Annotated in this window: 93 protein-coding genes and 4 pseudogenes (1 of these 97 running past the window's edge); 34 read left to right on the plus strand and 63 right to left on the minus strand. The window is 62.2% G+C overall.

Going from position 1 to position 115,343, the window contains the following annotated elements; genetic code table 11:
• Window positions 1-2,869, minus strand: partial view of a response regulator gene (locus tag KW062_RS17860; protein ID WP_027616302.1) — the 5' portion only. The gene continues 611 nt to the left of window position 1, outside the view; 2,869 of the gene's 3,480 nt are visible here — the first part of the coding sequence; it begins with the start codon at window positions 2,867-2,869; its stop codon lies off the left edge, out of view.
• 292 nt (window positions 2,870-3,161) lie between these two features.
• Here KW062_RS17860 and KW062_RS17865 point away from each other — a divergent pair, with 292 nt between their 5' ends.
• Window positions 3,162-3,527 (plus strand): response regulator, encoded by a 366-nt coding sequence (locus KW062_RS17865; protein ID WP_105754618.1) that lies wholly within the window; start codon window positions 3,162-3,164, stop codon window positions 3,525-3,527.
• Window positions 3,528-3,601: 74 nt separating this feature from the next.
• On the plus strand, window positions 3,602-4,897 hold the full coding sequence (locus tag KW062_RS17870) for a glycosyltransferase (protein ID WP_105754619.1): 1,296 nt from the start codon (window positions 3,602-3,604) through the stop codon (window positions 4,895-4,897).
• A gap of 8 nt (window positions 4,898-4,905) precedes the next feature.
• On the opposite strand, the gene KW062_RS17875 is transcribed toward KW062_RS17870, so the two are convergent.
• Together KW062_RS17875 and KW062_RS17880 are read right to left on the minus strand one after the other, a co-directional pair.
• A complete protein-coding gene (locus tag KW062_RS17875; RefSeq protein WP_105754620.1) occupies window positions 4,906-5,814 on the minus strand; it encodes a phospholipase in 909 nt (302 codons plus the stop codon).
• A gap of 87 nt (window positions 5,815-5,901) precedes the next feature.
• Entirely contained in the window at window positions 5,902-6,813 is a 912-nt protein-coding gene (locus KW062_RS17880) for a phospholipase (protein ID WP_105754621.1), read from the minus strand.
• A 228-nt stretch (window positions 6,814-7,041) separates the two neighbouring features.
• Between KW062_RS17880 and KW062_RS17885 the strand changes: the two genes are divergently transcribed.
• Window positions 7,042-7,908: a phospholipase gene (locus KW062_RS17885; RefSeq protein ID WP_105754622.1), complete on the plus strand. Its 867-nt coding sequence runs from the start codon at window positions 7,042-7,044 to the stop codon at window positions 7,906-7,908.
• Between the two features lie 115 nt (window positions 7,909-8,023).
• Here the strand turns inward: KW062_RS17885 and KW062_RS17890 are convergent, their stop codons facing one another.
• The 9 genes from KW062_RS17890 to KW062_RS17930 form a co-directional block, all read right to left on the minus strand.
• Complete coding sequence (locus KW062_RS17890; protein WP_256351135.1) at window positions 8,024-9,250, minus strand: OprD family porin; 1,227 nt, start codon at window positions 9,248-9,250, stop codon at window positions 8,024-8,026.
• 119 nt (window positions 9,251-9,369) lie between these two features.
• Window positions 9,370-10,374 (minus strand): branched-chain amino acid ABC transporter permease, encoded by a 1,005-nt coding sequence (locus KW062_RS17895; RefSeq protein WP_105754623.1) that lies wholly within the window; start codon window positions 10,372-10,374, stop codon window positions 9,370-9,372.
• Between the two features lies 1 nt (window position 10,375).
• Window positions 10,376-11,263, minus strand: coding sequence for a branched-chain amino acid ABC transporter permease (locus tag KW062_RS17900; RefSeq protein WP_027616296.1), 888 nt, complete (start codon window positions 11,261-11,263; stop codon window positions 10,376-10,378).
• A 74-nt stretch (window positions 11,264-11,337) separates the two neighbouring features.
• Window positions 11,338-12,552 carry an ABC transporter substrate-binding protein gene (locus tag KW062_RS17905; protein ID WP_027616295.1) on the minus strand — a complete coding sequence of 405 codons (1,215 nt, stop codon included), beginning with the start codon at window positions 12,550-12,552 and terminating at the stop codon, window positions 11,338-11,340.
• Between the two features lie 110 nt (window positions 12,553-12,662).
• Entirely contained in the window at window positions 12,663-13,385 is a 723-nt protein-coding gene (locus KW062_RS17910) for an ABC transporter ATP-binding protein (protein WP_105754624.1), read from the minus strand.
• The gene (locus KW062_RS17915) at window positions 13,382-14,155 is read right to left on the minus strand and encodes an ABC transporter ATP-binding protein (protein WP_027616293.1); all 774 of its coding nucleotides are present in this window, start codon (window positions 14,153-14,155) and stop codon (window positions 13,382-13,384) included. Before KW062_RS17915 ends, KW062_RS17910 begins: the two co-directional genes overlap by 4 nt.
• A 349-nt stretch (window positions 14,156-14,504) precedes the next feature.
• On the minus strand, window positions 14,505-15,875 hold the full coding sequence (locus tag KW062_RS17920) for a DUF1552 domain-containing protein (protein ID WP_105754625.1): 1,371 nt from the start codon (window positions 15,873-15,875) through the stop codon (window positions 14,505-14,507).
• Between the two features lie 2 nt (window positions 15,876-15,877).
• Window positions 15,878-20,044: a DUF1592 domain-containing protein gene (locus KW062_RS17925; protein WP_105754626.1), complete on the minus strand. Its 4,167-nt coding sequence runs from the start codon at window positions 20,042-20,044 to the stop codon at window positions 15,878-15,880.
• 335 nt (window positions 20,045-20,379) lie between these two features.
• Window positions 20,380-21,453 carry a sigma-54 interaction domain-containing protein gene (locus KW062_RS17930; RefSeq protein WP_027616290.1) on the minus strand — a complete coding sequence of 358 codons (1,074 nt, stop codon included), beginning with the start codon at window positions 21,451-21,453 and terminating at the stop codon, window positions 20,380-20,382.
• Window positions 21,454-21,756: 303 nt separating this feature from the next.
• On the opposite strand from KW062_RS17930, the gene KW062_RS17935 reads away from it, so the two are divergent.
• From KW062_RS17935 to KW062_RS17960, 6 genes are all read left to right on the plus strand, one after another.
• A complete protein-coding gene (locus KW062_RS17935; RefSeq protein ID WP_027616289.1) occupies window positions 21,757-22,830 on the plus strand; it encodes an ABC transporter substrate-binding protein in 1,074 nt (357 codons plus the stop codon).
• Window positions 22,831-22,851: 21 nt separating this feature from the next.
• On the plus strand, window positions 22,852-24,075 hold the full coding sequence (locus tag KW062_RS17940) for a lipase family protein (RefSeq protein ID WP_027616288.1): 1,224 nt from the start codon (window positions 22,852-22,854) through the stop codon (window positions 24,073-24,075).
• 16 nt (window positions 24,076-24,091) lie between these two features.
• On the plus strand, window positions 24,092-25,291 hold the full coding sequence (locus KW062_RS17945; RefSeq protein ID WP_105754627.1) for an LLM class flavin-dependent oxidoreductase: 1,200 nt from the start codon (window positions 24,092-24,094) through the stop codon (window positions 25,289-25,291).
• Window positions 25,292-25,295: 4 nt separating this feature from the next.
• A complete protein-coding gene (locus KW062_RS17950; protein WP_105754628.1) occupies window positions 25,296-26,879 on the plus strand; it encodes an ABC transporter substrate-binding protein in 1,584 nt (527 codons plus the stop codon).
• A gap of 152 nt (window positions 26,880-27,031) precedes the next feature.
• Window positions 27,032-29,614, plus strand: coding sequence for a TonB-dependent receptor (locus KW062_RS17955; RefSeq protein ID WP_105754629.1), 2,583 nt, complete (start codon window positions 27,032-27,034; stop codon window positions 29,612-29,614).
• A 20-nt stretch (window positions 29,615-29,634) separates the two neighbouring features.
• A complete protein-coding gene (locus KW062_RS17960; RefSeq protein WP_027616284.1) occupies window positions 29,635-30,732 on the plus strand; it encodes an LLM class flavin-dependent oxidoreductase in 1,098 nt (365 codons plus the stop codon).
• 221 nt (window positions 30,733-30,953) lie between these two features.
• Here KW062_RS17960 and KW062_RS17965 read toward each other — a convergent pair whose 3' ends face one another.
• The 7 genes from KW062_RS17965 to KW062_RS17995 form a co-directional block, all read right to left on the minus strand.
• Window positions 30,954-32,750 carry a dipeptide ABC transporter ATP-binding protein gene (locus KW062_RS17965; protein WP_105754630.1) on the minus strand — a complete coding sequence of 599 codons (1,797 nt, stop codon included), beginning with the start codon at window positions 32,748-32,750 and terminating at the stop codon, window positions 30,954-30,956.
• A complete protein-coding gene (locus tag KW062_RS17970; RefSeq protein ID WP_027616282.1) occupies window positions 32,747-33,589 on the minus strand; it encodes an ABC transporter permease in 843 nt (280 codons plus the stop codon). Before KW062_RS17970 ends, KW062_RS17965 begins: the two co-directional genes overlap by 4 nt.
• Window positions 33,590-33,599: 10 nt before the next feature.
• Window positions 33,600-34,658, minus strand: a complete 1,059-nt coding sequence (locus tag KW062_RS17975) for an ABC transporter permease (RefSeq protein ID WP_105754631.1) — start codon at window positions 34,656-34,658, stop codon at window positions 33,600-33,602.
• A complete protein-coding gene (locus KW062_RS17980) occupies window positions 34,651-36,216 on the minus strand; it encodes an ABC transporter substrate-binding protein (RefSeq protein ID WP_105754632.1) in 1,566 nt (521 codons plus the stop codon). Before KW062_RS17980 ends, KW062_RS17975 begins: the two co-directional genes overlap by 8 nt.
• A gap of 11 nt (window positions 36,217-36,227) precedes the next feature.
• Window positions 36,228-37,421 (minus strand): LLM class flavin-dependent oxidoreductase, encoded by a 1,194-nt coding sequence (locus tag KW062_RS17985; protein ID WP_105754633.1) that lies wholly within the window; start codon window positions 37,419-37,421, stop codon window positions 36,228-36,230.
• Between the two features lie 294 nt (window positions 37,422-37,715).
• On the minus strand, window positions 37,716-38,447 hold the full coding sequence (locus KW062_RS17990; protein WP_105754634.1) for a class II aldolase/adducin family protein: 732 nt from the start codon (window positions 38,445-38,447) through the stop codon (window positions 37,716-37,718).
• Window positions 38,448-38,462: 15 nt separating this feature from the next.
• A complete protein-coding gene (locus KW062_RS17995) occupies window positions 38,463-39,518 on the minus strand; it encodes an ABC transporter substrate-binding protein (RefSeq protein ID WP_027616277.1) in 1,056 nt (351 codons plus the stop codon).
• A gap of 340 nt (window positions 39,519-39,858) precedes the next feature.
• Here KW062_RS17995 and KW062_RS18000 point away from each other — a divergent pair, with 340 nt between their 5' ends.
• The 6 genes from KW062_RS18000 to KW062_RS18025 all read left to right on the plus strand — a co-directional run bounded on the left by KW062_RS18000 (window position 39,859) and on the right by KW062_RS18025 (window position 48,467).
• A complete protein-coding gene (locus KW062_RS18000) occupies window positions 39,859-41,100 on the plus strand; it encodes an acyl-CoA dehydrogenase family protein (protein WP_105754635.1) in 1,242 nt (413 codons plus the stop codon).
• A 206-nt stretch (window positions 41,101-41,306) separates the two neighbouring features.
• Window positions 41,307-43,088 (plus strand): ABC transporter ATP-binding protein, encoded by a 1,782-nt coding sequence (locus tag KW062_RS18005; RefSeq protein ID WP_105754636.1) that lies wholly within the window; start codon window positions 41,307-41,309, stop codon window positions 43,086-43,088.
• Window positions 43,081-44,934 carry an ABC transporter ATP-binding protein gene (locus KW062_RS18010; RefSeq protein ID WP_105754637.1) on the plus strand — a complete coding sequence of 618 codons (1,854 nt, stop codon included), beginning with the start codon at window positions 43,081-43,083 and terminating at the stop codon, window positions 44,932-44,934. The genes KW062_RS18005 and KW062_RS18010 overlap by 8 nt, the downstream gene beginning before the upstream one ends.
• Before the next feature lie 182 nt (window positions 44,935-45,116).
• Window positions 45,117-46,280 (plus strand): LLM class flavin-dependent oxidoreductase, encoded by a 1,164-nt coding sequence (locus KW062_RS18015; protein WP_027616273.1) that lies wholly within the window; start codon window positions 45,117-45,119, stop codon window positions 46,278-46,280.
• A complete protein-coding gene (locus KW062_RS18020; protein ID WP_105754638.1) occupies window positions 46,277-47,320 on the plus strand; it encodes an ABC transporter substrate-binding protein in 1,044 nt (347 codons plus the stop codon). The genes KW062_RS18015 and KW062_RS18020 overlap by 4 nt, the downstream gene beginning before the upstream one ends.
• An 88-nt stretch (window positions 47,321-47,408) precedes the next feature.
• Window positions 47,409-48,467 (plus strand): ABC transporter substrate-binding protein, encoded by a 1,059-nt coding sequence (locus KW062_RS18025; protein WP_105754639.1) that lies wholly within the window; start codon window positions 47,409-47,411, stop codon window positions 48,465-48,467.
• Between the two features lie 566 nt (window positions 48,468-49,033).
• Here KW062_RS18025 and KW062_RS18030 read toward each other — a convergent pair.
• A complete protein-coding gene (locus tag KW062_RS18030) occupies window positions 49,034-49,216 on the minus strand; it encodes a hypothetical protein (protein WP_146118216.1) in 183 nt (60 codons plus the stop codon).
• 88 nt (window positions 49,217-49,304) lie between these two features.
• Here KW062_RS18030 and KW062_RS18035 point away from each other — a divergent pair, with 88 nt between their 5' ends.
• The 5 genes from KW062_RS18035 to KW062_RS18055 all read left to right on the plus strand — a co-directional run bounded on the left by KW062_RS18035 (window position 49,305) and on the right by KW062_RS18055 (window position 56,702).
• A complete protein-coding gene (locus tag KW062_RS18035; RefSeq protein ID WP_027616269.1) occupies window positions 49,305-51,578 on the plus strand; it encodes a TonB-dependent receptor in 2,274 nt (757 codons plus the stop codon).
• Between the two features lie 49 nt (window positions 51,579-51,627).
• Window positions 51,628-54,099, plus strand: a complete 2,472-nt coding sequence (locus KW062_RS18040) for a TonB-dependent receptor plug domain-containing protein (RefSeq protein WP_027616268.1) — start codon at window positions 51,628-51,630, stop codon at window positions 54,097-54,099.
• A 264-nt stretch (window positions 54,100-54,363) separates the two neighbouring features.
• Complete coding sequence (locus KW062_RS18045; protein WP_105754640.1) at window positions 54,364-55,125, plus strand: ABC transporter permease; 762 nt, start codon at window positions 54,364-54,366, stop codon at window positions 55,123-55,125.
• Between the two features lie 9 nt (window positions 55,126-55,134).
• Window positions 55,135-55,896, plus strand: a complete 762-nt coding sequence (locus KW062_RS18050) for an ABC transporter permease (protein ID WP_027616266.1) — start codon at window positions 55,135-55,137, stop codon at window positions 55,894-55,896.
• An 11-nt stretch (window positions 55,897-55,907) separates the two neighbouring features.
• A complete protein-coding gene (locus KW062_RS18055; protein ID WP_027616566.1) occupies window positions 55,908-56,702 on the plus strand; it encodes an ABC transporter ATP-binding protein in 795 nt (264 codons plus the stop codon).
• 5 nt (window positions 56,703-56,707) lie between these two features.
• On the opposite strand, the gene KW062_RS18060 is transcribed toward KW062_RS18055, so the two are convergent.
• The 3 genes and pseudogenes from KW062_RS18060 to KW062_RS18070 all read right to left on the minus strand — a co-directional run.
• Complete coding sequence (locus KW062_RS18060; RefSeq protein WP_218424800.1) at window positions 56,708-60,064, minus strand: ImcF-related family protein; 3,357 nt, start codon at window positions 60,062-60,064, stop codon at window positions 56,708-56,710.
• Complete coding sequence (locus KW062_RS18065; protein WP_105756136.1) at window positions 60,048-61,181, minus strand: hypothetical protein; 1,134 nt, start codon at window positions 61,179-61,181, stop codon at window positions 60,048-60,050. The genes KW062_RS18060 and KW062_RS18065 overlap by 17 nt, the downstream gene beginning before the upstream one ends.
• Before the next feature lie 136 nt (window positions 61,182-61,317).
• Window positions 61,318-61,497, minus strand: a pseudogene (locus KW062_RS18070) (DUF3304 domain-containing protein); the annotation flags it as partial.
• A gap of 67 nt (window positions 61,498-61,564) precedes the next feature.
• On the opposite strand from KW062_RS18070, the gene KW062_RS18075 reads away from it, so the two are divergent.
• The gene (locus KW062_RS18075; protein WP_105756142.1) at window positions 61,565-62,824 is read left to right on the plus strand and encodes an IS256 family transposase; all 1,260 of its coding nucleotides are present in this window, start codon (window positions 61,565-61,567) and stop codon (window positions 62,822-62,824) included.
• A gap of 61 nt (window positions 62,825-62,885) precedes the next feature.
• Here KW062_RS18075 and KW062_RS28990 read toward each other — a convergent pair.
• From KW062_RS28990 to KW062_RS29310, 5 genes and pseudogenes are all read right to left on the minus strand, one after another.
• Window positions 62,886-63,221: pseudogene (locus KW062_RS28990) on the minus strand (DUF3304 domain-containing protein); the annotation flags it as partial.
• A 52-nt stretch (window positions 63,222-63,273) separates the two neighbouring features.
• Window positions 63,274-65,589 carry a T6SS phospholipase effector Tle1-like catalytic domain-containing protein gene (locus tag KW062_RS18085; RefSeq protein ID WP_105756134.1) on the minus strand — a complete coding sequence of 772 codons (2,316 nt, stop codon included), beginning with the start codon at window positions 65,587-65,589 and terminating at the stop codon, window positions 63,274-63,276.
• Window positions 65,577-66,098: a DUF3304 domain-containing protein gene (locus tag KW062_RS18090; protein ID WP_218424802.1), complete on the minus strand. Its 522-nt coding sequence runs from the start codon at window positions 66,096-66,098 to the stop codon at window positions 65,577-65,579. The genes KW062_RS18085 and KW062_RS18090 overlap by 13 nt, the downstream gene beginning before the upstream one ends.
• Before the next feature lie 5 nt (window positions 66,099-66,103).
• Window positions 66,104-66,757, minus strand: coding sequence for a DUF4123 domain-containing protein (locus KW062_RS18095; protein ID WP_218424804.1), 654 nt, complete (start codon window positions 66,755-66,757; stop codon window positions 66,104-66,106).
• A 139-nt stretch (window positions 66,758-66,896) separates the two neighbouring features.
• Window positions 66,897-69,299, minus strand: a pseudogene (locus tag KW062_RS29310) (type VI secretion system Vgr family protein).
• Between the two features lie 137 nt (window positions 69,300-69,436).
• Here KW062_RS29310 and KW062_RS18105 point away from each other — a divergent pair.
• Window positions 69,437-69,613: a hypothetical protein gene (locus KW062_RS18105; RefSeq protein WP_218424806.1), complete on the plus strand. Its 177-nt coding sequence runs from the start codon at window positions 69,437-69,439 to the stop codon at window positions 69,611-69,613.
• A 331-nt stretch (window positions 69,614-69,944) separates the two neighbouring features.
• On the opposite strand, the pseudogene KW062_RS18110 reads toward KW062_RS18105, so the two are convergent.
• Window positions 69,945-71,203: pseudogene (locus KW062_RS18110) on the minus strand (IS256 family transposase).
• A 140-nt stretch (window positions 71,204-71,343) separates the two neighbouring features.
• Window positions 71,344-72,507, minus strand: coding sequence for a DUF1624 domain-containing protein (locus tag KW062_RS18115; RefSeq protein ID WP_218424808.1), 1,164 nt, complete (start codon window positions 72,505-72,507; stop codon window positions 71,344-71,346).
• Window positions 72,508-72,696: 189 nt separating this feature from the next.
• Here KW062_RS18115 and KW062_RS18120 point away from each other — a divergent pair, with 189 nt between their 5' ends.
• Entirely contained in the window at window positions 72,697-74,034 is a 1,338-nt protein-coding gene (locus KW062_RS18120; protein ID WP_371321456.1) for an OprD family porin, read from the plus strand.
• 12 nt (window positions 74,035-74,046) lie between these two features.
• Here the strand turns inward: KW062_RS18120 and KW062_RS18125 are convergent, their stop codons facing one another.
• The 6 genes from KW062_RS18125 to KW062_RS18150 all read right to left on the minus strand — a co-directional run bounded on the left by KW062_RS18125 (window position 74,047) and on the right by KW062_RS18150 (window position 82,180).
• A complete protein-coding gene (locus KW062_RS18125; protein WP_105755947.1) occupies window positions 74,047-74,487 on the minus strand; it encodes a CBS domain-containing protein in 441 nt (146 codons plus the stop codon).
• A gap of 190 nt (window positions 74,488-74,677) precedes the next feature.
• Window positions 74,678-75,070: a nitrite reductase small subunit NirD gene (nirD, locus tag KW062_RS18130; protein WP_105755946.1), complete on the minus strand. Its 393-nt coding sequence runs from the start codon at window positions 75,068-75,070 to the stop codon at window positions 74,678-74,680.
• A complete protein-coding gene (nirB, locus tag KW062_RS18135) occupies window positions 75,070-77,631 on the minus strand; it encodes a nitrite reductase large subunit NirB (protein ID WP_027616255.1) in 2,562 nt (853 codons plus the stop codon). Before nirB ends, nirD begins: the two co-directional genes overlap by 1 nt.
• Window positions 77,632-78,144: 513 nt before the next feature.
• Complete coding sequence (locus tag KW062_RS18140; RefSeq protein WP_105755945.1) at window positions 78,145-79,068, minus strand: homocysteine S-methyltransferase family protein; 924 nt, start codon at window positions 79,066-79,068, stop codon at window positions 78,145-78,147.
• On the minus strand, window positions 79,065-80,114 hold the full coding sequence (locus KW062_RS18145) for an ABC transporter substrate-binding protein (RefSeq protein WP_371321420.1): 1,050 nt from the start codon (window positions 80,112-80,114) through the stop codon (window positions 79,065-79,067). The genes KW062_RS18140 and KW062_RS18145 overlap by 4 nt, the downstream gene beginning before the upstream one ends.
• Before the next feature lie 14 nt (window positions 80,115-80,128).
• On the minus strand, window positions 80,129-82,180 hold the full coding sequence (locus KW062_RS18150; RefSeq protein ID WP_256351139.1) for an ATP-binding cassette domain-containing protein: 2,052 nt from the start codon (window positions 82,178-82,180) through the stop codon (window positions 80,129-80,131).
• A 448-nt stretch (window positions 82,181-82,628) separates the two neighbouring features.
• Here KW062_RS18150 and KW062_RS18155 point away from each other — a divergent pair, with 448 nt between their 5' ends.
• The gene (locus tag KW062_RS18155; protein WP_027616251.1) at window positions 82,629-83,276 is read left to right on the plus strand and encodes a helix-turn-helix domain-containing protein; all 648 of its coding nucleotides are present in this window, start codon (window positions 82,629-82,631) and stop codon (window positions 83,274-83,276) included.
• Window positions 83,277-83,302: 26 nt separating this feature from the next.
• Here KW062_RS18155 and KW062_RS18160 read toward each other — a convergent pair whose 3' ends face one another.
• Entirely contained in the window at window positions 83,303-83,803 is a 501-nt protein-coding gene (locus KW062_RS18160) for a hypothetical protein (protein ID WP_081786271.1), read from the minus strand.
• Window positions 83,804-84,260: 457 nt separating this feature from the next.
• Here KW062_RS18160 and KW062_RS18165 point away from each other — a divergent pair, with 457 nt between their 5' ends.
• Complete coding sequence (locus tag KW062_RS18165; RefSeq protein ID WP_105755944.1) at window positions 84,261-86,411, plus strand: TonB-dependent siderophore receptor; 2,151 nt, start codon at window positions 84,261-84,263, stop codon at window positions 86,409-86,411.
• Window position 86,412: 1 nt separating this feature from the next.
• Here KW062_RS18165 and KW062_RS18170 read toward each other — a convergent pair whose 3' ends face one another.
• From KW062_RS18170 to KW062_RS18220, 11 genes are all read right to left on the minus strand, one after another.
• Window positions 86,413-87,822 carry a purine-cytosine permease family protein gene (locus tag KW062_RS18170; RefSeq protein WP_027616249.1) on the minus strand — a complete coding sequence of 470 codons (1,410 nt, stop codon included), beginning with the start codon at window positions 87,820-87,822 and terminating at the stop codon, window positions 86,413-86,415.
• A 46-nt stretch (window positions 87,823-87,868) separates the two neighbouring features.
• A complete protein-coding gene (locus KW062_RS18175) occupies window positions 87,869-88,609 on the minus strand; it encodes a TorF family putative porin (RefSeq protein WP_027616248.1) in 741 nt (246 codons plus the stop codon).
• 101 nt (window positions 88,610-88,710) lie between these two features.
• The gene (locus tag KW062_RS18180; RefSeq protein WP_105755943.1) at window positions 88,711-90,453 is read right to left on the minus strand and encodes an amidohydrolase; all 1,743 of its coding nucleotides are present in this window, start codon (window positions 90,451-90,453) and stop codon (window positions 88,711-88,713) included.
• A gap of 184 nt (window positions 90,454-90,637) precedes the next feature.
• Complete coding sequence (locus KW062_RS18185; protein WP_027616246.1) at window positions 90,638-91,633, minus strand: helix-turn-helix transcriptional regulator; 996 nt, start codon at window positions 91,631-91,633, stop codon at window positions 90,638-90,640.
• A gap of 217 nt (window positions 91,634-91,850) precedes the next feature.
• A complete protein-coding gene (locus tag KW062_RS18190; protein WP_105755942.1) occupies window positions 91,851-92,756 on the minus strand; it encodes a SphA family protein in 906 nt (301 codons plus the stop codon).
• 39 nt (window positions 92,757-92,795) lie between these two features.
• Entirely contained in the window at window positions 92,796-93,857 is a 1,062-nt protein-coding gene (locus tag KW062_RS18195) for an NADH:ubiquinone reductase (Na(+)-transporting) subunit F (RefSeq protein WP_105755941.1), read from the minus strand.
• 10 nt (window positions 93,858-93,867) lie between these two features.
• Window positions 93,868-94,227, minus strand: coding sequence for a phenol hydroxylase subunit P4 (locus tag KW062_RS18200; RefSeq protein WP_105755940.1), 360 nt, complete (start codon window positions 94,225-94,227; stop codon window positions 93,868-93,870).
• A 58-nt stretch (window positions 94,228-94,285) separates the two neighbouring features.
• Window positions 94,286-95,800, minus strand: coding sequence for an aromatic/alkene/methane monooxygenase hydroxylase/oxygenase subunit alpha (locus tag KW062_RS18205; RefSeq protein WP_027616242.1), 1,515 nt, complete (start codon window positions 95,798-95,800; stop codon window positions 94,286-94,288).
• 33 nt (window positions 95,801-95,833) lie between these two features.
• Window positions 95,834-96,103 carry an MmoB/DmpM family protein gene (locus tag KW062_RS18210; protein WP_027616241.1) on the minus strand — a complete coding sequence of 90 codons (270 nt, stop codon included), beginning with the start codon at window positions 96,101-96,103 and terminating at the stop codon, window positions 95,834-95,836.
• The gene (locus KW062_RS18215) at window positions 96,100-97,095 is read right to left on the minus strand and encodes an aromatic/alkene monooxygenase hydroxylase subunit beta (RefSeq protein ID WP_105755939.1); all 996 of its coding nucleotides are present in this window, start codon (window positions 97,093-97,095) and stop codon (window positions 96,100-96,102) included. Before KW062_RS18215 ends, KW062_RS18210 begins: the two co-directional genes overlap by 4 nt.
• A gap of 19 nt (window positions 97,096-97,114) precedes the next feature.
• The gene (locus KW062_RS18220) at window positions 97,115-97,360 is read right to left on the minus strand and encodes a phenol hydroxylase subunit (RefSeq protein WP_027616239.1); all 246 of its coding nucleotides are present in this window, start codon (window positions 97,358-97,360) and stop codon (window positions 97,115-97,117) included.
• Between the two features lie 361 nt (window positions 97,361-97,721).
• Here KW062_RS18220 and KW062_RS18225 point away from each other — a divergent pair, with 361 nt between their 5' ends.
• On the plus strand, window positions 97,722-99,407 hold the full coding sequence (locus KW062_RS18225; RefSeq protein WP_027616237.1) for a sigma-54-dependent Fis family transcriptional regulator: 1,686 nt from the start codon (window positions 97,722-97,724) through the stop codon (window positions 99,405-99,407).
• A gap of 42 nt (window positions 99,408-99,449) precedes the next feature.
• Here KW062_RS18225 and KW062_RS18230 read toward each other — a convergent pair whose 3' ends face one another.
• The 3 genes from KW062_RS18230 to KW062_RS18240 all read right to left on the minus strand — a co-directional run bounded on the left by KW062_RS18230 (window position 99,450) and on the right by KW062_RS18240 (window position 100,847).
• A complete protein-coding gene (locus KW062_RS18230) occupies window positions 99,450-99,800 on the minus strand; it encodes a BON domain-containing protein (protein WP_027616236.1) in 351 nt (116 codons plus the stop codon).
• A gap of 81 nt (window positions 99,801-99,881) precedes the next feature.
• On the minus strand, window positions 99,882-100,385 hold the full coding sequence (locus tag KW062_RS18235; protein WP_027616235.1) for a VOC family protein: 504 nt from the start codon (window positions 100,383-100,385) through the stop codon (window positions 99,882-99,884).
• Between the two features lie 57 nt (window positions 100,386-100,442).
• Entirely contained in the window at window positions 100,443-100,847 is a 405-nt protein-coding gene (locus tag KW062_RS18240; RefSeq protein ID WP_027616234.1) for a hypothetical protein, read from the minus strand.
• Between the two features lie 179 nt (window positions 100,848-101,026).
• On the opposite strand from KW062_RS18240, the gene KW062_RS18245 reads away from it, so the two are divergent.
• The 4 genes from KW062_RS18245 (at window position 101,027) to KW062_RS18260 (ending at window position 103,126) form a co-directional block, all read left to right on the plus strand.
• On the plus strand, window positions 101,027-101,560 hold the full coding sequence (locus KW062_RS18245; RefSeq protein WP_027616233.1) for an AAA family ATPase: 534 nt from the start codon (window positions 101,027-101,029) through the stop codon (window positions 101,558-101,560).
• Window positions 101,557-102,069: a GNAT family N-acetyltransferase gene (locus KW062_RS18250; protein WP_105755937.1), complete on the plus strand. Its 513-nt coding sequence runs from the start codon at window positions 101,557-101,559 to the stop codon at window positions 102,067-102,069. Before KW062_RS18245 ends, KW062_RS18250 begins: the two co-directional genes overlap by 4 nt.
• Complete coding sequence (locus tag KW062_RS18255; RefSeq protein ID WP_105755936.1) at window positions 102,070-102,594, plus strand: HIT family protein; 525 nt, start codon at window positions 102,070-102,072, stop codon at window positions 102,592-102,594.
• A gap of 85 nt (window positions 102,595-102,679) precedes the next feature.
• Window positions 102,680-103,126, plus strand: a complete 447-nt coding sequence (locus tag KW062_RS18260) for a c-type cytochrome (protein ID WP_081786270.1) — start codon at window positions 102,680-102,682, stop codon at window positions 103,124-103,126.
• A 186-nt stretch (window positions 103,127-103,312) separates the two neighbouring features.
• On the opposite strand, the gene metC is transcribed toward KW062_RS18260, so the two are convergent.
• Entirely contained in the window at window positions 103,313-104,488 is a 1,176-nt protein-coding gene (gene metC, locus KW062_RS18265) for a cystathionine beta-lyase (RefSeq protein ID WP_256350811.1), read from the minus strand.
• 133 nt (window positions 104,489-104,621) lie between these two features.
• Between metC and KW062_RS18270 the strand changes: the two genes are divergently transcribed.
• Both KW062_RS18270 and KW062_RS18275 read left to right on the plus strand, forming a co-directional pair.
• On the plus strand, window positions 104,622-105,506 hold the full coding sequence (locus tag KW062_RS18270; RefSeq protein WP_105755934.1) for a LysR substrate-binding domain-containing protein: 885 nt from the start codon (window positions 104,622-104,624) through the stop codon (window positions 105,504-105,506).
• 143 nt (window positions 105,507-105,649) lie between these two features.
• Window positions 105,650-106,576: an AEC family transporter gene (locus KW062_RS18275; RefSeq protein WP_105755933.1), complete on the plus strand. Its 927-nt coding sequence runs from the start codon at window positions 105,650-105,652 to the stop codon at window positions 106,574-106,576.
• Here the strand turns inward: KW062_RS18275 and KW062_RS18280 are convergent.
• The 5 genes from KW062_RS18280 to KW062_RS18300 are packed head-to-tail and all read right to left on the minus strand — an operon-like array spanning window position 106,573 to window position 109,050.
• Window positions 106,573-107,133: a nucleotidyltransferase family protein gene (locus KW062_RS18280; RefSeq protein ID WP_105755932.1), complete on the minus strand. Its 561-nt coding sequence runs from the start codon at window positions 107,131-107,133 to the stop codon at window positions 106,573-106,575. The genes KW062_RS18275 and KW062_RS18280 overlap by 4 nt on opposite strands.
• A 2-nt stretch (window positions 107,134-107,135) precedes the next feature.
• Window positions 107,136-107,843: an RES family NAD+ phosphorylase gene (locus tag KW062_RS18285; RefSeq protein ID WP_105755931.1), complete on the minus strand. Its 708-nt coding sequence runs from the start codon at window positions 107,841-107,843 to the stop codon at window positions 107,136-107,138.
• Window positions 107,837-108,241: an antitoxin Xre-like helix-turn-helix domain-containing protein gene (locus KW062_RS18290; protein ID WP_027616226.1), complete on the minus strand. Its 405-nt coding sequence runs from the start codon at window positions 108,239-108,241 to the stop codon at window positions 107,837-107,839. Before KW062_RS18290 ends, KW062_RS18285 begins: the two co-directional genes overlap by 7 nt.
• Before the next feature lie 57 nt (window positions 108,242-108,298).
• On the minus strand, window positions 108,299-108,733 hold the full coding sequence (locus KW062_RS18295; protein WP_027616225.1) for an MAPEG family protein: 435 nt from the start codon (window positions 108,731-108,733) through the stop codon (window positions 108,299-108,301).
• Window positions 108,730-109,050 (minus strand): hypothetical protein, encoded by a 321-nt coding sequence (locus KW062_RS18300; protein ID WP_027616224.1) that lies wholly within the window; start codon window positions 109,048-109,050, stop codon window positions 108,730-108,732. Before KW062_RS18300 ends, KW062_RS18295 begins: the two co-directional genes overlap by 4 nt.
• Before the next feature lie 121 nt (window positions 109,051-109,171).
• Here KW062_RS18300 and KW062_RS18305 point away from each other — a divergent pair, with 121 nt between their 5' ends.
• Window positions 109,172-109,981, plus strand: coding sequence for an MmyB family transcriptional regulator (locus tag KW062_RS18305; RefSeq protein WP_105755930.1), 810 nt, complete (start codon window positions 109,172-109,174; stop codon window positions 109,979-109,981).
• Window positions 109,982-110,123: 142 nt separating this feature from the next.
• On the opposite strand, the gene KW062_RS18310 is transcribed toward KW062_RS18305, so the two are convergent.
• The 3 genes from KW062_RS18310 to KW062_RS18320 all read right to left on the minus strand — a co-directional run bounded on the left by KW062_RS18310 (window position 110,124) and on the right by KW062_RS18320 (window position 111,867).
• Window positions 110,124-110,390 carry a pentapeptide MXKDX repeat protein gene (locus KW062_RS18310; RefSeq protein WP_027616222.1) on the minus strand — a complete coding sequence of 89 codons (267 nt, stop codon included), beginning with the start codon at window positions 110,388-110,390 and terminating at the stop codon, window positions 110,124-110,126.
• Between the two features lie 62 nt (window positions 110,391-110,452).
• On the minus strand, window positions 110,453-111,166 hold the full coding sequence (locus KW062_RS18315; RefSeq protein ID WP_256351140.1) for a molybdopterin-dependent oxidoreductase: 714 nt from the start codon (window positions 111,164-111,166) through the stop codon (window positions 110,453-110,455).
• A 74-nt stretch (window positions 111,167-111,240) separates the two neighbouring features.
• A complete protein-coding gene (locus KW062_RS18320) occupies window positions 111,241-111,867 on the minus strand; it encodes a cytochrome b/b6 domain-containing protein (RefSeq protein WP_105754897.1) in 627 nt (208 codons plus the stop codon).
• A 202-nt stretch (window positions 111,868-112,069) separates the two neighbouring features.
• Between KW062_RS18320 and KW062_RS18325 the strand changes: the two genes are divergently transcribed.
• Window positions 112,070-112,465: a PaaI family thioesterase gene (locus KW062_RS18325; RefSeq protein WP_027616219.1), complete on the plus strand. Its 396-nt coding sequence runs from the start codon at window positions 112,070-112,072 to the stop codon at window positions 112,463-112,465.
• Window positions 112,466-112,544: 79 nt separating this feature from the next.
• Here the strand turns inward: KW062_RS18325 and KW062_RS18330 are convergent, their stop codons facing one another.
• From KW062_RS18330 to KW062_RS18340, 3 genes are all read right to left on the minus strand, one after another.
• Window positions 112,545-113,831: an ATP-binding protein gene (locus KW062_RS18330; RefSeq protein WP_027616218.1), complete on the minus strand. Its 1,287-nt coding sequence runs from the start codon at window positions 113,829-113,831 to the stop codon at window positions 112,545-112,547.
• The gene (locus tag KW062_RS18335; RefSeq protein ID WP_105754898.1) at window positions 113,832-114,539 is read right to left on the minus strand and encodes a response regulator; all 708 of its coding nucleotides are present in this window, start codon (window positions 114,537-114,539) and stop codon (window positions 113,832-113,834) included.
• A gap of 155 nt (window positions 114,540-114,694) precedes the next feature.
• Window positions 114,695-115,303: a tRNA-(ms[2]io[6]A)-hydroxylase gene (locus KW062_RS18340; protein ID WP_027616216.1), complete on the minus strand. Its 609-nt coding sequence runs from the start codon at window positions 115,301-115,303 to the stop codon at window positions 114,695-114,697.
• Window positions 115,304-115,343: the final 40 nt, after the last annotated feature.

A 115,343-nucleotide genomic window follows, 5' to 3' on the forward strand; every position in this document is an offset into this window, starting at 1 on the left:
CGCAGGACATGCGCTTGAGCAGGTCGTTGCCGAGCATGTCCGGCAGCTTGAGGTCGATAATCATGCAGTCGTAAATGTTCTCGCGCAGCAGCTCCAGGGCCTCCTGGGCCAGGCCGACGGCAGTGATTTCGATGTCATCGTCGCCAATCAGCCGGGCAATGCTGTCGCGTTGCAGGTCATCATCCTCGACCAGCAACACACGCTTGACCTTCTGCGTCAGCTTGGCTTCCAGGCGCGCAAACACATCCTTGAGTTCCTCGCGGGTGGTCGGCTTCACGGCATAGCCGATGGCGCCCATGTGCATGGCCGCTTCGACACGGTCCTCGACCGAGATTACATGCACCGGGATATGCCGGGTCTCGGGATGTTCCTTGAGGCGCTGCAGCACGGTCAGTCCGGAGTGGTCCGGCAGGCGCATGTCCAGCAGAATGGCGTCGGGTAGGAACTGGCTGGCCAGGTCGTAACCTTCGTCGGCGCCATGGGCCACCAGGCATTGGTAGCCCAGTTCATGGGCCAGGTCGTAGAGGATGTGCGCGAAATTGGCTTCGTCCTCCACCACCAGGATGCAGCGGCTGTTGAACGGCGCCAGGTCACGGTCATCGGCAAAACGCGCAATCTTCACTTCAGCCGGCGCGGGCGGTCGTGCCACGGGTAGCAGAGGCAGTGGCTCGTTGATCAACGGCGCCACCGGCGCCTCGGCGTTTTCAGCGAACTCTTCAGGCAGCACCAGGGTAAACAGACTGCCCTGCCCCGGCTCGCTGCTGACCGTAATGGTGCCCCCGAGCAAGGTCGCCAGGTCACGGGAAATCGACAGCCCCAGGCCGGTGCCGCCGAAGCGACGGTTGGTGGTGCCATCGGCCTGGCGGAAGGCTTCGAAAATACTTTCGTGCTGATCGCGGGCAATGCCAATTCCCGAATCTCGTACGGCGAAAGCAATGCCGCCGCCACGCTGGGCGCTGACCACCAGGCTGACGGTGCCCTGGTCGGTGAATTTGATGGCGTTGGACAGCAGGTTTTTCAGGACCTGCTCCAGGCGTTGGCGATCAGTGAACAGGAAGGACGGTGCGTCCGCCTGCACCTGCACGGTGAACGCCAGGTGCTTGTCGGCAGCCAGGGGTTCGAACATCCCGCGCAAACCATCTACAAGGCGCGCGACGCTGGTGTTTTCCGGGCGTACCTCCAACTTGCCGGCTTCGACCTTGGAAATGTCGAGAATGTCGTTGATCAGGTTGAGCAAGTCGTTGCCGGCCGAGTAGATCGACTCGGCGAACTTCACTTGTTCGGCGCTGAGGTTTTCCTGGGGGTTCTCGGCCAGCAACTTGGCCAGGATCAGCGAACTGTTGAGCGGCGTGCGCAGTTCGTGGGACATGTTGGCGAGGAATTCGGATTTGTACTTGCTGGAGCGCTGCAGCTCCTGCGCACGCTCTTCAAGCTGAATCTGCGCCTGGTTGAGCTCGGTATTTTTCAGGTCCATGGCGTCGCGCTGCTCGGCCAGGGTTTCGGCCTGCTCGGCGAGTTGTTCGTTGGTCTGCTCCAACTCCACCTGCTGGGTTTCCAGATGGGCCTGGGACTCCTTGAGAATCCGCGATTGCTCTTCCAGCTCTTCGTTGGCGGTCTTGAGTTCTTCCTGTTGCACCTGCAACTCTTCGTTGAGCTGCTGGGTCTCGGCCAGCACTTCCTGCAGGCGCTGGCGGTAGCGCGCGGCCTCGATCGAGGTGCCGATGTTGCCGGCAATCAACTCCACCAACTCGATGTCGCGCTCTTCCAGGGGACGCAGGAACCCCAGTTCGATCACCCCGTTGACTCGCCCGTCATCGCGGGTGGGCACCACCAGCACACTGCGCGGCAGGCCGTCTCCGAGCCCGGAACTGACTTTGAAGTAGTCCTGCGGCAGCTCGTCCAGACGAATGATTCGTCCCTGTTGGACCGCTTGCCCGGCAATGCCTTCGCCGTTGTAGAGCGCCTGCTCATGCGTTTCCTGTTCGTGCGACAAGCCATAGGTCGCCACTCGACTGAGGCCGCCGTGGTCTTCGCGCACGTAGACCGCGGCGACCGCAGTGCCCATGTATTGCCCGCAGAACTGCAGGATATTGCGCCCCAGCAGATTCAGCGACAGCTGGCCGAGCACCTGCTCCGCCAGTTGGGTCTGGCCGCTGCGCAACCAGGCTTGCTGCTCCAGGCGTCGCGCGCTCTTTTGCTGGGCCGCCAGGTTGGCAGCGTAACTGGCGGACAGGCTGAGCAAGTCGCGACGACCGATGTAGGCCAGCAAACCACTGATCGCGATGATGAACAGCACGTACAGGGAAATGCTCCAGAGCGTGGTGCGTCGCACCTCTTCATTGCGCGCGGTGCGTAACTGCTGCTCCATGTCGATGACATCTTCGTACTGCTTGCGGATTTCATCGGTCAGGCGCTTGCCTCGGCCGTTGCGCACCTCGGAGCGGTAATCGCCGCTGCTGCGCTGCAACTCGATCATTTCCTGGGCGTAGCTGTTCCATTGCTCCTGCATGGCTTCGAGCCGGCGCAGGCGGTCGACCTGCACCGGGTTGTCGGCAGTCAGCTCCTGCAGGGTCTTGAGCGAGACGATGATGCGCGGGCGGGCAATTTCGTAGGGGTCGAGAAAATGCTCGTCGCCGGTCAGCAGATAGCCGCGCATGCCGGTTTCCAGGTCCACGGTCAGTTTCACCGCTTCATTAGCATTATTGATCACCCGGTCGGTGTGCTCGACCCATTGGATGGTCGACATCAAATAGGTGATCAGCGCCACGAAAAACACCACGCTGAGCGCGCCCACCGCCAAGGGTAAGCCAATGTTGCGACTCAGGAGTTTGCGGAAGCTTTGCTCATCGACGGATGCTGAAGGGTTCATTTGCAGACCTTGGTGAACGGGCATAAATGAAGGAGTCTGCCGCAAAATTGCGCTCGACATGCAATTTTCTGACAGCTTAGCCAGCATTTTCCTACATTACCCTCCATTCCTGCAGCGCTACGGGTATCCTGTTGGGAACTGCATCAAAGGTCTTTTTTTACCGCCTGGGGAACTTGTCGGGACCTGCAACTTACTGATGAAAAGGACTGTGTTTTTAATGCTGCTCCTACAGGGGCGGCATTACGGTCATTTTTTTGCCCGCCTGCGCTCACCCATGTCGAGATCTCACATTATGTCTAACGCCAATCCCACTCTCCTTGTAGTCGAAGACGATGACATCGTGCGCATGCTGATCGTCGATGTGCTGGAAGAACTTGAATTCCAGGCACTGGAAGCCGACGACGGTGAAGCGGCATTGGCGATACTGCGCGACCCCGACAAAACGATCGACTTGATGATGACCGATGTCGGCCTGCCGGACATCGATGGCAAAGAGCTCGCCAAGCAGGCCCGCGCACTGCGCCCGGCCCTGCCAATCCTGTTCGCCAGCGGTTATGCCGAGACCATCGATGTACCTGACGGAATGCACGTGATTGGCAAGCCGTTCTCCATCGATCAATTGCGCGACAAGGTCAGGAGCATCCTGGCAACGCCTTGATCGAGCGGCCGCGGCCTGTGGTTTAATAGCGCGCTTCGCCCGCCGCCCCCCGTCGTTTCAAGGAAATACCGCTCATGAGTCAGTCTCGCGCAACCAGGGTCCTGGTCATTGGTTACGTCTGGCCCGAGCCGCGCTCGTCCGCCGCCAGCGGGCATGTCATGCAGATACTCGAGACGTTCCTCAAGGCCGGCTGGGACATCACCTTCAGCAGCCCCGCCGGACCCGGCGAGCACAAGGCCGACCTGCAGGCGATGGGCATTCGCGAATGCGCCATCGAGCTCAACAACAGCAGTTTCGACCGCTTCGTCAGCGAACTGGCGCCGGACATCGTGCTGTTCGACCAGTTCATGATGGAGGAGCAGTTCGGCTGGCGCGTGGAGAAACATTGCCCGGACGCCGTGCGCGTGCTGGAAACCTCGGACCTGCAAAGCCTGCGGCATGCCCGCCATCAGCGCTTGAAAGACCGACTCAAGGCCAGCGATGACCAGGACGACTTCAGTTCACTGTTCGCCCCGGCCCTGGCGCAAGAGTTCGCACTGATGGCGGACACCGACCTGGCCCGCCGGGAAATCGCCGCGCTGTTTCGCTGCGACCTCAACCTGATGATCTCGGAAGTCGAGATTCAGTTGCTGCTGGAACACTTCAGCCTGCCGGCCAGCGCCCTGCACTGGTGCCCGTTGATGCTCGATCCGCCGAGCGCAGACTTCGTACCTTTTGAGGATCGCGCGCACTTCCTGAGCATCGGTAATTTCCGCCACGCGCCGAACTGGGATGCGGTGCTATGGATGAAGAACGCCGTGTGGCCGCTGATCCGTCAGCAATTGCCCGGCGCCCAGTTGCATATCTATGGCGCCTACACCCCGCCCAAGGCCACGGCCCTGCACAATGCTGCCCAGGGTTTTCACATCATGAACTGGGCCGAGGACGCCTTGCAGGTGATGTCGGCAGCGCGCATCTGCCTGGCGCCGCTGCGCTTCGGGGCCGGGATCAAGGGCAAGATTGTCGACGCCATGCTGTGTGGCACACCGAATGTCACCACCCCGGTCGGTGCCGAAGCCATGGCTGGCGACATGCCCTGGCCGGGCGCGATCGCCGAAAGCGCGCAAGGCCTGGCCGACGCCGCGGTGCGCCTGTACCAGGACCAAAGCCTGTGGCAGCAGGCGCAGAGCGCGGGCGTCGAAGTGTTGAACGGGCGTTATCGTCAGGACGTGCATGGGCCGGCGCTGATCAACCGCTTGCAGCACTGCCGCGAGCACCTGACTGAACAGCGCCAAGCGAACTTTATGGGTGGCATGCTGCGCCATCATCAGCACAAGAGCACCCAGTACATGTCCCAGTGGATCGAAGAGAAGAACCGCAATAACGCCTGAGGCACGGGTTAATTTGAGTGGTCGTATTGAGTGGTTGTGTTGACCTTGCTCCAGGCCTTGACCACGTTGGCCGTCCGGCAGTACTGCACCAGTTTGGACTCTTCGAAAAAGTCGGCATTGATGATGCTGCACTTCGATGCCCAATCCGTTCGAGCAGGATCGAACCACTCGTTCAACTTTTCCTGAATGTCGACGGGACCTCCAAGTACGGCGTAGCAGGTGGCGGATAGCGACCAGGGCAAACGCTTTCTGGGTGGCGACAGCATCACCCCGGAAATGAAACGGTGTAATTCGTCGGGAGTCGTCACCGCGATTCCCGACCATTCATGCTGGACTTTGGGATTGAAACCTTCGCCATCAATATCCACTTCAGTCGACACCATCAACCGTTGCACAGCGCTGGCTTTTTTCAGTTGGCCCAATGTCAGGTGATTGTTGCGGGCGGGAATCATACGTTCCCCCAGTCCTGCGCTCATGACCCTCGAAAACTCAGCGGCATCGAAGTCTGAAACAGACGCGCGCATTTCGTGAAAATCCAGAACAATGAACTCGTCCGGATTGGCACTCAAGAATTCATTCACCGCCTCGATCAATGAACTCAGGGCCCGAGAGGAAAAGATCGAATTGTGCTGAAACAAACAATTATCACCCGGCAATTGCACGATTCTTAGATCAAGCGCACGGGCACCATTATTCAATTGATCAAGAAACGAATTATTCTGACAAGCCACCCAATTCGAAACCAACCCTGGAAGGTACCAGGCGTCTAAGTCCATCCCCGCATTATGCGCGCCGGGAAGCACTAATTCGCCCAAGGTCAATGCATCAATGATGGGAACATTGCCCATCCAGTTACGGTGCGTAAATTGATCGCTGGAAGCATAGGCAAAGTCTGCAGGCCGTTGTGCATCACTCATTATCAAATCCTTTTTTATATATGAACCGCCGAACTCATTCCGGCGGCATGTTTCATTAGACTGATTCCTGCCTTGCCAACACAGGCACTACTTCGGAACACCGTCCGCAGGCGAAAAATCAGCACGTTTGGCGTTGGCCTTGGCAATACTCGCCGAGCGGCAAAACATCACCAGATCCGACTCCTCGAAAAAGTCGACGTTGATAATGCTGCATTTGGAAGCCCAGTCAGAACGTGCGGGGTCGAACCATTCATTCAGGGTTCTCGTTATATCTCTGGGACCTTCAGCAAGGGAGTAACTCGTGGCTGACAGCGACCAGGGCAAGTACTCCCTGGGGGGACTTTGCATCACCTGACTGATGAAACGCTGAAGATCATCGGTACTGGCACTGCCGATGCCCGACCATTGGTGGCTGATTTTGTAATTGAAATACTCTCGGTCAAGGCCATCCGGGGTCGCCACCATCACCCTCTGCAGCCCGCTGATTTCTTTTAACTGGCCCAATGTCAAATAACTGTTGCGGGTGGGAATCATGCGCGTCCCCAAGTGCGTCAACATCAATCGGCTAAATTCGGCGAGTTCGAAACGTCGGCTGCGGGTACTCATTTCATGGAAGTCGAGGACGATAAATTCATCCGGATTGTTCGTCAGGAAGCGATCCACAGCCATGATCAAGTCTTCCAGGGCCCGCGATGAACGCCAGCCATTGTGCTGACACCAGAAGTTGCCCTTTTCGTCCTGTTCCAACCTGAGATCAAGGGCCCGCGCACCATTATTCAACTGGGTGAGAAAGGCGTTGTTTTGGCACGCAGCCCAGTGGACGACGCCGGGGCCCACGTAGTCGGCTTTTTTGTCGACGCCGGCGTTGTGCGCACCCGGCAAGACCAATTCGCCGAGTGTCAGACTATCGATGGCATTTACATTGCTCATCCAGTCATGGGTCGTATGTTTGTAATGCGACTCATACGAAAAATCTGGTAACTCGTTATGTTCACTCATGGATTATTCCTTTAATTCATTGAGGTGCATCCGCCAGTCAGCTGGCGGAACGAGGGCAAGACTAACCCCAACCCGCACAACTTCCAAGATCGAAACAGCACTACTATCAATGCACTACGAAAAGAAGTGACTCTTCCCACCGTCCAATGAGCACGGCATGAACGGCCAACACCCAAGCATTGAATTAACATCCAGCGCTCTAACCAATTGCAAAACCAAGGACATTCAATGGCACAGCCAACCGCTGCTTACATCAACAAGTCTTCCTGGATGAGTGAAGTGATCGGCATTGAAAAGCTCAAGCTCACGGACATAATATGGCCTGGCGCGCATAACTGCGGAATGGACAAAAAAGCACGTTACTTCGGCCCGATTGTCGGCAACTGGACAACCTGTCAGAACGATTCATTTGCGTTCCAGTTGGCGCAGGGGGTTCGGGCCTTTGATATTCGGATTGGCTACGAGTTGCGAGCGGAGGGCGAGCGCTTTTACTTTCATCACAACGGCGGCCGCTCCGGACGACTCCTCGATGAATTGCTGGAGGCCGTACTGGCGTTTATCACGGAAAATCCCGGGGAGTTCCTGATGCTCGACTTTCACCAGTTGGGCGATGGTAAACACCCCTTCCCCTACCAGACGTTCAGCGACCTGATGGCCGATCGTCTGGGGCCTCACGCCATTGCCCACTCCCTCGCCGACCTGTCGGTCGGCGAACTCAAGCGCACCCGCACACGCAGCCGGGTGATGCTCGCCGCCAGCGGCTCGCTGGACCTGGACCGCACACTGTTCTGGCCGAGAATCAGCCACAAATGGAAGGACAGCACCTTCACCAGCCCCCAGGACCTGTACCTGCATATTGCCCGCACCCTGGACAAGGAGCCGGTCTCCAGCACTTTTCCCTGGTCGCTGTCGGCAACCTGCTATTCCCTGCTTGGCCCCGCCGACATCAAGCACTACCTGGACATCTGGTTTCACCCCAGCGTGCCCTGGATCAGTCGGTGTTCCATCATCAATAGCGACTTCGTCGATGAGTCAACGATTGTCGAGCATTGTGCGATGGCCAATGCCATCAAAGCTGCCGCAATCACGCCTTGACCGACCCAGATCATGCATCCACTACAAATCTCCTGCAGGACCAGCCCGGGCGGCGTCCCGCTGCTCGGGATGGGGCCGGCGCATTCAACACATTCGCCGGCCAAACCCTACCCTGTCACCACAGCGGCAAGCTGTAGCTGACAATCAAACGGTTCTCGTCGATGTCGCTGGCGAAGCTGCTGCGATAGCTGGCATTGCGCCATTTGATCCCGACGTTTTTCAGCGCACCGCTCTGGATCACGTAACCGATGTCGGTGTTGCGTTCCCACTCTTTGCCGTCCCCCGGTGCGGCGCCGAGGTTGACCTGGTCGCCCTTGACGTAACGGGTCATGAAGGTCAGGCCCGGGATGCCGACGCCGGCGAAGTTGAAGTCGTAGCGGGCCTGGAAGGAGCGTTCGTCCTGGTTGGCGAAGTCGTTGATCTGCACCAGGTTGACCAGGTACGGGTCGGCGCCATTGACGTTGGCGAAGCCGGTGTCACCGCTCATTTTCTGGTAGGTCAGGCCAAACGCATGAGCACCCAGGGCGTAGGTGAACATCGCACCGAGCATGCGGTTGTCAACGTTGCTATTGCCGTCATCGGTGGCACTCGACCAGCGCAGGTCGGACTTCAGCGACTGGCCCTCGGTCACTGCCAAGGTGTGGCTCAGGGTCAAGAAGTGCTGCTTGTACAGATCCTCCAGGTGGGCGTAGTGATAACCGGTGGTCAGGCCGTTGCTCCACTTGTAGTCACCGCCGATGAAATCGAACTGGTCGGTGGTCGCATTGGCGCCGGTGACGATGTTGCGGCGCGGCCCTTTCATCACCGTCATGTCTTCGCGGTTACTGGAGTTACGCTGGCTGACCTGGGTCAGGCGCCCGCCGTTGAAGGTCAGGTTGTCCAGGTCCATGGAGGTCAACTGGCCGCCCTCGAAGGTCTGCGGCAACAGGCGCGTATCGTTGGGCACCAGCACCGGCAGCTTGGGCATCAGCGTACCAACCTTGAGGGTAGTCTTGGACACCCGCACCTTGCCGGTCACACCCAGTTCGCTGTAGTTGTCCGGGGCGCGCCTGGACGTCGGTCCCTGGGGCAGCAAGCCGGTAACGCCGGCGCGATCCGGGCTTGAATCGAGCTTGATCCCGAGCAGGCCCTGGGCATCGACACCAAAACCCACCGTGCCCTCGGTGAAACCCGACTCCATCTTCAGGATGAAACCCTGGGCCCACTCCTCGCCCTTGTTTTGCGGCGCGTTGGCCTGGCGGAAGTCGCGGTTCATGTAGAAGTTACGCATCTCCACACTGGCCTTGCTGTCGTTGATGAAGTCGGCGGACGCTGGGGCGCAGACACCGATGACCCCGGCCATACCGGACAACTGGGCAATGCGGACAGATCGTTTGACGTACATAAGGCTCTCTTTTTTATTGTTGTGGTGCAGCACACCCACGCACCCTGCGTGGGCTCCCTACAGCGGCAAATCAGGTTCTAGAAATTGCGCCGGTTGAGCTTGAGCACCCAGCCGACAATGCCGACCCGGAACAGCAACACGCAGAGGACGAAAATCATCCCCAGGATCACGTGCACCCATTCCCCCAGCGGGCCGTTGGACAGGTAGCTCTGCAAGGTCACCACCACAGTGGCGCCCACCAGTGGACCGAGGATGGTGCCGACACCGCCGAGCAGGGTCATCAGGATCACCTCGCCGGACATGTGCCAGTGCGCGTCGGTGAGCGACGCCAGCTGGAACACCACAGTCTTGGTCGAACCGGCGAGGCCGGTCAGCGCCGCCGAGATGACGAACGCCAGCAGCTTGTGCGCGTCGACGTTGTAGCCGAGGGAAATCGCCCGTGGCTCGTTCTCGCGAATCGCCTTGAGCACTTGGCCGTAAGGCGAGTGGATGGTGCGCTGGATGACCGCGAAGCCGAACACGAACACCGCCAGCACGAAGTAGTACATGGTCAGGTTGTTGCTCAGCTCCAGCAGCCCGAACAACTCACCACGCGGCACCCCGTGCAGGCCGTTTTCGCCGCCGGTGAACGGCGCCTGGACGTAGAGAAAGAACACCAGCTGCGCCAATGCCAGGGTGATCATCGCGAAGTAGATGCCCTGGCGCCGGATCGCCAGCAAGCCAAACACCAACCCCATCAGCGCAGAGCTCAAGGTGCCAAGGATGATCCCCAGGCCGGTGTCGAGACCGCTGTACTGGGTCAGCAGGAATCCGGTGACGTAGCCACCGGTGGCGAGGAACGCCGCGTGCCCGAAGGACAACAAGCCGGCGTAACCCAGCAGCAGGTTAAAGGCACAGGCGAACAGCGCGAAACACAGCAACTTCATCAGGAACACCGGGTAGATCGCCGCCGGCGCCACCAGCGCCACGGCGAACAGTGCCAGGTAGAAGCCACGCTTGCGCCGGGTTGCCGCCTTTTGCCGTTCCAGCACCACTTGCGGTGGCTGGCGTACGGCCTCTGGTTTGATCTGCAGACTTGTCATGTTATGCCTCCTTTCCGAACAGGCCTGCCGGACGCAGCAGCAGCACCAGGACCATCACCAGGAACACCACGGTGTTGGCCGCTTCTGGATAAAACACCTTGGTCAGCCCTTCGATCAGGCCCATGGCCAGGCCGGTGACGATGGCGCCCATGATCGAGCCCATGCCGCCGATCACCACCACCGCAAACACCACGATCAGCAGGTTGGCGCCCATGGTCGGGGTCACCGAATAGATCGGTGCCGCCAGCACGCCGGCAAAGGCCGCAAGGGCTGCGCCGTAGCCATAGGTCAGGGTGATCAGCAGCGGCACGTTGATGCCGAAGGCCTGCATCAGCTTCGGGTTCTCGGTGCCGGCGCGCAGGTAGGAGCCAAGCCGGGTGCGTTCGATCATGTACCAGGTGACCAGGCACACCGCCAACGCGGCAACGATCACCCAGGCGCGATAGGTCGGCAGGAACATGAAGCCGAGGTTGTAGCCGCCCTTCAGTTGCTCAGGCATCGGGTAGGCCGAGCCGGACACGCCGAACAGCTTGACGAACGAGCCTTCAAGGATCAGCGCCAGGCCGAAGGTCAGCAGCAGGCCGTAGAGGTGATCCTCACCGGCGATACGCCGCAGCAGGTAACGCTCGATCAGCACGCCGACCGCCCCCACCAGCAGCGGCGCCAGCACCAGCGCCATCCAGTAGTTGACGCCCAGCCAGTTCAGCGCCATCACCGCGGTGAACGCGCCGAGCATGTACTGCGCGCCGTGGGCAAAGTTGATGATGCGCAACAGCCCGAAAATGATCGCCAGGCCGAGGCTGAGCAAGGCATAGAATGCGCCGTTGATCAGGCCCAGGAGCAACTGCCCGGACATCACCGCCAGGGGAATACCGAATATCAAAGTCATGATTCATCACCCACAGAAAGACCCTGATGCCCGGCAACCCAGCCGCCGGGCACGCGCTATCAGTCATGCATCGGTCAGTTTTGGCTGAGCAACTTGCACTTGCTCTCGGCCACCGGGCGGTAGGCCTCGTCGCCGGGGATGGTGCGCACGATCTTGTACAGGTCCCACTCGCCCTTGGACTCGGCCGGGGTCTTGACCTGCACCAGGTACATGTCGTGGACCATGCGTCCGTCGGCGCGGATCTTGCCGTTCTTGGCGAACATGTCGTTGACCGGCGTCGCCATCATCTGCGTGCGCACGGTTTGTGCTTCATCACTGCCGGTGGCCTTGATCGCGTTGAGGTAGTTCATGGTCGCCGAGTAGATCCCCGCCGGCACCATGCCCGGCATCTTGCCGGTGCGTTTGTGGTAACGCTCGGCCCAGGCGCGGCTCTCGTCGTTCATGTCCCAGTACCAGCCGGTGGTCAGCATCAGGCCCTGGGTCACGTCCAGGCCCATGGCGTGGATGTCGTTGAGAAACACCACCATGCCCGCCTGCTTCTGCCCGGATTGGGCGACGCCAAACTGGTTGGCGGTCTTCAGCGAATTGACGGTGTCGGCACCGGCGTTGGCGAAGGCGATCACCTCGGCACCGGAGCCCTGTGCCTGGAGGATGTAGGAGGAAAAGTCGTTGGTGGGAAACGGGTGACGAACCTTGCCCACGACTTTGCCGCCATCGGCTTCGACGACTTTAGTGATGTCCGCTTCCATCGCATGGCCGAAGGCATAGTCGGCGGTGATGATGAACCAGCTCTTGCCGCCGTCGGCCAGCACCGACTTGGCCGTACCGTTGGCCAGGGCGTAGGAGTCGTAGGTCCAGTGAATATGGTTGGGCGAGCAGAATTCGTTGGTCAGGCTCGACGCCGCCGCACCGGAAATCAGCGCCAGTTTGCCGGACTGCTCGACCACCTTGCTGGCGGCCAGCACCACCGAGGAGGCGACCATGCCGGTGACCATGTCGACGTTACGCTCATCGACCCACTGGCGCACGGTGTTGGCGCCGACGTCCGGTTTGTTCAGGTCGTCGGCGCTGAACACCACAATTTTCTTGCCGTTGACCTGGCCGCCGAAATCCTCGATGGCCATGTTCAACGCGTCCAGGCCACCGGGGCCGGACAGGTCGCGGTAAGTGCCCGACATGTCCGCCAGGTAACCGATGCGAATTTCATCGTCGCTGATCTGCGCCTGGGCCGCGCCGGCGATCAGGCTGGAAGCCAGGATGGCGCTTGCTGTTTGCTGAAAAACCTTCATGTAGATCACCCCACTGTCCGACGTTATTTTTATTGTTCCAGGCAAAGCGGCCCCGTGCCGTCGAGGTGAAAGCCTCGGCGACCTGCATGATGCTCGGGGTAAAACGGGTGTCAGACGCCCAGGCAGCTGTGCAGCAGCTCCTGCTTGGCGTCCAGTTCAGCAGCGCTGATCTGTTCCACGATCTGGCCGTGATCCATCAGGTAATGACGGTCGGCCAGGGGCGCGGCAAAACGGAAATTCTGTTCCACCAGGACGATGGTCAGGCCCTTGTTTTTCAGCTTGATCAGCACCTGACCAAGCTTTTGCACGATCACCGGGGCCAGGCCTTCGGTGATCTCGTCGAGCAGCAGCAGGTTGGCCCCGGTCCGCAGGATTCGCGCCATCGCCAGCATTTGCTGTTCACCGCCGGACAGTCGCGTGCCCTGGCTGAAGCGGCGTTCGTAGAGGTTGGGGAACATCTCGTAGATTTCGTCCAGGCTCATGCCATCGCTGCGCACATTGGGCGGCAGCAGCAGGTTTTCCTCGACGTTCAAGCTGGCGAAAATGCCCCGCTCCTCCGGGCAGAAACCCACGCCCAGACGCGGGATCAGGTGCGCCGACAGGCCGATGGTTTCGGTGCCGTTGACCATGATCGAGCCGGTGCGCCGACCGACCATGTTCATGATCGCCCGCAGCGTAGTCGAGCGACCGGAGCCATTGCGCCCCAGCAGGGTCACCAGTTCGCCACGGCGGACCTGCATGTCGATGCCGTGAAGGATGTGCGACTCGCCATAGAAGGCGTGCAGGTCGGCGATGCGCAGTTGTTCGAATTCAGGGGTGTGCAGACTGCTCATGCGTGGGCCCCTTGCACTGCCGCCTCACTGCCCAGGTATGCCTCGCGCACCTGCGGATGGGCCGACACGCTGGCGTAGTCGCCCTCGGCCAGAATCGCCCCGCGCGCCAGCACGGTGATGCGGTCGGACAGCTCGCTGACCACGCTCAAGTTGTGCTCCACCATCAACACCGTGCGCCCCACCGCCGCACGTCGTACCAATTCGATGACCATGTTCACATCCTCGTGCCCCATTCCCTGGGTCGGTTCGTCGAGCAGCAGCACGCTGGGGTCCAGCGCCAGGGTGGTGGCCAGTTCCAGCGCACGTTTGCGGCCGTACGGCAATTCGATGGTCTGGGTGTGGGCGTAGTCGGCCAGGCCCACCTCTTCGAGCATCTGCATGGCGCGTTCGTTGAGCGAATCGAGGCTGCTCTCGGGCTTCCAGAAATGGTAGGAATCACCGCGCTTGCGCTGCAGCGCCACCCGCACGTTTTCCACCACGCTCATGTGGCCGAACACCGCCGAGATCTGGAACGAGCGCACCAGGCCCAGGCGCGCAATCTCGTTGGGCTTGAGACGGGTGATGGTTTTGCCCTGGTAGAGGATTTCGCCACGGGTGGGCGGGAGGAACTTGGTAAGCAGGTTGAAAACCGTGGTCTTACCGGCCCCATTGGGACCGATCAGGGCATGGATATGGCCCTTCTGAACACGCAGATCGACCGAGTCGACGGCGGTGAAACCGCGAAACTCCTTGGTCAGGCCGCGGGTTTCCAAGACAAACTCTGGTGACATGTGGAGCCCTCTAACCTTGTTTGTTTTTATTGGTTATGGCGCTGCGGACACACTTGCACTGACGTTTACGCTTACGTAAACGTGACCGAATATACAAAAGTCAGAATCGTCCTACAAGATATAAACGGATAACTTACGACTAAAGTATTTCAGGGCTGAAACATGTGTTGGCGCGAGGCTCTAGACCGGGCATCCACATGACTTTCATGGACACAGAGTCCCCTGATGGAGCGAGCCTGCTCGCGAAGAGGCCGACACATGCACCCTCGGCAGCGCCTGACACTGCGCATCGCTGGCCAGCTCCTACAGGGATCCGCGGCCGCTCACAAGATCCGCGAAAAACGCAGCCTCAGACATTGGTAAAAATCCCCGTCACCGGCTCGATGTTCCCCTCATAGGGCACCGTAGTACCCGCTGCCTTGGCCACGGTCGCCCAGATCCGCTGCATGTCGACGAAACGCTTGCCGATTACCGGATTGCCCGAGTGATGATCCCGATCGGCCTGGCCGGTGATGTTGAAGTAGCGTCCATCGCCATCGCCGCTCTTGAGCAAGCCACTCGCACCGCCCATCAGCACCATCGGCATGTCGATCATATGCTCCGGCGCACCGTCGGCCATCTCGCTGGTCAGCACCACCAGGGTATGGTCGAGCAGGCTGTCTTCGGGGGCATGCGGGTCCTGATAACGGGCCAGCTCATCCATGAACCGTTTGACCTGGCGCACGTACCATTGCCGCGTACCCTTCCAGAACGGTTCCCCGGAATAGCGGTGCGCACAATCATGGGGATTACTGGTGGTGCTGACGTCGACGATGTTCAGTGATTCCGCCGAGCGCCCGATTTGTATCGTTGCGACCCGGGTAATCCCGCACCCCAGGGCGGTGGCCACCACCTGATGATGGTTGGCCTGAACCTGAGTACGATCGCGAGCCGAGCGAAAATCCAGGGGCTCCAGGGTCACGGGCTTGCACTCGCCGATGGGCGGCTGATCCATCTCGAGGTCCTTGATCACCTGCTCCACCGAGTCCAGATGGGTGACCAGCTTCTGGTGCTCGGCACCGGACAGCTTGCTGAGGATTTCGCGGGTATCGAGCAATGCCATGTCCAGGAATGACCGGTTGCGCAGCGGTCGGCCATCGGGATTGCGTTTGCGCACCGGCGCCTTGAACAAGGCCTCGGCCATTAACACCGGATCGCGATACGGGGTGCGAATCGCCTTGTCCTGGAAGGAGACGAACCAGGGCGTGCCGTCGACGCCGGCATGGGGCCCGGCAAACAGACTTCGGTGAGAAGCCTCGGTGCCCGGCAAGTGATTGCCCAACAGGATATCGATCGACGACTGACTGGACTTGGTGTCGCGCAATACCCAGTTCCAGCCGCTGTGTCCGACGTTACCCGGGCCCAGCATAATCCCGCGCAGGTACAACGACTGATCGCGGTAGGCGGCCAGCTCGGCGCTGATCTCATTCAGGGTGAACGCGCTGGTGTCCACGTCCTGGGCCGTAGGGTGCCAGAGCCCGCGCCCATCACCAAAACCGCCGCCGGTGTAGGAATCCACCGCCAGACCGTCAGGCACCACCACAAATACCACCTTGAGCTTCGCCTGCTCCGTCTGCCCGGCCAGCGCCATGCGCGACAGACCGAAAGGGCTCAACGAACCATAGACACTCACAGCAGCCAGGCCCTGCAAAAAACGCCGACGACTTTTAAGAAGATCCATGATCAATTCCTCTCGGTCTTGTAAATGAACGCCTTGGACGTACCCAATGCCTTGAGCATCTCGGCCAGCGAGCCTGAGGTTTTCAGGCCGTCGGCGACCGCCTTGACGGTGCCCGACGTCGAGACATCGGATTTACTGCCAAAGACAAACCGGAAATAACTGTCCGCCATGCAGAACTGCGAGGTTGGGCTGCGCGAAACAATGTTGGCGATATCGCGCACATCATTGATCGGCTCAGTACCAGTTGCCGTGAGGAAGGGACCGGATGCCTTGATCGGCAACATCTGCGGATACTGGTTGTAGTTATGGGCTCGCTCCTCAAGGCGATAGCGCCCGGCCGCGTCGTAATGCTCCATCGAGGAACCGGTGTCGTTCATGTATTGGTGGCACTGCCAGCAACGTCCACCGGATGCCTGCTCACCGTTGACCGAGTCCCAATACTCGCGGGTAGTGATGGCCCGTGGCGGCTGGGTCGGATCGGTCGGGTCAGGTTCCACCGGCGCGCCGAACTCATGACAGAACATCTGTTCACGAATCATGATGCCGCGCTTGACCAGCGAGGTGGCCTGGTAGTCGGACGTTGCCGCCTGTGTCAGGCCCAGGTGCAGCAGGCCGCCACGCTTGTCATCGACCGTCACCTTGCGCATGTCATTGCCCGTCACGCCAGCGATCCCGTAATGCGCGGCCAGGGCCTGATTGAGGAAGGTGTAGTGCGGCGTGAACAGTTCCGTGAAGGTGCCGTTGTTGAGCATCAGGTTGCGACTCAGCAGGTACTGCTCCTGCGCCATGAGCTGAATCATCTGCGCGCTCAACCCGGGTTTTTCCTGCACGCCACGTTCAGTCTTGACGTAGTAACTGACAAACCGGTTGAACTGGGCGATGCCGCGCTCCGTACGCATCATGCGCTCGATCTCGGCGCCGATCTGTAGCTCGGTCTGCAGTTCGTTGCGCTGCGCCTTGGCCAGCAACGCCTCGTCCGGAGTGGTGCCGAGGAACCCGTAAGACAGCGCGGTGGCCACCTCGTACGGTGTCAATTGATAGACCGTGCCGTCACGCGTGGTGCTCACGCCCAGTTCAGAGCGATAGAGGAAGTTAGGCGACAGCAACAGCGCGGCAATCAGCCCCGGCGCCTCCTGCTCCTCGTAAAGCGTCTGATAGCGCTCGCGCTCGGCGTCGCTGAGCGGACGCCGGAACAACTGCAAGCCCAGCGACGTGACCAGATCCGCCCCCATCTTCGACGGTGCCAGGACGCGCAGGCGCGCCGGCGTCACCTCGTTGGCCACCGACAGGGCCATGTCGTAGAACTGCTTGACGTCTTCGGCCTGGAGAATCCCCTTGCTGGCCTCGCCGGGGTACTTGAAGTCGGTTTCCGACTTGTCGGCCGGCAACTTCTCGGGGTTGATCTCTACCCCCAATACATCCATGACAGTGGCGGCATACTCATCCGCGGTCAGCAGACGCAACTGCCGCACCCCTTGCGACTCACCCGGCTTCAGAAAGGGTGCCCAGACCACGTCGAACAGGTGCGTGCTGACTTCCGTGGCGCAAGTCGTATCGCAATGCCCGGCCACCGGCATGCTCTTGATCTGCCGGACCAGCGCATCCAGCCCCGCGGCGCTCCAGGTTGTGGCCATGCGCTGGGTGGCGAAAGACTCCATCGAGTGACATTTGGTACAGGCCTGGGCCAGCACCGTCTCGCCCAGGTTGTCCAGCACCCGGTAAGCCATCGGCGTTAGCTGGTGGTGTTCGCTGGACTCGTCAATGTCCACCTTTTCCAGTTCCGGCTCAGGTTTGGCCTTGGCGTAGAACGGGTAAATCACCTGGTACTTGCCGTAACTGAGGATCTGCGTGGTGCTCTCCCCCCAGGGTACCTGGATCACCTTGGGCTCCTCTGTCGGCTTGGCAGTGTTGACCAGGCTCAGGTGCCATTGCGCGTCGCTGACCGACGCCGGCTTGGCCGGGGCTTTGATCGTCACCTCGACTTCGAGCTTGTCCGGGCGCTCGCGGTAACTCAGGTCGATGACATGGGTCTTATGTGTCGCCGACAACGTGAAGACGGAATTGCGCACCTGCGGAATCCAGTCCCTCACATCATTGAGCCGCAGTTGGTATTCGCCATAGGGCAAACCTTCGAGAAAGATACTGGCTTCGCTGTCCGCCGGGTTCCAGGAGACTTGCACCAGGCGACGATTGCCATCGGGGCCGGTCAGGTAACCACTGATCATCTCCTTCTCGTAGCCTGGCGGCGGTAAGGAGGGGCGCAACGTCAATTGGGTCGGCGGCAAGCCGCTGGGGTCGTAGCGCATGCGATAAATCACCCCGGCAACGTCATCGCTGATCAGGATGCTGCCATCGCCCAATGCCAGAAATTCGGTGGGCCGACCCACGCAGGAGTTGTCCAGGCAGTACACATCGAATTTATCCGGATCCTGGACGAAACCGTTGATCAGCGGGATCTGATTAACCACTCGATCGCCGCCCTGAATCGTCAGCATCTGCACGTTCATGCCGGGGACTGCGCTAGAACCGGTGCCGTGCAGGGCCACCAGCAGGCGCGGGGTTTCGCGGCCATCGGGCCCGGGATAGCCGTACCAGAACATCACCCCCAGTGGCGCGGTGTTGGTCCCCTGTTCGAAGGCTGGGGCCACGTATTGATCAGGGTTGATATCGTCCAACGGCTTGTCCGAGACGATCGCGCCCGGCACCAGCGGAGGCTGGATCACTCCTGGGTTCTGGTACTCCTCCTGGGTGAACCCGGGGGTGTTTTTGCCGAACAGATAGGGCACGCCAAAATGCTGGCCGTCAGCGCTGATCCTGTTGACTTCATCAGGGTTGGCGAAACCCTGGCGATTGTTGTCGCTGAACCATATTTTGCCGGTGTTGGGGTTGAAGTCGAAGCCCACTGAATTGCGTACACCCGAGGCGAGGATCTCCCACTTTTTATCCTTATCCTCGTCACTCTCGTCCTCATCCACGGTGTCCAGCGGGTACCGCAACAAGGTGCCATAACGCGGGTCTTTGTCTTTGGGGATCATGCACAGGTTGCAGGGGATGCCGACAGCGGTGTAGAGCCATTTATCACTGGCCACCGGGCTGAAGCGCAACGGATGTTTCATGTGCCAGATACGGGTGTTGGAACCGCTGGACAGCGGCGGCAGGGGAAACCCCTTGGCATCCGGGGGAAATTTGACCACCAACTGAGGCTTGGGGTCCTTGTAGTTGTTATCGGCATCGCGCAGGCGATAAAGCCCGCCAGTGGTCGAGTAGTACAGGTCACCGTCGCGCCAGGCCACGCCATGGGGCTCTTCCTGGCCGCTGGCGATCACGTGGATGGCGGTCGGCTTGCCGGCTGCATCCAGGGGCAAGGCGTAAATCATGTCGGCGATCTTGCCGTCATACACATAGGAAGGAATCGCGCTGGATCCGACATACAGCACGTTTTTGCCCATGGCCATTTGCCGAGGCTGAATCAGCCCCTGGGCAAACAATTCGATCTTGATCCCGGGCAGACCATGGAGTTTATCAACCTCCACCGGTGGCCGGTATTTGACCTCGACAGTCTGCTCTTCGCCCGCGTCCTGCTTGAAGGAAACGATGTGCGGTGTGTTCAGCGGAACGAAGCCGTCGGCGACATTCATCACCAGTTGATAATCGCAGGCCTTGAGTTGATCCAGATGCAGGGTTTCATTGGCCTTGATGCTGATCGGGATCTCTTCGGCCTTGCAGCGCAGTACCCCGGTCAACACCTGATCGGCTCGCGACACGCCGGGCACCGCCGGTTTCAGGGGGGCCTTGCCGCTCAGGGTGGCGAAACTCAAGGTCAGTCGATTACCTTCAGGACCACCGCACTCGCCCAGGTCTTTCCAGGCGTCGGGCCAGTGACCTTGTGGTTTGCCCGGTTCATAGGCGACCTGGCGACACCAGGCCGAACTGCCAGGGCCCAGGGGCGCCTCATCATCTTTCCAGCATTCGTACCCATGGCCCCGATGAGTGACTTGCTCGCCTGGCCCATACACCTTGTCGACGACATAGGGATCCGGCGGACAGGACTGGCGGCCAGCGGGCGCGGAATGGGCCGTACCCGGAAAAAAAACCACGCCTATGATTACGCCCAGCGCGACCAGGCCCAACATGGCCAACACGCGACACACACCGACAGACTTCTCCATGATTCAGGCCTCATGCATCGGCCAGGTACCGGGTTGCCGCCTTGCAACGACCGATCAGCCGCTGCGCAGTGAACCCTCTGACCCCGGGTGGCAGGTCGCCGTAGGCGAGTCTGGCCCGATAAGGTAATTGGAATGTCTTCCAATGCGGTTCCACTGCATGACCACGACATGGCTGGACAGCCATAGAGACAGGAACTGACAGACATTCATCCGTGCATCGCCAGCCCTCGGATCCAGATGACGATCAACCGAGCAGGCGTTTTTATCAAAACGCCAATCGATCACCTGCGTCTACTGTCAAAGTTGACAGGTAGCCATCCTTCACCCGCACTCAATCACTCCTGCACAGCCAGCGGCTTGCTCAATTCGCCAATCTTCTCCAGCCGCGCCCGCACGATGTTGCGGCTGATATTGAGCAGGCGTCCGGTCTGCAACTGATTGCCATGGCAGTAGCGGTAGGCAGCGCGAAAGATCGTCTCTTCGATGTGTTCGTAGAGGTCGGGAATATTCTGTTCGAACAGCGCATTCAGTGCCGTTTCCAGGTCCACCGGGCCACTGACTGCATGGCTGAGCGGATTGGCCTGCTCCTGGCGAATACCCGAAGAGCGCATGTCCACCAGGTGCAAATCGGCCGGCGCCACCCGCTGGTTACGGCACACCAGCAAGGCATGGTGAATGGAGTTTTCCAGCTCGCGGATGTTGCCCGGCCAATTGTGCTCGAGCAGTTTGCGCTCGGTCTCGATGCTCAGGGTCGCGCGGTTGTAGCCCAGGCGCTGGCAGTATTCCTCGAGGAAAAACTCGGCCAGCGGCAGGATGTCCCCTGGGCGCTCGCGCAGCGGCGGCAGGCGAATGGTCGCCACGTGCAAACGGTAAAACAGGTCCTCGCGAAAATGCCCGGCCACCACCGCATCCGCCAGATTGACGTTGGTCGCGGCCACCAACCGCACATTGATCGGGATCGGCGTGCGTGAGCCCAGGCGCACCACTTCGCGCTCCTGCAACACCCGTAGCAACTTGACCTGCATGTTCAACGGCAGATCACCGATCTCATCGAGGAACAGCGTGCCGCCATTGGCCGCCTCGAACCAGCCGGCCTTGTTGCTGGTAGCGCCGGTAAACGCGCCCTTCTCGTGGCCAAACAGTTCGCTTTCCACCAGGGTTTCGGCGAACGCCCCGCAGTTCACCGCGACAAACGGCTCGCGACCACGGCGGCTGAGGTTATGGATGTGCCGCGCCACCAGCTCCTTGCCGGTGCCGGTCTCGCCGATGATCAGCGTATTGGCTTCACTCGGCGCCAGGCGCTCGATGCGGCTGAGCAACTCCTGGGAGCGCGGGTCCTTGAAGACCAGGACGGTAGCGCGCACCGACTTGGTCAGTTCGCGTGCGTGGGGATGAGTGATCAGCGACATGGTGCATTCCTGGCAGTAAAAGCGCGGGCTCAATCATGCATCAGGATCTATAGATTAAATAATTATTAATTAATCTTTATATATTCCATAAATACATATGAAGAAACATTGCTTCTGCCCTGCTTCTGGAGCAGCACTCAACCTGCATGGACCTGCTGATCCACCAGCACCCAGTCGCCTCCCTCCCTCCCTCAATAAGCGCGCAAAGCCCCGAAACGCGTGGCCTGCAGCGATTTCACAAAACGCTGGCATGCAATCTGCTCTAGCCCTGGCATAGCGCAGCCACTTATCGAGGAAGCACCCATGAAACGTCTCTGGCGCACCAGCCTTATTGCCCTCACCGGCCTGTTACTCAGCGCCACGGCCCTGGCCGAACAAGCGCCGTCCTCCGTCAAGATCGCCATCGTCGCCTTCACCCAGGGCGGCAAACCGGTGTTCGGCGGCATCGCCGGACGAGTGATCGAGGAAGGCTGGCTCGAACAGCAACTCAGCCAGCGCGGGGTCAAGCTGGAGTGGATCGCCCTGCCCCACGCCGGCGCCGGCCCACAGATCAACGAAGGCTTCAGCAACAACAGCATCGACTTTGCCGTGCGCGGCGACCTGCCGTCGGTAATCGCTGGCGCCGGCGGCGTGCCCGGCAAGCTGATCGTCCCCGGTGGCAGCGGCAACAACATCTATCTGGTGGTGCCGAGCAATTCCTCGGCCAAGAGCATCGACGACCTCAAGGGCAAGCGCCTGGCCTTGCACCGTGGCCGTCCTTGGGAGTTCGCCTTCAGTAACTACCTGGGCAGCCAGGGCCTGAAGCTCGACGACTTCAAGATCGCCAACCTCAACCCGCAAGTCGGCGCGGCAGCAGTGTCAGCCGGCAAGGTCGATGCGGCGGTGCTGCTCAGCGAGGCTTATGCCCTGGAAGACAAGGGCGTGGGGCGGATTCTCTGGTCGAGCAAACAGGGCCAGAATGACTGGCGCCTGATCTCCGACCTCTGGGGCACCGATCTATTTGTCCAGCAACACCCGGACCTCACCCAACTGCTCGCCACCGCCTGGGTCAAGGCCGCCTGGTGGATCTCCCAAGAACAAAACCAGGACGCCTATTACCAACTGTCCTCGCGCGCCGGCACCGCCGAAAGCGTGTTGCGCCGCGACGACCAGAACGACCCGGTGGCCTGGAAAGAGCGCTGGGCGCCGAAAACCGATGCGCAGCTCAAGGCCCATTACCAGGCGCTCACCGCCTACGCCCTGGCCAACCAGTTGATTCGCGACCCCTACGACATCAGCACCTCGCTGGCCACCGGCTTCACCCGGCAAGCGCTGATCGACCTGCAACTCACCGACTACTGGCCCGCCCTGCGTGGCCAGGTCAGCAGCCATCCCTGAACCTTTGATAAGGACATCCCGATGAACCTCAGCAAGCGCTTCACCTTCGGCCTCAGCCTCCTCGCCCTGTCCATGAGCGCCCTGGCCGCCGACGTGCACGTACCCAAGCCCGACCCGTTGCAAGGCGACGGCCGCGTCTCGGCGTTCTACACCTGGCAACACGTGATTCCGGCCACTGCGGGCAAACTGCTGCGCAGTGAACCGCTGGAGAAAACCCTGAGCCTGCCGAATGCCGCCAGCGCCCAGCGGATCCTCTACAGCTCCACCGACGGCATCGACAACAAAACCCCGATCGTGGTCTCAGGCACCCTGTTCCTGCCCAAGGGCAAGGCGCCCGCCGGCGGTTGGCCGGTGGCCAGTTGGGGCCACGGTACCGTGGGCATCGCCGATGTCTGCGCACCGTCCTGGCAAGGCCGTTCCTACCGCGACGTGCAGTACCTGAGCCGCTGGCTCGACGAAGGCTACGCAATTGTCGCCACCGACTATCAAGGCCTCGGCGTGCCCGGCGGTCACCCGCTGCTGAACAACCGCATGGCCGCCTACGGCATTCTCGACGCCGCCAAAGCCGTGGTCGCCGGGGTCCCCGGGCTGGCCAACAAGGTGCTGATCATCGGCCAGTCCCAGGGCGGTGCCGGGGCCTTCGCGTCGGCCGCGTACGCACCCACCTACGCGCCGGATCTCGGGGTCAAGGGCAGCATCGGCACCGGGGTGATCTACACCGTCGGCGCGAAAAACGTCGGTGAGCAGGACCCGAACAAGGTCGACGCCTCCCTCGCCTACGGCTTCTACACCCTGCTCGCGGCGCAGCAATACGACCCGAGCATCAACCCGAAAGACTTCTACACCGAGAAGGCTCTGCCGCTGTTTGAACAGGCGCGCACCAGTTGCCTGGCATCGCTGGTCAGTGACGTGGTCGGCGTCGGCCTGACCCCGGCCAATGCGAAAAAGGACTACCAGGGCGACCAGCTCGCGGCGTGGCAGAAGCAGGTGTCCTACCCGACCCTGAAACTGACGCAACCGATCTTCATTGGCACCGGTGCTGAAGACAAAACCCCCGCCGCTTCAACCCAGGTGGCCCTGATGCAGGACGCCTGCAAAACCGGCTCGGTGGTCGAGGGTCACCTGTACAAGGGCCTGGGCCACAGCGAGACGGTCAACGCGTCGCTCAAGGACTCGGTGCCCTTCGCCCGCAAAGTCATTAACGACCAGCCTGTCACCCCTATCTGCAATCCCAGCGTGCAGTAAGCCGGAGCCGCCCCCCATGAGCATCGAATTCTTCACCCGCCTGCCGCTGCACGGCGAAACCCAGTTCCTCCCCGGCGACCCACGCAACCGTGGCGACTGGCACCGAGGCGGCCCGAGCACCGGCGCCGTGTCCGGGTTCAGCGTCGGCGATCATTTCAGTTACATCGACTACCTTGGACAGATCGCCCGGGCCGCCGAAATCAACGGCTTTGGCGGCGCGCTGATGGTCAACGCGCCGACCGGCGAAGAGCCGTGGACGGTCTGCTCGCTGCTGGCCCGCGAGACTCGCACGCTACAGTTCGTCACCGCCTTCCAGCCCTATCACTACACGCCCTGGGTCGCCGTGCAGCAGGCTGCGACCTACCAGCGCGCCACCGGCAATCGCCTGGTGTGGAACATCATCAATGGCGGCTCGGACGTGATCCAGCGTCAGGTCGGCGACTTCAGCGATCACGATGAGCGCTATGCGCGCGCCACCGAGTTCATGGACGTGGTCAGGGGTTATTGGCACAACGAAAACTTCCACTACGACGGGCGTTTCTACAAGGCCGAAGGCGGTGGTCTGCGCGGGCCGCTGAAGAAGGCGCAACTGCCGTTGATCTGCACCGCCGGCTCGTCGATCGCCGCCCGCGAATTCGCCGCCAAACACGCCGATTTTTACCTGATGCGCGCCGAGCACCCGGATGAAATCGCCGCGCTGATCGCCGACATTCGCCAGCGTGCGCTCAAGCACGGGCGCACGAATATCCGCTTCGGCCTGTCGATCGATGTGATCACCCGCGAGACCGAGGAACTGGCGCGCACCGAGGCCAAGCGTTTCTTCGACGAGGGCATCGCCAAGGGCGCGGTCAAGGCCGTGGCTGCCCATGCCGGGCTGCGCACCGCGCGCAAGCTGAGCTACGAGACCGGGTTCGCCGAGAAAACCGAGACCCAGTCGTTCGAGGATTTTTTCATCCACCCCAACGTCTGGACCGGCTTCGGCTACATCGGCATTCCGCCGGGCTGCGCGCTGGTGGGCAGCTACGAAAACGTGGTGGCGCGGATTCGCGAGTACAACGCGCTGGGCATCGACCTGTTCTTCCTCGCCGGCTACCCGCACCTGGAAGAAGCCTATCGCCTCGGCGAGCACATCCTGCCGCACTTTCGCGGCGAGCGCGTGGCCCTGGAGCGTACCGCCGAGCCGCTCGCCGCGCTGCATTCGGCCAATGGAGCCTGAGCCCATGAGCGACCATCACTCCCTGCTGAGCCGCCGGGATTTCCTCGGCCACAGCGCCCTGCTCGGTGGCGGCCTGCTGCTGGGCGGCGGGCTGCTGGCCGGTTGCGGCCCGGCCAGCGAGACCCCGGCGGCGTCCGGCGCCAGCAACCAGCCGCGCTACGGCGGCCGCCTGCGCCTGGGCATTCTCGACGGTAACCAGAGCGGCAACCTCGACGCCCATAAGCCCATTGGCAGCGGCATCGTCCGTGGCTTCGCCCTGTACAGCAAACTGTGGGAGTGGGACGAGCAGATGCAACCGCGCCTGGCCCTCGCCGAGTTCGCCGAGCCGAATGCCGACGCCAGCAGTTGGACCCTGCGCCTGCGTCCGGATCTGGAATTTCACCACGGCAAGACCATCGATGCCGACGACCTGATTTTCTCGATCCGCCGGCTCACCGATCCGCAACTCGCCTCGCCCTATGCCGCGTTGCTGCACTGGGTCGACCGCGACAATCTGCTCAAGCTCGACAACCGCACCGTGCGCCTGAACTTCCGCGAAGGCCGCAGCTACATGCCGCTGGCGGAAACCTGGGTCAACTTCGGCGGCATTGTGCCGGTGGACTATCATCCGGTATCCAACCCGGTGGGCGCCGGTCCCTACAAGCTGAAGAGCTTCACCCCCGGCCAGCGCTCGCTGTTCACCCGCTTCGAGAATTACTACAAGGACGGCAAACCGTACGCTGACGAGCTGGAAATCATCGACTTCAAGGACCAGGTCTCGCGCCTCGCCGCCCTGCGCGCCGGGCAGATCGACATGGCCAATGTGATGCCCACCGAACAACTGCAAGTGCTGCAAGGCGACCCGCGCCTCAAGGTGCTGAAATCGGTAACCGGCAACTGGCTGTCGTTCGACATGAACCTCGACAAACCGCCGTTCAACGACCCACGGGTGCGCGAGGCGTTTCGCCTGCTGGCCGACCGCGAAGAGCTGGTGCGTCGCGCCCTCAACGGTCAGGGACGAGTGGCCAATGACCTCTACGCGCCGAGCGACCCGACCTTCAACCACAGCCTCGGCCCGCGCCCCCACGATCCGCAGCGCGCCGCGCAACTGCTCAAGGAAGCCGGCCAGGAAAACCTCGAACTGGAACTGGTGACTACCCCCGGGCCGGGGCTGACCTCGGCGCTGGTCCTGGCCGAACAAGCCAAACGCATCGGCGTCACCCTCAAGGTCAAGCAGGTCGACCTCGCGACCTTCCAGGGACCGCTGCGCAACGACTGGACCCTGAGCACCGGCGGCAGCATCGGCGCGCCGTTCCTCGCCAGTGCGATCCACACCGACGCGCCGTTTGCAGTGGCCAACAAGACCCACTTCAACGACCCGCACTTCAGCGAACTGTTCCTGCAAGCCATGGCCCAGCCCGACCTCGGCAAGCGCACGGCGCTGGTGCACCAGGTGCAGCAGATCCAGTACGAGCGCGGCGGCATGTTGATCTGGGGCTATGCCGATTTGCTCGACAGCGTCTCGACCCGGGTCGGCGGTGCGGCGGCGGAAGAGTCGCTGTTCAGCACCTGGCGGTTCGAGCGGTTGTGGTTGAGCGACACGGCCTGAGCCCTCTGTAGGAGCCGGCTTGCCGGCGATGAAGTTGATGCGGTGTGGCTGATGCCCTCATCGCGAGCAGGCTCGCTCCTACAGGCGATGGCGGCAGATCAGTCACCACAGGTTTTTCCCTAATCCCGATTTTCTTTCGAGGCCCATGCCCCATGCCCTCTATCGCCTTTCGTTTGCCCTTGAAACCCTCCGCACTGGCCGTGGCGGTGGTGTCCGCATTGGCCCTGCCAGCGTTCGCCGCCGACACCCAACTGCAAACCGTCACCGTCCAGGCCAGTGCCAGCGACAAAGAAGACGACGCCCTGCCCACCCGGCCGTCGACCTCAGTGTATGGCGGCACTGAAACCACCATCATCGACACCCCGCGCTCGATCAGTCAGATCAACACCGAACAACTGGCCAACGACCCGATCCGCAGCGCCGACGACCTGGTCAAGTACGCCCCCGGCATCACCCGCGGTGGCGGGCAGAACGCCGGGATCGCCCCGCAGTTTCGCGCCCAGGGTTCGGAGGTGTTCCAGGACGGCCAGCGCGCCTATGGCGTGCGCCACCCGGCCAACTTCAACGCCTACGAGGGCGCCGACATCGTCGCCGGGCCGTCCTCGGTGACCTACGGCTCGGTGAGCGGCAGCGGCGGCTACGTCAACTACCTGAGCAAGAAGCCCAATTTCAACGAATTCAAGACCCGCCTCAGCGGTGAACTAGGCAGCTGGATACCGGATGGCGAGTCCCGCGATTCAAGCAAATTCAGCATCGACAACACCGGGCCGATCGCCGACAACCTGGCCTATCGGGTGAGCATCACCAAGCAGCGCCAGGAGGATTTCTACGACAACGTCGACAACAACTTCGACGCCTTCTACGGCGCCCTGGCCTGGCGTAACGACAACGTGCGGGTCGACTGGAACGCCGCCTACGACGACTACTACGACTACAACATCACCCACGGCTGGAACCGCGCCAACCAGGCGCTGGTGGACCACGGCAAGTACTACGCCGGGCGCGCCACGCCGATTATCCAGAACGGCAGCACCCTGTGGTCACCGGTGCTGGCCTCCGGCGCGGCGGATGCTCCGACCCTCGGTTGGGTCAAGCGCCAACGCAATGCTCAGGGCCAATACAGCGCGGTCGACGGCAGCTTCCAGAACGCTTCGCCCAACACCCAGGCCAACCCCGGCAGCCTGCGCGGCTGGGTCTATGACCCGAACCTGGCGGGCAACGGCCTCAAGTCGCTGTCGTCGCAAACCGGCCAGCGTGACGAAGACGAAAGCAGCTCGCGGCGCTTCACCACCCAACTGCATGTCGAGGCCGACCTGACCCCGACCATCACTCTGGCCAATAGCACCTTCTACCAGCGCTCGAGGGACAACACCGATGCGGTCGGTGCGTTCCAGGTGCAGTCCAAGGACAACCTGTTCGACAACCGCTTCGAATTTCGCTCGCGCAATGAAGTCAGCCTCGGCGGCTGGACCCTCAGCGACGAGAGCAACACCGGACTGATTTACCGCCGTGAGTTCAACCAGTCGATTGCCGCGAACAACAGCTTCGGCTCGACCATCAACGCCTACGACCTGACCCAGGATCCGTCGGGAAAAAACCCTGGCGACCTGCTCGGCCTCGACAACCGCAATCCGGCCGGCGGCAATGGCGCGTGGATCGGCCAGCCCGGCGTCCCGCAGTTCTCGAACTTCTACGGCTGGCTCAACCTGCCGCCGATGTACCCGGCCGGGCACGGCCTGTACGCCGAATCGGTGGCGCCCTACACCGCCGAAAGCACCTGGACCACGCAAACCCTGTTCAGTCAGCACAACCTGAAGTTTGGTGATCGAGTCGGCCTGAATATCGGCGCCAGCCGCAGCTGGATCGATGCCGAGATCGAAAATCCGTTCGTCCTCGCCGGCGGCAATCCGCGCAAAGACAGCGACAACTATCGGCTGTTCTCATTCCAGGTCAGCCCCTACGTCAAGCCCACGGAAAACAGCACCCTGTACTACACCTTCGACCGCTCGCTGGCGGTCAACACCGGGTTCTTCTCCAACGGCCTCGGCTGGGGCAGCGGCGCCGGCGCCAACCAGCTCAACCCGCTGGCCTTCGAAAGCCTCAGCGTGCTGCATGAAGTGGGGCTGAAAGTCGAAGCCGTGCCCGATCAGTTGTTCATGACCCTGGCCGCGTTCAAGCAGGAGCGCGATCAGTCACCCGACAGCAATAACAACATCGCACGCCTGGTGATCAAGGGCGTTGAGTCGAGCATTCGCTACCAGCCGGACGACCACCTGCGCAGCGCCCTGAACCTGACCAAGCTCACCGCCTACAACGAGTTCACCAGCCAGAGCGGCTTCGCCTCGGCCGGTTTTATCCCCGACAACGGCACCGTGTTTGGCGACAACAACAGCCTCAATCAGCGCCCGTCCGGACGCTTCGATGCGGTGCAGATTCCCGAATACACGGCCAGCGGCTATGTCGACTACCGCTTTGATTCCGGCTTCGGCGCCGAGCTGTCCGGCTGGTGGACCAGCAGCTGGTACCTGAACCTGAGCAAGACGGTGAAGGTCCCCGACGAATACAACCTCGACCTCGCGGTGTATTACCGCCAGCCGCAATGGAGCACCACCCTGCGGGTGCTCAACCTCACCGACGAACTGAACTTCGTCAGCGGCCTCGCCGGCTCCACCAACACCTTCCTGCAACCCATGCCTGGCCGCACCGTGCTGGCCCAGGTCGATTACCAATTCTGAGTTCACTCTGGAGACTTGCTATGTCCATCGAATTTGTCGGCATGATTTTCCCCCGCCAGTGGTCCGAGACCCGAGGCGTGCGCAGCGCCGATTTTGACCTGCCGTTTATTCGGCATCATGCCCGCGCCCATGAGCAGGCCGGCTTTGACCGGGTACTGATCGCCAGCGGCCCGGGCAGCGCCGACAGCCTGCAGATCGCCGCGTATGCCGCCGCCCACACCGAGCGCCTGGGTTTCATGATCGCCCATCGCCCGGCCCTGACTGCCCCCACCGTCGCGGCGCGGGCCTTTGCCACCCTCGATCACACCACCGGCGGCGGGCGGATCCGTCTGCACGCGATCACCGGGATCACCGCCGAGCCGCAGGAAGGCGACACTCTGCTGGACAAGACCGCGCGCTACCGGCGCACCGATGAGTACCTGGAGATCGTCCGCCGGACCTGGACCGCCGAGGAGCCATTCGACTTCGAGGGTGAGTACTTCAACATCAAGGGCGCGTTCTCGCCCGTCAAACCGCTGCAGCAGCCGCACATCCCGATTTCCTTTGGCGGCTCGTCGGATATCGCCTATCAGATTGCGGTCAAGCATGCGGATTTGTATGCCTTGTGGGGCGAGCCGTTGAGTGGCGTGGCCGAGCAGATCGCCAAGCTCAAAGCCGCCGCCCGCGCTGCCGGGGTGCAGGCGCCGAGGGTGAGTCTGTCGGTGCGTTTGATCCTCGGCGCCACCGAGGAACTGGCGTGGCAGCGGGCCGAGCAGATTCTGCAGCAGATCAAGGCCAACCCGCAGTTCGCCGCCGGCAGCCCTTGGCAAAAACGGCTCAAGGGCACCGGCTCCGAACGCCTGCTGGCCGCAGCCGCCCAGGGCGATCGCCACGACCGCGCCCTGTGGATGCCCACCGCCACCGCCGTCGGCGCCTACGGCGACACCACCGCCCTGGTCGGCACCCCGGAAACCGTGGCCCAGGCCTTGCTCGACTATGTCGACCTGGGCGTTACCACCTTTCTCAATCGTGGGTATGACCCGCTCTATGACACGGTTGACTATGGGCGCTGGATCATTCCGGCGGTGCGGGAAGAGGCGCAGCGGCGCAGTGTTGGTAGAACGGCGGCCAGTTCGTAGCTGTCCCGGATTTACGCGGCGGTCTCAGGTTCTTCGCGAGCAGGCTCGCTCCCACATTTCCGGGCGCATCCGAATCTTGCGGATGCCCGCCTTCCTTGTAGGAGCGAGCCCGCTCGCGATGGTCGTCAACGATGACGAAGCTAGCCTGGATGCGCGCCGCGACCTCTGGTTTTTCGTCGGAACGCCGCCCGGAGTCGGCTCGCTCAGTGGACCAAAAAAAACTAACCCTCCACCAACGTCGGCGAATGCTCGAGCAACGTCCGCGTATACCCGGCCTGCGGTTGATCCAGAACCCCATCCACCGCCCCCTGCTCCACCACTCGCCCCTGCTTGAGCACCAGCACCTGGTCAGCGATGGCGCGGACCACGCCCAGGTCGTGGGTGACGAACAGCAGCGTCAGTCCCTCGTCCTGCAACTGGCGTAGCAAGGCAAGGATCGAGGCCTGGACCGAGACGTCCAGCGCCGAGGTGATTTCGTCGCAGATCAGCAGCCGTGGCTCGCAGATCAGCGCTCGGGCAATCGCCACCCGTTGGCGCTCGCCCCCCGACAGACTATGGGGATACGCATCAGCCACCGAAGCCGGCAGCGACACCCGTTGCAGCACCGCCTCGACCCGCTGCCGCGCCTCGGCGCCCTTGATCCCGAAGAAATGCTCCAAGGGCCCGCTCAAGGTCTGCAACACCGTCTGGCGCGGATTCAAGGCCCGGTAGGGATTCTGGAAAATGTACTGGATCTGATGCCGCAACCCCGCCTCGCGCTGCCGGGCAGCCAGGCTCAACGGCTGCCCGGCATAACGCAATTGCCCCTCGGCGTTCTCCCCCAGCCCCGCCACCGCCCGCGCCAGACTGGTCTTGCCCGAGCCCGACTCGCCGACCAAGGCCAGGCACTGCCCCGGCTCCACCCGCAGCGACACATCGAACAGCACCTGACGATCGTAGGCCACGTTCAGACCGATGACTTCCAGCAAGGCCGGGCGCTCGACCACCTCGTCGACCTGCCGCGATTGCGCCACCGGGATCAACTGCAAAGGCTGGCGATGAGGCTCCAGGCACGCCACCTGCTGCCCTGGAGCCCGTTCGTGCAAGGCCGGTTCCGCCGCTGAACAGTCGAGACGGCGCCGGCTGCAGCGTGGCGCAAAACCACAGCCCTGCGGACGCTGTCCCGGTGCCGGGGCATGGCCGCGAATCGCCTGCAGCTCACGACGTTGCGCCACATCCGGGATCGCCGCCAGCAAGCCCCGGGTATAGGGGTGAGCGGGATGACTGAACAGCGCCTCGCGGGACGCCGATTCGACAATCCGTCCGGCGTACATCACCAGCACCCGGTCTACCAGGTCCTTGATCACCGCCAGGTCATGGGACACATACACCGCCGCCACGCCCTGGCTTTTGCACAGGCGGCGCAGGGTAGCGAGGATGTGCGCTTGAGTGGTGACGTCGAGCGCGGTGGTCGGCTCGTCGAGCACGATCAGCCGTGGCCGCAGGACGAAGGCCAGCGCCAGCATCACCCGCTGCTGCTGGCCGCCGGACAGTTGATGGGGAAAGCGTCGGAGGAATTCGCGGTCGTCGGGTAGGCCGACGTCGCGCAGGGTTTCTTCAATTCGATGGTAGGAGCCACTTCCAACTTGATGAGCCGCCAAGGTCTCGCGCAACAACGCGCCAATCCGCAACGCCGGGTTCAACGCCGTCGCCGGATCCTGCGCCACATAGCCGATCAAACTGCCCCGTGCATGACGCAAGTCCTCGCCCTGCAGTTCCAGCAACGGCTGCCCCGCGACCTCGACCCGCCCCTGGACAATCCGCGCGCCGCTGCGGGCATGGGCCAGCAACGCCGTGGCCAGGGTGGTCTTGCCGGATCCCGACTCGCCCACCAGCCCTAAAATCTCCCCGGCCCCGACACTGAACGACACCCCGGACAGCACATCGACCTGCCCCGGCAACTCGACCCGCAGATCGGTGACCTGCAACACCTGGGTATCGACACGGCTGTGCCCTGGCAAACCTGCGAGCGCATTCATGGCTGCTTCTCTCCAATCCGTGAACTGCTGCGGCCAATGCCTTCAGCAAGAATGTTGGTGCCGTAAGCGAAGATCCCGATCAGCAGCGCCGGCGCCAAAACAGCCCAGGGCTGGACCAGCAGGCCGGCCTGGTTTTCATTGATCATCAGGCCCCAGTCGGCGGTCGGCGGCGCCACGCCGTAGCCGAGGAAACTCAGGCCCGAGAGCATGCCCACTGCCCAGGTCAGCATGTTGCCGAAATGCACCAGCAACGGCGTGAGGATGTTCGGCAGAATCTCGCGAAATAGAATGCGTCGCCGCGAATAGCCCATCATCTGCGCCGCCTCGACAAACTCCTGACCGGCCACCGCCACCGCGCTGCCCCGGGCCAGGCGAATCACTCCCGGCGTAAAGGCGATTGCCACCGTCAATACGATCAGCCATGGCGCGCGGCCGAGCATCGAGACAATCAGCAGCACCAGGATCAGGTCGGGAAACGCCAGCGAGACATCCGCCAGCCAGGTGATCAACTGGTCCAGGCGACGTCGGGAAAAGCCCGCCAGCAACCCCAGGGTGCCGCCCACCAGCAAGGCAATGGCGGCCGCCGCCAGGGACATCCACAACACCGACAGACCGCCGCTGAGCAAGCGCGAGACCACGTCATGGCCGAGGAAGTCGTAGCCCAGCCAGGCTGCACCGCTGGGCGCGCCATAGACCATGCCGAGCATGTCGGTCGGCGCATGGGGCGCCAGCCACGGGCCGAACAGCGCCAGGGCAATCACCAGCGCGGTGATCAGCGCGCCCTTGCGGGTTTGCGCTTGTGCCAGCCAGGGCCAGCGAGTGGCGAATAAATCACGCATGCAGCACCTCTCACGGAGCCTTGGGGGTGGAGCGCCGCCACCAGGGCAGGATGCCCCGGCGGTTGCGCTGGATCATGGTCACGCGCCGCGCAGTGCGAAGTTTTGGCGTGAGCAGCACGGTCAGCAGGTCGGCCAGCAGATTGATCAACACCACACCCAGGGTAATGACCAGCACGATGGCTTGGACCATCGGCAGGTCGCGCATCTGGATCGCCGAATTGAGCGCGGTACCGATCCCCGGATAGCTGAAAATCACCTCCGCCAGCAGCGCCCCGCCGATCATCGTGCGCAGGGTCAGCGCCACGCCCTGGATCGCCGGCACCAGGGCATTGGGCAAGGTATGGCGCCAGACGATGCGCCACTCGGCAATCCCCCGGAGCCGGGCGGCGATCACATAGTCGGATTCCAGCGCCTCGATCATCGCCGCCCGCACCATGCGCGTCAGGTACGGCAGCGCCGACAGACTCAGGGCCAATATCGGCAGCACGAGGAACTGCAACTGGCGCCACAGCGAGGTGTCCGGGTCGATCAGCGAGACTGCCGGCAACACGTCCATGTGCGGCATGGAAAACAGCAGCACCAGGCCGATGGCGAGAAGAAACCCCGGGGTGGCCTTGAGGAAAATCAGCAGCGACAGGCACCAGCGGTCGAGGCGACTGTCGCGGCGCAGGGCCAGGGTCACCCCCAACAGCAACGCTAGCGGAACGACGACGACTATCACTCCCGCCAACAGCGCCAGGGTGTAGCCAAAGCGCCCAAACAACAGGCTGCCGACCGGCGCATTGGAATCCAGCGACACCCCCAGCTCGCCGCTCAATGCCTGGCCGAGCCAGCGCAGGTATTGCTCGAGGATCGGTCGATCCAGCCCCAATTGGCGTTGCAGGGTGAGGATGCTTTCCAGCGGCGCATCCGGGCCGAGGATCACCCGTGCCGGATCGGAAGGCAGCGCCTGGGTGGCGATGAACACCACCAGGCTGATCACCCAGGCGGTCAGCAGGCCGTAGCCGAGGCGACCCATGAACCAGGCCAGCCAGGCCGGGGTACGCGGTGTCTTGCAGGAGTCAGGCATGGTTCAACCACAGCTCGTCGAAGCGCCAGGAGGCGAAGGTGGTTTGCTCGGGGGTCAGGCCGCCGACCCGGGTCGAAGCAGCATCGAGCACGTCGTTGAAGCCCCAGATCAACAGCCCGCCACGCTCGTGCTGGATGCGCTGGGCTTCATGCACCAGCAACTTGCGCTGGGCCAGATCGGGCTGGGCCAGGGCCTGGGTATACAGGGCGCTGAAGCGCTCGTCGTGGAAATTGCTGCGGTTGTAAATCGCCTGTGGTGCGTCGTTGTGCAGGCCCGAAGCGAGGAAACCGCGAGCCGGGGTCGAGCCCGGCGACAGCAGCCAGTTTTCCCGCTGCGGACCGTTGAACACCGAGCCGTCGACCTGGGTCACCTTGATCTCGACCCCGGCTTTCTTCGCCTGCTGGGCGAACACCAGCGCCGCGTTGACACCCGGTCCAGGGGTGGTGGTCAGCTCGACCCGCAGGTCGTCCTGGCCAGCCTGGCGCAACAGCGAGCGCGCCTGCTCCAGGTCGTAGGGACGCTGGGCGATTTCGTGGTTGTAGGTCGGGTCGTGGGGCGAATACAGGTCGTTGGCGACCCGGCCGAAACCATTGAGGCCACGACCCACCAGCTCCTGCCGATCCGCCAGCAGGCGGAAGGCCTGGCGCACCCGCACGTCCTGGAACGGCGCCTTGGCCAGGTTCAGGTTGAAGCCGGTGAAGGAGGTGCTGGGCGACACGTACAGCTTGAGCCGCGCGTCGGCCTTGAGCAGCGCGCTGTGTTCGGCCTGAACTCCGCTGGCAACGTCGATCTGCCCGGCGCGCAAGGCCGCCGAGCGTGAGACCTGATCCTTGAATTCGATGATTTCCAGCTCATCGGCATAGGGCTGGTTGGGCTTGTAGTAGTTCTCGAAACGGCTGTAGAGCGAGCGCTGGCCGGGGATGAAACTCTTGAGCTTGTAGGGCCCGGCGCCTACCGGGTTGGTGATGGGGTCGTAGTCAGTGGGCACGATCCCGCCGAAGCTGATCAGGGTTTCGTCCAGCGGGAAAAAGCTCTGGCCTTCCTTGAAGCGGATCTCGATGGTGCGCGGATCGAGCTTGCGCAGGGCATTGCGGTCGATGGCCCCGACCAGCCCGGCAAAGGGCGACGCCAGTTTCGGATCGGTCAGGCGCAGGATCGAAAACAGCATGTCGTCGGCGCCGATGCTTTTGCCGTGGTGAAACTCCAGGCCTGGTCTGATGCGGATGGTCCAGGCACTGGCGTCGGCATTTGGCTCGGCGAATTCGGCGAGGGCCAGGCGGGTGCTGACGTCGCCGTTCCACTCCCAGAACTTGCTGTACAGCGCCCAGCCACGAATGATCCCGCCGCCCACCGGCTTGTGCGCGTCGAGGTTGCCCGACTGGTCGCCGTCGATAATGCCGACCCGCAAGCGCCCGCCATAGGCCGGCGTGCTCGACGGCACCAGGGCCTCGCTGACGCGCTCATCGCAGCCGCTGAGCAGGCTGGCGCCCAACAGCAGGCCACCGCCGACCGCCAGGCTGTTGCCGAGAAACACCCGGCGGGAAAATTCATCATTCATGGCGTCTGTCCTTATGCCTGTTCGCGGAGGCGCTGGGCCGGCTGCGCGCTGACACCCAGGCGCGGCACGTCGAAGCCGTGGTCGAGGTCGAGCAGCGGAAACAGCAGGTCGGCGACCCGATGCGCTTCGTCGATCAGCGGAAAACCGGAGAGGATGAACGCCGAAGTGCCTTCGGCTTCGTACTCGCGAATGCGCTCGGCGACCTGCTCGGCGCTGCCCACCAGGTAGGTGCCGGCAGCCGGGCCCAGCAGGTTGAAGCCAAACAGGCTCGGGCCGAGCCAGACGTTGGGGTAGATCTCCAGATCACGGGCCTTGGGCAGGCGCCCGGCGCGCACGGTGTCGAGGTTACGCTGGGTTTGCGGGTCGTCGCTTCGATAGCTGTCGAAGGTCTCGCCCGGCGGCAACTGGCGCTCGATGGCGGCGCGCGCGGTGTGCAGCGAGGTGCGCTGGAGGAGTTTTTCGGCGTGGGCCCAGGCTTCTTCTTCGGTCTCGCGGACGATGATCTGCAAGCGGGTGCCGAAGGTCAGCTCACGGCCGATCTTCGCCGCTTCGGCAGCGACCTTGCGGAATTTTTCGCCGAGTTTCGGCGGGGTGTTGGCGAAGCTCAGGTAGACGTCGAGCAATTGCACCGAATGGGCCACGCCGGGGCCGGAGGTGCCGGCGCCCCACAGCGCAATGCCGGGCTTCTGCTTGGGCGGATGCCAGCCACCCAGCGGATGCTGCGCGGCAGCTGGCGAACGGGGTGCGAGCTTGACGTACTGACCGTCGTAGCCAGCGGTTTCGCCGGCGTAGAAACCCTGGAAGGCGCGCCAGTACTCGAGGCTGAAGTCGTAGCGTTCATCGTGGGGATAGTGCACGCCCAAGGTCGCGAGGCCGGCGTCGTTGCCGTTGACCACGTTGAACAGCAGACGGCCATTGGAAAACTGGTCGAAGGTCAGCGCCCACTTGGCCAATACCGCCGGCGACAGCTCACCCGGATGCTGTGCCACCAGGAAGCGCAGGCGCTGGGTGGCATCGATCAACGCGGCAGATACCGCCAGGCTTTCATTGGGGCTGGAGCCCAGCAGCGAACCGTAGTAGCCGAGGCGATCACTGGCCACAGCGAGTTGCTTGAGGTGCTCGAAATCGGTCGTCCAGCGGCCTTCGGGCTCCCACGGATAAGGGCCGTCGGGGGTGGTGAGGTACCAGAGAATCTTTACTGCCATGGGGTGGGTTCCTTGTTCAAAAATTCAAATGCAGTGCATGGCCTGTGGGAGGTGCAATGCAGGACCTGTAGGAGCTAGCCTGCTAGCGATGCGGCCATCAGCAACACCGCATCAACTTCATCGCCAGCAGGCTGGCTCCTACAGGTTTTGCGTCGGTCACAAATGCTGTGAAGCTTGCAAAACTCTGTGGGAGCTGCCCGGGCGGCGCTCCGCTGCTAGCGAAGCAGCCACCGCGGTGTTTCAGGTACACCGCCATCGCGGGCAAGCCCGCTCCCACAGTGGGGATGGGTGAGATCAGTCCCGCCGATCAATCGCCGGCACCAACCCCAACTCCGTGGCCCGCTCAAACAACCCACTCATCTTCCACTGCTGAGTCAACACTCCCGGCCCATAGGCCCGCGATCCACCCAGGGCATCCGCCAGCAATTGCAATTGCGCGCCCTCCTCCAGCAACAGGATGAATTGCGCGGTGGCTCGCAGCCCCTGCTTACCCCATACCGTAGAGCCGCCGTTGGCTTCGAGGATTGCTAGGTTGAACGGGTTCTCGGCGATCTTGTCGAGGATGAAATCGACTTCCGCCTGGCGCCGGTCGATGTACACCGGCAGCTCCCGCGCCAACTGGTAACGCTGCACCGGCACGTAATGGAACGGCAGGGTGCGGTGGGTCTGAGCCCAGGCGCCGAGGTACGGCGAATGCACGTGGGACACGGTGGTGATGTCCGGGTGGGTCTGGAACAGTTTGGTGTAGCGGCCCTGGCCGCCCTTGCCCTTGCCGTAGATCACCTTGCCGGCGAAGTCGGTGACCGTCGCCTGCAGCGGCTTGCGGTAGTTCCACGGGCCGCCGTAGTTGATCGACACCAGCAACTCCTCACCCGGCACTCGCTCGATAAAGCCCACCGTACCGTTGGCGGTGATGGTGTTGGTTTCGCGGAACACCGTGAACGCCTCTTCGGCCTCCAGCAGTACCTGGTCGATGAAGGCCTGCAGTTGTTCGCTGATCAGTTGTTCGTGAATGAGCACGGTCATGGGGGTTCTCCAGGTTCAGGCGCGGCGCTTGGCCAACAGTTCATGGGCGGCTTGCAATGGGCGCGGGTCGACCCAGTCGGCGATGTTGAAATCGCCTTCGAGGAAGCCGTGCAGGTAGAGGAAATCTTTCTGGATGCCGAGAAATTCCAGGCGCTGCGCCGACAGGTCCGGCGCCAGGGTGGTGTGGAAATCGCCGCGATAGGCCTCGGCGACACCAGCGCTGCCGGCGCGGGTTTCTTCTTCAAGGATCTGGTTCAGCGCCTCGCGGTTGTTCGCGGCCCAGTCAGCGGCACCGAGGGTTTGCGCGAGGAAGCGCACCACCAGGTCGAAGTGATTGTCGAGCAGGCTCTGGTGCACGGTGATCGGCCGTGGCGTGCCGTTATTGACCCGATAGCGCGGGTCTTCGATCAGGTCCAGGTCGATGCCCACCACCAGGCCCAGGCGCCGCGCGGCGTCGGCGGCGGAAGCGCCCTTGACGTAGACCGCATCGACTTCGCCGCGCACCAGGTAATCCAGGCCCGACCACAGGCGCTGCAAACCTTCGTTGGGATTATTCGCCGCCTGCTGGTCCTGCAACGCCACTTCCACCAGTTGCACGTCGTCGAACCCCAACCCGGCCAGGCTCAAGGCGCCCTTGTAGCCGTGCAGACTCATGGCTCGGGCGATGCTCCCAGGACGACTGTCGCCCCAGGCCGGCAACGCCAGGCGCTTGCCCTTCAGGTCGGCGGCGCTGCGGATGCCGGAGTCCGGACGCACGAGGATGGTTTGCCACTCCTCGATCCAGGTCAGGCCAATCAAACGGCTCGGCGCACCGGCGGCGCGGGCTGCCAGGGCCGGCACATTTCCGCCCTCGCGAAACAGCCCGGGCAACTGGTGATCGTAATGGTGGTGACCCAATTGCCGGGCCTCCTGCAGGGTCGAGACCGGCAGGCCATCGGCGGCGAATTCGTCCGCCAGCCAGCCGAGTTTGTAGGCGATGCCGGAAGCGGTCGGCACCGGGCAACGGGTGAACCAGATCCGCTCGAGTTCAGCTTCGACAAGCGGTTGGGTGGTTTGGGCAGCAAGCGTCATGGGCAGCTCCAGCGGGTTGGGCAAGACAGTTGCCAAGCCCATTGCAGCGCCCGTGCCAACCGCGCAAAGCCAGGGATTACGGGGCCTGCAGCGGCGCACCCGAAAATCGCCCGCGGACAATTGCTGACCTGCCAGCAGCTTTGCGCAGGCGCTGCTGCTGGCCCAGCAATACAGCACCGCGCATTGCTGCCCCAGCAGCAGCCCGTGCCCCGACACCCCGCCCAACCCCGCGCCCGGCCTGGCCTCGCCGACCTTGGCGCACTCCTTGCTCAAGACCCCTTCACCCCCGGTGCGCCGCAGACCCGCGCCCGGCCCGATTGTCCTTTTCCGAGGTAGCACCATGAGCACCCTTGAACACCTTCCCGCCCATCCCGTCCGTGTGCTGCGCAGCGAGGAGGAAGCCATTGCCGCCGCCCGCGAGATTGCCCTGGAGATCGCCGAGATTGCCGCCGACCCCAGGCACAACCACCAACTGCCTCGGCGTCAGGCGCAGCTGTTGTCGGAGAGCGGCCTGACCGCCATCGGCGTGCCCAAGGCCTTCGGCGGCCTCGGTGCGTCGGTACAGACCATCGTCGAAACCGTGCGCCTGATCTCGGTGGCCGATGGCGGCGTAGGCCAGTTGCTGCAGATCCACAACGTGATGCTGCGGGGAATTTTCAGCGGCTACCCGGACGAGGTGCGTGACCAACTGATCGGCGATGTGCTGGCCGGCAAGCGTTTCGGCAACGCCCTGGCGGAGGTCGGCGGCAAGAATAAGTTCGCCCTGAAGACCCGGGTCGAACGTCGCGCCGACGGCAAGCTGATCCTCAATGGCAGCAAGTTCTACTCCACCGGTTCGTACCTGGCCGAATGGATTTCCCTGACCGCTGCGTCCGATGATGGCGGTGCCGGGGTGCTGCTCAATCGCAACACCCCGGGCCTGACCCTGGTGGACGACTGGGAGGCGTTCGGGCAGAACAACTCGGTCAGCGGCACGGTGATTTTCGACAACATTGAGCTCGACGAGCGTTTCGTCTCCCAGCGTAAAGGACCGATGAAACGCACCGGCCTGACCTTCCCGCAGATTCTCCATGCCGCCATCGACACCGGCATCGCCGCCGGCGCGCTGGGAGCGGCGGTCGACTACCTCAAGCAGCACGCCCGGCCCTGGGTGGAAAGCGGTGTCGAGCGCGCCAATGAGGAACCGCACATCATCAAGCAAATTGGCGAATACGCGGTGGCGCTGCGGGCGGCCGAGTCGCTGTTGCGCGACGCCGCACGGGTGTTTGACCAGCATGAGCTGGACCCGGACAACAAGGCGCTGCAGGACGAATTGATTCTTTCGGTGGCCACTGCCCGAGCCCACTCAGACGGCGCCTCGTTGAAGATCTCCAGCGATATTTTTTCCCTGCTCGGTGCCAGTTCCTCCCTGAGCAAATGGAACCTCGACCGCTTCTGGCGCAACGCCCGGGTGCACACCACCCACGACCCGATCCGCTGGCGCCTGCATCACGTCGGCAACTATTACCTCAATGATGTGGACCCGGGGGAGTACACGGCGATTCTCAATGCCAAGGAAAAACAGGGGGCAACTCGGGGCTGACGGCGTACCAGAACCACCTCGGTGACACCTGACCCTGTAGGAGCCGGCTTGCCGGCGAAGGCGTCCTTGAAAACGCCAGAAGCTTCGCTGCGATGCGGCGTCCCGACAAGCCAGCTCCTACAGAGACCTGGGTCAGCCACAACATTCGGGGCACCCGCAGATTGTCGATGTGAATCGCCTCCCCCATCCCCCAACCGAGTCCTTCAATGATTGAAAAACACCCCCTTCTGCGCTGCCTGGCGATCTACCGGGAGATGCCCTGGCGCTTTGCCCTGGTGGCGGCGCTGTATATAGCGATCAACCTAGGGCTGGTCTGGCAGCAATGGCTGATCGGCCATGCGGTCAACGACGTCAGTGCCGGCCGCGCCGTGGTGCGCCAGGCTGACGGCAGTCTGGATGCCGGCCTCGGCTGGTACTGGCTGTGGCTGATGCTCGCCGTGGCGCTGGGCCGTGGCGTACTGCAATACGCTGCCAGCGTGTTGTCGCTGGTGCTCAGCCAGGAACTGCTGACCCGCCTGCGCGAACGCATCCTGCAGCAGGTGCAGCACCTGCACCTGGGTTATCACTGGCAACACGGCATGGGCGAGATGATCACCCGCACCACCCGCGATGCCGACAAGGTCCGCGACGCGCTGATCAGCTTCTGGCGCCAACTGGTGGAAACCCCGCTGGTGGTGCTCGCCACCGTCGGCCTGCTGGGCTGGTACCACCCGCTACTGGGGCTGGTGCCGTTGCTGCTGACGGTGCTCGGCCTGTGGATTTTCGTGCGCCAGACCGAACGCCTGGTCAGCCTTGATCGGGCCGTCGGCGCCGCCTACGACCGGGTCAACCAGGACCTCAGCGAAGGCATCGGCGGCGTGCGGGTGATCAAGTCATTCAGCCTCGAGCACAGCCGCATTCAGCGCTTTGCCGCGCAGGTGGCGGTGTTCGCCGACCACGCGCGCGCCGCCCTCGCCTACTCCAGTTCACGCATCCCGCTGCCGCAGGCGGTGGTCGCCCTCGGCCATGTGTGGATCCTGATCTACGGCGCCCATCTGGTCGCCAACGGGCAATTGGGCATCGGCGAACTGGTGACCTCGCTGCTCATCGCCACGACCCTGGTGTTTCGCATCGAAGGCATCGGCCGGGTGATGCAGACCTTTGCCGACGCGCGCTCCAGCGCCGAACGCATCTGGCACCTGCTGGATGAGCCGGCGGCCATCCGCAGTGCCCAGGCTCGGCTACCCGACACCCCGCTGGGACTCAAGCTGGAGCAGGTCAGCGTCAGCGCCCCGGGCGGCGGTCGGGCAATTCTCGAAGACTGCTCACTGACCTTGCAACCTGGTGAAATCGTCGCCCTGGTAGGCGCTACCGGCACCGGCAAAAGCCTGCTGGCCAGCCTGCTGCCGCGTCTTACCGAAGTCAGCGGCGGCCGCCTGCTGCTGGGTTCCGACAGCGCCGGCTGGCAGGACATCCGCGACCTCGACCTGGGCCAATTGCGCCGCCGGGTGCACGTGGTGCCCCAGGAGAGTTTCCTGTTCTCCGACACCCTGGCCGCCAACCTGCGCCTCACCGCGCCCGGCGCCAGCGACGAGCAACTGCGCCAGGGCCTGCGCCTGGCCGCTGCCGAAGACGTGCTGGAGCGCCTGCCCCAGGGCCTCGACACGCCGCTGGGTGACCGTGGCGTGACCCTCTCCGGCGGCCAGCGCCAGCGCCTGAGCCTGGCCCGGGCGCTGCTCGGCGAGCCGGACATCCTCTGCCTGGACGACGCCACCAGCGCCCTCGACGCCATCAGCGAGCGCCGGGTGCTGGACAACCTGCGCCAGCTACGCCGCGACCAGGGCCGGGCGACCAGCGTGCTGCTGATCTCCAGCAAACTCTCGACCATCCTCCTCGCCGACCGCGTGCTGCTGCTCAAGGACGGCCGCATCAGCGCCAGCGGTCGCCACGCCGAACTGCTGCGCACCCACCCCGACTACCGCGAACTGCTAGGGATCGACCATGGCTAATCCAATCGCCGGCAAAGCCTTGAGCGATATTGAAATCGAAGAAATGCTCGCGAAAAAAGCCCTCGACCGCAGCATGTTCAAGCGTCTGTTGCCGTTGCTGCGGCCGATTCGCGGGTCGATCGTCGCGGTGATCGGCATCGAGCTGCTGCTGGTGTTCACCGTGTTCCTGCGACCCTGGTTCGTCCGCGAACTGCTCGACCGAGGGCTGGTGGCCGAAGCCGATCACTGGCTGCTCGACGAGCGCCTGGTGCTGTGGCTCGGCCTCGGGCTGGCGGCCAGTTGGCTGGGGCGTTTCCTGCTGGCGGGAGTCTCGCAGTTCATCGCCGGCAGTGCCGCGATCCGCGTGCTCAACGCACTGCGGGTGCGAGTGTTTGCCCACGTGCAAAGCCTGAGCGTCAGCTACTTCGACAAAACCCGCGCAGGACGGATCATTTCCCGTGCCGACCGCGACGTCGACAGCCTCGAACCGCTGCTGATCCAGGGCCCACCGGAACTGCTTGGAGCGCTGCTGCGCTGCGGGCTGGCAGCCGTGATGCTGTGGCGCATCGACCCGCGTTTCTTCCTCAGCCTGGCAGCTACGGTGCCCTTGCTGGCGCTGGCGACCTGGAGTTTCAAGCGAATTTCCCAGCGCAACTGGGCCAAGGTCGCGGAGAACCGCAGCCGTTTCACCGCCCACCTGGTGGAAAGCGTCAGCGGTGCGCGAATGCTCCAGCAATGCGCCCAGGAAGCGCCCAACCTCAAGCGCTACCGCCGACTGCTGGAGGACTTCAACCAGGCGCTGATTCGCGGCAGCCTGCGTTCCAGCTGGTTCGCGCCCTTCACCGCGCTGCTCAGTTCCGCCGGCATGGCGGTGCTGTTGCTGGTCGGTGGCTATGGACTGGCGCAGGCCGACGTCACGGTGGGACAGATCGCCGAAAGCCTGTTCTACGTGTTCCTGTTCCTCGGCCCGCTGCAGGAACTCTCGGACCTGTTCGAACGCTACGCCACCGGCTCGGCCTCGGCGCAGCGGATCTTCCTGCTGCTCGACACCCAGCCGCAAATCAATGACAGCCCCACCCCGCAAGCCCTGGGCCGGGCCCGGGGTGCGGTGAGTTTCGAGCAGGTGCGATTCGCCTATGACCCGCACAGCCCGACGCCGGTGATCGATCACCTGGATCTGCAGATCATTTCCGGCGAAGTGCTGGCGATTGTCGGTCCGTCCGGCCACGGCAAGAGCACCCTGGTGCAGTTGCTCACGCGGTTCTACGAGGCGCAATCCGGGGCGGTGAAGCTCGATGGCATCGACGTGCGCGATCTGAGCCAGCGTGATCTGCGGCGCAATGTCGGCGTGGTGCTGCAGGACAACGTGCTGTTCAGCGGCTCGATCCTCGACAACCTGCGCCTCGCCGCGCCGGAGGCCGACGATGCACGCTTGATCGCCGCCGCCCGCGAATTGGGGGCCGATGAGGTGCTGGAACGCTTGCCCCATCAGTACCGCACCGAGGTCGGGCCGCTGGGCGGACACCTCAGTCATGGCCAGCGGCAACTGGTGTGCCTGGTCCGCGCCTATCTTGCCGATCCGGCGGTGCTGGTCCTCGATGAAGCCACCTCGGCGGTCGACATCCACACCGAGCGGCGCATCCAGCGCGCGTTCCGCCGCCTGTGCCAGGGCCGCACGGCAATCATCATCGCCCACCGCCTGGCGACCATCCGCGACGCTGATCGCATAGCGGTGATTCAGCGCGGACGCCTGGTGGAGCAAGGGCCGCACACGCAACTGATCGACCAGGGCGGTGCCTATGCCGCGCTGTACCAGACCTACCTGCGCAGCGCCGCCAGCGAGGATCAGGCTGTCGCCACTGCCTGAGCCTGTTGCAGCGCCAACAACCACTGCTGACGAGGTGCTGCTACAGACGCAGTGCCCCGTCCGCAGCGGCGCTGAAACCCGTAATAGAGCCTCCACGGCGCATGGCATGGCCGTTGCACTCTCCTTTCGCAAGGCGTGCGCGCAGCGATGCGGCACACGGTAATAGCGAATCAGGAGCAGCCATGACCACGGAATTTTTCTGGCGTCTGCCGCTGGGCACCGACGGCCCACAGTTGACCACCGACAAACACAATCGCGGCAATCCACAGTACCGCCCGGGGCATATTGCGCCGGGACGCCTGGCCAATGGTGAGCCGGACGACTTCACCTACATCGACTACATCGCCCAGGTGGCCAAGGCCGCCGAGCTGGCGGGCTTTGAAGGCGCTCTGCTGCCCACCGGCCCCGAGCCGTGGATGGTCGCCGCCGCCCTGGCCCGGGAGACCCGGCGCATCAAGTTTCTGATCGCCTTCCAGGCGACCTGGACCCTGCCGGCCTACGCCGCACAACAGGCGGCGATCCTCCAGCACCTTAGCCGTGGACGCCTGGACTGGAACATCATCACCGGCGGCAACCCAGCCAGCCAGCGCGCCAACGGCGACTTCCTCGAACATGACCTGCGCTACAAGCGCACCGGCGAATTCCTCGACATCATCGACGGCCTGTGGCGCAACGATCGTTTCTCCTACGAGGGCGATATCTACCAACTGGAAAACGGCGCCCTGCCCCACGGCCTGCACAACGAGCGCAAACCAGGGGTGTATTTCTCCGGTTTCTCCGATGCCGCGCTGGACGTTGCCGCCAAACATGCCGACGTCTACCTGAACTGGGCCGAGCCGATCGACAAACTCAAGCCGCACATCGAGCGAGTGCGCGAGTTGGCCGATAAACAAGGGCGCACGGTGCGCTTCGGGCTGCGCGTCGATCTGTTCGCCCGGGAGACCGAAGAGCAGGCCTGGGCCGATTTGCGTCGCCAGTTCGACAAGCTCGAGGGCCAGAGCAGTGTGGTCGCGAAAAACTTCACCAGCGGTTCGGACTCGGTCGGGGGCGCGCGGCAAACCGCCTATCACCAGAACGTCGATCGCTTTGATGACCTGATCATCGGCCCCAACCTCTGGGCCGGTTTTGCCAAGGCCAAGCCGGGCCCGACCGTGGGCCTGGTGGGCAGTCACCAGAACATCGCCGAGCGCCTGGTGGAATACCGCGACGCTGGCTTCTCGACCTTCATCCTCGCCGGTAACCCGCACCTGGAAGAGGCCCTGCGCATCGGTCAGGAAGTCCTGCCTCTGGTGCACCAGCGCCCCGCCGCTGACCGCAAGGACACACTGATGGAGAAAGCTTCATGAGCCAAACACTCGACACCCTCTGGTACACCCGTTGCCCGGTGCCGACCGGGCTTGGCATCGCCGTGCAAAAAGGCTGGTTGCAGGACGCGGTCGGCGCCCTTGGCACCGGCGTGCAGTCGCTGCGCGAGTCCAGCGATAAAGCGGTGCGCGAATCGCACTTCGACCACACGCTGCGCAACTCGGTGCGCCACGGCGGCAGCATCCCGGCGATCTGGGCCCGCGCCCAGGGCCGGGAAACCCGAGTCATCGGCCTATCCTGGGCGGATGAAAGCCAGTTGATCCTGACCCGCCCCGACAGCGGCATCCACCGCGTCAAGGACCTCAAGGGCCGTACCTTCGGCCTGCCGGACTGGGCCGGCGCACAGATCGACTTCACCCGCGCCCAGGCCCTGCGCGGCCTGGAAAACGCCTTGAAGCTGGAGGGTCTGCAAGTGGGCGACCTGCAACTGGTGAACTTCCGCTACGGCGGCACCTTCAGCGACGGTCAGGTGCAGACGGTGAATGGCACGCCGGTCAGCCAGCAGCGGGTCGAAGGGCGCAACCTGGAATTGATCGGCCTGCTGCGCGGCGAGGTCGACGCGATCTTCCTCAAGGGGGCCAGCGCCGCGCAATATGCCCATGATTTCGGCTTGCGCACAGTGATCGACACCGGCGCCCATGCCGATCCGCTGATCCGCAGCAACAACGGCACGCCGCGCACCCTGGCGGTCGACCTGCATTTGCTGGAGCAGCATTTCGACGTCGCCAGCGGCATTCTCGATTCAGTGCTGCGCGCCGAGCAATGGGCCCACACCCACCCGGACGAGACCCGCCGCTACCTGGCGCGGGAAACCAACAGCAGCGAGTACTGGGTCAGCAGCGCCTACGGCGACGACGCCCACCTGCGCCTGCGCACCGCCCTCGACGAACAGGCCATCGGCGCCCTGCAGGATTTCACCCACTTCCTGCACCGCTGGCGCTTCATTCCCAAGACGTTCGACGTGCGTGAGTGGATCGATCCGCGGCCGTTGGCGGCATTGGACCGGGCGCTGGCCGGATAACGCCCCCCCCTGTAGGAGCTGGCTTGCCAGCGCCTACAAGGCCCGTGTCAGCCCATTCAGGCTCAACCCATTCAACCGAAGAATCCCCATGAGCAAACCACTCGATACCCTTTGGTACACCCACAGCCCAGTCCCCACCGGCCTCGGCATTGCCGTGCAATCCGGCCGCCTGGCCGAGGCGTTCCTGCCGTTTGGCACTAACATCCAATCCTTGCGTGAATCCAGCGAACGGGAAGTTCGTGAAGCGCACTATGACCATCACCTGAAGAACTCAGTGCGCCACGGCGGCAATATTCCCGCGATCTGGGCCTACGCCAGCGGCGTGCAGACCCGGGTCGTCGGCTTGTCCTGGAGCGACGAAGTGCAACTGATCCTGACCACCGCCGAAAGCGGGATCAAGACCGTGCGTGACCTGAAGAACCGACGCTTCGGCATTCCGAAATGGGCCAACGTGCAGATCGATTTCACCCGCGCCCAGGCCCTGCGCGGCCTGGAAAATGCGCTCAAGCTCGAAGGCCTCGACGTCAGTGATGTCGAGCTGGTGGACTACCCCTACGGCGGCACCTACAGCGACGACCAGAAGCAGCATGTCTACGGCTCGGAAGTCAGCCTCGGCACCAGCCGTTTCAGCCGTCGCAACAATGAGTTGATCGGCCTGCTGCGCGGCGACATCGACGCGATCTTCCTCAAAGGCGCCCACGCCGTGCACCTGGCCGACGAGTTCGGCCTGCGGGTGGTGATTGATACCGGCTCCCACCCTGATCCGCTGATCCGCTCGAACAACGGCACGCCGCGCACCCTGACCCTCGACACCCACCTGTTGCACGAGCATTTCGATGCCAGCGTGACGATTGTCGACACCGTGCTGCGCACCGAACAGTGGGCCTGGGCCAACCCCGACGAGACCCGGCGCTTTCTTGCCCGCGAGTTGAACACCAGCGAATATTGGGTCGCGGCCGCCTATGGCGAAGACGCTCATCGCCGCCTGCGCACCACCCTGGATGCCCGCTCCATCTGCGCATTGCAGGATTTCACCGACTTCCTCCACCGCTGGAATTTCATCCCGCGGCGCTTCGATGTGCGTGACTGGATCGATTTCAGTGTGCTGGAGAAAGTCATCGGCTCGACTTCGCGGCTGGCGGTTTGAGGAGCGGCGGCTGCAGTTGTCGGGCCGACGCTTCGCAGCAATGGGCCTTTTCAGCAACACCGCATCGACTTCATCGCCAGCAGGCTGGCTCCCACAAGTTTTTGAGCTGCGCCGGCTTTCCTGAATAGGCCGGCCGGTAGGCCGCCTCGGGTGCTTTTGATTTTGATTCACCGGCCCCGTCGGGAGGCTGAGCGGAGGTATTCATCCGGGGGAGCGCGTAGCGCGCTGCGGCGCAGCCGCAGTCATCGAGAGGAGGTGCCAGCGAAGCCAACCGGAGGCGATGACCCACGGATGGATACCGGAGCGAAGGTACCCCGAGCCTAAGCGAGGGGCCGGACGCTGGGGCAAGCCTTTTTGGGTACTTTTGGCTGGGCCGGCATTCCGGGCGTTTGACAAAAGTGCCTCGCCGTAAGGGCGAAACCATAGGTGGCCGTTACCGCAGGAATGGATATGTACACAAAAAGACCGCGATCGCTAGCAGGCTAGCTCCTACAGGTTCTGCGCAGTTCAGGAATTAAGAGCAACACAGCTCATGTGGGAGCCTGCTAGCGATGAGGCCGGCACATTCAATCTATTAGTTTTCTGATACAGCCCATCGCGAGCAGGCTCGCTCCTACAGGGAATCCACTGCACCCAAACTGCTGCTCCAGCAGCACCTCCACAGCAGCCATTGCTGAATACTCGACAACCCCTTCAACTGGCCACTGCCCGGCACTGAAACCCACGCTTAAAAAATCAAATAAATTCATATATTTCAACACGTTAAAACAACTAACAAGCCTTGGCACGATCTCTGCTCTACCCCTCTCAATGAATCTTTTCCGGGGGAGTAAAACCATGCACACACTGAATCCAATCACCAAGGGCATCTGGCTCGCGTTGCTGCTGGCAGGGGGCACCGCCAGCGAGGTCGCACTGGCGGCCGACACCACCGATAACCAGGCGTCGCCGAGCAGCACCGAACCCGCGCTGAAAACCGTCACCGTCACCGCGCAGCACCGCGAAGAAACCCTGCAGGAAATTCCGGTGGCGGTGTCGGCGATCCAGGGCACTAACCTCACCACCGACGGCGTGCGCGCCATGGGTGACATCACCACCTTCGTGCCCAACGCCTCGGCGAAAAACCCGGACGGCGACGGTCGACCGCGCTGGTACATTCGTGGCCTCGGCACCGGCGATACCGGCGCCGCCACCGTCTACCCGGTGGGTATCTATTCCGATGACGTCTACCTCAACGCACCGATCGCCGGCGGCGGCCCGCTGTATGACCTGGAACGCATCGAGATCCTGCGCGGCCCGCAAGGCACGCTGTACGGCAAGAACACCACCGCTGGCGCAGTGAACATCATCTCCAATAAACCGAGCCTCGATGCCCCTACCAATGGCTACGGCACCGTCGGTGTCGGCAGCAAGGACGAACGCATCGTCAGCGGCGCGCTGGGGGGCGTACTGGTGGACGAACGCCTGGCCGCACGGGTGGCGCTGTATTCCGAGGAGCGTGACGGCTTTGCCGATAACCTCACCGATGGCCACACCTACGGCGACGTCAACAAGAAAGCCGTGCGCGTGCAGTTCCTCGCCCAGCTCAACCCCGATCTCGAAGCGCTGCTGAAAATCCACGCCCGCCAGCACAATGGCGACGGCAGCAACGGCTCGCTGCCGGTGGGCCGCTACTACAACGTCGGCTACCAACGGCCGAACGGGCGCGACATCGAACTCAACGTCAAGGAAGATGCCAAGCTCGACCACGACGGCACCTCGCTGACCTTCAACTGGAACCTGGGCGACTACACCCTGACCTCGATCAGCGCCTACGACTACATTCGCGGCCAGTCCACCAGTGATGCCGACTTCACCCCCTACGAAGTCAACGGCGCGGCCAAGGCCGACAACAAGTACAGCCAGTACTCCCAGGAGTTTCGCCTGGCCTCGCCGCAGCAGGAAACCCTGCGCTGGCTGGCCGGCGCCCACTACTTCCACGAAACCCTCGACAGCGCCGCCTCGCGTTTCATCACGCCCGGCCCGACGCCCAACGGCAGCGGCTCGAACCAGATCGGCGCGACCGATGTGCGCAACCTCGACTACGACCACAAGACCGACAGCTACGCGCTGTTCGGCAACCTGACCTACGACTTCACCGACAACTTCACCGTCACCGGCGGCCTGCGCTACACCCAGGAACGCAAGGAGATCGACCTCGACCTGCTGCAACAAACCCGCACCAGCGCCAACGGCCCACTGGTGCCGCTGCCCGGCGTCGGCACCAACGGTAATCGCCAGGAAGCCAACACCTGGGAAGCCTGGACCTATGACGTGACCCCGGAATACCGGATCAACGACAACCTGCGGGTGTTCTTCCGTTACGCCCACGGCTTCCGCTCCGGCGGCTTCAACACCGGCCTGTCCACCAGCCTGGCGCAACTGACCACGGTCGATCCGGAGAAACTCGACGCCTATGAAATCGGCCTCAAGTCGGAGTGGTTCGATCGCCGCCTGACCGCCAACGCGAACATTTTCTACTACGACTATTCGGACATTCAGGTGAACCTACTGACGGTCAACAACGGCGTGCTGACCACCGCCTTGACCAACGGTGCCTCGGGCAAGGTCCAGGGCGCCGAGCTGGAACTCGAAGGCCAGCCGACCGACTACCTGCACCTGCGCGCGGCGATCTCGTTCCTCGACACCGAGTACACCGACTTCAAGAACACCAACCCCAACACCGGCGCGGTGACCGGCGACTACAGCGGCAACAGCTTCGTGCGCTCGCCGCGCAATGTGGTCGCACTGGGCGGCGACTACACCTTCCCGCTGGAGATCGGCGGCAAGCTGGTGGCCGGTGGCGACGTGACCTTCCGCGACAAGGAATACTTCCTCGCCGACCGCCAGAGCAGTGTCGACAAGACCATGAGCCAGCCCCACTACACCCTGGCCAACACCCGCCTGACCTGGTTCAGCCCGGATGAGCAACTGAGCGTCACCGGCTTCGTCAACAACGTCACCGACCGCCGCTACCAGGTCCACGGCCGGCCCAACGGCACCCTCGGCCAATACGTGATCACCTACGGCGACCCGCGCACCGTCGGCCTCAGCGTGACCAGCCGCTTCTGATCCCTTGCCCTTGCCCTTGCCCTTGCCTGCACCCGAAAGGAATCCGCTCATGTTCCACCACACTCCCCTGGCCAGCGCCGTCGCGCTGGTCATCGGCAGCCTTGCGCTGCCGATTTATGCCGCCGACACCCAGCCAGCCCCCGCCGGGGCCACTGGAGATGCCCTCGACACCGTGGTCGTGCTCGGCACCCGCCGCAGCGACCTCACCGCCCTGCAAAGCGCGGCCCCGGTGGATGTGCTGTCCAGCGAGCAATTGCTGGACACCGGCGCCAGCGACCTGTCCACCGCGCTGACGGCGCTGTCGCCGTCCTTCAGTTACCCGCAATCGCCCCAAGGCGCGTTCTCTGGCTCCATCGCCCAGGGCGCTTCGCTGCGCGGCCTGGCCTCCGACCAGGTGCTGGTGCTGGTCAACGGCAAGCGCCGCCACACCAGTGCCAACGTCACCCGCCAGGGCCTGGTCAATGGCCGCGGCGCGGCGGCGGTCGACCTCAGCCTGATTCCCTTGAGCGCGATCCAGCGCGTGGAAATCCTGCGCGACGGCGCCGCCGCCCAGTACGGCTCCGACGCCATCGCCGGGGTGATCAACATCGTGCTCAAGGAAAAAGACGACGGCGGCAACGTCGGCTATCGCTTCGGCGGCTACGACAAGGGCGACGGCCTGCAGCGCAAGCTCGGCGGCTGGAAAGGTTTCACCCTGCCCAACGACGGCTTCCTGACCCTGAGTTTCGACGCCGGCAACCAGGACCCGGCCAGCGACACCAACCCGGACAATCGGATCTTCTACCCCGGCTCCACCAGCATCAACACGCCCAAGGAGCAGAACAACCGCTACCGCACCTGGCGCTGGGGCTCGGGCAATGTCTCGGACCAGTACAACCTGGTGGCCAACAGCGAAATCGGCATCGGCGAAGGCCTGACCGCCTACGGTTTCGCCACCTATTCGCACAAAAACACCGACGCCGAAGGCTTCTTCGATCCACCGACGACCCTGCGCAGCAACTACGGCAGCAACGCCCTGGCGCGCTTCCCCGATGGCCGCTTGCCGGTGACCCGCTACTCCCTCGAAGACTACGCGGCCACCGGTGGCCTGCGCCTGGAAGACGAGCAACTGGGCAAATTCGACCTGGCGCTGAACTACGGCGACAACCGCCTCGACTCCGACGACCGCAACGCGATCAACCCGAGCTGGGGCGCCAGCAGCCCGCAGAACATCTACACCGGCCGCCGCGACGCCGACCAGACCAACCTGACCCTGGACTGGGTGCGTGACTTCCCCACCGACCTGCTGTTCAAGCCGCTGACCCTGTCCGCCGGCCTGGCCTGGCGCCAGGAAAACTACGAGCTGAGCGCCGGCGAAGCGGCGGGCTGGCAAAACGGTCCGCTGTTCAATACTGTCGATCCACTCAGTGGGCGGCGGATTCCTGGTTACTACTCGGGTATCACCCAGGTCGACGCCGCCTCCCTGGATCGCCGGGTGTTCGGCGCCTATGTCGACGTCGAAGGCCAAGTCACCGAGAAATTCCAGGCCGGCGTGGCGCTGCGCAGCGAGCACTACTCGGACTTCGGCGACACCACCAACGGCAAGCTGTCGCTGCGCTACGACTTCACCCCGCAAATCGCCGCGCGGGCCACTGCCAGCACCGGCTATCGCGCGCCGTCGCTGGTGCAGAGCGGGTTGTCGTCGTTCAGTGTGCAGGTAGTCGAGCAGCCACCGGGCAGCGGCAACTTCGTCGAAGTACAGCAACGCACCCTGCGCGCCAACAGCCCGGAAGCGGCATTGCTCGGCGGCAAGTCGCTGAAGCCCGAGGAGTCGACCAACTACTCTCTGGGTCTGGTCTGGCGGCCGCTGGCCAACGCCTCGGTGACCGTCGATGCGTACCGGATCAACATCGACAACCGCATCACCCTCTCCGACCAACTGCCGGCCTCGGTGGTCGCGCCGATCTTCGCTGGCACGCCCTACGCCAACATCCAGAGCGCGGCGTTCTACACCAACGTCGCCGACACCCGCACCGACGGTATCGAGCTGACCGGCAACTACCAACTGGACCTGGCGCAATGGGGCCGCCTCAACCTGAGCAGCGGCTTCGCCAAGAACCGCACGGAGATCACCCAACTGCGCGATGTCGGCAATATTCGCGGTGATCAGATCGTCGGCCGTGCCACCCAGGGCTTGATCGAGGACGGCACCCCGGAGACCAAGCTGGTGCTCAGCGCCAACTGGCTGTACGACAACTGGGGCGTGACGGTCTCCCAGCGCCGCTACGGCGAATGGACCAGCCGCAACGCGAGCAACCCGGATCTCGACCAGACTTACAGCTCTCAATGGGTCACCGACCTCGACCTGTCGTACACCTTCGACAAGGCGTTGAAGGTCTCGATCGGCGCGATCAACCTGTTCGACACCCACCCCGACGAAGCCGAAGGCGCGCAGTTGTATGGCGTGCCGAAGTATTCGATCACCAGCCCGGAAGGCGCCCAGGGCGCGTTCTACTACACCAGCGTCAGCTACGAGTTCTGACCGCGACTGCTGCCGGGGTGTTGCCCTGGCAGCAGTGGTTGCTGATGCAGCATCAACTGTAGGAGCGAGCCTGCTCCGGGCGGCGTTCCGACGAAAAACTTCAGGGCGCCGCGTTCAGACAGAAAGCCCGCGTTATCGTTGACGCTTTTCGCGAGCAGGCTCGCTCCTACAAAAGCCCCAATTGAACATCATTGCCGTCAGCATGTGCCACATGGCACAGCTCTTGCGATAGCCCTCGGGTACTTCGCCGCACTAAGGCCCGCCATGCGCAACCATCCCCTGTTCAACACCTTCACCTGGCTGATCTCGCCCCTTGTCCTGCTCCTGCTGTGGGCCGTGGTGGCCGAGGCGGCGATCTTTCCACGCAACCTGCTGGTACCACCGCTGCAGGTGCTGCAGACCTTCCAGGCGCTGCTGGCCAGCGGCGAGTTGCTCGAACACCTGGGCAACAGCCTGTCGCGCCTGGGCCTGGGTTTCGCCATCGGTTCGCTGAGCGGCCTGGCCTTCGGCGTGCTGCTGGCCCTGTCGAAAACCGTCGAGGCCTACTGCGCACCGCTGTTCCATACCCTGCGGCAGATCCCCAGCATCGCCCTGATCCCGATGTTCGTGCTGCTGTTCGGCATCGACGAAACCTTCAAGATCATCATCGTCGCCAAGACCGCGTTTTTCCCGGTGGCCCTGGCCGCCAGCGAAGGGGTCAAGGCGATTCCGCGCAGCTACTTCGAAGTCGCCGACGTCTATCGCCTGCGCTGGCCGACCCTGGTCCGCGAGATCGCCCTGCCCGCTGCCGCGCCGCCGATTATCAGCGGTTTTCGCATCAGCCTGACCCGCGCCTGGGTGGTGCTGGTGGCCACCGAGTTGCTGGCGGCCGACAGCGGCCTGGGGCAGATGATCGAAATGAGCCGGCAGATGCTGCGCATCGACGTGGTGATGGTCGGCGTGGTGGTCACCGGGGTGATCGGCTTCGCCCTGGACTTTGCCTTTCGCCGCCTCGAACAGCACCTGTTTCGCTGGCAAACCCGCTAGGAGCCGGACATGAAGCAACTACTTGGAAAATTACGCGGCCTGCTGTTGCCGCTGCTGTTGATCGGCGCATGGGAATACGCCTCGCGCCAGGACGCCGCCGGAGCCTATGCCTTTGTGCCGCTGGCAACCATCGGCCAGGCGCTGCTGGAACTGCTGGGCAATGGCGAGTTGTTGGTCAACCTGCTGGCCAGCCTGATGCGCACGAGCAGCGGCCTGGTCCTGGGCATCGTGCTCGGCGTCGCCCTGGGGATGTTGATGGCACTGTCGAGCGTCGCCAACCGCCTGATCGGCCCACTGTTCCATGCCGTGCGCCAGGTGCCGATGCTCGGCTGGATTCCGTTGATTGCCATGTGGTTCGGCAATGGCGAGTTTTCCAAGGTGCTGATCGTCACCCTGGCGGCGTTTTACCCGATGGTCATCAACACCTATCAAGGCTTCAGCCATGTCGAGCGGCGCTATCGCGAAGTCGGCCAGGTGCTGGTGCTGAGTCGCGGGCAACAGCTGCGCCACGTACTGCTGCCGGCCGCCCTGCCGAGCATCGCCACCGGCGTACTTCAGGCCCTGGCCTTCGCCTGGGTCACCGCCATCGGCAGCGAACTGTTCCTCTCCTCCGGCGCTGGCCTGGGCAACCTGATGATGAACGCCGAGGCCGGCGCGCGCATGGAAATCATCGTCCTCAGCGTGCTGTGCATCGGCCTCGCCGGCTACCTGATGACTCTGCTGTTTACCCTTGCCAGTCGCCACTTGCTGCGCTGGCGCAACACCCGTTGAAAGGTCCTGAAATGAACGCCATAGCCCATACCTTTGCCCCCCACAGCAGTGCCTTGCAACGCGGCGCACTGGACATTCGCGGCCTGAACAAAAGCTACCGCATCGAAGGCCAGCCCCTGCCGGTGCTGCACGACATCAACCTCAAGGTGCGCCCCGGCGAATTCGTCAGCATCCTCGGCGCCAGCGGCTGCGGCAAATCCACCCTGCTGCGGCTGCTGGTCGGCCTCGAAGCCGACTATCAGGGCGAAATACTGCTGGACGGCAAACCCGTGGTCGGCACCAGTCTGGAACGTGGCATCGTGTTCCAGGACCACCGCCTGTTCCCGTGGATGACGCTAAGCCAGAACATCGCCCTGGCCCTGAAAAACCATCCGCTGTCGCCAGCAGAAAAACAGCGTCTGGTCAGCGAGCACATCGCCCTGGTCAACCTCGAAGGCTTCGAAAACGCCTACCCGCATCAACTTTCCGGCGGCATGGCGCAACGCGCCGCCATCGCCCGCGCGTTGATCAATCAACCCAAGGTCCTGCTCCTCGACGAACCCCTCGGCGCCCTCGACGCCCTCACCCGCGTACGCCTGCAACACGAACTGCAACGCATCTGGGTGCAACAACGCTGCACCGTGATCATGGTCACCCACGACATCGAAGAAGCGCTGTACCTGGGGGATCGGGTGATCGTCATGGATGCCCATCCGGGGCGGATCAAACATGAGATCCGCGTGGATTTGCCCCATCCAAGGGATCGGGGGTGTGGGGTGTTGCAGGGGTATAAGGAGCGGTTGTTGGAGGAGTTGGTGGGGCATTGAGCCGTTCAGCCGGTCTTCTTTTTCCTCACCACCGGTTTGGGCTTCGCTCCCTCTTGTAGAAACACCTCAGTCGGCAATTCAAACCCGCGTAGTTTCAGCAACTCCAGCGGCCCGGTACCCAGTTCGGTGCGTAAATTCCAGGTCAGTTCCAGGTTGTCCGGGGCTTTGATTTGCACGCGCATCTGGCTGTCGCTGTCGTTCAGCGGGGTGATGCGTGCGTGTTCCAGCAGGCGGATCAGGCCCCAGGTGCCTTCGTAGTCGGCGAACAGGCGTTCGCCGGTGTAGACGCTGGTCCACAGCAGGCGGCTGCCGGGGTGGTTGCTGGTGCCGGGCCAGGTGAAGCGTTGCCAGCGTTCGCGCTGGTTGAAGTAGTGATGTTTTTCGCCGTTGAGGATGAAGGTGGTGTCGACGATGTCGCGCACACCTTTGCCCCGCAGTTCGAAGCTCACACCCAGGCCGCCGTCGGTAAAGAGCACGTCGGCGAGTTGGCTGAGTTGATTGATCGCCGTGAGAAATTGCGGGTTGAAACGCAGGCCCTGGCTGTGGCGGGTGTCCGCAACCCAGCGCTGGCCTTCCTTGCGCAGTACGCCGCCGAGTTGCTGCTGGAGAAATTGCTCCAGCCGTCCGGAGTCGGCGCGGATCATCTGCCCGAGCATCGGCAGCGAGGCGTCGCTGGTGGTCGCGGCAAAGGGGTAGCGACCGGCGAATGCGCTGTGCCATTCGTTGACGATCGAGCGTTGCCACTGGCTGTTGAGGCCCGCTGCCGAGGGTTGCAAAACCCGCTGCCAGGCTTGTTCCAGCGGCTGCACAAACAGCGTCTGGCCGATGCCGTCCCACTCGGCGCCGAGGCTGGCGGCCAGCAGGCTGCCGTAGGATTGGGTGTCGGTGAGGTCGACGTTTTGTCCTTGGAACACGCTTTGCGCCAGGGCTTGGGTCATTTCTTGCGGATTAGTCGCGTTGCTCACTTGCTGCAGTTTCAGGCGAACCCGGGTAACGCGGTTGAGGAAGGCGGCCAGGCTCAGGCGCTCGGGGTTTTCGCTTTCCTTGCCGATCAGTGCCAATAAAGGACCAAAGGTTGGGTCCAATGGACTGTTGGTTGTGGGCAACGGCTGATCGATGGCCGCAACCGCGTCCTGAGCGATGAGTTTTTGCGCCGACTTGACCAGCGATTCACTGAACGCCGGACCACGGGCACCGGCCTGGCCTTGATAGGCCAGCGTGTTCATCAGCGCAATCAGCGGCGACTGCCGCGCATCGCTCATCAGCGCCAACTGATCGATCACCTCGCCCAGGCTCTTCACTTCTCGCCAGCGCAGGCCGTTGAGGAAGTTCAGCCAGGCGTTGGCGTAGTCCCGGAAATAGCGCTCGGTGAGACGTTGACGCAGTTGCTCGGGCGTCAGGTCGGCGGCGATTTCGTGGTGGCTGTCGCTGAGCACCCAGTCGATTTCCTCGCGACGCTGCTCGGCGATGGCGTTGATGGCCTGGCGTACCTGGCCTTCCCAGGCCTGCCGGGTGAACACCCCGGGCACTTCCGCTCGGCTGGAAAACAGCGCCGAGGCATCGGTGTCGCCGACCATCTGCGCCAGACGCAAAGCCGGGGCCTGATTGGCGGCATCAGCCAGGACTTTTTCATAGAGGCTGGCCTCGGCGTTGCGCTGACCGAGTTGGCTGAGCAGCACTTGCCGGGCCTGGGCCACCAACTTCGGATCGGCCTCAAGGCGCCACTCCGGGTGGGCCGGCAGTTGCTCGGCGTAGAACTTCCAGAGCTCGGGGGTGAGCGCTTGCCAGAGGCCCGGTGAAATACCGTCGCGCTCGGTTTCGGTCTCGCTCAGGGTCTTGGCGAGAAAGGCACTGTCGACCTTGTCCGGACGCGTCAGCATCAAATAAGCCTTGAGCTGATCGTAGGCCTGGGCCGAGAGTTTGCTGCGTAATGGGCTGTCAGCCGGCAGCTTGATCAGACGATTCAGCGCGGCCTGCAGGTTGGCCGCCGCTGGATCGCGCAGCAGCCGCTGATTGGCCTCGACGTAACGCGGCCACAGGGCATCGAGCAAGGCGTCGTTCTGGTTCAGGCCAAAACGCTGATACCAGGGCGTGCCGTGGGCGGCGCGGTAATCCAGGCGGTCGAGCTCGCGGGTCAGCTCGGAAAACGCCCGTAATTGTGGGTCGCCCTGCTCTGCTGTTTGCAGGGTCGCGAGGGTGTTTTGCAGGTGGGCGATCTGTGTGCGGTTGCTGGTGAAGGACAGCAGCATGCCGACGCCCCAGACCAAGGCCAGTCCCAAGACCAACCGATACGCGACCCGTGTCGCTGGCCAGCCTAGACGCCGACTGCGCCGCCTCTGCCCATCCAGAACTCCGGCCCAGGCCGGCTCATGGGGCCAGTGGCGATTATTGGATTTTTCCCCAGCGGGCAACGGCAAACTGAACCACAAACCGCGCAACGGCAGGCTGCGAGCGTACATGCCGAATAACGGTGCCAGGGCTTGGCGCCAACGGGCGATGCCTTCGACCTGCAGATCCCGCGACAGGCGCAGCAGGAAATCGTGTTTGAAGTCCTTGCTCACTTCTGCCCAGCCTTCCTGGCGCAGCGGTTGGATCAACGTCTGCAACGCATCGTCAATGGCTTGCGCGGTCGTTTTTTCTGGCAGCGCGCAACCGACGGCCTGGGTTGGACGCATAGGTTGCGGCCATTGACTGTCGCACACCTGCCACACATGCAGCGGCAACGACCAACCCAGTTTTGTGGCCAGCTCACCCAGACGTGTCACACCATGACTGAGGATTTGTTGTTCTTTGCTCTGTGCGGGTGTCAGGGCCCAGATCACGCCGTCGAGGGCGCGCCAGCGGGTGAGTTGTTGGCACAGTTCGGTGACTGAAGGGGTAAGCGGCGCTTGTACGCTGCCGCCCCAGAGCAGGACGTTATGTTCGCCGTGTAGCCAGTGGTCCTGGGACAGGTGCGGGGCGATGGCCTGGATTTGTTCGGGCTCGCCGATGACCAGGTACAGGCGGGTTTTTCGGCGCCAGAGGGGGCCGTGCTGGAAGCGTAGTTCGCCTATCATCTTTGACAGACTGGTTTGCGCAGTAGCCTTTAACACCGGCGGCGGGGTTGTCCGCGACGCCCCCACCAGCTTGCGGACTCCGCTCAAAAATGTATGCCAAATCAATATCGCTATCACGAAACACAACGCCCACAGCGAAATAGCCTTGAGTACCATTTCGCGCAATTGCGCATCATTTAATGGCTGTGCACCGCTCCATAACCACCAGGCCGCGCATCCCACGGCGACCGACACTGCCAGGATCACGGCCAGTAATAGCACCGTTGCCAATGGCGAAAATTTCGAAGCTTCAACTGATTGAGTCATTGGGTTTCACCACTCCAAGGGCAAGGGTGTAGTAGGGATCGTTCGCCAGCCAGGCGCACGGCACTTGGTGCTGTTCGACATACCAGGCCGCCAGCGTCTGCACGACCATGGCCTGCAGACTTTCCAGAGCTCCAAAGTTGGCGTCTTGCACGTGCTGCGAGGTGTTCCAGCCGTTGATTGAAAGATCGGCTACATGGGGCTGGATGAACGATGGGCAGACGTCAGGTGGCGTTGTCAGCTCGCTCTGTTGCAACGCCCGATCGGCGACGACTTGGAGGGGCTCGGTGTCCACCTCGAACCATTCACCGCGAGACAAGCGCACGCCCTCTTCGGCACCCAATAACCAGAGCACCGCAGCCTCTCCAGCTGGCGGCAGACTCTCCGGTTGCGCGACTGTGGACTGGCAACCGGCGCAGAGGATTCGGGCGCCCGCAGGCGCCACCTGCAGTTGGTCGATGACTGCATTCAAACTGCGAAGGCCCAGCCAGGGCTGCGGTTTTTCCGGCAGTTGCATCTTCGGAAAACAGCGCGCCATTTGTTCGACAAAGGCTTCCCAGGACGACTGCGAGCCTTGCCAGTAACAACCTATGGGTTGCACCAATGGTTGCTCCGCGCGTTGTGCTTGCCATTGCAAGGCAAGCAGGATCGCCAGGTTGCGCTCACGCTCAACAAAGTCACTGCCATGCACCTGCAGAAGACGAACAGTCTGTCCTTCAAGAGTTTTCTCCGGTACCGGAGGCTGATGCTCCGAACTGAACAACCGAAGTCCGTGTTGCGCAGTGGTGCAGGCTGCTCCAAGCAACACCGCCTCGACCAAACCGGCGCTCTGCCGATGATGCTCCCACCAGACTTCATGCTCCTGGGCTACCGCCATGGCGTAACACTCGGCGTTATGTTGATTGAAACGAAAGAACAGCAGGCGTATCAGCAAGGCCAGTATCAGCATCAACATGGCACCGGCCACACTGACCAACATAGGAAGTGGTTCAACATAAGGCCGCAACAGCACACTCGCACTGCTCGACATCACCAGCAGGCCCGCTCCGACTGCCAGCCAGCGGGCGTACGCGGGTGCCTGGGCGCTGGGGTACGGCGCGAAATCTGGAGCGTGATTCATGAGATCACCCAAGGGCTGGGGATCCAGAGCGCTTGCATGGATCCCCAGGCACAGCAGCGGCCATCCTGCACTTCACCGCCAGACTCTTGCGGCGTGTCTCCTTGACGTATTACCGGTTTCATTGGGTTTGCTCCCGCTATCTCGCAGATGTTTTAGAGGGACATGACTGCGGCTGCGGCAAATGCAGCGGCGTCTTGATCGGGTATTCGGGACTGCCGTAGGCATGGCAGGAGGTGGTGACCTGGAGTTCGTCGCAGGGCAGGAAGTGCACGGTGAGGCCGCAGACTTTTTGACCGGTGTAGTCGGGGATGGGGACGGATTGGGTGTGTTGGGGGGTGTCAGAAATTTTGTGTTCGGGCATAACATGAGTAAGAGGTGCATGTATGCCAACCAAAAAGAAATCTGAGCGCCAACCGGTGCGGGAGCTGCCGAAGCTTCCAAAGGAACTGCTGGATCAACTCCCTCAAACACTGATGACCGCTGAGGCGATCGAAGAGGCTTCTGCGGCCTTCAAGAAAGCGCTGATTGAACGCGCCCTAAATGCCGAGCTTGGCCACCATTTGGGTTATCCATCGGGCGCGCAGCGCCCGGAGGACGAAACCAACCAGCGCAACGGCAAGAGCGGCAAGACGGTGCTCACCGGCGATGGCCCGATACGCCTGGATATTCCGCGCGACCGCAACGGCAGTTTCTCGCCGATTCTGATCCCCAAGCATGAGCGCCGTTATACCGGTTTCGATGACAAGATCATCGCCATGTACGCCCGTGGAATGACGGTCAGAGAGATTCGTGCGTTTCTTTCTGAGCAGTACAGCACGGACGTCTCGCCCGATTTCATCAGCTCTGTGACCGACGAGGTCATGGAAGAGATTGGCGCGTGGCAACAGCGCCCGCTGGAGCCGATGTACCCGGTCATTTTCTTTGATGCGCTACGGGTGAAGATCCGCGAAGAAGGCTTGGTACGCAACAAGGCCATTTACCTGGCGTTGGGTGTTTTACCCGACGGGACGCGCGATATCCTGGGCATCTGGATCGAGAACACCGAGGGTGCGAAGTTCTGGATGAAGGTGTTCAACGACCTCAAAACGCGAGGCGTCGAGGACGTGCTGATTGCCGTGACCGATGGCCTCAAGGGCATGCCAGAGGCCCTCAGCGCAGTGTTTCCAGAAACAACACTGCAGACATGCATTGTGCATCTGATTCGCAACAGCCTGGACTACGCGGCTTGGGACAAGCGTCGAGCACTGGCCAAGGCGCTGAAGCCGATTTATCAGGCCATCAACGCAGAAGCGGCTGAGCAGGCCTTGGATGAGTTTGAAAACGGGCCTTGGGGCAAACAGTATCCAACGGTCGTGGCCGCCTGGAGACGCGCTTGGGATCGAGTGATTCCATTCTTTGTTTTCCCGCCCGCCATCCGGAAGGTGATCTATACCACCAACGCGATTGAGAGCATCAATGCTCAGCTACGTAAGATCATAAAGACCCGTGGCCACTTCCCGAACGACGATGCAGCGACCAAACTGATCTGGTTGGGGCTACGAAACATCACGGCAAACTGGGGTTCAGCGGCCCATGACTGGAAAAGTGCGATGAATCAATTTGCGATTCTGTACGGAGATCGGTTCATCAGGCCGACCTGGTGAAAATCAGGGCCTGCCTGACGGCAGGCCATTACCGGCCCGCACACAAAAAAACTGACAGTCCCGTGTGTTGGCGTTTTTGGGCCCGTATATTATTTCTCCACGCTAGATACTTCTCCTCATCAGCAAACCCTGGGAAACCTTCCGAGCTACCGGCGCCAGTTTCCCACTCAACGCGGACCGTCAGCCCTTGCTTCCACTGTGCAGGGGCGACATAACAACAGCCTCCCCCCCCACCTTGATACGGTCCAATGATGTCCAGTCCCGAGCGGCCCTCGACGCTAAAACGATTGATTGCCCAGTGCGTGTGATTGATCGCCTCAAGGGTGCCCGCCATAGCACCTTGAGCCAGAAGGATTCCCACCAGACCGCATAAATATGCCGCCTTTGAGGTTCGCAGAGGACGCTTGAGCAGCGATTCGCGCCCTTGAACCTTGCGCAGACTCGGATTATCAGACCTGCCCATCAACGGCTCCTGCCTCTTGCGCGTCATAGGCTGCCCACCGTGCGTCGATGACTTTCATGACTGCTGCCATACGCTCGGCATCCATGTAAGGCGGCTGTTGTGCACGCTCCGTCTCCAGCCTACGCCGACCGGAATCCTCGGCCAGCAGTTGCCCATTTTTTTCCAGGACCAGCACCAACTCACGGCGGTTGCTCTCGCCAAAGAACACCATGCGCTCCCCAAAGTAGCTGCCACCGTGTTCGCGGCCCAGCGAGTAAAGAAACCAGGCACGGGAGTCGTGGACCTGATCGTCGAACAGTGCCCGCAACAAACCGGTCGGTTCCTTGGCGTTGCGGCTTTCGTCGACGTTCAAACGCAGGGTTTCACTGAAATGATTGCGCTCGTGTTTCGGCGGTGGGAACAACAGGCTGACTTTTTCCTTGCCGGCATTTCTCATCAACTGGCGCTCGACCCGGGCTTCAGGGCTCGCCTGGTTGACAATCAGCGCAGGGATGATCGCCAGCCGTGCCAGGCGAATCACAAAGGGTGTGATGACGCTGGGGTTGCGATAGTCGATGCCGAACTCTTCGGCTGCCTCGCGCAACTGCGTCTGGGCCATGTCGGCGTCGAAGTCCTTGACGCCGGGGGCCAATGGCATTGGCGCAGTGCGCTTGAACTGTTCGTTGACCTGTTGTTCGCGTCGGCCTTTTTCGATGAGTGCCTGCCTTGCGTTCCGGGCAGCTTCGGCGTTTTTTCGATCGGTTGGATCGGCTTCAGTATCAGAAGCCTGCGCATAAAAAAGAGTCTGCTTCAGACTGGCGAAAGCGTAGCGGTCGATGCGCCACGCGGTGATCCAGGCCATCTGCTCGCGCAGGGCTTTTTCGAGGGAGGTAGTGGATGGCAGGGGTTGATAGAGTTCTGTTTGTTCTGGGGATAGAGGTTGGGAGACCGGAAGTAGGCCTAAAGTTACTTCGCGCCAAGCGTTGAAGCGCTTCACAAGAGTAATGGAAACACCGAACTCTTCCACTAAGGCTGGTTCCATTGCAGACCACAGTTGATCGCGCATCTCAGTCGGCAAAGAATCTTTCGGCACTTTAAATGGTGCACCATTTGCAAAAGCGTCGGCGTACAAGTCATTCAGGGCAATTTGCGAAAGGAGCAGACGGTCGTCGTCGCCAACCGCCTTACCCTGATCCCCCGGCGGATACCCCCCTCCCTGATCCGAATGCACCCCCGGATAAATCACTTCCGTGGAATTTGCCGGATACCCACCACTCTCCTGCCGAATCGACTCCAGCGGAAAACACAGACGCTGTTCATGACTGGCCACGATATGCAGGCAACGCTTAACCAGACGTTCCGGTATCTGTTGATTGCCATCGGCCCAACTCATATGACCGGTTGCCCCCGGAAAAATATCGGCGAGCCCTACCGAGGCCACGGTATCCAGCAAACCCAGATACTCGACGCTGACGGGCAGCGTCAGGTCGCGCAACGCCAATGACGGCGTTGACGCGGTCCGCGACAACAGGCCGTTGAGCCAATTGACAAAGGCCCGGGCCGCCGCAGCGCCGCGGGAAAAACCGTAGACATACAGACGTAGGCCCAACAGTCTCGAGCGGCCGGGATGGTAGTCAGACAGCGCGATACGCAAGGGCTTTTCCAGCGCATCGAGCTGCCGGCGAAACTCGTTGGACCGATTGGCGCGGCCCATCGCGGATTCCATTCCCGGCAAGGTGCCCATGGCCTTGACTGCCCGGCTCTGGGCCGCGTAATCCAGACGCGGCAATTCCAAGGCGCGCCGCAAGGCATCAATCAGCATCATCAACCCCCAGTTGACCCGTTCCTCGCCATACGCGGCGGTGGCCAACCCGAGGGTGGTGTAATCCAGGTCGCCGACTTCCGCAAACGGGGTGCCGACGCCGGGCATGTAGTACTTGAAATAGTCGGCATTGCCGAGCACCGGAGCGTCGAGCAGACCTCGGGCCGTGCTGCCGGCATGCCCCGTGCCACCGGCATGACCGGTACCGATACTGGCGCGAAACAGCCGGGCAATATTGGTGGGATGGGTAGGGTTCGCCAGGTACAGATCGTGGTTGAGGTTGTTGCCCGTCCCGTCGAAGAACAGGCTGACATGCAGGGTCTTGCAGCACGGCGGCATCACCCGGCGCCCCGCCGCAACGCTGAGGGCATCATGATAGTCGTGCCCCAGTTGGTCCTGACGTCGGAGGTTGCGATGAACCTGGTGCGCATTCTCAGGCAACCGCCCCTGCTCAGGAAATGGCGGTGGATAGCAGATATTGGCGTGATTTATTTCGGACATGATTGTGGCTCCGGCAAATTCAACGGGGTCTTGATCGGGTATTCGGGGCTGCCATAGGCGTAGCAGGAGGTCGTGACCTGGAGCTCATCGCAGGGGAGGAAGTGCACAGTGAGGCCGCAGACTTTTTGGCCGGTGTAGTCGGGGATGGGGACTAATTGGGTGTGTTGGCGTTTTTGAGCCTCAAGGTTCTCAACCCAGGCCATATACTTTTCTCGATCTGCATAGCCGGGAAAATCAAAGGAATAGGCCACCCCCGTCTCCCACTCAACCCGCACAGTCATCCCCGGCTTCCAGCGTGCAGGCGCCGCATAACAACAACCACCGCCACCGCCCTGGTAGGGTCCGATGATGTCCAGCCCCGACTGGCCATCAACGGCAAATCGATTTATCGCCCAATGGGTGTGATTGATGGCTTGGAGAGTTCCACCCGGCGCGCTCTGCGGGAATATTATCGCTAGAAGAGCGCTGAGCACGACGAGCCCCCCATCGCCACGTATAGGTATGAACATGCTGATTAACTCCTGTTGTCAGAATGAGTGGCGCAGGCCTCGTACACCTTGCTGAGCGTGTACGCCTGCCGATCGGCATCGAGGAACAATCCGCGCTGCGTCGCATCGAGCATGGCCGCGTAACACACCTGAAACTGCTGCTCCGCACTCAAATGAGGTGGGATCGCTGCAGCCAAACTTTTGATTGCCAACGTCGCATCGCTGGCACAGCCCAGCGTTTCCAACTGGCTATCGCTCAATTCGATATGAGAGAAGTCTTCAGGATCTGGCGGCGAATCCGCAGCACCCACCAATCGTCCCGGCAAGCCATCGCGGTCCAGCCAACTCCAGAACACCGCAGGGGACAGCAAGTCCCGCTGTTGCTCGGGTTCAAGCACATGACTGAACAGCAAGGGGAACAACCGTGGGTCGTAATAGCGCAGCAGCCCCAAACACCCGCCATTGCGCGCCTCAAGACAGCGACCCAGGTGTGCGGCCAGCGTCTCGTACGGCCATAGCGAGGCCAGCACCAGCAGTTGTGACTGGCTTTTCAGCGATTGCACCAGACCGACAAACCACAATCGCTGCAGGGGTTGCGCCAGATCGACGCGAACCAGCAACGGTGCCAAGTCCTCGGCGCCCTCCTCAGGTAAGCCGCTGAACAAGGAGCGCCAGGGCAATGCGGTTCGACGCTAAGTACACTTGGCAGCAGCGGGCGGGGGCTGCCCGCCTGATCGATAATCACGTCAAGGTAAGTGATGGACGCATCGGCACAGGACGACTCCAGGCACTCGATCCAGGTTTCGCAATGAACTGAACTCATCTTCGCGCCTCCCGAACGGTAAAGCCTTGGGCCTTAGCCCGCGCTTTTCTCAGGCACTCTTTGCAGACGGAACTGGGCAGCTCGGACAAAGGAAAAGGCTGCCCCGGACGGCAGACTGAATCGATGCAGCCCGTTAAAACTGATCAGACCTGGGCTATGCAGCTGAATCTCGCCCTCCGAGGTGATGCGGATGTAGGCCCCGCCACACCCCAACGTGATCCCATTCTTCGCCGTCACCTGCACGTGCCCCTGCGCCGACTGCAGGGTGAGGTCCTGCAGGGCGATCAGGTCCAGCAAATCGCCGTGGGATTCGATTTGCAGCGGGCCTTTGCCGGACACCAGGCGCATGCCTTCCTGCTGGGCCAGCAGCGACATGCCCTGGTTGGCGTGGATCGACAGGCGTTGCGCGGCGGCGAGGTTGATTTCGTCGGCGCTTTGTACGTAGAGCCCGTCGCCGCTTTTCAGCAGCAGGCTGGCCGGGGGTCACTGCGCCAATGCCCTTGGGCGCGCTGAGCAGGATGGCAGCGCCGTGCAGGTCTTTGGCGTCTGTCTGCAGTTGCTGCAATCCGCCCATGTCGGGCGTTTGGCTGTGATGGGCCTGAGCGATTTCCCGGCATTCGGCGATTTGCTGGCGTGCGCTTTGGATCGCTTCGGTTGCCGGCGCCATGCTCAGCACATCGCCGATGGCCTTGGTCTGTTTATCGGCACTGATAAAGATCCCCTTGCCGGCCCGAATCACCCCCCAATCATCCGTCCTCAGTTCAACCCCTTCCCCACGCTTCTGTTTCTTGGCATCCACCAAATGCCCCAGATTCAGCTGACTCTTGCCGCCATATTCGGTGCTGAGCTTGACGTGCTCCTGCCCGCGCAAATCCTCCATGCGCAACTTGTTGTTGGCCGGGGTGCGCAGGACGTTGCGGCTGTGGTCGCGCTTTCTGTCGGTGATGACGTCGGGGCGGTCGCTGTCGTGCAGGGCGTGGGCGATGTAGGGGCGGTCGGGGTCGCCTTCTTCGAAAGCGATCGCCACTTCGGTGCCGAAAATCAGCGGTAGATGTAGGCCGTAGGTGTCGCCGGCGTAGGGCCGGGCCAGGCGCAGCCAGCGGCTTTCGCGGCCTTGGGGCCAGGTGTCGCGGTCGAAGAGGAATTTGACTCGGTAGTAGCCGTGGCCGTCGAGGTAGGCATAGGTGTCGCCGGCGGAGTGGCTGCTGATCCGCGCAGGAATAGTCCCGACCATTTGTGGTTTTGGCAGTACGGGCGGACGGAAGCAGATGAAGTGGTCGTAGGGCATCGCCTCGAAGTGGGCGATGAAACTGGCGTCGCGGGCAGCGCAGGTGCGCAGGTGGGTGATTACCGCGCCTGGGCGAAAGGCCTGGGGGGCGCCTTCAGGCATGTTCAGCACTTGCCCGGGGGCCAGGGTCGGGCTGTCGGTGCTGCCGCTGAGGCGGGTGCGTTGGTTGAGAAAACGCTCGTGACGCAGGCGGGCAAAGTGGTAGCCGCTTTCGCTGGCCAGGCTTTCGAATTGGTACAGCTTGTTGCCCAGTTCGCTGTAGGGCAAGCCGTAGTAAAACGCCTCGCCAGAGGTGGTCTTGTCGTTGCGAACCTGATTGACGTCGCCATCAAGGTAGGCGCGGGCATCCAGCGGTTTATAGCTGCGGAAGGTGATGTGTTTTTCCACCACCTGGTGTCGGGTCTGCAGGTTCCACACGCTGTCCTGATCGCCGCTGCTCAGGCCCGTGAGGCCGCGGTACGGCAGCTCGATGTCGAATTGATAACCCTTCTGTTCATCGTGAAATTCCACGACGTCATGACCGGTTGTCGGGTGGCAGCCGATGCGGTACCAGATGCCGACTTCGGCGAGCAGACGATGAATAAAAATCCAGGTCGCTTTCGTCGTACTGCATCACCTGCTCGCGCCGCGGGTACTCACGCACCAGATGGAACGGGCAGTCGAAATGCTCCATGTCGTGACGGCCGAGCAGGATGCTTTTGACGATTTCCGGCACCGACTGCTGTTGGTAAATCCGGCTCTGCTTACCGCGCCCGGCCAGGGCCAGGCGCGGTTGCAGGGTGACCGAATAGCGCGCCTCGTCGCGGCTGGCGGACAGGCGCTGAAAGCCGGTGATCACCCCATAAAAGGTGCGCAAAAGCGTGGACACCGGGGTTTGAAAGAACACGAGATTCTTCACCGCCGGCGCGTGCAAGCTGAACCAGGCACGCTGATTGAGCACCTGCTCGACGCTGATGTCCTGCTCGGCGCTGGTGAATTCGATGGTGTAGAGAAAGGGCTGACTCAGGCCTTCGACGCCGTCGAAAGTGAGGACGTCGATGGGGGCCTGAAGATTGTTGATTTCGAGGGTGTGGCGGCTGTGGTTGTAAAATACACGCGGACTGCTGGACACAATTCGTACTTCCCTGGACTGGTTTAGAGTGCTCGGGAAGGACGTTTCCCACCCCCGATAAAGCGCTGGAAGGCTTTCACGAAGGGGATAACTGTGGGTATCAGACGATTCGGTTTGGTGTGTAGGATGGCTCTTTAATGGATGTCACAGGATCACGGCATCGTCTTCAATTTGCGCTAAAAGCGCGCTCCGTTGCCTCCACCTCTGCTGTCCATCACTCCGAATTTCGCGCTCATACAGCAATCAATGTCCTGCTTGATGAGGAGCACATTGAATATCATCAGGCACAAGAAGGCTTTGGCTTTGGCTTTTGATCTTGATCTTGATCTTGATCTTGATCTTGATCTTGATCCACCCGCCCCTTTCGGAAGGCTGAGCGCAGGTATTCATCCGGGGGAAGCGCGTAGCGCGCTGCGGCGCAGCCGCAGTCATCGAGAGGAGGTGCCAGCGAAGCCAACCGGAGGCGATGACCCACGGATGGATGCCGGAGCGAAGGGACCCCGAGCCTTAGCGAGGGGCCGGACGCTGGGGCAAGCCTTTTTTGCTTACTTTTTTCGGGCGCCCTTGAAAAAAAGGGCGCTGGGGGACTGTCAGTTTTTTTGTGTGCGGGCCGGTAATGGCCTGCCGTCAGGCAGGCCCTGATTTTCACCAGGTCGGCCTGATGAACCGATCTCCGTACAGAATCGCAAATTGATTCATCGCACTTTTCCAGTCATGGGCCGCTGAACCCCAGTTTGCCGTGATGTTTCGTAGCCCCAACCAGATCAGTTTGGTCGCTGCATCGTCGTTCGGGAAGTGGCCACGGGTCTTTATGATCTTACGTAGCTGAGCATTGATGCTCTCAATCGCGTTGGTGGTATAGATCACCTTCCGGATGGCGGGCGGGAAAACAAAGAATGGAATCACTCGATCCCAAGCGCGTCTCCAGGCGGCCACGACCGTTGGATACTGTTTGCCCCAAGGCCCGTTTTCAAACTCATCCAAGGCCTGCTCAGCCGCTTCTGCGTTGATGGCCTGATAAATCGGCTTCAGCGCCTTGGCCAGTGCTCGACGCTTGTCCCAAGCCGCGTAGTCCAGGCTGTTGCGAATCAGATGCACAATGCATGTCTGCAGTGTTGTTTCTGGAAACACTGCGCTGAGGGCCTCTGGCATGCCCTTGAGGCCATCGGTCACGGCAATCAGCACGTCCTCGACGCCTCGCGTTTTGAGGTCGTTGAACACCTTCATCCAGAACTTCGCACCCTCGGTGTTCTCGATCCAGATGCCCAGGATATCGCGCGTCCCGTCGGGTAAAACACCCAACGCCAGGTAAATGGCCTTGTTGCGTACCAGCCTTCTTCGCGGATCTTCACCCGTAGCGCATCAAAGAAAATGACCGGGTACATCGGCTCCAGCGGGCGCTGTTGCCACGCGCCAATCTCTTCCATGACCTCGTCGGTCACAGAGCTGATGAAATCGGGCGAGACGTCCGTGCTGTACTGCTCAGAAAGAAACGCACGAATCTCTCTGACCGTCATTCCACGGGCGTACATGGCGATGATCTTGTCATCGAAACCGGTATAACGGCGCTCATGCTTGGGGATCAGAATCGGCGAGAAACTGCCGTTGCGGTCGCGCGGAATATCCAGGCGTATCGGGCCATCGCCGGTGAGCACCGTCTTGCCGCTCTTGCCGTTGCGCTGGTTGGTTTCGTCCTCCGGGCGCTGCGCGCCCGATGGATAACCCAAATGGTGGCCAAGCTCGGCATTTAGGGCGCGTTCAATCAGCGCTTTCTTGAAGGCCGCAGAAGCCTCTTCGATCGCCTCAGCGGTCATCAGTGTTTGAGGGAGTTGATCCAGCAGTTCCTTTGGAAGCTTCGGCAGCTCCCGCACCGGTTGGCGCTCAGATTTCTTTTTGGTTGGCATACATGCACCTCTTACTCATGTTATGCCCGAACACAAAATTTCTGACACCCCCGGCGCTGGGGGGCGCAACCATAAGCGGCCGTTACCCCAGGAATGGATATGTACATAAACGGGATGTACACCGGAAAACCCTACCCCCCTCAAAAATACTTCAACCACCGCAAATCCCTGCGCCGCCCCTTCAACCGCGAAAACCACCGCACCGGCAGGTACAACCCCACCGCCAACCCCACCGCCACCAGCCAAACCCACCCCATCGAATCAAAGCCAAAGTAACTCCCCTGATTCAACCCAAACCCCGCCACCGCTGCCAGATAGGCAAACTTCAGCACATACAAATGCAGCAGGTAGAAAAACATCGGCGCCGAGCCGAACACCGTCAGGGCGAGGATCCAGCGGCTGTTCTGGCGGCGCTCGAACCATAGCAACAACAGCAGCCCAAGACTCAAGGTCAAGGTGAGAAACAGCAGCGACGGCGGATACTTGGTGATGTTGAAAAAACTCATCAGCGTCTGCCCCACAGCATCCGCCGACACCCACGGCTTCTCGCCATACCCATTGAGCAGGCGCAAACCGACAAAACCCGCCAACCCGCCCAATCCAGCCACCAGCAAGGCGCGCTGACGCCGCGAGGCATCGACACCCTGGGCAAACCACGGACCGAGGGCATAGCCCAAACCAATCACCCCGATCCACGGCAGCAGCGGATAGGACGTGCGCAAGCGCAAACCGTCGCCCAACTCGATCCAGCCGCGATCATGCAGCACCGCCCACGGTACGTGCATCGCCGACTCAAGACCGAAGTGCAGACCGTCCAACAGGTTGTGCCCGGCGATGATCAGCAGGCTGAGCACCAGCAACACCGCGCGCGGCAGCCAGACCATCGCCGACAAGGCGAGCATGCTCAGGCCGATGGCCCAGATCACTTGCAGGTAGATCACGCTCGGCGGGAACTGGAAGGTCCAGGCGAAGTTGACCAGGGTGATTTCCAGCAGCACCAGGAACAGTCCGCGCTTGAACAGGAAGGTACTGACATCGGCCTTGCCGGCGTATTTCTCGCCATACAGGTAAGCCGACAAACCGGTGAGCAGGACGAACACCGGCGCGCACAAATGCGCCAGGGTGCGGCTGAGGAACAGTTCGGGTTCGGTGCTGGTGATGTCCATCGGGTCGCTGACCTGGCGATGCAGGAAAAACGTTTCGCGCACGTGGTCGAGCAGCATGAACAGAATCACCAATCCCCTCAGGGCATCGATGGACAGCAGCCGGGTGGCGGCAATGGGGCGAAGGACAGCAGAGGTCATGGGCATTTCACAACGCAGAAGGTGAAGGAAGTGGCCTGCAGGCCATAAAGCTTGCAAATTTACGTAATAGTATTACATTACGCAACCTATTCGAAACCCCGTCGATCGCCAACCGGAGGCTCTAGCCCCTGCCCCATGGCGATTCAGAGACTGCCGGCGGGGTCTGCAAGGAATCTCGTTGTGCCCAGAATCAACCGCTTCGCCCTGCCACTCGCCCTGGCTGCTCAAACCACTTCGCTGTCTGCGGCACCCTCCCAGGAACAGAGCCAGGGCTTCATCGAGGACAGCACCTGGAGCCTGCTCAATCGCACCGTCTACGACCACCGCGAATACCGCAACGGCGCGCGCAATAACGCCGCACGCAATACCTACAAACCGCGCAGCGAACGTAACGGTTATGCCGAGGAATGGGGTTACGGATTGATGGGCAGCCTGCAGTCGGGCTTCACCCAGGGCCTGATCGGCGTAGGCCTCGACGCCCATACCTACTACGCCCGCCAACTCGACAGTGGCGGCGGCCGTGCTGGCAAGGCGCGCTTGCTGGGGGTCGACAACGAGGGTTATCCCAAGGACCAGTTCGCCCGAGGCGGCGCAGCATTGAAGTTGCGTGCATCGAAGACCACCCTGAGCTACGGCGAACAACGGGTGAAAACCCCGGTCTTCAGTTCGTCCGACAGCCGCCTGCTGCCGGAGACCGCCACCGGGATTTTCATCAACAGTCAGGAAATCAGCGGGCTGAAAATGGTCGGCGGGCACTTCACCGAAAGCACCGATCGCAATGCGTCGAGTCATGACCAGGGGTTCGTGGTCAATTATTCCAATGGCCGACAGGGCAACGAATTCGACCTCGCCGGCGTGGTCTATGACGGTATCGACGGCCTGTCCACCAGCCTCTACACCTCACGCTACGCCGACAACTGGCGCCAGCATTACCTGGGTAGCAGTTACAGCTACAGCCTGGGAGGCAACCAGTCGCTGTCAGTCGATTTGAATCTGTACCGCACCCAGGACACCGGCCGGGCCTGGTCGGGCACTATCGACAACACCACCTGGAGTTTGCTTTCCAGCTACCGTAACGGCGCCCACACCTTCAGCCTTGGCTACCAGAAGGTCGATGGCGACAGCCCTTTCGACTACGTGACCCGTGGGGCGATTTTTATCACCAATGCCTTGCAACTGTCGGACTTCAACGCGCCGAACGAGCAGTCCTGGCAGGCCCGCTACGACCTCGCCATGCAGGCTTTTGGTTGGCCGGGGCTGGTGCTCAGTGCCGCTTATGTGCGCGGCAGTGGGATCGATGGGCGTCACGTCGACCCGGCCGGCGGCTACGCCTACCTCGGTTACGGCCAGGGCGGCAAGCACTGGGAGCGTGATCTGGAAGCACGTTACGTGGTGCAGAGCGGCCCGGCCAAGGACCTGACCCTGTCGCTGCGGCATAACTTGCACCGCGGCAACACTGCCCAGGCGGAACTCGACACCGATCAGATTCGTTTGGCGGTCGAGTATCCGCTGAGTGGGATGTTTTGATCGCGGTGTCGATCAATCGCCGCGAATGTAATGCTCCATCTGCTGGATCAGCCTGGCCTGTTCAACGCTGGCTTCCTTGACCAGGTCGCCAATCGACAGCAGGCCGATCAGTTGTCCGGCTTCCAGCACCGGTAGATGACGCAGGTGGCTGTCGGTCATGACCGCCATGCAGCGCTCGATGCTCTGCTGGCTGTCGGCGGTGACCACCGGCGAACTCATGATTGCGCGCACCGGCGTGCCCACTGACGAACGCCCCTGCAACACCACCTTGCGCGCATAGTCGCGTTCGCTGATGACCCCGACCACCTGCCCCGCCTCGATCACCGGCAAGGCCCCGACGTTTTTCTCGGCCATGATTTTCAGCGCATCGAGCACCATCGCCTCGGGGGTGATGCTGTGCACCTGGCGGTTCTGTGCGGCCTTGAGCTTGAGCAGTTGTGCGGCTGTTTTCATACCTGACTCCCGTGTTTTTAGGGCGATGATGCGGGCATTCTGGATGTTCGCGGCGCTCTCTGGTTCATCGCGAGCAGGCTCGCTCCTACAGGGGGTAGAGCGCCCGCACAGCTCGGGTGTCCCCGAAAATCTGTAGGAGCCGCCCGGGCAGCTCCCACAGAAAGCAGTGAGCACTGAGCACTGAGCAGTGTCAGCTTCGCACTGCCCCAACCTGCACCACCCCATCCTGCAACCGTACCGGCCACACACGCAAACGCTGCTGCGGGTGTTCCAGGCAGTGGCCGTCTTCCAGGCGAAAGTGCTGTTTGTACAGCGGCGAGGCTACTACCAGGTCGCCCTTGAGGCTGGCGATCAGGCCGCGGCCGATGACGTTGGCCCCCGACTGCGGGTCGTGGTTGTCGATGGCGTACAGGGTGCGACCCTCGGCATCGGGCAGGTAGAACAGCGCCACCTGGTCGCCATCGAGCCACACCACGACCCCGGAATTGCTCACCAGATCCTGCTCGCGGCACACCGCCTGCCAAGCGGTGGACGGTTCGATCACAGCTAGGGTTTCGACACGCTGGGAAGTGGACAGGCTCATCAGACAGACTCCTCGGTGACAGGGATAAGGTTGAGTTCAGCAGCCATGATCGGCCGACGCTGCCCACGCTCCTCGACAAAATGGATGGCCGGGTCGGCGCGGTCGTCGTTGACGAAGGTGCGGAAACGCTTGAGTTTTTCCGGGTCCTTGAGGGCGTTGGCCCACTCGCATTCGTAGCGGTCGACCACCAGTTGCATCTGCGACTCGAGCTCGTCGCCCAGGCCGAGGCTGTCGTCGAGGATCACCTGCTTGAGGTAGTCGAGACCACCTTCCAGGCTCTCGCGCCAGACCGAGGTGCGCTGCAATTTGTCGGCGGTGCGGATGTAGAACATCAGGAAGCGGTCGATGTAGCGAATCAGGCTGGCGTCATCCAGATCGGTGGCGAACAGCTCGGCATGACGTGGGCGCATGCCGCCGTTGCCGCAGATGTACAGGTTCCAGCCCTTCTCGGTGGCGATCACTCCGACGTCCTTGCTCTGCGCTTCGGCGCACTCGCGAGTGCAGCCCGAGACCGCGAACTTGAGTTTGTGCGGCGAGCGCAGGCCCTTGTAGCGATCCTCGATCAACAAGGCCATGGCCACGCTGTCCTGCACGCCGTAGCGGCACCAGGTGCTGCCGACGCAGGACTTCACCGTGCGGGTCGATTTACCGTAGGCGTGGCCGGTCTCGAAACCGGCCTCGATCAGCTCACTCCAGATTTGCGGCAACTGATGCAACTGGGCGCCGAACAAGTCGATGCGCTGGCCGCCGGTGATTTTGGTGTAGAGGTCGTATTTTTTTGCGACTTGACCGATCACGATCAGCTTGTCGGCGGTGATTTCGCCGCCAGCAATCCGCGGCACCACCGAGTAGGTGCCGTTCTTCTGCATGTTGGCCATGAAGGTGTCGTTGGTGTCCTGCAACGGCACCAGCGAGGCGTCCATGATCGGCTGGTTCCAGCACGACGCGAGGATCGAACCCACCGCCGGCTTGCACACTGTGCAGCCGGTGTGACCACGGCCGTGACGCGCCAGCACTTCTTCGAAACTCAACAGGCCCTCGACCCGCACCAGCCCATAAAGCTCCTGGCGGGTATAGGCGAAATGCTCGCACAGGCTCTTGTCGACACTGACGCCACGGGCGATCAGTTCGTGTTCGAAAACCTGTTTGAGCAGCCCGGCGCAACCACCACAACCGGTGCAGGCCTTGGTCTGTGCCTTGAGTTGGCCGAGGTCGCTGCAACCGCCATCGATGGCCGAGCAGATAGCGCCCTTGCTGACGTTGTGGCAGGAACAGACCATCGCCGCATCGGGTAAGGCGCCGGGGCCGAGGGTCGGTGCGCCGGCCGAGGACGGCAGGATCAGGCTGGCCGGTTCGGCGGGCAAGGCGATGCCGTTCTGCGCGTATTGCAACAAGGTATCGTAGTAGCTGTTGTCGCCCACCAGCACCGCGCCGAGGACGTGCTTGCCGCTGGCGTCGACCACCAGCCGCCGGTAGCTGGCGCTGGCCTCGTCGATGAACTGGTAGCTGCGCGCGCCCGGGGTGTGGGCATGGGCGTCGCCGATGGAACCGACGTCGACGCCGAGCAATTTCAGCTTGGTCGACATGTCCGCGCCGAGGAACGGCTCGGCCGGCTGCTCGCACAACTGCGCGGCAACGTTGCGGGCCATTTGGTAGCCGGGGGCGACCAGGCCGAACAGGCTGCCGTTCCAGGCGGCGCATTCGCCGATCGCGTAGATGTCCGGGTCGCTGCTCAGGCACTGGTCGTCGATCACCACCCCGCCGCGCGGGCCGATTTCCAGCGCGCACTGACGGGCCAGATTGTCCTGCGGACGAATCCCGGCGGAGAACACGATCAGGTCGGTTTCCAGGTGCTGCTCGTTGGCAAAATTCATCCGGTAGCGGTACTGCTCGCCGGCAGTGATCGACTGGGTGGCGCAAGACAGGTGCACGCCAACGCCGAGCCGTTCGATCTGCGCTTTGAGCGCCTGGCCACCGAGTTCATCCAGTTGCACCGGCATCAGGCGCGGCGCGAACTCCACCACATGGGCTTCCAGGCCCAGGCTCTTGAGGGCGTTGGCCGCCTCCAGGCCGAGCAGCCCACCGCCAACCACCACGCCACGGCGGGCGTTACGGGCGGCGGCGCGGATCGCGTCAAGGTCGGCCAAGGTGCGATAGACCAGGCGCGAGTCACCGGCAGCACCTTCGACTGGCGGCACGAAAGGAAAGGAGCCGGTGGCGATGATCAGCTTGTCGTAGGCGGTGGCCCCTTGCGCGGTGAGCACCTGGCGGGCGGCGCGGTCGATCTCCAGCACCGGCACGCCCAGGTGCAGGGTCACCCCCGGCGTCTGGTACAGCGCCGCCGCGGACAGCGCCAGCGACTCGGCATCGCGCCCGGTGAAATACTCGGACAGGTGCACGCGGTCGTAAGCGCGCATCGGCTCTTCACTGAAGACGTGCAATTGATAGTGCTCAAGGGCACCGCGCTCGATCAACTGTTCGACACAGTGGTGACCGACCATGCCATTGCCGATCACGATCAGCGTTTGCGAGGTGTTCAACGGGGCAACATTGGGGTTCATAGGTAGCACCAGGTCACTGTTCAAAAGCCAAAAAAAAACGCCTGAAACCTTGCGGTTCCAGGCGTCTTTGCCTGTTCGTCTGCGATGCCGCCGGACTGCTGTGCCCGGCTTGTCGCTGTTGCCCACGACCTCTGCGGCCAATCGATCGTCGTTGACCGAGGGGGCTGCCCACTCGACTGTGTTCGCGGTGGGCCTGCGGGAGGTGTTGCAGCGTTTGTGCCAGTTTTATGAGCGAGTGCTTTCGAACTGGCTGCGAAGCCCGTAGAGCGGCCTTTCCGGGGAATTGGCGGGTGCGCGAAGCGAGTTGCCAATCCCGGCGCTGACCCTGCGGCGTGGCTTGGCTTAGTGCACGGATGAGGGGGGCGGCTTTATAACAGTGCATCCGTAGGGGATTTTGCGGTGACCACAGATCTTAGGATCGACCTAGAATCTAATGGGAGCCTGCTAGCGATTCAGACACCTGGGGGTGTCAGACCCACCGCCTTCGCTGGCAAGCTCCTACAGGGTCGTACATCAATCCGGCACATCACCAGAAAAAGCTCCCTGCAAATGCCGATGCAACTGTTCGATATGCTCCGGCCCGATGCCGCAGCAGCCGCCAACGATACTGGCCCCCGCCGCGACCCAGGTCCGCGACCACTGCAGGTAAGGTTCCGGGCCCAGGTCGGCGCGGATCTTCAGCAAGGTGCTATTGGCCTTGGCGTCTTCAGCCACGGCCGGGAAGGCATTGGCGTAGACCCCAAGCTCGATGTCCAGGCCCAGCGCCTTGACCACCTTGCCGGCCTCGGCCAGTGCCGCGCCCATGACTTCCGGCTGGCTGCAATTGAAGAGCACCGCCGCAGCCCCCAACCCCGCCGCCACCCGCACCGCCTCGGCCACCGGCTCGCCGGAACGCAGGCGCGGCGGTTCGCCGAGGTCATCGCTCAAGGTGAACGACAGCCACAATGGCTTGCTGTCCTCGGACAGAGCTTCGGCCACCGCCTCGACCTCGGCGATGGAGCTCTGGGTTTCCGCCAGCCAGACGTCGACATAGGCCCGTAGGCCGGCGATCAACTGGCGATGGATTGCCACCGATTGCCGGTGATCGAACAAGTCCGGGCGATAGGAACCGAGGGCCGGCGGTAGCGAACCGGCGACACTGACCACCTCGCCACTCTGGGTCGCCGCCTGCCGCGCCAGGCGCCCCGCCCGCTCGGCCAACGCCAGGCCATGTTCGGCGAAACGCTGCTCGCCGATATGAAAGGGCACCACCGCGTAACTGTTGCTGGTGATGATCCGCGCTCCGGCACGGATAAACGCCTGGTGCGCCTGGAGCACGTACTGCGGCGCCTCGATCAAGGCCAGCGCCGACCATTCCGGCTGGCGGAACGGGGCGCCGATGCGCGCCAGTTCCCGGCCCATGCCACCGTCGAGTAACCGCAAGGAAGGCTGGCTCATGGGATCGCACTCACTTTCGGCGCCGCGCCCGACAACCATTGATCCACGGTACTGGCATGGTCCTGGACCCACGCCTTGGCCACCACATCCGCCGGCTGCTGCTCTTTTTCGATCTTGAGGATCAGCTCGTTGAGCTGGGCCGGGTCGATGGCGACATTACGCAGGAACTCGGCAATTTTCGGCGCCCGCTGTTGCAGGGCGGCGGAAGCCAGCACGTGGACCCGAGCATCCGGGAAGGCGCAGGTGATCTGACTCTTGTTCAGCCAATCAGGATCGACCGTCGGGCTGATGAATTTCCAGCAACCGTCAGCCTTGTACAGTGGGTCGCCCTTCTTGTTGTCCTGGGCGTAACCGTCGAACGCCGGCTCTTCGAGGCGACGCAGGTCGTACGCGGAGAAGATCCAGTCCGGGGTGTAGGCATAGAACACCACACCGCGTTCGGCCTTGTAGGCGCTGGCCAGTTTCGAGTAAGTCACCGAGGCTTCCGTGGAGACCGCCTCAAACTTGTCGGCAAAACCATAATCCTTGGCCTTGATCTGCCCGATGTAGGTCGACTCCCAACCGGCTGGGCCCACCAGCAACTGCGCCTTGCCACCGCCCAGCGGCTCGAAGAATTTCGCCACTTCGGGCTTCTTCAGGTCATACACTGACTTGACCCCGTACTTGTCCTGCAAGTAGCCCGGGATGTAGAAGCCCTGCTCGCCCGCATAAGGATGGACGTTGGGCACCAGCGTTGGCTTGGCGCCAGTGACGTATTTGGCCCAGGCTGCCGACTGGTTGGGCAACCAGATGTCGGTCAGCACATCCACCGAACCATCGCCCTTGGCCGCTGCGCTCAACAGCACCGCGACGTCGCCGGCCAGGTACGAGACATCGCCATCGAGACGGCTGCTGATGACCTCGCCGAGGATGTTCTGGATCGCGATGGCACCGGTCCAGTTCTGCTCGCCAATGACGATTTTTTCCTTGGCCAGCAACGTCTGTGGAGCCACCAGGGCGGCCAGTAATGCGACGGCACCCAGGGTGCGTGATAAGGGTTTGTTCACGATAAGCCTCACGTTCAGGAGTAGGTCGGGGCTTGCTTGCGCAAGCTCGATTGAATGATTCGATCCGGGATCAGCGCGCACAGGACAATCGCTGCGCCGGCGAGCATGCCCTCGCCGCCCTTGATGTTGCGCAACGCGGTCATCACGTCGTAGCCCAGGCCACCGGCACCGATCAGGGCGGCGACCACCACCATCGACAGGCTCATCACCAGGGTCTGGTTGATGCCCAGCAACAACGAGCGACGCGCCAGCGGCAGTTGCACCTTGATCAGGGTTTGCCAGGGGCTGGCGCCGTGGGCGACCGCCGCCTCGACGGCATCCTTGGGGACTTCCTGAATGCCCAGTGAGGTCAGGCGAATCATCGGCGCCAGGGCGAAGATCACCGTGGCGATCACCGCCGGGGTCTTGCCGACCGAGAAGAACGCCACGGCCGGGATCAGGTACACGAAGGTCGGCAGCGTCTGCATCACGTCCAGCAACGGCGTAATCAGCCGGCGTGCCAACGCGCGTTTCGCCAGCAGGATGCCGGTGGGCACGCCGAGCACCAGGGCAATCAGCACCGAAGAACCGACCAGCGCCAGTGTCGCGATAGTCCTGTCCCAGAAGCCGAACAGGCCGATATAAAGCAGCGCGAGACTGCTGGTCAGCGCCAGTGCCAGGCCCGCCGAGCGCCAGGCGAGGAACACCAGGGCCAGCGCCGCGACCGGCCACGGCAGCCAGCCGAGGACATTTTCGATGCCTTCGATCACCGTGCGCACCGCGACGATGACCCCGACAAACGCGCCCTCGAACGTCACCTGGGACCAACTGATGAATTGATCGATGCTCTGCGCCGTCAGCAGCAGTAGCTGGCGGTTGGCCGGGAACTGAAGTAAGGCGCCACTGGTATCCGGGGTGATCACCCGCCAGACCACCAACGCCTGGCTGACCAGCAGCACCGTTAATGGCAACAGCCAATTGCTCGGACGGGCGCGCAACGGCTGGGCACTCAGCGACAGCGCGGTCCAGCGACTGGCGAGCAGCAGCAATGCGCCGATCAGCACCGGCAACCAGGACCCGGCGACCAGCCCTTGGGCCAGCGTCGCCAATGCCGCGAGTTCGCTGGCAAAGCCCAGCCAGAACAGCCCACCCTTGCCCCGCGACGCGAGCGCCGCCGGCCCCAGCAACAGCGCTTGCCACGCGGGCAGACCTGGGCTGAGGCTGTGGCTCTGAGGTTGATCGGCGACCTTGGTCGGCTTGGCTGCCTGCTGCGCACTGGCGCCCGGCAGGCAATCACGAAAGAAATCCGCCACTTCGGCGTCGGCGGGTTGCTCCAGCAGTTGCTGCGGCGTGCCCAGTTGCACCAGTTGACCCTGGCGCAGCACGGCGATCCGGTCGGCCAGGCGCAAGGCTTCGGCCGGGTCATGGGTGACCAGCAAGGTACTGATCCCGCGCTCGCGGGCCAGGCTGAGGAAATGCTCCTGCAAGTCACGGCGGATGGTCGGGTCGAGGGCGCTGAACGGTTCGTCCATCAGCAGGATGTCCGGCTCGGTCACCAGCGCCCGGGCCAGCCCGACACGTTGGCGCATGCCGCCAGACAACTCGTGGGGATAATGCTCACCCCAGCCTTGCAACCCCACCGCCTGCAGTTGCTGGGCGGCGGCTGCATGCCGGAGCGCTTCCGATTCGCCGCGCAACTCCAAGGGCAAGGCCACGTTGTCCAGCACCGTGCGATGGGGCAGCAGGCCGAAATGCTGGAACACCATGCCGATACGCCGCGAACGCAATTCACGTAATGCCTTGCTGTTTAAGGCACTAATGGCCTGTCCTTCGATCAACACCTCGCCACTGGACGGTTCGATCAGCCGATTGATATGCCGCAGCAAGGTCGACTTGCCGCTGCCGGAGGTGCCCATCAGGCACAGCACTTCACCGCGCCGCACCTTGAGGCTGACATTGCTCACGGCCGGGGCCTTCGACTGCAATGGCCCATAGGCCTTGGTTACATTGCGCAGCTCAAGTACCACGTCGGCGTCACGCGCAGCCAGGGTGTCGATCGAGCCACGGGCGGGAGGGGTTTGAAGAATGGTCACAAGAGTCATCGCCCGATAGGAAGGGAAAAGCTTGGAGCGGGCACGCCTGACGCCAAAACAGCATGGCGTCCCAGGCGCAGTACACCCTGACGACATAAAGCTAATCGATCTTAAAAATCTGAAATAAATACTTTTTTGGAATTAGCTTAGGTCGATGGCCAGTACTGAATGGGAGTGCTTTAAATAACCGAAAGGAATTAACAAATAGATAATCAGTATTTATCGATATAACAGATCGCGAGTAGGCTCAGCCCATCCCGTCATTCATCATCACAGTGAAGTGCCCCATGAAGCCGACAGCCCAACTCATCGATTTCGCCCGCTACCGCACACGCAAACTGGCCCAGCAGCGGGCACGGGCCATGTGGGATATGTACGCACTTCAGGCCACCGGGCCCGCCTTCAGCTGGGCGCCCACGTCCCTCATTCGGACCCATCACGCATGAATGCCTTCGGCCCCCTGCGCTTTCTTGCCAGCGCCGATGAACCGCTGGAGGACCTGAACAATCTGCAAACTGCGCAAGAGGAGCCAATCTGCGATCGGGTCGCGCAGAACCTGCAGCGGCTAAGGGCCAAGCGGCACCTGTCGCTGGACGCCCTTGCCCGCCAGTGTGGCGTCAGCCGGGCGATGCTGGCGCAAATCGAATCCGGACGCAGCGTGCCGTCGATCAAGGTGCTGTGCAAAATTGCCAAGGGCCTGAAAGTCTCGGTCGCGGCTTTTCTTGAGCACCGCGCATTCGAAGGTGTCGCGGTGCTGTCCGCGAGTCAGAGCAAACGTCTGGTCAGTGCCAGTGGCAGCTTCGTCAGCCGCGCGCTGTTCCCGTATGACGTGGCACGCCAATCGGAATTCTATGAGTTGCGCCTGAGCGCCTTGGGAGAGGACCACAGCGAAGGCCATGGTCCGGGGGTCCAGGAGAACCTGGTGGTGGCGCAGGGCGTGTTGGAAATCAGCGTCAATGATGAACGCTACCTGCTATCGACGGGCGACTCGATTCTGTTCTACGCCGACCAGCCCCACCGCTACCGCAACCCCGCCGACAGCGAGGCCGTGGCCTACCTGGTGGTGACCTATCCGGAGCGGCTGGATTAAAACCCAGCCGCTGCCAAACACGTTGATCAGCAGGTGCAGCACATCATCGGCATGCCGTTGCAGCTCATCATCATTGGCATGCCGCAGTCGTTCATCATTTTCATCATCAGCGCGCAGCAGTTCTTCATCATGTCCATGTTCATGCCCGCCATCGGCATGATCTTGCACAGCATGCGGTCGTCTTGAACACTGCACTCCATCACGCATTTCATCGAAGGCATGGGCATGCCCATCACCGGCATCATGGCGCCCATCATCGGCATGCTCATGCTCGATGCCGACATGCACATCATGCTCATGTTGGCGCAGTGCATCATCATCGGCATGCCGCAGTTCATCATCATCTGCATCATTTGCGCGCTGTTGCGGAACATCCCCATGTCCATGCCAGAGGCCGGCATCATGATGCACAGCATGCCGTCGTCCATCATTTCGCAGCTCATGGTCGCCATTATCATTGGCATGCCCATCATCGGCATTTGGCTGTTCATCGGCATCGACATTGGCATCTGCATGGCGTTCATCATGGTGTAGCTCCCTGAAGGATTGGAAAGGCAAGGTGAAGTAGATGGCGCCGATTCTAGGGACTGGCGAACGTACGACAAGAGGCCCATCCAGCAGCGGAAAACACTGCGCCAACCGCGTTAATGCGATGACTTGCGCAGGAGTGGATGCTTTCGCTGCAGGGTGGATGTGATAACGGATAAATTGGTGACTGCGGCAGCGTTTTTGGTGTCGTGGATATGCGTCTTGTGTCTATCCAAATAACCCAGAGAAATAAACGGTCTAATACTGGAGTGGTTTTTTTGTGGGAGCTTGCAAGCGATGTACACAAACAGATCGCCTTCGCGGACAAGCCCGCTCCCACATCAATGATCATCGTCTTGTATGATGCGCCGCGTAAAAAATCAGCCGCATCGCGCAGTGGCTGACCTGTGCCCGGAGGTCGCGTGGCCAGGGATTTCAGTCATCAAGGAGCTTTACATGGATTGGCTTTACCGGACTTCCCCGCTGACTTTCAGCCTGCTGCTGTCCAGCGCCCTGCCCTCGCAGGCCGCTGAAACCCTGCTGCCGGCGGTCACTGTGAACGCCGAGGAGCCGTCCGGTTACCAGGCCAGTGAGGCCTCTGTCAGCGGTTTCGAAGCAGCGCCGTTGCTCGACACGCCGGCCTCGATCACGGTGATTAACGATGCCCTGATCAAGGACCAGCAGGCCCGCCTGCTCAGCGACGTATTGAAAAACGATGCCTCGGTGGGCCAGAGCTATGCGCCAATCGGCTACTACGAAAACTTCGTGGTTCGTGGTTTCTCGCTGAACGCGGCCAGCAGCTACAAGATCAATGGCCGGACCATCGCCGGCGAGCAGAACGTCGGTCTGGAAAACAAACAGCAGGTGGAACTGCTCAAGGGCCTCGCGGGGCTTGAGAGCGGGGTCAGCGAGCCCGGCGGGCTGGTCAATTACGTGACCAAGCGACCGACCGATGTGCGCTCGGTCACGGTCTCCACCGATGATCGCGGCAGCGGTTACCTGGCCACCGACGTCGGCGGGTTCTTCGGCAGCGAACAACAGATCGGCCTGCGCGCCAACCTCGCACACGAGGACATCCACTCTTACGTCGAGCACACCAACGGCCAACGCGACTTTGCCGCGCTGGCCCTGGACTGGACCATCAGCGACGCGGCCCTGCTGCAACTCGACGTCGAATACCAGAACCGTCAGCAGCGTTCGGCGCCGGGCTATCAGTTGCTCGGCGGCACCGAGCTGCCGCACCACGCCTCGCCCAAAAAGCTACTCGCCCACCAGAGCGGCGCCAATCAGGTGACCACTGACGCGCTGAACCTCAACGGCAATTTCGAATACCGCTTCAGCGACACCTGGAAAGCCAACCTCAGCGCCTCGCGCAGTCGCGTGGTGATCGATGACTACAGCTCGTTCGCCTGGGGCTGCTATGGGGCGGCCAGTTGCAGCGATGTGGCCGTGCCCAATCACTTCAGCGCCGAAGGCGATTACGACCTCTACGACTTCCGCAGCCCCGACGACACCCGACGCAACGACGAAGTGCAGGCCACCCTCAGCGGCCGCTTCGACACTGCAGGCCTCGGTCATCAGCTCACCGTTGGCAGCAGTGCCTTTCGGCGCATCGTTGACAAGCGCGAGCCGATCAACCAGATGATCGGCAGCGCCAACATCGACAGCGAACCCGAGGATTTCCCGCGTTACCAGGGACCGCTCAACGACGCCTACCGCCACCTCGACAGCCGCCAGTACGGGCTGTTTTTCAACGACCGGATCAGTTTCAACGAGCAGTGGCAGACCGTACTCGGCGCCCGCGAAGTGCGCCTCGACGAAGAAACCTTCGACAGCCAGGGCGACACCACGCGCCATACCCAGCGCTATGAGTTCCTGCCCCAGGCCGCATTGATCTACAAACCGCTGCCGGAGCTGGCGCTGTACACCCGTTACAGCAAGGGCTTGTCCTTGGGCAGCGAAGCGCCGTGGTTTGCCAGCAACGCCTTCGAAATTCTCGCGCCCAGCGTGTCGCGGCAGATCGAGGCCGGGATCAAGTACGACTGGCAGCGCATCAGCCTCGGCGCCGCGCTGTTCGAGATCCGCCAGGCCTACCAGTATTCGCGGCCGAATGCCGACGGCAGCTTCACCTTCGTCGAGCAGGGTGACCAGAAAAACACCGGCCTGGAGCTGTCGGCCAATGGTTGGGCAAGCCAGCGCCTGCAGATTTCCGCAACTGTCGCAGCGATCCGTTCACGGGTCAGCGGCAGCGGCACGCCCGCCTATGAAGGGCACCAGACGATCAACGTACCGACCCTGCGCGCCAGCCTCTACGGCGACTACGCACTGCCCTGGATCGATGGCCTGGCGTTGCTGGGTGGCGTGCAGTACAGCGGCAGCAAATACGCCAGCCAGCAAGGCGAGGCACAAGCCGGAGCCTATGCCGTATTCAACCTTGGCAGCCGCTACAGCACGCGCATCGACGGTTATGAAACGGTGTTTCGCCTGAGCGTCGACAACCTGTTCGACAAGCGTTACTGGCGCGATGTCGGGGAATACATGGGCGACAACTACCTGTTCCAGGGTGCACCGCTGACCGCACGCCTGAGCGCGTCGGTGAACTTCTGATTCAGACACCTCGGTGTGTCAGACCCGCCGCCACACCCGCAGGCCGAGCCAGGCAGTAGTACATCACCCCCGGCACCACCAGCCCGACGATCCAGGAAATGTCCACACCACCCAACTGCGCGACCATCGCTCCGGAATAAAAGTGAGTATCGACAAACGGCAACTGGATCAGCACGCCGATCACGTACACGCTGATGCCCAGCACGTTCCAGCCGCCATAGCGCCCCGCCGGGTCGGACAGGGCCGGGATGTCGTAGCGTTCCTTGTTGATGAAGTAATAATCCACCAGGTTGATCGCGCTCCACGGGGTGAAGAAGGTCAGCAGGAACAGGATGAAGTACTTGAACGAGTTGAGGAACGAGTACTGCCCCAGCAGCGCCAGGGTGGTGGACGCGGCGACGATCAGCAGGACGAAGACCATGCGTTGCCCGGCGCTTATTTCCAGGCGCCGGCGCCAGCCGCTGATGATGGTGGCGATGCACATGAAGCTGCCGTAGGCGTTGAGGGTCGAGACCGTGACCTTGCCGAAGACCACGCTCAGGTACAACAGCGACGCCATCACTCCAGTGCTGCCCAGGCCAACGATGGTCGCCACTTCATGGCCACGGAAATTCGCCCCGGCCAAGGCAGCAGCGAACACCCCGAGGACCATCGACGCCTGCGCCCCGAGCACCGTGCCCAGGCCAACGGCGGCGAAGGTTTTCCAGGATGACGTGTTGCTCGGCAAGTAGCGCGAGTAATCGGCCACGTACGGGCCAAAGGCGATCTGCCAGGAAGCCGACAGCGACACCGCCAGCAGGAAGGTGCTCCAGTTGAAGTGGCGATTGTCGAGCAACAGGCCGATATCGTTAAGCGTCAACAAGCGAGTGAACAGGTAGGCAAAGGCGATGATCCCCAACACGCTGGCGACTCGCCCGACAATGTGAATCACCCGATAACCGAAGATCGTCAGGAAGGCGATGCTGGCGGCGAAGATCAGGATCCCGGCGCTGTCGCTGACGTCGATCAACTGGGCAATCGCCTGCCCGGAAAGCACTGCGCCCGTAGCGCTGAACCCGAGGTACATCAGGCACACCAGGACGATCGGGATCGCCGCGCCATAGACCCCGAACTGCACGCGGCTGGAAATCATCTGCGGCAAGCCGAGCTTCGGCCCTTGCGCGGCGTGCAGCGCGACCACCGCGCCGCCCAGCACCTGGCCAAGCAACAGGCCGATCAGCGACCAGAACACGTCGCCCCCCAGCACTACAGCCAGGGCGCCGGTGACGATGGCGGTGATTTGCAGGTTGGCTCCCAGCCACAGGGTGAATTGGCTCCAGAGGCTGCCATGACGCTCGGCCTCGGGAATAAAATCGATCGAGCGCGACTCGATCAGTGAGTGACGCTTGGGGTTATCGATGACCTTGGTCATGAACGGTATTTCCTGGATTTATTGTTTTGGTGGACCGCAGGCGGCGTTAAAACGCCTTGCTGGCGCTGACCACGACGGTCGCCGAGCACAGGTCGTCGAAGCCGTACCAGTTGGCACATTCGCTTTTTTTCAGGTTGGTGTCGATGTAGCTCAGCCCCCAGTTGACCCCGAGAAAGTCCCGAGTGAGCTTGGCTTCCCACTCGTAGTAGGTGGAACGACTGTCGCCGTTGGGCGAGACGAAAGCTTCGTCTTTGACGTCATTGCGGCCGACCCGCAGGTCGAGGCCAAACTCGGCGGGCAAGGACAGGGTGTAGCCGAGGTAGGCGTAGAAGGTGTCCTGGTCCTCGCCAAACACATTGGGCGTGTCGCTGGAGTAATAGGTGCCGAGCTTCACGCCGTACAGATCGAGAATCGCGTAGACCTCGCTGAGGTTGAATTGGGCTTCCTTGGGATAGTCGTACTTGATGTAGCCCAGGTCGAGGCTGATGGCGTCCGTGGCCTGCCAGAAATAGCCGGCGTAGTACTCCAGTTCCTGGCGGGTCTTGAAGTCATCGCCGAAGTCCACGCTGGAGGTCCAGGCGCCGACATACAGGCCGCTGCTGTGGGTCAGGGTCGCGCCGAATTGCGCCGCCGGATCGCCGAGGCTTTGCGAGATGCCACGGGAGCGATAGTCACTGGTGGCGGTGACGATCATGTCGAGGTTGAAATCGTCGTTGAGCGTCACCGCTTGAGAAGTCAGGGGCGCGAGGACGCAACCGACCAAGGTCAGGACCGAGAATGCTTTCATGGGGAACCCTTGTTGTTATGTGTGTGCGGGTAATTGCGGGCACGGCGTTGCCGGCCCCCGCGTGTTGCACGGGGCCCGGACGAGATGCAGCGATGGCGTGATCAGGAGGCTGGGGCGTAGACCTGCTTGCCGGCGAAGAAGGTCTTGAGCACCTGGGTTTCGAACAGTTCGTCGTCGCTGACCTTGAACACGTCGCGGTCGAGGATGATCAGGTCAGCCTGTTTGCCCGGTGCCAGCGAACCGATCTGCTGTTCCAGGCGCAAGGTCTTGGCGGCGTTGAGGGTGTAGGCCTGGAACATGCTCTGGCGATCGAGGCTTTCCTGGGCATTCAACACACCGAGTGGGCCCTTGCGGGTGCTGGCCTGGGCGATTGCATTGAACGGGTTAGGACTCGACACCGGCCAGTCGCTGCCGCCGGCGATGGTCGCACCGGCGTCATGCAGCGACCTGGCCGGGTACTGGTAGCCATAGGCGAACGCGCTGATGTACGGCTTGACCAGTTCGACGGTGTAGCTTTCGCCAGTGGCCCACAGCAGTTGCATCGAAGCGATGACCCCCAGTTGCTTGAAGCGCGGGAACTCCTTGGGGTTGACCAGTTGCAAGTGGGCGATGCTGTGGGGCACCGGGGTCGGGCTGAGTTTGCGCGCGTATTCGACGCCGTTCAGCACCTCGCGCACCGCACGGTCGCCGACCGCGTGAGTGTGGACGATCCAGCCGCGTTTTTCCGCCGCCACCACCAACTCGCCGAAGTGCGCCGGGTCGATCAGCAACTGGCCGTTCTTGTTGCTGTTCTTGAACGGTACGATGACCGCTGCGGTCTGGCCGGGGAATTCGAGGATGCCGTCGGCAAAGATCTTGATCCCGGGGAAGGTCAGGTTGGGCACGCCCTGGAACTGCTGCATGACCTTGGCCACGACGTCCAGATCCTTGGGCTGGCTCTTCGGATTGGTCAGCAGCAAGGCGGCGACATGGGCGTTAAGCTCGCCTTTCTGCGCCAGCGCCTGATAGAGCGGCAACACGCCGACGCTGTCCGGACCAGCCCTGAAGTCGAACAGCGAATCTTCGCTGCCGGCGTTCGCCGCGGCATCCATCCAGGCGGTCACGCCATATTGGTTGTTGACCCGGACCGCTTCGCGGGCGGCTTGCAGCATGGTTTCCTTGCTCGGGGCGGGAATTGCACCGCGCACGATGTCCCAGCGCGACTCGGCAAAGTAGCCGGTGGGAGTGAAGTCCGCTTCATGCCCGACAAAGCTGCGGTCCTGCTCCGACAGCCCCTTGACCAGCGCAGCGTCGATCTTCAGGCGCTTGAGCATGGCGTTGTTGGCCCAGCCGGTGTGGCCGTCAATGCCGCTGAGTACGATGGGCTGATCGGCCCAACGGCCCTGATTGAAGCGCTGGCCCAGTTCGCGGGACTTTTCCCAGTAGGCCGAACTGGTCCCGGCGATGCTGATCACCTCCCCTGCCCTGGCGCGTCCGGCCTTATCCTGCTCAATGATCCACTTCTCCAGTTCGGCCACCGGCATGACTTCGTCCTGCAAATTGGCGCCCATGCTGTCGTAGGCGGCAACCACCGGATGGCTGTGGGTGTCGATCAGGCCGGGCATCAGCACCTTGCCGGCGAGGTCGATGCGTTGGGTCTTGGCATCCGCCAGGGCGGTGATTTGCGCATCGCTGCCGACCTTGAGGATCTTGCCGTCCTGCACGGCCACGGCCTGCACCAGCGCCTGGCCGGGTTCGGCGGTGTAGACCTTGCCGTTGAACAGCACCAGGTCGGCGGCGGCCATCGCCGGAACGGCGGCCAACGCCAGTGCGGCCGCCAACAGGTTGGGAATGAATCGTTGCATCGCTGCGCTCTCTTGTTGTTATCGGGCGATCGGCCAATGCCGCTTACCCAGGCAGGCACACCCTAGCGAACACGAGGGCAAAGCGGACCTCTGCAGATGAGGAGGGTCTGGGGTAAATCGATGATCAACACAGACCTGAACTGTAGGAGCAGCCCGGGCTGCTCCTACAGGGGGGGGACGGTTTTCAGGAATTCCCGCGCAGCGCCGAGCCCAGCTCAACCTTGCTCTTGACCCCCAACTGCACATAGCAATTGCGCAAATAAGTGCGCACCGTCGCCGGACTCAGGGTGAGGATTTTGGCGATTTCCTTGTACGAGTGCCCGGCTGCAAACAGCATCGCCGCCGTGCGTTCCCGGGGCGCCAGGACCACGCCGGGCGGGGGTGCTTCGAGGGACAGAATGACGTGCTCGGCATTCGGGCTCAGGGTCAGGGCCACACGTCCCAGGCGCATCACGCAGGGCACTGCGGGCAGTTGCGCGATCACTTCCGGCGGCAGCAGCGAGCCATTCCAGCCCGGCACTTCCCGTTCGATCGCCGCGCACAGCCGCGCGCCCACATACAGCAGGCTGCCGTCCTGGCGTGCCACGCCGAAATCGCTGGCGCCGTCGCCGGTGTCGAGGCGGATCATGTCCTGTACCTGGAAGCGCCAGAGTTGCAGCAAGTGCTCGCAAAACGCCGAGAACAAGGCGGCGTCCTGGTCGCAGAACAACGCGCCGTCGACGCCCCGGTACAGGCAGACGAAGAAATACAAACCGCTTTCCGGCAGTTCGAAGGTGATGTTCATCAGGTGGTAAAGGTCATGGCGTCGGGCGAATACGTTGACCGGTTCGTTGGGGTCGGTGAACTCGCTGTCGCGCATGACCTCGCCCAGACGGGTAAAGCTGTCATGGGCGAAACAGTCGAGCCCCGCCACCTCGCGCCATTCGCTGACAAAGGAGTCCGGCAGATCAATGCGCCCGTGCATCCAGTTCAGTGGCGGCGCGCTGGCGTCCGAGGCCGACATTTCGCCCCACCAGGCAGAGGCGAACGGCACCAACTGGCGAAATTCCTGCAAGCCCTCGGCGATGAAATGCGACCCGCCTCGCTCACGAGCCACCCGCGCCAACTGCAAAAGACAGCGATTGAACGCCGCAAGCGTTGCCATCGATATCTGCGCCGCACCCGCCTCACCCACCGCCATTGCCGCAACCTCGACCGCTGTTAGATATTTTTATCACGCGACCATGCCACAGGCGCGGCGGGGACGTCCACTTGTGGCCGAATCTTGTAATCCCCCTCACCCCTTGTAGGAGCGAGCCTGCTCGCGATAGCGGTGTGTCAGTCTCAGGAGTTATGGATGTGCCGCCGTCATCGCGAGCAGGCTCGCTCCTACAGGTTGTCGGCAATGGTTGTCACGCCTAGAACGGCACCGTCAGCTTCACCCAATACGCATCCCCCTGCGCCCGGTTGCGCACCTGGGTTTCCTGCTCCCACTTGGCGGTGACGAACCAGCCGTTGGTGCCGCTGTATTTGACCGAAGGGCCGATGGCCAGCGCCCTGCCTTTGTTGTCGGCAATCCGTTCGCCATCCTGGCGGTCGTCGGTGGTCTGGCGGTAGTAATAACCGCCGATGCCCAGCACCCAGCCATTGCCCAGCCCCCAACCCAGGGCGTAGTCGACATGGAACTCCTGCCCGGAGCGGTAGTCGGTCGCCGGGTTTTCGCGATTGAAGTCGTACATCAGCTTGGCGTCGAGGTTCAGCCCGTTCGGATCGATATAGGACATGGCATAGACCGGCTCGATCACCCAGTAATTGCGCCCGGTATTGGCCAGGTCATCGCGGTCGTAGCGACCACTGGGGGCGATCATGTCCAAGGCGAGGGTGCTGTGGAATTTCTCGCTGTGATGAAAACCCAACGCCGGGCCGAAGATGATATCCCCCAGGCCCTGCTTGCTTTGCGACTGGCCATTGAGTTCGACCTTGAGGTCCACCAGCGGCACGATGGCATGCAGTGCGACGCTGGCGCCGAACAGGCTGTAGTCGCTGACCCAGATCAGCCGTGGGGTGATCGCGTTGGCGCGCACGCGAAAATCCACCGGCAGCTTGTCGCCATCGTTGCCGCGCAGGTTGTCGGCCTCGTAGTGATTGACGAACAACTGCCCATAGACGCCCGGTGGCGGCATGGCCCCCGACATATAGTTCTCGGCACCCAAAGGGTAGGAAGTGCCACCGCCTTCGGTGGCCTGGCTCACACCGGGCAGGCTCGCGCCGAGGCCGATCAAGGCGACAGCGCTGAGAAGAGTGTTTTGCGGTCTGCGAATCATGGTTCAACCTTTATTGTTGTTATCGGTGGTAAAGACTTTTCAGATGCGTTTGAACAGGGCCGAACGTTGTCCATCAGCGGCGCCATCGGCGGCGCTGTAGAAGCGCTCCATGAAGATGTCGCGCTCGAACAGCCGGCCCTGCATCAGGCAGGTGATCGCCGCGTCGATCATTGGCGGCGGCCCGCACAGGTAGGCCTTGTTGGCGCTGAAGCGGGCGTCGAAGTGCTGTTTCGCCGCATCGTGCACGTAGCCGCGAAAGCCCTGCCAAGCCTCGTCATCCGCGGCCTGGCTCAGGGCCGGCACATAGCGGAAGTTGCTGTGGCGCAGCGCGAGTTCCTCGAACAATCCGTGGTTGTACAGTTCGGCGCGATTGCGCGCGCCCTGGAACAGCACCATCGGCCGCTCATCGCCCTGCTCCAGCAAATCGACAATCATCGACTGCGGGCTGGACAGCCCCGAACCGCCAGCGATGAAAATCAACCCGCCCGGTTGCGAGCCGCGCACGAAGAACTGCCCATACGGCCCCGACAATTCCAGCCCGTCGCCGACCTTGAGCGCCTGATGGATATGCCCGGTGACCAACCCGCCCTCCACCAGCCGCACATGCAACTCCAGCTCGTCGGCCCGGCTCGGCGGATTGGCCAGGGAGAACGCCCGGGTGCCCTCGATGCCCGGCAATTGCAGGTTGATGTATTGCCCGGCCTGGAACGCCATGGGCCGATCCAGCTTGAGGTGCACGCCCTTGATGGTTGGCGACAGGTCGACCAGTTGGCTGACCACCGCGCGATAGTCCTCCACCGGAAAAGCCTGGAAATCCGGATCGACGTCGATGTCGGCCTCGATCACCAGATCGCTGGTGGGCATGGCGCAACAGGCGAGGATCTTGCCCTCCTCGCGCTCCATGTCCATCAGGGCAAAGGTCGAGGCGGCGCCGATATCGACCTCGCCTTCCAGCACCTGGACCTTGCAGGTGGCGCAGGTGCCGTGGCCGCAGGCAAACGGCAGCCACACGCCCTGGCGCAACGCAGCCTGGAGAATGGTCTGGCCCGGCGACACTTCAATCTGCTCGCCGGTGGGTTCGATGGTTACCAGATAGCTCATGATCCTGTCCTCAGTTGCTGCTGCCGGCCAGCCCATTCAGGCCGGGGGTGACCAGGTTGAGCAGGCTCTTGTGAGCAATGCCGTTGGCGATCAGGCTCAGCTGCAGCTCGGGGGTGAACGGCTGGCCGTCGAGGCGCCAGCGGGCCTCGGCGAAGTTCACCTGACGGGCCTCCGGGTGCGGGGCGATGGCTGGCTTGACCACCTGCTCGAGGAAGTCGGCGAAGGCCATGTCCGGCGGCAACGGGAAAGTAAAGGGTGCGCAGAACATCAGGTGCCGGTCCCAGCCCAGGTACACCAGTTGCGCGCCGTTGAAGTGTTGCTGGCTGTCCAGCGGTTGGGCGCTGTACGCGCCAATGGCAGTCACGGGCATGATGAATTTTCCTTGTTATTGTCGGTGGAGGGGAAGCCGCCACGCAGGCGGCGTTCCGTCAGGCCGGGGCCTTGGTCTGCGGGTGCCAGGCTTGCCAGCGCTGATGCTCGGGCGAGTCCTGGTATTCGAAATTGTCCTGCCCGGGGTTGATGTTGTAGTAGTCGCGCACCACCGCCTCGACGTCGGCACCGCCGCAGTTGCCCTGGAGGATCTGGTGCACCGGCAGCCAGGCCTGGATGTACTTCATGGGCTCGTACTGGAAAATCTCGCAGCAGCCGTCGGAGCAGAAGTGGTAGCGCTCGCCCTCGTGCTCATGGCTGCGATGGCTGAGGGTGGTCGGGTCGTCCGGCTCGGTGAACGCCAGCGGGATCTGGCAGATCTGGCACAGCATCGGCAGGCTCGGGTTGTAGAAACGCTCGCCCTTCTCCTGCAAGGCACGCCAGTGTTCGTAGCGCGGCCGATAGACCGCGTCGAAGGTGTCCGGGTACTTGGCCGACAGCCAGTCCAACTCTTCGTCGGTGGGCATCCAGGTGTGGAAGTTGGTGGCCTGGCTGTACTGGTAGAAGATCGACCAGGCCTGGTGGCTGATGTGATCCTTGCCGATCTGCGCCTGCTCGACGTACTTCGGCGGACGGATGCCATAACGTTCCAGGTCCTTGAACAGCGCGCCGCCGGCGTCTTCGAAATAGACTTTCCAGGCCTCGGCCCAGGACATGACTTTGTTCGGCAGCATGTAGTCCATCATCATCCCGACCAGGGTCAGCAGGCGGTAGCCGCGCCAGAACCACTTGTCGATCCAGCGCTGGATGATCGGCACGTTGTCCTCATGCTGTTCGAGCATGAACTTGATCACTTCCAGGCCGAGGGTCATGTGCCGGGCCTCATCGGACTGCGCCGAGAAACCGAAGGTGACCGTGGCCATGTCGCCGTTGAACGCGGCGCCGGACATGAACGGTACGAACAGCAGGTTGGTCAGCACGTACTCGAACGAGAACGAAATTGCCGTGAGAAATTCAAACGGCCCGGCACTGCGGGCGTCCTCGAAGAACGACTTGGGCACCGAAAGAAACCACACGCGGTCGTGCATGTGGGCGAAGTCGTGCAGGCCGTTGAAGTGCTTGTTGTAATGACTCATGGCGTGGATCTGGGTCTGCACATGGCGCAGTTCGTCGATCGCCTGCATCTGGCACGCCACCCGCGCGCCGGCGCCGCCGAAGTGCCGGCCGACCCGGGCAAACCCCTGGTAGGCCTGATATTCCAATGGTGTGACGCCGGAGAGGAACAGCTTCAGCGCGTTGACATAACGGGCATCGGAGATGTTGGTGTGGCCATTGTTCTGCGAGAAGGCGTCGAGGATCGCGTAGAGCTTTTTCTCCTTCTCAGCCTGGTACTTCCAGTAGGCATCCATGGTCAGGCGGAACGGGTCTTCCCACTTATCCCAGTCGGTGATCTTGATCCCCTCGAAGCGCTCGTAGGGGAAGATGTCTTCCTTGCTCTGGTAGCTCGGCTCCCAGCCCAGGTCGCGGGTCATGCAGCGGTATTTTTCTTTCTGGTTCAGGCGTTTCGCGGCCATGGTGGCGGCACTCCTATTCTTGTCGTTGTAGAGTCAGTTCCAGTGCAGGGTGAAGCTGTCCTCGTCTTCCTCGACGTTGCCGCCCAGGGTGATGACGTCGATCAGCATTTCCTGCACGTCCCAGGTCCGGCCGATTTTTTCCTCGACCGTGGCGCGCTGGATTTCAAGGCGTTGCTCGGCCTGCACGCGGATCATCGCCGGCTGGTACTGGACCTCGGCATGGGGGTTGTCCTCGGTGATGGCTTCGACGATGTAGCGCGCGTTGTCGTTGTCCTGGAAGGCGATGTAGACGAGGGAGGTCATGCTGCTGCTCCTGTCAGGCCGAGCTTTTTCAGGCGGGCGCCGAACTCGTTGTCCACGGCTTGCAGGGCCTCGTGACCCGGACCGATGGCTGCCAGCGGCGCCAAGGCTTCAAGGGCGCGGCCGCGCCAGGTGGCGATCCAGCGTTCGAGCAACTCGCGGTTGGCCGGGCTTTCTGCCGCCACGGTCTTGACCAGGGCGTCGACCCAACGCTGGGTTTCGCCGAACCACAGGCGCATGAACTCGGTGAGCATGCCGACCTGGCCGTGGCCGGCGGCGCTCAGTTGTTCGTCGAATTTGCCGAACAGCAGCGGGTACAAGAGGCCGTCGCTGACCAGGTTCTGCGCCAGGGTCAGTTCAAACCAGTCCTTGATCACCAGGCTGTCTTCAACGTAACGGCGCACGCCCTGCCAGGCCGGGTCTTCGAGCCATTGCTGTTTGGCCTGGGCCAGCAGCGCCAAGCCGTCGTCTTCCAGCATCAGGCCGATGCGCGACAGGTACTGGGCGATCGCCAGGCGGTCCATGGCGTGGAACATGTGCATCTGGGTCACGCTGGTGCCGAAGCCATCAGCGGCGATCCCGCTGTTGTTCATGTTGGCGCCCATCTCGGCGTGGCGCAGCGGCAACAGCAGGCGGGCGATCTGCTCGCGGCTGTGCGGGTCGAGGCCAGCCAGCAGGTTGCGTTTCTCGCAGAATACGAAGTCGTGTTCGGCGTTCTCCTGCATCTTCGCCCGGGTCTGCACATAGGGGCCGTAGTAGAACTGGCGCGGGTCGCTGACCGTATACCAGTCGGCCATGACCACGGCGGTACGGCTCGGATCGTTGAGCAACTTGTCCGGCTGCCACAGCGGGCGGTAGTGAAAATTGCGCGCCGATTCGAGGTCGAAACTGGCTTCCTGGTAACGGCTCGCCGGTTTGTCGCCGAAGCGCCGACGGGTGTGGCTGAACGTGTGCCGGATCGGCTCGACGCTGGTGGTCTTGATTTCGATGTTCATCGCTTGCGTCCTGTTGTTGTTATTGGCTGTCGCCGTAACGCCACTTGTGCATGTCGTCGTCCACGGCCTGGGCCATGGCGGCATCCATGTGCCGAACGTGGTTGTGTTGGCAAAACTGCTCGAAGGCCTGCCGGGGCAGCACGAGCTCGACGAACAACTCCGGGTAGCCGATGGCGAAATCGAATTCGACAAAGGTCGCGTCCGGCTCGCTGCGTACCCGGACGTAGCGCGGCAGTTGGTCGAAGGGGGTGCCGGTGTCAGTCATGCTCGAAAACTCCCAGGTGAGGTACCAGGGGCTAGAGCAACAAGGGTGCCAAGGTCTTATTTTTTGAAATTAATTGTTTAGAAACAGATAGTTAACTGAAACCTTCGACTTCCTTGACGTCTGACAGCCCGGCCACCGGCCCGCTGGATTTGATCATTTGCTCAACCCGCGACCGGTCGATTGAGCAAATGAGCAATGACGCCGAGATTGACTTTCGGCGCGCTTTCAGGCGCCTTAGAAAAAGGAAACCCGAGCTCGCCATGGTGTAAAAAACCGCTCGTGGGGACTGATAAAAAACCTCCGCCACCGCCTGGGCGGAACGCGTCAAACCCCACATAACTACAATCAGGGGCGCACCTGCATGATCACCACTTACAAGGCCTCGCAGCGCCCGCCCGCGCTCAAGGACCTGACCGACCAGGTTCGCTTTCTAGGGACAGAGGGCAAGATCTGGCTCGACGAGCAGCGCATGTTGCTGGTTCAGGTCTCGATGATGGCTTCGTGTCGCCGCGAGCTGATCGAGATGCTCGGCGTCGAACGCGCCAAGGGCTTTTTCCTGCGCCTCGGCTACCAGTCCGGGCTCAAGGACGCCGAGCTGGCGCGCAAGCTGAGGCCCCACGGCAGTGACGTCGAGATGTTCTTCACCGGCCCGCAATTGCACTCGCTCAAGGGCATGGTCAATGTGCGTCCGCAAGCCATCGACATCGACCTGGAAAACGGCCAGTTCTATGCCGACATCGAATGGCAGGACTCCTTCGAAGTGGAGAACTGCCACAGTGAAAACCTGCATTCCGAGCAGCCGGTGTGCTGGATGTTGCTCGGCTATGCCATCAGCTACAGCTCGTTTTTCCTCGGCCGGCAGATCATCTACAAGGAAGTCAGTTGCCGTGGCTGCGGCGACGCGCAGTGCCGGATCATCGGCAAGCCGGCGGAACAGTGGGAGGACGCCGACGAGATCATGCGCTACTTCCAGAGCGACCCGATCATCGATGAGTTGCAGGCGCTGCAGGTGCAGGTGGCGAACATGCGCCAGCGCCTGCAGCTCGAGGCCGGCAAGTTCTACGGCATCGGCCAGTCGGCGATCTACCGCAAGACCTGCGGCCTGATCGACAAGGTGGCTGCCGGCAAAGCTTCGGTGTTGCTGCTGGGCGAGACCGGGGTCGGCAAGGAAGTCATCGCCCGCAGCCTGCACTTGCGCAGCGAACGCGCCGGCGGCCCGTTCATCGCCCTGAACTGCGCGGCGATCCCCGCCGACCTGATCGAGGCCGAGCTGTTCGGCGTGGAAAAAGGTGCCTACACCGGCGCCCAACAGTCGCGCATGGGCCGCTTCGAACGGGCCAACGGCGGCACTCTGTTCCTCGATGAAATCATCGAACTCACCCCACGCGCCCAGGCCTCCCTGCTGCGAGTTCTACAGGAACAGGAGCTGGAACGGGTCGGCGATTCGCAGACCCGCCAGGTCAACGTGCGGGTGATTGCCGCCACCCATGAAGACCTGGAAACAGCCGTGCGCGAGGGACGTTTCCGCGCGGACCTGTTCTATCGCCTGAACGTCTTTCCAGTGCGCATCCCGGCCCTGCGCGAGCGCCGCGAGGACATCCCGCTGCTGATCGAACACTTCCTGGAAAAGCTCCACGCCAGCTACAACAAAAAAACCCTCGGCCTCTCCGACCGGGCGCTGGAGGTCTGTCTGAACTATCCCTGGCCGGGCAACATCCGCGAACTGGAAAACCTGATGGAACGCGGGGTGATCATCACCGACGAAAACCAGAGCATCGCCGTCGACGCCCTCTTCCCCCACTCCCCGGAATTGCTCGAAAGCATCAGCGTGACCAGTGACGGCCGCCTGGTGGAATCCCTGCCAGGCAGCGCCAACGGCTGGATCGAGCAGATCGTCGGCAGCGGCATCAGCCTCGATTCGGTAGAAGACGCACTGATCCAGGCCGCGATGCAACGCAGCCAGCAGAACGTTTCAGAAGCCGCGCGCCTGTTGGGTTTGACCCGGCCGGCGCTGGCTTATCGGTTGAAGAAGACCGCGAAATCCTGAGCGTGGCACATCGCCGCGTCGCCGCTCGGGGTGGTCAGCCGGTCAGTGATCATCCTGCTTGCCCGACAACGGCGAGCGATACTCGCTGGCTTCCTCGGCATCGGGCGCCTGGGGCAGGTCGCCGGGATGGAACACGTGGGTCAGCAGGTCCCGGGCATCGACTGCCATGACGCCAGGGACGCTACGGGCCAGTTCGATGGCCCGTTCGCATTGGCGATGGGTCATGACCCGGCCGCTCAAGGTGACCGTGCCGGCGTGGGTCTTGACGTGGATCTGCAGGCTCAGCGCCTTATCGGCCATGGCCAGCGCCGACTTCACCCGGGTGGTGGTCCAGGTATCGTGGACCGCCATGCCCAGGTCCTGGGACAAATGCTGCAAGGTGTGGTTCTTCATGACAAAACCCTCCGTCGCTCGACCTGGCGTACTGAGAGTCAAAGGGCTGTGGAGTACGCGCCACAGCGCTGGCAACACTGATTAAGTATAGTCCTCGCGTGCAACTGCGCCCTTGAGCGCGGCCTCGATGGTGGCGATGTCGATCTTGCTCATGGTCATCATCGCGTTGAAGGCTCGCTGGGCCGCCGCCGGGTCGGGATCGCTGATCGCCGCCATCAGCATCCGCGGGGTGATCTGCCACGACAGCCCCCACTTGTCCTTGCACCAGCCACACTCGCTGGGCGCCCCGCCGTTGTCGATGATCGCGTGCCACAGGCGGTCCGTCTCGGCCTGGTCGTCGGTCGCCACCTGGAACGAAAACGCCTCGCTGTGCTTGAACGCCGGCCCGCCGTTCAGGCCCAGACAGGGGATGCCCATCACGGTGAATTCGACGGTCAGCACATCGCCCTGTTTGCCCGAGGGGTAATCCCCCGGCGCCCGGTGCACCGCGAGCACTTCACTGTCGGCAAAGGTCTTGGCGTAGAAGGTCGCGGCTTCCAGGGCGTTGCTGTCGTACCACAGGCAGATCGTGTTTTTACGGGCCATATCAAAGCTCCTCAATCAAGGAATGACCCGTTCATTCTAGACCCTGTACCCGGTGCCCTAGAGGGTGATGGTCGTGGCGGGATAAAACAGCACATTCAGCACCAAAAGCACGGCCCAGAAGCCGATCTCCAGGGTTTCGCTGAGCGGCTGGATACGTTTAAGCGCGCCGTAGACGTGCACCACGAACATCAGGCTGAACACCACGAAAAGGATGTCGAAGGCGTAGCTGAAACTGGTGCCGGTGGTGGACGAGCGCAGCATGGTGACTTCCACCACCAGAATGAACGCCCCCAGGCAGCGGCCAAAGTAGATTGCCAGGTGCTGGTGCTCGGGAATGGTCCAGCCCATCATCCGCGCCCAGGCAATCGGCGCGAGAAAGATCGGCAAGGCAAAAAACAGCGTGGTGACGATCATCAGGGTGGTGATGTAGTGCTGGCTGTACTGAGCGTAAACACCGAGCATGGCTGAACTCCTTTTCCGTGGGCGAGTCCGAAGCATTGCAGCCGGGTGAACCGGCGTCCAACGTTAACCAAGGATTCGCGACCAAAGAAAATGGGCTTGGGCCAAACGCACTACGACCCAAGTCGCAGGCGGTCGGGCAGATGCTTTAGACTCGCCGGTTTTGAGCAAGGGATCTGCTTATGCAACGCATCGTGATACTGGGCAACTCTGGCAGCGGCAAGTCCACATTGGCCCGCGCCCTCGGCCAGCGCCTGGGCGTGCCGGTGGTGCATCTGGACCGACTGTTCTGGGAACCCGACTGGGTCGAAGCCAACACCACACTGTTTCGCCAGCGCGTGCGCGAGGCCGTGGCCGGCGACGCCTGGGTCTGTGAAGGCAACTACTCGCGCAAGACTTTCGACCTGCGCCTGCCCGCCGCCGACCTGATCATCTGGCTCGACACCCCGCGCCACGCCTGCATGCGCCGGGTCATCCTGCGCAGCGTGTTGAACCGGCCACGGGCGGATAAGCCGGACGGTTGCAGCGAAAAACTCGACCGTGAGTTCCTCAAGTTCCTGCACTACGTCTGGCACTTCGATCGCGTGACTCGTCCCGGTATCGACGCGGTGCGACTGGCGGTCGCGCCGCAGGTTCCGGTGGTCCACTTGCGCAACCGCGACGAGATTGCCGGGTTCCTGCGTGCCCTGCCCGCCGGCGTGGTGCTCAGCTCATGAAGGCCATCAACATTCGCACGCTGCAAGCTGATGACGTCGAGGCGCTGCTGGCGTTCGAGCTGGAAAACCGTGATTGGTTCGAGCGCCACATCGACTCCCGTGGCTCGGCGTTCTACTCGGTGCAGGGCATCACCACGCACATCAGCGCCTTTCTGAATGGCTTTGCCACCGGCAACTGGCACCCCTTTGTCATCGAAGACCCGCAGGGCCGGATCATCGGCCGGGCCAATCTTAAGGACATCGACCGCGCCGGATTTCGTGCCGAAGTCGGCTACCGGATCGCCGAGGAGGCCTGCGGCCAAGGTCTGGCGACACGGGCGCTGGAGCACCTGATACGGGTTGCGCAGACCCAATGGAAATTGCGCGAACTGGTGGCCAGCGTGTACGCCAGCAACCTTGGCTCGGCGAAAGTGTTGGAACGCTGCGGGTTCACGCGTGAAGCGCTCGATCGCGAAGACGGCAGCCTGCTCGATTATCGCCTTGATCTGGTTACACAGGGGATCGAATGAATGGATATCCCGCCTCGCTTCATCATTCATGAGACCGCTCACTGGATCCTCAATCATCATATGGGGTCCGCGTTGCCTGGTTATCTGATGCTTGGCTCAAAAGTCCCTGTCCAGTCACTCAGCGACCTGCCCGCCGACGCCCTGGCTGAGCTGGGTGGTCTGCTGGCCCGGACCCAGAACATCCTGGAAAGCCAGCTGAAGCCGAAGTGGCTGTATATCAGTCGTTTTGGTCATGAGCCGGGGTTTGCGATTCATTTTCATTTCATTCCGGTTTATGCCTGGGTCGAGGCGCTGTTCTGGAAGGACCAGCGTTATCGCGCGCTGCAGACTTTCGGCTCGATCGCCGATGGCCAGCCGCTGACTGATGGGGCGGAGTTGACGTTGTTTATCTGGCGCGAGTTTGGTGAGAGTCCGACGCCACCGGCGGTGGAAGGGCCTTCGATTGGGGAGGTTATTGAAGGGTTGCGGAGAGCTTTTCGGGGGGGCGGCAATAGTCCCCTAATTGAATGCACCCCTGGCAATTGACACATCCAGAATCAGATGTGAAATTGCGACCCTGGGTGCAACCGCACTCATGGAATTCAATAACTAAAATGCTCAATGGATTGGCATGATTAACAACCCAGCTTCAACCCCGTCTCCATCGATTATCTTTTCCTCAAAGCCACTGCGCACATTACTAAAAACATCGTTGCTGGCTTTAACCGGCCTGACACTCATCACTCAATCAAGCCTGTCCTTGGCCGAAAACATCAACGGGAAAAACCTGTTCACGCAAAGATGCGCCATGTGCCATGGAGCCGATATCAAGGCAACAGGCCCACTGGCCAGGAAAAGCACCCCTCCTACACCCGACCTGACAACACCTGCCTTCAAGAAACGGCTCAATGAGTATCCAGGGGTTATTGTTTCGTCGGTCATTCTCAGACCGAACGGAAACCTAATTCCGAAAACCTTGCAAGAGAATGGCGTGAAGATCGCGCCACATGCCTGGAGTGTTAAGGATTTTCGGGATTTGAATCAGTACATGAGTGAGGTGATTTCGAGAGCGCGGTGAGTGCCGTGTCTATTCAGCAAGCGAGCGTTATCGTTGAGGTTTTTCCCGAGCAGGCTCGCTCCACAGTTTTGCGGTGGATGCTGTTCTTGTGATCAACCACAAACGTGTAGGAGCAAGACGCCAGCGAAGAAGCCCGAACAGTCGACATAAGTTGTCTGCCAGGCCGCCTTCGCGGGCAAGCCAGGCCTACAGGGAGCAAGACGCCAGATTCAATCGGGCAAAGCCGTTTTCCAAGTCGACAATCAGGTCCTGCACATCTTCCAGGCCGATTTGCAGGCGCAGGCTGTAGACACCCGGTTGCCATTGGGTCGCGGTGCGGTAGTCGGCACAGTTGAACGGGATGATCAGGCTTTCAAAGCCGCCCCAGGAAAAGCCCATGCCGAAAATCGCCATGTGATCGAGCATCCGCGCCACGTCCGCTCTTGTGTAATGCGCGTTGAGCACGATGGAAAACAGCCCCGAAGAGCCGGTGAAATCGCGCTTCCAGAATTCATGACCGGGGCAGTCGGCGAATGCCGGGTGCAGCACCCGGTCCACCTCCGGTCGCGCCGCCAGCCATTGGGCAATCTGCAGCGCACGGGCTTCGGCTTCTTTCAAACGCAGGTGCAGGGTGCGCAAGCCGCGCAAGGCGAGGAAGCAGTCTTCGGCGCCGGGCAGCATGGCCATGGCATCGTAGGTACGGCGCAAGGCCGGCCAGTTTTCAGCGTTGGCCGAGACCATGCCCAGTAGCAGATCGGAATGGCCGCCAAGGTACTTGGTGCCTGCTTCTACGGAAATATCCACGCCATGGGCATGGGCCTGAAAGAACAACGGCGTGGCCCAGGTGTTGTCGAGGATGGTCTTGATCTGGTGCCGACGCGCCACGGCGACGATGGCCGGCACGTCCTGCACTTCGAAGCTTTGCGAGCCCGGCGCTTCCATGAAGATCACCCGGGTATTGGCCTTGATCAGCGACTCGATACCGACGCCGATCATCGGATCGTAATAGCTGACTTCCACGCCATAGCGCGCCAGCAGGTTGTCGCAGAAGTTGCGCGCCGGTCGGTAGACGCTGTCGGTCACCAGCACGTGATCACCGGCACGGGTGGTGGCGAACAACGCCAGGGCAATCGCTCCCAACCCGGACGGCGACATCACCGTTCCCGCCGCACCGGTCAGTTGGGTCCAGGCGTTTTCGAGGTTTTCGATGGTCGGCGAACCGGCGGTGCCGTAGGAAAAGCGCGCCCGGCGATGTTCCAGGTCATCGAGCGAACCGTAGACGATGGTCGAGCCGCGATAGACCGGGGCGTTGACGAACCCGGCCTGCTCTTCGGGATTGCGCCCCAGCATCGTGAGTTTTGTACTGATATGGTGACGATCCACGTTTTTCTCCATCACACCCACCGAAAGCCCGAAACAAGCGGCGTAATGTAATGGATTTTACCCACGTCTGTAGGTTTCAAATGCCGGGGTCTGGCACTATCGGCCCTACCCCTCACTGAGCAGCCGTGCCCCTATGTCGATTCGCGCCCTTCGTACCTTGCTGGCCATCGCTCAACACGGCTCGTTCGCCCAGGCGGCGCAGAGCGTGCACCTGACCCAGTCGGCGGTCAGCCTGCAGATCAAGACCCTCGAAGAAACCTTCAACGCCGCACTCTTCGATCGCTCGCGGCGCCTGCCGGTGCTGACCGACGCCGGTCATGTGGCGGTGGAGCGGGCGCGGGAAATCCTCGCGCTGTACGACGGCATCGCGGTGGAGATTGGCGGCGACAATGAACTGCGCGGCCGGCTGAAGATTGGCGTCATCCAGACCGCACTGGCCAGCGTGCTGCCCCCGGCGCTGGTTGCCTTGGGCACCCGGCATCCGCACCTGCGCATCACTGTCAACTCGGGCATGTCGGCGGAACTGGCGACCCGGGTCGAGGCCGGCGAACTGGATGTAGCCGTCACCACCGAACCGGTCAAACCCCATCCCTATGGCCTGGTCAGCACCCCGCTGTACGAAGAAGGCTTCTGGATCGTCGCGCCCGCCGCCTTTGCCGGACAGGATGCCCGGCAACTGCTGGAGCAGCAGCCGTTCATTCGCTTCGATCGCCGCGCCTGGGCCGGGCGCACCATCGAGCGCGAACTGCGCCGGCTGCACCTGCGGGTGCAGACCAGCATGGAACTGGACAGCCAGGAGGCGATCATCCAGATGGTCACCCAGGGCCTTGGGGTGGCGGTACTGCCGTTATCCAGGCGCAATCTCGAACAGCTCGGCGAGCTGGCATTGCAGCCCTTCGGCTCACCGCAACGCCTGCGCCGCGTGGTCCTGCTGGAGCGCGAAGACCGCCCGCACGCCAGACTGGCGGCCGCCCTGGCGCAGGTGATCCAGGAGCAGGTGCAGACTGACGATCGATGAGAAAAACTTGTTGGTCAGTGAATTTTTAATCGTTTTTCTTTTGCGTTCACAGTTCTTATCGTAAGGCCCATCCCCACCTTGTTGGAAGGCGCCATGCCCTGCTCAATCCTCCCTGCTCATCAACCCTTGATCGAGCTGCATCGATGACCGCCCAGTTGCTGCTCGCCCTGGTGCCCATCGCCCTGCTGATCGGGCTTGGCGCCTGGCTTAAGCACAGCGCGTTTCTCGCCGACTCGTTCTGGGCCCAGGCCGAGCGCCTGGGCTATTACGTGCTGCTGCCCGCGCTGTTCCTGCACAGCCTGGCCACGGCCAAACTGCAAGACGTGCCGGTGCAAGGCATGATCGGCGTGCTGGTGTTTTCGACGGTGACAGTCGCCGCGCTGCTGGTGGGCGTCCGTCCCTTGCTCAAAGGCAACGATCCGGCATTTACCTCAGTGTTCCAGGGCGGTGTGCGCTTCAACAACTACGTCGGCGTCTCGGCGGCGGCCGGCCTGTTCGGCGCCCAGGGTATTGCCTTGGCGGCGGTGGCCAACGCGGCCATCGTGCCGACCGTGAATATCCTCTGCGTATTGGTGTTCGCCCGCTACGGCGCCGGTGGACGGATGCCGGCGCGTCAGGTGGCCCGGCAAGTAGCCCTCAACCCTTTGGTGCTGGCCTGTTTTGGCGGGATCTTGTTGCAGGCGCTGGGCCTGGGTTTACCGGTGGGTCTCGAACCGATGATCAAGGCGCTGGGTCAGGCTTCGCTGCCGTTGGGTCTGCTTTGTGTCGGCGCGGCACTGGATCTGGGCTCGGTGCGCAGCTGGATGCGGCCGCTGGCCTGGTCGTCGGTGTGCAAGTTCCTGATCATGCCGACGGTGACGCTGCTCGCCTGCCACCTCGCCGGACTGCAAGGCCCGGCCGCCATCACCGCCCTGCTGTTTCAGGCCCTGCCCACTGCCTCGTCTTCGTACATCATGGCCCGTCAATTGGGCGGCGATGCGCCCTTGATGGCCGGGATCATTGCCAGTCAAACCTTGCTCGCGGCGATCGCCCTGCCCGTGGCGGTGATGCTGCTGACACCGTGGATTTAAGGTTCGATGATCTTCAGCCAAGGCCAGCGCGCCTGGTAACTGGCGGCCTTTTGCTGGAACAGCTTCGGTTCGGGATTGATCGGATTGATGCGCAACAGACCCAGCTCGGTGTCTTCCAGGCCAAAGGGCGCATAGAGTTCGCCACTGTTCACATCGAGGCCAATACACGTGCCGGCGATCAGGTAGCGATCGACGCCGTCGCGAGTTGATTGCAGTTGCGGGTACGAATGATTGAAGCGCTGTTTGTACCAGAGATGAACCCGCGCCTGGTTCTTGAAATCGATCTTCGCGTCGAGGTCGTGGAACAGCTTGCCGGCGGTCTCGATCACCGCGTTTTCGGCTTCCCAGGACGTGTCCTCATCGAAGTAGAACACATCGTAATCCTTCACGCCCCACGCTGGCGGCTGTTGCGCCTGATGGTTCCACACGGCCTGGAACAGGCAACCCGCAGTCAGCATGCATTGGTTCAAACCCAATGCCGGCAAGCGCGAAAAGACCTGCTCATTCAGCGGGTTTTCCATAGCCAGTTCGATCAGGCCTTCGGCAGTCAGCGGCATATTCATTCCTTGAACGTGGGGGTTTGGGTGAAGCGGTTGACGCTGGTGATCTGGCCGTTCCAGATCATCTCGTAATGCTCGGTCTGCACCATCGAGGTCACCGGTTTTGGCGTCAACAGCGCCCAGCAGTGGCTGCCCGGCAGGCGTACCGAGTGGTAGCGAAAACCGGGGCTGACCGCGTCCCTGGCCGCCTTGCCGAAGATTTGAGCCTGGCTGTAGTCGTCCGGTGCGTAGATCGGATCGGTCAGCGGCAGCGGCGTCGCGTCCTGCATCTGCGCCTGGCTGAAGCTGCAGGACAGCCCACGAAAAACAAAGCGCTCGAAGCCCAGGCCCGGCACTTTCGACCAATACTGGTTCTGGTGATAGCGCACCTCGGCCAGCGCAGTCGGCATCGAATCGGCCAGGTACAGCACCCCGAAACGCCCATCGCTGAAGCGCGAGCCCGCCGGATTGACATGGGTAAAGGGCGCGATGGCGTAAGAACAACCGGGGATGCCGAAGGGGATCTCGCTGCGGCGAATCAATTCAAGTTGGCCAACTTCGTTTTGCAGCCGTGGATTGGTCAGCGCCTGGATCTGATAGAGCAGTTCGAACTCATCGGCGTCGGCGACGTCATCGAACAAAGCGATCGGCGGAAACTTCGAATTGACCAGCCGATAGGCCTGCAGCGATTCGCCTTTGAGCGTCGGCAGACGCTGCGCACTCACCACAACCCGCCCCGCAGCACATCGATACGCCGGTAGGTTTCGTAGAGGGAAATCATGTCGCCCTGGGCCATGATCTCCAGCGGACTGCGGCCGTTGAAGAACTCGTTGTGGTTGGCCAACGCGACGAAACCGTAGACGTTCTGCGGGTTGTCAAACACCAGGCGCAGGGCGGCGTGGATGTTCAGGACAAAACTGATGCGCTGCATCTGGTCGGCATCCAGGGCGACGGTCCAGGCCGGATCGCGCTGCCGGGCGCGGGTGTAGGTGCTGCGGGAAATGCGCAGGATGCGACAGGCCTGCTCGCTGCTGGCTTCCCACTTATCGAGGATCGCCACCGCAGCGCGCAAACCGGTCACACACTGCTGTTTGCTGAAGGCGGGTAAAGGTTGCGCGAGGCTCATGATCGACGGCTCTACTTGAATCTATAGAATCAAATGTAGTCTCGGTGAGTCTATAGATCAAGCTGATGTTCCGGTGAGTTGCAGGGCAATCAGCACCGCCAGCTGTAACAGACTGGCCAGTCCCACGGCATAGGTCAGGGTCCGCCACGGTTGCCGGGCGCTAAGGTACATCAGCGTGTGCAGCACCCGCGCCACGGTGAACAGGCAGAAGCCCGTCACGGTCGGCAGCCAGGCAGTGTGCAAGGCCACACACAAGCCGCCGAGTACGAAGAACAGCGGAATATTTTCCAGATCATTACTCCAGGCCCTGGCAGCACGGCGCACGACCGGCAGTTCCTCGGCGTTGGCGGCACGGCGGAAAAAGCCGGCGTCCTCGGGGTTGCTGAAAGCCAGGTGGCGCAAGCGGTGGAAACCCTGATAACAGGAGATCGCCAGCATCTTCAGACACAGCACCAGTACGCACAGGGCGTAGATCGACAAGGTGCTGCTCATGCCCGGCCCCTGCTGTCTGTGCTGAAGCCGTTGACCACGATGTACAGCAGCGGGCCGATGGAGACGAAGATCGCAGTAATCAGCAGGTACGGCAGCACACTGAGGGTCGAGCGGCCTTTGCGGCGCGCATCGCGATACATCCAGACCGCAGCCATGGCGGCGAGTAGATAGAGGTCGATGACCACTTGGGCGGTGTCCGGACGGGACAGCAGATCGAGGCCGAACGCGAGCAGCGATTGCTCGGCGATCAACAGGGACCAGGCGGTGTACAGGGAAAAGCCCAGCAGCGCGGCAAGGGCCAGGTAGGGTCGGTGCATGCGGTCCTCCTTGGACAGCGACAGGTGTGACTGACCCGGCCACGTTAGTGCTATGGTCGCGACGCCAGCAATGACCTGTGAGGTCATGGACGCCTTCCTTTCGCCCTGTCAGAGTCGACGCATGAGCAGCCGCCCCTTCCCCCGCACCACACCCTCGACCAGCACCGGCATGCAACTGCGCCAGTTGCGCCGCCAGGCCAGCCTCAGCCAGCTCGACCTGGCGTTGATCAGCGGGATTTCCCAGCGGCACTTGAGTTGCATCGAAACCGGTCGCGCCACGCCCAGCCCTGGCACGCTGCATAATCTGCTGACAGCCCTGGAGGCGCCGCTGGTGCAGTGCAACCAAGTGTTCCTAGCCGCCGGCTATGCGCCGCGCTATGAAACCACGCCGCTGACTTCTCCGGCGATGGACGTGGTGCGTGACGCCCTGGCCCACGTGCTGCACGCCAACAACCCGGCACCGGCGATTGTACTGGGCAGTCAGTGGCAGGTACTCGGCGCCAACGCTAGTACTGCGGTGCTGTTCGATGTGTTGGGGTTGCCAGTGGAGGCGACTCAGGGTCTAAATTTGCTGGAGACGCTGCTCAAGCCGGGTGGTCTTGGCGATCACTTGCTCAATGCCGATGAGATTCGTAGCGTGGCCTGGCAGCGTGCAAGCCGCGAAGCCTTGGGTAATCCGGGGTTGGCCGAACTGCTGCAGAACCTGCCGCCGCCCAACAGTCACACGCCCCTCACCAGCGAACTACCACCGCTGATGTTGACCCGGCTGGATTCGCCACAAGGCGAGCTGAATTTCCTCTCGACCTTCACCACCTTCGGCATGCCTCAGGACATCACCCTGACCTCGCTGCGCATCGAACATCTGATTCCGGCGGATGGGCAGACGTGGGGGGTGATGACGCAGGCGTATGAGCGATCGATGACTAGTTGATGTTGTTAGCACCTGTGGGAGCGAGCCTGCTCGCGAAGGATCCAAGGACACCGCGTGCATTCAGGATGTCCGCATTATCGTTGACGCCCTTCGCGAGCAGGCTCGCTCCCACAGGAACAGCACTCCAGTGCAACCGAAAGAGTTACTGCGACATCGCATCCTTCTTCATCCCGTCCTTGGACATCGCGTCTTTCTTCATCCCGTCCTTGCTCATGGAATCCTTGGACATCGCGTCCTTTTTCATCCCATCCTTACTCATCGACTCCTTGGACATCGAATCCTTCTTCATCGCGTCCTTACTCATTGCATCTTTGCTCATGCTGTCATTGCTCATGGTATCGGCGGCGTACACGCTGGCGACGCCCAGAACCAGGCACAAGGACAGAGCAGCAGTAGTGAACTTTTTCATGGTGGAACTCCTTCATCGAATGAACGCAGCGGACGCTGCGCGGTGTTGTAGTGCAGCAGTCGTCAACTGCCACCGAACCAGTTGTAGCCCTGGTCTTCCCAGTAGCCGCCGCTGTAGGTGTTGCTGACGAAAATCGCCTGAATATGCTTGGGGTTCTTGTAGCCGAGCTTGGTCGGCATGCGCAGCTTCATCGGGAAGCCGTATTCGCGCGGCAAAACCGCACCGTCGTAGATCAGGGCCAGCAGGGTTTGCGCATGCAGGGCGGTGGCCATGTCGATGCTGGTGTAGTAGTCGTCGGCGCATTTGAAACCAACGTATTTAGCGTCGGTATCGGCGCCGATGCGCCGCAGGAAATCGCTGAAACGTACTCCGCCCCAGCGGCCGATCGCACTCCAGCCTTCGACGCAGATGTGCCGGGTGATCTGTTCTTCCTGGGCCATTGCCCGTAACTCGTCCAGGCGCCAGCTGCGCTTGTCGGCCACCAGCCCGGTGACCTCCAGTTGGTAGTCGGCCTCGACCACCACCGGGGCGTCCTCGATGCCGTAGAAGGCGTTGAACGGAAATGGCCGGGTAATCATCGACGCCGGATAGGTGGGCGCCATGGCATTCGGATTGAACAACCAGCCTTGCACCCGATCGTTGAACCGCGACATGCTCGACAACGCGGTTTCGACGCTGTCGCTGTCACTCAGGCTGCATCCGGAAAGCATCGCCACGCCACCCAGGGTCAGCCCCCTGAGCAGAAACGAGCGCCGCGAACGGTCTTCTATCTGCATCTGTGGGGCGAGGATTTTCCGGGCATCGGTGAGGATCGATTGCTCGTCCAGGCCGGTTACTGGATTGCGCTTGTTCATACGGACTCCTTGCGGCCCACGAGCATCGCCCACAGGGTTTTCGGGACCAGCGCCACCATCAACAGATGCACTGCGATGAAGCCGGTCAACAGGGTCATGGCAATGAAGTGCACATGCCGCGCGCTGTCGTAACCGCCGAGCAATTCCCGCAGGATGGGAAACTGCACCGACTTCCACAGGACCAGTCCGGAGATCACCAGCAGCGCCACGTCGAGCATGACGAACAGGTAGGCGACGCGTTGCACCTGGTTGTAGACGCTCAGGTTGGCGTGGCCGAGGCGTCCGCGCAGGGCCGCCCACAGGTCATGGGCGACGCCGCTGGGCGAGACCGGAAAAAAACGCCGGAACAGGCGACCGCTGGCGACATTGAGCAGCAGGTACAGCAGGCCGTTGAGACCCAGCAGCCACATCGCTGCGAAGTGCCATTGCAACGCCCCGCCCAACCAGCCACCGAGGGTAATCGCCTTGGGGAAGCTGAAGTCGTACAGGGGCGAGGCGTTATAGATGCGCCAGCCGCTGCCAATCATCAGCAGCACGGCCAGGGCATTCAGCCAATGGGTCAGGCGCAGCCAGCGTGGATGGCTGGGCCCGGATGCGCGGGGTACGGCAGGCACGGCTGACATGATCGGCTCCTCGCAGGGGGTGTGCGAAGAACTATGCAGGCGTGCTGATCGCCAAATCCTCACGGAAAGTTAAATAAATCGTGATAACCCCGAGCGCGGGTTATTCATCCGTTCGCCTGGGTTGTATCACCGCTACTTATCAACGGTGACGCGGCGGGTGGACAGGCGCATGGTCGGCTTTTCCAGTGGAGGGACAAAGACCATGCTCAACGCACTCAAGCAGATCAACTCGACCTCGGCCTTCAACCGCTGGGCCGGCTTCGAAGTCACCCGCGCCGAAAGCGGCGAGGCCGAACTGAGCATGGCCTTTCGCGAGGCCGACATGGCGCAGTACTCAGGCTTCCTCCACGCCGGCCTGATCGCCGCCCTGCTCGACACCGCCTGCGGCTTTGCCGCCGGTACCGTGGCCGGCAACGTCCTGGCCTCGCACTTCTCGGTGAACTGCCTGGCGCCGGCGGTTGGCGAGGTGTTTATCGCCCGGGGCAAGGTGATCAAGGCGGGGAAAAAGCAAGTGTTCGCGAGGGCGGAGTTGTATGCGCAGAGTGGCGATCAGTTGAAGCTGGTGGCGACCGGTGACGGGATACTTGTTCCCGTGTGAGATGTGCTATGGCAACACCCCCTGTAGGAGCTGGCTTGCCAGCGAAGGCGGCAGGCCTGACACACCGCCCTGCCCGCCTTCACTCCAAATGCGCCCACGTCATCCGAAACGACGCCCCGCCCCACGGTGATTCCGCGACTTCCACCTGCCCGCCATGGGACTGGGAAACCCGTCTGACCAGCGCCAGGCCGAGGCCGAAGCCGCCGGTGCGGCGGTCGCGGCTGGCGTCGAGGCGGGAGAAGGGTTCGAAGATTTTCTCCCGGCCTTCGACGGGCACGCCGGGGCCATCGTCGTTGACCCGCACTTCGTAATGATCGCCGTTGCGCACCAACGACACCTCGACCCGCTGTTCGGCGTAGCGAATGGCGTTGCGCAGCAGGTTGATCACGGCGCGGGCCATGAAGCGTGGTTCGATGCGCACCTGCTCAAGCTGACAGTCGACGATCAGCAATTGCACACCGGCCGCCTCGGCTTCCAGCGCCACGCTGCCGACCACGCTGTCGAGCCAGTGACTGGCCTGGATGTTTTCCCGGGTGATCACCGTGGCGCCGCGCTCGAGGCTGGCGTAGGTCAGCAGCTCAGAAACCATTTCTTCCAGTTCGCCAAGGTCGGCGTACATGTCGGCGATCAGCGCTTTGTCGGCGCCGGGGTCGAGTTGCTGCTTGAGCTGGTCCAACTCGAATGACAGCCGGGCAATCGGCGTGCGCAGTTCGTGGGATACCGCGTTGGTCAGCTCGCGCTGGTTGGCGATCAGACCCTCGATACGCGCCGCCATCTGGTTGAAGTGCTCGGCCAGGTCGCGGATGTTCGAGCGCTTCGACAGCTGGATGCGCACCGCCAGGTCGTTGTCGCCAAAACGCTGGGCGGCCAGGCGCAGTTTTTCCAGGTCGCGCCAGTGCGGACGAACCCAGAAATACAGGACGATGCCCAGCAGCACGCCGAGCATGGTGTAGGCGAGGATGATGTAGATGTTCGTCCAGCTCGGTTCCTCCGGCATCTGGATGCTCAACAGTTGCTCACCCTCGTCGATCCGCGAAATGAACTGGGTGTACTTCTCGCGGACCACCATCAGGTTGTTCGCCAGCTCGGCCTTTTCGCTGGTGCTGAGGTCCAGGTCGGCCGACTGCAGCAATTGCAGGCGCAAGCCGTAGTGCGGTCGCAGCGCCAGCAACTGCGCTTCACGCCCCGGGCCATCCAGCGCGCGCAACTGTTCCACCAGGGAATAGGCCTGGCCGCGCACAGCCTCGCGGTTGTAGGTTTTCAGCGTGTCGTCCAGGACCGCAGTGAAGGTCCGGTCCACCACCTCGAGGGCCGCCACCAGACCAATCGCCAGCACCAGGAACAACCCCAGGAATAACCGCAGCATCTAGAGCTCCCAGGCGAATGGATTGAACAGGTAACCCTTGCCCCACACGGTCTTGATGCACATCGGCTCGCGCGGGTTGTCGTTGAGCTTGCCACGCAGCTTGCTGATGTACACATCGACGCTGCGATTGAGGCCGTCGAAGGCAATGCCGCGCATTCGACTGAGGATATCGTCCCGGGACAGGGTCTTACCGGCGGCACTGGCCAGCAACCAGAGCAACTCGAACTCCATCGTGGTCAATTCGACCAACTCGCCGGCCAGGCGCACTTCGCGGCAACTGCGGTCGATCTGCAGAGTGCCGAACTCCAACGCGCCACGCACAGGACTTTCCGGTGCCTGGCGACGCTGCAAAGCTCGCAGGCGCGCTAACAGCACCGGCGGCTTGATCGGCTTGATCACGTAGTCGTCGGCTCCAGACTCAAGGCCGAGGATATGGTCGAGGTCGTCTTCCTTGGCCGTCAGGATGACGATCGGGGTGTCGGCCAGCGCGCGAATTTCCCGGCACACCTGCAGGCCGCTCTGGCCGGGCAGCATCAGGTCGAGCACGACGATTTTCGGCTGGAATTCGAGGAATGCCGACAGCGCCAGATCGCCGCGCAGCACCTGGCGCACCTCAAAACCGTGCCGAGTGAGGAATTGCGCGATCAGCCCGGAAAGCTTTTCGTCGTCCTCCACCAGCAGTACTTTGCCAAAACCCAGGTTATCCATAACGACCGTCTGCCCAGCCTTGAGTGGAAGGGCCGGCATTATGCCGCCAATTTCTGGCGGGACGCAGATGGCAGACAGCAAAAACCGGCTGCAGGAGCCGGTTTTTGGTGATCTTTCATACTCTTAAGAGTTTTTAACACGTTACTCGACGCGCCTCAGGCCGCAGCCGGAACACCGCTGTGGAAGCGGAATTCAACGTCCGGCGCCTCGATCAGTTCCTGCTCGGCGGCACGTACACGCTCGATCACCTGGGCAATGTCCTTGGCATCGCCATACTGATAGGCCAGCTTCAGGTAACCCTGGAAATGCCGGGCCTCGCTTTTCAGCAGGCCGAAGTAAAACTTGCCGAGCTCTTCGTCGAGATGGGGCACCAGCGCTTCGAAACGCTCGCAACTGCGCGCCTCGATAAAGGCCCCGACCACCAGGGTATCCACCAGTTTCACCGGCTCGTGGCTGCGCACCACCTTGCGCAGTCCCGAAGCATAACGACCGGCGGACAACTGGCGCAGATCAATCTTGCGCTTCTTCATCAAACGCATGACCTGTTCGTGATGCACCAGTTCTTCCCGGGCCAGACGCGACATCATGTTGATCAGATCGACATGGGAGTGATACTTGGCGATCAGGCTCAGCGCGGTGCTGGCGGCCTTGAATTCGCAGTTCTTGTGGTCGATCAGCAGGGTTTCCTGGTCGGCCAGCGCCGCCTGAATCCAGCCGTCCGGGGTACGGCAACCGAGGAACTCGTGGATCTCGGGCAGGATCATTGGCTCACGTCCGACAGTTCAACAGGCGCATTGGGCAGCA

The sequence above is a fragment of the Pseudomonas fluorescens genome, from assembly GCF_019212185.1.
Classification (GTDB): Bacteria; Pseudomonadota; Gammaproteobacteria; order Pseudomonadales; family Pseudomonadaceae; genus Aquipseudomonas.

Excerpts from the sequence above, each read along its gene's own strand:
- KW062_RS17865 (WP_105754618.1), top strand. The coding sequence starts at position 3,162 with ATGTCTAACGCCAATCCCACTCTCCTTGTAGTCGAAGACGATGACATC.
- KW062_RS17870 (WP_105754619.1), top strand. The coding sequence starts at position 3,602 with ATGAGTCAGTCTCGCGCAACCAGGGTCCTGGTCATTGGTTACGTCTGG.
- KW062_RS17875 (WP_105754620.1), bottom strand. The coding sequence starts at position 5,814 with ATGAGTGATGCACAACGGCCTGCAGACTTTGCCTATGCTTCCAGCGAT.
- KW062_RS17880 (WP_105754621.1), bottom strand. The coding sequence starts at position 6,813 with ATGAGTGAACATAACGAGTTACCAGATTTTTCGTATGAGTCGCATTAC.
- KW062_RS17885 (WP_105754622.1), top strand. The coding sequence starts at position 7,042 with ATGGCACAGCCAACCGCTGCTTACATCAACAAGTCTTCCTGGATGAGT.
- KW062_RS17890 (WP_256351135.1), bottom strand. The coding sequence starts at position 9,250 with ATGGCCGGGGTCATCGGTGTCTGCGCCCCAGCGTCCGCCGACTTCATC.
- KW062_RS17895 (WP_105754623.1), bottom strand. The coding sequence starts at position 10,374 with ATGACAAGTCTGCAGATCAAACCAGAGGCCGTACGCCAGCCACCGCAA.
- KW062_RS17900 (WP_027616296.1), bottom strand. The coding sequence starts at position 11,263 with ATGACTTTGATATTCGGTATTCCCCTGGCGGTGATGTCCGGGCAGTTG.
- KW062_RS17905 (WP_027616295.1), bottom strand. The coding sequence starts at position 12,552 with ATGAAGGTTTTTCAGCAAACAGCAAGCGCCATCCTGGCTTCCAGCCTG.
- KW062_RS17910 (WP_105754624.1), bottom strand. The coding sequence starts at position 13,385 with ATGAGCAGTCTGCACACCCCTGAATTCGAACAACTGCGCATCGCCGAC.
- KW062_RS17915 (WP_027616293.1), bottom strand. The coding sequence starts at position 14,155 with ATGTCACCAGAGTTTGTCTTGGAAACCCGCGGCCTGACCAAGGAGTTT.
- KW062_RS17920 (WP_105754625.1), bottom strand. The coding sequence starts at position 15,875 with ATGGATCTTCTTAAAAGTCGTCGGCGTTTTTTGCAGGGCCTGGCTGCT.
- KW062_RS17925 (WP_105754626.1), bottom strand. The coding sequence starts at position 20,044 with ATGGAGAAGTCTGTCGGTGTGTGTCGCGTGTTGGCCATGTTGGGCCTG.
- KW062_RS17930 (WP_027616290.1), bottom strand. The coding sequence starts at position 21,453 with ATGTCGCTGATCACTCATCCCCACGCACGCGAACTGACCAAGTCGGTG.
- KW062_RS17935 (WP_027616289.1), top strand. The coding sequence starts at position 21,757 with ATGAAACGTCTCTGGCGCACCAGCCTTATTGCCCTCACCGGCCTGTTA.
- KW062_RS17940 (WP_027616288.1), top strand. The coding sequence starts at position 22,852 with ATGAACCTCAGCAAGCGCTTCACCTTCGGCCTCAGCCTCCTCGCCCTG.
- KW062_RS17945 (WP_105754627.1), top strand. The coding sequence starts at position 24,092 with ATGAGCATCGAATTCTTCACCCGCCTGCCGCTGCACGGCGAAACCCAG.
- KW062_RS17950 (WP_105754628.1), top strand. The coding sequence starts at position 25,296 with ATGAGCGACCATCACTCCCTGCTGAGCCGCCGGGATTTCCTCGGCCAC.
- KW062_RS17955 (WP_105754629.1), top strand. The coding sequence starts at position 27,032 with ATGCCCTCTATCGCCTTTCGTTTGCCCTTGAAACCCTCCGCACTGGCC.
- KW062_RS17960 (WP_027616284.1), top strand. The coding sequence starts at position 29,635 with ATGTCCATCGAATTTGTCGGCATGATTTTCCCCCGCCAGTGGTCCGAG.
- KW062_RS17965 (WP_105754630.1), bottom strand. The coding sequence starts at position 32,750 with ATGAATGCGCTCGCAGGTTTGCCAGGGCACAGCCGTGTCGATACCCAG.
- KW062_RS17970 (WP_027616282.1), bottom strand. The coding sequence starts at position 33,589 with ATGCGTGATTTATTCGCCACTCGCTGGCCCTGGCTGGCACAAGCGCAA.
- KW062_RS17975 (WP_105754631.1), bottom strand. The coding sequence starts at position 34,658 with ATGCCTGACTCCTGCAAGACACCGCGTACCCCGGCCTGGCTGGCCTGG.
- KW062_RS17980 (WP_105754632.1), bottom strand. The coding sequence starts at position 36,216 with ATGAATGATGAATTTTCCCGCCGGGTGTTTCTCGGCAACAGCCTGGCG.
- KW062_RS17985 (WP_105754633.1), bottom strand. The coding sequence starts at position 37,421 with ATGGCAGTAAAGATTCTCTGGTACCTCACCACCCCCGACGGCCCTTAT.
- KW062_RS17990 (WP_105754634.1), bottom strand. The coding sequence starts at position 38,447 with ATGACCGTGCTCATTCACGAACAACTGATCAGCGAACAACTGCAGGCC.
- KW062_RS17995 (WP_027616277.1), bottom strand. The coding sequence starts at position 39,518 with ATGACGCTTGCTGCCCAAACCACCCAACCGCTTGTCGAAGCTGAACTC.
- KW062_RS18000 (WP_105754635.1), top strand. The coding sequence starts at position 39,859 with ATGAGCACCCTTGAACACCTTCCCGCCCATCCCGTCCGTGTGCTGCGC.
- KW062_RS18005 (WP_105754636.1), top strand. The coding sequence starts at position 41,307 with ATGATTGAAAAACACCCCCTTCTGCGCTGCCTGGCGATCTACCGGGAG.
- KW062_RS18010 (WP_105754637.1), top strand. The coding sequence starts at position 43,081 with ATGGCTAATCCAATCGCCGGCAAAGCCTTGAGCGATATTGAAATCGAA.
- KW062_RS18015 (WP_027616273.1), top strand. The coding sequence starts at position 45,117 with ATGACCACGGAATTTTTCTGGCGTCTGCCGCTGGGCACCGACGGCCCA.
- KW062_RS18020 (WP_105754638.1), top strand. The coding sequence starts at position 46,277 with ATGAGCCAAACACTCGACACCCTCTGGTACACCCGTTGCCCGGTGCCG.
- KW062_RS18025 (WP_105754639.1), top strand. The coding sequence starts at position 47,409 with ATGAGCAAACCACTCGATACCCTTTGGTACACCCACAGCCCAGTCCCC.
- KW062_RS18030 (WP_146118216.1), bottom strand. The coding sequence starts at position 49,216 with ATGAATTTATTTGATTTTTTAAGCGTGGGTTTCAGTGCCGGGCAGTGG.
- KW062_RS18035 (WP_027616269.1), top strand. The coding sequence starts at position 49,305 with ATGCACACACTGAATCCAATCACCAAGGGCATCTGGCTCGCGTTGCTG.
- KW062_RS18040 (WP_027616268.1), top strand. The coding sequence starts at position 51,628 with ATGTTCCACCACACTCCCCTGGCCAGCGCCGTCGCGCTGGTCATCGGC.
- KW062_RS18045 (WP_105754640.1), top strand. The coding sequence starts at position 54,364 with ATGCGCAACCATCCCCTGTTCAACACCTTCACCTGGCTGATCTCGCCC.
- KW062_RS18050 (WP_027616266.1), top strand. The coding sequence starts at position 55,135 with ATGAAGCAACTACTTGGAAAATTACGCGGCCTGCTGTTGCCGCTGCTG.
- KW062_RS18055 (WP_027616566.1), top strand. The coding sequence starts at position 55,908 with ATGAACGCCATAGCCCATACCTTTGCCCCCCACAGCAGTGCCTTGCAA.
- KW062_RS18060 (WP_218424800.1), bottom strand. The coding sequence starts at position 60,064 with ATGACTCAATCAGTTGAAGCTTCGAAATTTTCGCCATTGGCAACGGTG.
- KW062_RS18065 (WP_105756136.1), bottom strand. The coding sequence starts at position 61,181 with ATGAATCACGCTCCAGATTTCGCGCCGTACCCCAGCGCCCAGGCACCC.
- KW062_RS18075 (WP_105756142.1), top strand. The coding sequence starts at position 61,565 with ATGCCAACCAAAAAGAAATCTGAGCGCCAACCGGTGCGGGAGCTGCCG.
- KW062_RS18085 (WP_105756134.1), bottom strand. The coding sequence starts at position 65,589 with ATGTCCGAAATAAATCACGCCAATATCTGCTATCCACCGCCATTTCCT.
- KW062_RS18090 (WP_218424802.1), bottom strand. The coding sequence starts at position 66,098 with ATGTTCATACCTATACGTGGCGATGGGGGGCTCGTCGTGCTCAGCGCT.
- KW062_RS18105 (WP_218424806.1), top strand. The coding sequence starts at position 69,437 with ATGGATGTCACAGGATCACGGCATCGTCTTCAATTTGCGCTAAAAGCG.
- KW062_RS18115 (WP_218424808.1), bottom strand. The coding sequence starts at position 72,507 with ATGACCTCTGCTGTCCTTCGCCCCATTGCCGCCACCCGGCTGCTGTCC.
- KW062_RS18125 (WP_105755947.1), bottom strand. The coding sequence starts at position 74,487 with ATGAAAACAGCCGCACAACTGCTCAAGCTCAAGGCCGCACAGAACCGC.
- nirD (WP_105755946.1), bottom strand. The coding sequence starts at position 75,070 with ATGAGCCTGTCCACTTCCCAGCGTGTCGAAACCCTAGCTGTGATCGAA.
- nirB (WP_027616255.1), bottom strand. The coding sequence starts at position 77,631 with ATGAACCCCAATGTTGCCCCGTTGAACACCTCGCAAACGCTGATCGTG.
- KW062_RS18140 (WP_105755945.1), bottom strand. The coding sequence starts at position 79,068 with ATGAGCCAGCCTTCCTTGCGGTTACTCGACGGTGGCATGGGCCGGGAA.
- KW062_RS18155 (WP_027616251.1), top strand. The coding sequence starts at position 82,629 with ATGAATGCCTTCGGCCCCCTGCGCTTTCTTGCCAGCGCCGATGAACCG.
- KW062_RS18160 (WP_081786271.1), bottom strand. The coding sequence starts at position 83,803 with ATGATGAACGCCATGCAGATGCCAATGTCGATGCCGATGAACAGCCAA.
- KW062_RS18165 (WP_105755944.1), top strand. The coding sequence starts at position 84,261 with ATGGATTGGCTTTACCGGACTTCCCCGCTGACTTTCAGCCTGCTGCTG.
- KW062_RS18170 (WP_027616249.1), bottom strand. The coding sequence starts at position 87,822 with ATGACCAAGGTCATCGATAACCCCAAGCGTCACTCACTGATCGAGTCG.
- KW062_RS18175 (WP_027616248.1), bottom strand. The coding sequence starts at position 88,609 with ATGAAAGCATTCTCGGTCCTGACCTTGGTCGGTTGCGTCCTCGCGCCC.
- KW062_RS18180 (WP_105755943.1), bottom strand. The coding sequence starts at position 90,453 with ATGCAACGATTCATTCCCAACCTGTTGGCGGCCGCACTGGCGTTGGCC.
- KW062_RS18185 (WP_027616246.1), bottom strand. The coding sequence starts at position 91,633 with ATGGCGGTGGGTGAGGCGGGTGCGGCGCAGATATCGATGGCAACGCTT.
- KW062_RS18190 (WP_105755942.1), bottom strand. The coding sequence starts at position 92,756 with ATGATTCGCAGACCGCAAAACACTCTTCTCAGCGCTGTCGCCTTGATC.
- KW062_RS18195 (WP_105755941.1), bottom strand. The coding sequence starts at position 93,857 with ATGAGCTATCTGGTAACCATCGAACCCACCGGCGAGCAGATTGAAGTG.
- KW062_RS18200 (WP_105755940.1), bottom strand. The coding sequence starts at position 94,227 with ATGCCCGTGACTGCCATTGGCGCGTACAGCGCCCAACCGCTGGACAGC.
- KW062_RS18205 (WP_027616242.1), bottom strand. The coding sequence starts at position 95,800 with ATGGCCGCGAAACGCCTGAACCAGAAAGAAAAATACCGCTGCATGACC.
- KW062_RS18210 (WP_027616241.1), bottom strand. The coding sequence starts at position 96,103 with ATGACCTCCCTCGTCTACATCGCCTTCCAGGACAACGACAACGCGCGC.
- KW062_RS18215 (WP_105755939.1), bottom strand. The coding sequence starts at position 97,095 with ATGAACATCGAAATCAAGACCACCAGCGTCGAGCCGATCCGGCACACG.
- KW062_RS18220 (WP_027616239.1), bottom strand. The coding sequence starts at position 97,360 with ATGACTGACACCGGCACCCCCTTCGACCAACTGCCGCGCTACGTCCGG.
- KW062_RS18225 (WP_027616237.1), top strand. The coding sequence starts at position 97,722 with ATGATCACCACTTACAAGGCCTCGCAGCGCCCGCCCGCGCTCAAGGAC.
- KW062_RS18230 (WP_027616236.1), bottom strand. The coding sequence starts at position 99,800 with ATGAAGAACCACACCTTGCAGCATTTGTCCCAGGACCTGGGCATGGCG.
- KW062_RS18235 (WP_027616235.1), bottom strand. The coding sequence starts at position 100,385 with ATGGCCCGTAAAAACACGATCTGCCTGTGGTACGACAGCAACGCCCTG.
- KW062_RS18240 (WP_027616234.1), bottom strand. The coding sequence starts at position 100,847 with ATGCTCGGTGTTTACGCTCAGTACAGCCAGCACTACATCACCACCCTG.
- KW062_RS18245 (WP_027616233.1), top strand. The coding sequence starts at position 101,027 with ATGCAACGCATCGTGATACTGGGCAACTCTGGCAGCGGCAAGTCCACA.
- KW062_RS18250 (WP_105755937.1), top strand. The coding sequence starts at position 101,557 with ATGAAGGCCATCAACATTCGCACGCTGCAAGCTGATGACGTCGAGGCG.
- KW062_RS18255 (WP_105755936.1), top strand. The coding sequence starts at position 102,070 with ATGGATATCCCGCCTCGCTTCATCATTCATGAGACCGCTCACTGGATC.
- KW062_RS18260 (WP_081786270.1), top strand. The coding sequence starts at position 102,680 with ATGATTAACAACCCAGCTTCAACCCCGTCTCCATCGATTATCTTTTCC.
- KW062_RS18270 (WP_105755934.1), top strand. The coding sequence starts at position 104,622 with ATGTCGATTCGCGCCCTTCGTACCTTGCTGGCCATCGCTCAACACGGC.
- KW062_RS18275 (WP_105755933.1), top strand. The coding sequence starts at position 105,650 with ATGACCGCCCAGTTGCTGCTCGCCCTGGTGCCCATCGCCCTGCTGATC.
- KW062_RS18280 (WP_105755932.1), bottom strand. The coding sequence starts at position 107,133 with ATGCCGCTGACTGCCGAAGGCCTGATCGAACTGGCTATGGAAAACCCG.
- KW062_RS18290 (WP_027616226.1), bottom strand. The coding sequence starts at position 108,241 with ATGAGCCTCGCGCAACCTTTACCCGCCTTCAGCAAACAGCAGTGTGTG.
- KW062_RS18295 (WP_027616225.1), bottom strand. The coding sequence starts at position 108,733 with ATGAGCAGCACCTTGTCGATCTACGCCCTGTGCGTACTGGTGCTGTGT.
- KW062_RS18300 (WP_027616224.1), bottom strand. The coding sequence starts at position 109,050 with ATGCACCGACCCTACCTGGCCCTTGCCGCGCTGCTGGGCTTTTCCCTG.
- KW062_RS18305 (WP_105755930.1), top strand. The coding sequence starts at position 109,172 with ATGAGCAGCCGCCCCTTCCCCCGCACCACACCCTCGACCAGCACCGGC.
- KW062_RS18310 (WP_027616222.1), bottom strand. The coding sequence starts at position 110,390 with ATGAAAAAGTTCACTACTGCTGCTCTGTCCTTGTGCCTGGTTCTGGGC.
- KW062_RS18315 (WP_256351140.1), bottom strand. The coding sequence starts at position 111,166 with ATGCAGATAGAAGACCGTTCGCGGCGCTCGTTTCTGCTCAGGGGGCTG.
- KW062_RS18320 (WP_105754897.1), bottom strand. The coding sequence starts at position 111,867 with ATGTCAGCCGTGCCTGCCGTACCCCGCGCATCCGGGCCCAGCCATCCA.
- KW062_RS18325 (WP_027616219.1), top strand. The coding sequence starts at position 112,070 with ATGCTCAACGCACTCAAGCAGATCAACTCGACCTCGGCCTTCAACCGC.
- KW062_RS18330 (WP_027616218.1), bottom strand. The coding sequence starts at position 113,831 with ATGCTGCGGTTATTCCTGGGGTTGTTCCTGGTGCTGGCGATTGGTCTG.
- KW062_RS18335 (WP_105754898.1), bottom strand. The coding sequence starts at position 114,539 with ATGGATAACCTGGGTTTTGGCAAAGTACTGCTGGTGGAGGACGACGAA.
- KW062_RS18340 (WP_027616216.1), bottom strand. The coding sequence starts at position 115,303 with ATGATCCTGCCCGAGATCCACGAGTTCCTCGGTTGCCGTACCCCGGAC.